Raw genomic sequence first — 115343 nt, forward strand, 5'->3', positions numbered from 1 at the left:
CAAAGGCTATACGGCACTGACACATTGTCTGTGTACGAATCCTTAATCTAAGACCAATGCTAAGCGACAGAGCATATAAAAAAGGGAGCGATCGCTCCCTTTTTTTATGTTGCTTTACATCGCAGTTTTATGCTGTAACGCGTTTCTTCGCCTCTTCATCGTAGAGCTCTTTTTTCGATAATTTGCCGACCGGTGTTTTCGGTAATTCCGGGCGAATTTCCATTGCCTGCGGCATCTCATGTTTGCCGAGTTTGTCTTTCAAAAACTCTTTCAACACATCGAAACTAAACGGCGGCTGTCCTGTTTTGAGTTTGATAAACGCTTTCGCTGCCTGACCACGATATTCATCAGGAATACCGATCACACTGACTTCCGCCACTGCCGGATGCTGATAAATCGCTTCCTCGATATTGCGCGGATAGACATTGTAGCCACCCGATAAAATCATATCCTTGGTGCGATCCACGATGTAGATGAAACCTTCTTCATCCATATAGCCGACGTCGCCGGTGCGGAAATAGCCATCGGCAGTAAACGCATCGCGGGTCGCATCTGGCTTATTCCAGTAGCCTTTCATGACATTCGCTCCGGCAACGCAGATTTCACCGCGCTCACCTCTCGCCACAAACGTACGCGGATCATCGATGCTGGCGAATTTAAAGCGTATGCCCGGTGTCGGCAAACCGCAGGAACCTGCTTTACGCACACCGGAAACAGGCGTGAAAGTGCCGGTCGGTGAGGTCTCAGTCATGCCCCAGCCTTCCAGCAAAGTGCAGCCTGTAATACTCTGGAACTGCTGCAATACCTCGGCAGGTAAAGGGGCGCCGCCGGAATTGCAGAATTTGAGCGAACGCAGATCGAAATCTTTGATCTGTGGATAATGAATGATGGCGGTATACATCGTCGGCACCCCGGGAAACACCGTGATTTTTTTTGCGGCCAGATCCTTGACCACGGCTTCCACATCGAAGCGGGTATGCAGCACAATTTCTGCACCGATGCGGATACCGAACAGCATATCGACGGTCAGCGCGTAAATATGAAACAGCGGCAACACCGCAAGCAAACGTTCTTTCCCCTCTTCTAACAAGCGCGGCTCGGTCTGTGTGGTTTCAACGATCTGACTGCAGGCGGCGGTCAGATTCGCATGTGTCAGCATCGCGCCTTTGGCCAGCCCGGTCGTGCCGCCGGTGTATTGCAAGACTGCGATCGTCTCGACAGGATCGGTCGCAGCCACCGGTGTGTACTGGCCATCGTTCGCCAGTAAATCAGCAAACAGCACATGTTGCGCATCGTGCGGAATCGCGCATAACTGTCCGGCCTTCTCAAGGTTAGCGCGCACCGCATCGGGATACGGCGTCATTTCAGCGATATTGCCGATGATGAGTTTTTGCAGGCGCGTATGTGTCAGCATGTTCGCCATCTGCGGATACAGCATGCTCATGTCCAGCGTGACCAGCATATCGGTATGGCTGTCTTCGATTTTATGTTCCAGCACTTTTTCAGCGTCGAGCGGCGAGTAATTCACAACCGTGCCCCCCGCCTGCAGAATGGCAAAAAAACTGATCACATAATGCGGTGTATTCGGCAAAAACAAACCGACGTGCACGCCGGGTTTGACGCCCAGTTGCTGAAATCCTTTGGTCGCCTGATCGACCAGTGCCTGCAATTCACGGTAGCTGGTTTTCTTGCCCATGAATTCCAGTGCCGGTAAATCCGGCCAGCGTGCAACCGCGTCATGCAGAAGTTGTGGCACGCTGCTGATTGTTAATGCGGCATCCCAGTGTACGCCCGCAGGGTAAGAATTGATCCAAGGTGTGTCGCTCATTTTTGTCTCCTGAATAATGATTTTTTTGGAAAATTAAGCACAACAGATCGTCAGAGACATTAAAAAATACTCCCGGGGAGTATTTTTTAAACCCCTTTATTTATGATGAGAATAAGCCGTTTTTTTAATATACTCCCCTCAATTTCGTATCTAAGCAGTATGAATAACACTTAATGTCAGATTTTTGCAAGCGAACTTTTGAACGACAAAAGACCGGATAACCGGTCAGTCCTGCTGTCGCAAAAGTCAGGGTAAATCAAAAACAAAGCGAGAAAAATTTCCGCTGCTGCTACGATCAGAAAAACACAGAGCAGCGGAATATAGTCACTTCGCCGGCATATATTTTTTCAATTCCATTTTGCCGATCTGGTTACGATGTACTTCGTCCGGGCCATCGGCAAGGCGCAAGGTACGTGCCTGCGCATACGCATAAGCCACACCGAAATCATCCGACACACCACCACCGCCATGCGCCTGTATCGCCCAGTCGATCACCTGACAAGCCATATTTGGCGCAGCGACTTTAATCATCGCGATTTCTTTTGCGGCCGCTTTATTGCCAACGGTATCCATCATTTGTGCAGCATTCAAAACGAGGAAACGCGCCTGATCGATCAGGATACGCGCATTCGCAATCCGTTCCAGCGTGACGCCCTGCTCTGCGACCCGCTTACCAAAAGCAACCCGGCTCAGCGAACGTTTGCACATGTCTTCCAGCGCGCGCTCTGCAAGGCCGATCAGGCGCATGCAGTGATGTATGCGGCCTGGGCCAAGACGCCCTTGCGCGATTTCAAATCCACGACCTTCTCCGAGCAAGATATTCGATGCCGGTACGCGCACATTTTCAAATACCACTTCGCCATGACCATGCGGGGCATCGTCATAACCAAACACCGGCAAGGCGCGTAATATCGTCACGCCCGGCGTATCGCGCGGCACGATGATCATCGATTGTTGCTTGTGCCGGCTTTCATTTTGCGGATCGCTTTTACCCATGAAAATGAACACTTTGCAGCGCGGATCATTCGCACCGGACGACCACCATTTGCGGCCGTTGATCACATACTCGTCGCCATCGCGGACGATAGAAGATTCGATATTGGTGGCGTCAGACGATGCGACTGCCGGCTCGGTCATCGCAAAGCAGGAACGGATTTCGCCGTTCAATAACGGTGTCAGCCATTGCTGCTGTTGCGCAGGCGTGCCGTAACGCGCCAGCACTTCCATATTGCCGGTATCCGGCGCAGAGCAGTTGAACACTTCGGCCGACCACAAAGCGCGTCCCATGATTTCACACAATGGTGCGTATTCCAGATTCGTCAGACCCGCGCCCTGATCCGATTCCGGCAGAAACAGATTCCACAAGCCAGCAGCACGGGCTTTGGCTTTGAGCTGTTCGACGATTTTCGTCGGTATCCACGCGTCACCCGCCTGACGATTCGCGGCGATTTCACCGAAAAATACTTTTTCATTCGGATAGATGTGCTCGTCCATAAATGCAATCAGACGGGCTTGCAATTCTTTGACTTTAGGGCTGTACTGGAAATCCATGATGATCCTTTGATATAAAAAAAATCTGCGATGCCTGACGCATCCGATTTGATTAACTGATGACTTCAGCTGACTAAGTAACCGCCATCGACATTGATGCAGGCACCTGTCGTGTAGCTTGACGCGTTGGAAGCGAGATACAGCACCGTGCCTGCCATTTCATCCGGTTCGGCAATGCGCTTCATTGGAATCCGGGTCAGGGCTTTTTCCAGAATTGCCGGGTTGTGGAATAAAGCGGAAGCAAATTTAGTATCGGTCGCGCCCGGCAGCAGTGCGTTCACACGCACGCCCATCGATGCACATTCCTGCGCGAAAGATTTGGTCATCGCAATCACTGCTGCTTTGGTAATCGAATAAATGCCCTGCATCGCACCAGGAATAACACCGTTGACGGATGCCACGTTGATAATGCTGCCGCCGCCATTTTTTGTCATCAGCTTCGCGCCCGCGCTGCACATAAAGAAGTAACCGCGGATATTTACATCCACTGTTTTTTGAAATGCACCGACATCGGTTTCTGTGATGTGGCCGAAATGCGGGTTGGTCGCCGCATTATTCACCAGAATATCGAGTCGACCATGCGCCGCAGTGATGTCAGCAAACAAGGCATCGATCTGTGCCATTTCACCGATATGGCACGCGCGCGCTTCGGCTGTCCCGCCGGCAGCCAGAATCGCCGCCACCACCGCTTCGCAGGCTTCTGCTTTGCGACTGGACACAATCACATGCGCCCCACGTGCGGCCAGCGTTTTTGCAATCGATTCACCAATCCCCCGGCTGGCACCGGTGACCAGTGCGACTTTGCCACTCAGATCAAACATGTCTGTCATTCTTTACTCCTAAACGTAGGTAATGTTTTTCGGGTTATTCAAGACTTCGAGATGAGAAAAATTATTCAGATACGCGAGCGCCAGACGCACCGGCCGCTCCGGCGTGGCGGTTTGTACATGCAACCGGGTTACAGCGCTGTTGACCAGCGACCAGTTCAGTTCGGCAAAACGGGGGTCGGGAAAGCCCAGCACATGCTGGCAAATCGCGGAAATCGTGCCGCCGGAAGTGAAAATCGCAATGTTTTTAGCGCCATCATCGTGTGCAAGTTGCCGCTGTAATGCCGCCACACAGCGTGTTTGAAACGCGCGCCAGGTTTCGCTGTAATCGGCATCGTGCTGGCCGGAAACCCAGCGTGCGACGGCTTGCGAAAAAATATCCTGAAACGCTTGTTTGCCATTCGGCGTATGCATCAGAAAATGTTTGACCGCGGCCGGATCATCGAACTCCGGCACATGACGCGCCAGCACTTCATGGTGGTTGTACTCATTGAAATCAGCGTCGGTGTGCCATGCGGAGGTGTCAGTCTGGCTCGCCTCTTGCGATTGCAACATGGATATACAGGCGAGCGCCGTTTGCTGATGACGGTGCATGCCGCCGGTGACGACGCGACCAATGTTCAGCTCACGTTGTGCCCACCAGCGCCCCAGATGCTGCGCCTGTTGCTGCCCCAGATCAGAAAGCTGATCGTAATTCTGACTGCCAAATGATGCCTGCCCGTGACGTACCAGGTAAATCTGTGCCATTGTTTCCTCGTTCTGCAACTCACTGAAGACTGAGTGTAAAACGACGGATATAATTGATCAAATGAATAGTTATTATCAAATACTATTAATATCATGCATATATCCAGAGTTGACCTGAATCTGTTCACCGTCTTTGAAGCCATTTACAGCGAAGGCAGCGTGACCCGCGCCGCCCAGCAACTACATCTGACCCAGCCCGCGATCAGCCACGCGCTGAACCGTCTGCGGCAGATGTTTGATGACCCGTTGTTTGTGCGGCAAGGACAAACCATGGTCTCGACACCGCTGGCGCGCAGCATCATCGAACCGGTGCGGCAGGCCCTGCGCGGCTTAGAACTGACGCTGACCGACAATGGCAATTTCGATCCGGCGCAAGCCGTCAAGCTGTTCAATCTGGCATTGCGCGATGTGCTTGAATCGACGGTGTTGCCGCCGCTACTGGAGCGCATTACGCAACAGGCTCCGGAAATCAATCTGGCAGCCATTCAGATTGAACGGCGTGAGCTGGTCAGTGAGCTGGCAGCGGGAACATTAGATCTGGCAATCGATATGCTGCTGCCGTTGCCGAATGAAATCCGGCGCCAGCAAATTTCACGCGATACCACTGTCGTGCTGGCGCGCCGTGATCATCCGCTGGTGAAGGGCAAACTTGATCTGGACATGTATTTGCAGGCTGAACATATCCTCGCCAGCTCGCGTCGCAAAGGTATGGGGCTGGAAGATTTCGAGCTTAGTCGCTTAGGTTTGCAGAGAAGAATACGGCTGCGCTGTCAGCATTATTTTGCAGCTTGCCGGGTTGTCAGTCAGACCGATTTATTGCTGACGATGCCGGAAGGCTACGCACGTATTGCGAATCAGCAATTTGGCAATCAGATTCTGCCATTGCCGGTCAGCATGCCATCGTGGGATGTCTATCTGTACTGGCATCAGAATGTCGAACATGATCCCGCTAACCGCTGGCTACGCGAGCAGGTGATTCTGTCCTTATCAGGAAAATGAGCGCATCAGAATCCGCTTGAAATGAGGGGAAATGCCTGGTGACGGTGAGAAAATGTGGGGATCGAAAAGACCACAAATATTGCAGCGACAGTCACGCGACTGCCATCAAAATGGCCGGGATTCAGAAAGACGACGCCACGTCGTCAGAACAAAGTGCGGTTGAGGTTTTATTTGCTGGCTGGCGGTTCATCTGGCAACAAACACGCATCAATGATTTGCAAATCATTGTCTTTTGCAAAATTCACCACGAAATGATAGGCCAATGGCTCAATATCCCGGATTGCTTCGTTCACAACAACAGAACGTATACCATTTAGCAATATCGGACGGACATAAGGAGAATATTGCAGATGCGAGTGCCGACCACCGTCCGGGTTGAAACAGGACATGGCGCCGCAAAGACGCTCCGCCCAATCGCTGGGGCGAAACTGCTTTCCATCGCTGGTGATACCCTGGATGAAAAACTCGCGTACTGGCTTAGGATGAGTTTTTTTTGAATCGGCCATGTGCTCGGCTCGCTATGAAGCAAAATAAAAAAGCAACAATGTCATTATGTGACACCGAGCTTTCAAAATACATGAGTATTATATCTTATAGAAGAGTTGGATCGAAACCTGAGCGTCAGATAAATATCCAAACAATCGGTCCATCACGATGCCAGCTCTCAATATAGTGTATTTTTACCCAAGTAAACTTTACAAACAGATACCGTCAGTCACCTTGCCTGAAAAAAATTGCTTCATCGGCATCGGTTTATTTATTGCAAAAAAGATCAGAATTCCACAGCTTTTTCGGTTTGTTATCCCAGTTATATCAGCGCTGGCGAGGCAGCAATAATGCAGAAAACAAAGGTCGCCGTTTGACCAGCGCCAGCAATCCCAGCGGAAGCAGCACACCACCAAGCAAAGCCGGTATCGCATTCAGATCATCCGAAGCACTGACTTTTGCCATAAGAGAAAAAATTTTCCACTCTGTCCACGAATGGAAAATCAGGATAAATAAACTGCCCTGGCCGATATACGCAAGTATGCGCGCAATATCAGGCCATTTCTGTAAAACAAACGCCAACGACAGTAGCAGATAAATTCCCGATAAAGCCTGGGCTGTCGAGATCCAGAAATGACCGTAATGCCGCAAATGTAAATCCATGGTTTCGTCAAAAAACCAGTGCAAACTGACGAAAATACCCAGAACAAGTGCAAACCAGTATTGTTGAAAATGAAATTTGGCAACAGCAGACTGACAAGCAACGCCCAATAGAATGAAAGCACTGCTGATTCCAAGCAAATCAAGGCTCCAGGGCAAACCGGGGAAGCCTGACTGGTGATCATTGAAGAGGAAATTAACGTCTTGCCAGTCCAGGCTTTGTAAATTCTGCGCCCACATCAGGCAGAAATTTCCCAGACTCAAAAGCAATATCGCCAGCAGACATGTCGCGATGAATCGCTGTTGTTGCGGCAGTTGTTTCAGCAATTTACAGATTGCAAACACCGCCAACAGACAGATAAACAAATGCGGGAGATACCACAAGGGTACCCATTCTATGGTGTTACCAGTCGCATACAGCACGCCAGAAAAATACGGCTGCCACGTCGCAGCAGCGATTGCAATCCGCGCTAGTCCCCATACGCTGAGCACAACAAAATATGGTTTGAACAGCGCGTCGGCACGGGAAATATAAAAAGATCCGAAACTGCTGTTATTTTTAAAAACGACGCCCGATAAAAAGAAAAACAAGGGCATGTGAAACGAGAAAATAATCCGGTACAACTCGCCGTGATTGTGCGTAATGATCCAGTTATGCCCCAACACAACCAGAATAATCCCTGCCCCTCTGGCGATATCAATCGTGTTATTGCGAGGAACGCTCATAAAAGGGCAACTTGAAAAAAGCAGAAAATACGGCTAGGTGTACGTAAGGCAAGAGGCGATGCGTACCTCACCGGGAATCAGGGAATAGATAGCTGCATCGACACTACTCCCGTTCAGATACAGACGATGACGCGCCAGCCCCTCAAATTGCGCCCCGGCTTTATCTGCAACGCGGCGGCTGGCCAGGTTAGTCATCGCCATCACCAGCTCAACTCTGAACAGTTGCAACTCTGAGAAAGCATATTGTGTCAGCGCCGACGCTACCGTCGTTGCAATGCCCTGCCCTTGCCAGCGTGGAGCGACCCAGTAGCTCAGGTTACAACGCCGGCAGATGCGGTCTATCATGTTGATACCTGCCGCACCTGATAGCTCGCCAGACTCTTTATTGTGAAAATACCGAATTCATACGCGGTTTGGAATGCACGTTCTTGTGCACAGACCGCGAACCATTCCAGCGCCTGCGCCTCGGTATAGTCAGGATGGCACCAGTACATCGACTGATCAGCACTCATCGCTGTGTCGCGCACCATCGCTGCAAATGCCGCCGCATCTTTTTTTTCAAAAGCACGCAAACAAAGATCAGATATCGTTATTTGCTGCATCTGATGCTAAAAGATGTCGCCATCATACGGATCAGACCCAGACTGAAAAGGAAAGTAATGCAAGCATCAGCATCCACAATAACAGTGCACGCCAGACGAGGCCAACAACGCTTTGCAGCGCGCGTGGTGTTGCTTCGCTTCCAGGCTGGCTTTCGAGCTCAAGGCTGTCAACGTCCACTGCGGTTGCATCCGCTTGCAACACCATGGCTTTTTCTTCAGGCTCGCCTAAACGCAAACCAAGCGCCCCGCCACCGGCAGACAAAATAATACCGACAGCTTCATCAGACCAGCGATCAGCATAATTACGCCACGAATACACTGCGTCTTCGAAATTACCAACGATGGCAAATGCGACGGCAGTCAGACGCGCAGGAACCCAATCGATCCAATAGAATACTTTTGCAGCATAAACACCAAACTCTTCATTTTTCATATGCTCAGGCTCTGTCCAGGCATGTGCAAGATATTCGGCTACCCTGTACATCACAGCACAAGCCGGCCCGACCGGCATCAGAAACCAGAAAAACACGCCGAATACATTTCTGTGAGTAGCAATCAGCGAGCGTTCAACCGCGAGACGGGATATTTCTGACACATCAAGGTCACTGGTATCGCGGTGGATCCAGTCGGACAGATGACGTCTGGCGGCGTCCTCATCTCCTGCACTCAGAGCTAGTTGTATCGAAGTGAAGTAATGGCTGTAACGACGAAAACCCAGCGTCAGATAAACGATCACGACATTCCATGCAAATGCGGCGAACGGGCTCAGACGCAGACAAAGCCAGTAGATCAATGCGGTTGGAATTGTCAGCGAGCCGACCACAATCCACCAGCCCAATCGGCCATGGGCAACCTTACCAGCATTGAAGGAGGCTTCAATTTTATTTGCCAGCGCCTGTATCTGTGCATAGATAGGATTATCTGCACGCAAGGGTTTGAGTTGCTCAAAAAGGAGGGCAAACAAAATAGAAATAAATGTCATGATAGGCTGAGCTAGATTCGCAGTCAGACGACTGTCTTAGAAGAATTTACCGGTGCGGCAAGTGTAAACCGAATTCCCCAGATTATGAAGCTTTGTTCCCGGAGAAACGTGTTCTTGTCATGCCCGCAGAAAATGAAACAGATTACGCAACATGCCAGCAGTCGCGCCCCAGATAAATCTGTCCTGATATGGCATTGCATAAAACATTCTGCTCCCGCTTCCATCCGGCATTTGAAATATACGTCGCTGGTGGTGACGAGCATTCATCAGAAATGCCAGCGGTACCTCGAATACAGAAGCCACTTCACCGGGATCAGTGATCGTTTCGAAAGGCGGCTTGACTAAAGAAACAATCGGGCTGACCTGATAACCCGTTCCGGTTTTGTAGTCAGGTAAAGCCCCCAGAATATCGATATGAGAACGAGGTAAGCCCACCTCTTCTTCGGTTTCACGTAAAGCAGTTTCAGTCGCGCTTCCATCCGCCAATTCAAAACGACCACCTGGAAAACTGATCTGCCCCGCATGATGCTGTAAATGTGCAGCGCGTTCAGTCAGCAGCAGGGTAAGCCCATTTTCACGCGTCACGATAGGAATCAATACCGATGCCGGACGAAACACCCGCTCGCCCGCCATCAGCTCTTCATTACTGGATTCCGGCGTCCATATCGGCGGACTGGAAAAACGCTGCCGTAACCATGCCGGCGTCAGCCTTTCTGCTTCAACCTCATCCTCGTCTGCGATCGAATGAATCGGTAAGTGCTCAGGTGTCAAAATCAATTTAGTCACGACAATCAACTCTTATTTTCTTAGCTTTCATTTTCAGCGGCACATAAAAAAAGGGACGCCGAAGGCATCCCTTTTTTTTACGGCATAAACAGATATTACTCTGCTTTTGCAGCTGCGACTTTACGTGCTGGCAATTTCTCTTTAATACGAGCAGATTTGCCTGAACGTTCACGCAGGTAGTACAACTTAGCACGACGTACATCACCGCGACGTTTCACTTCAATAGAAGCGATCAGTGGAGAGTACAACTGGAATGTACGCTCAACGCCTTCACCGGAAGAAATTTTACGAACGATGAAGTTGGAATTTAAACCACGGTTACGGCGGGAAATAACAACACCCTCGTAAGCCTGTGTACGTTTACGTGTACCTTCAACAACGTTAACGCTGACAACAACAGTATCGCCTGGCGCAAAGTCAGGAATACTTTTACCGAGACGAGCAATTTCTTCTTGCTCTAATTTTTGGATCAGATCCATTTTTATACTCCGATAACCATCTTGCCGACGCTGCAGACGGAGTCTGACTTCTGCCCGGTAGAGGATGGGGTTTAACATGCGAACCAGATAGGAACGCTCTTTTATATCCCTGCATCAGCAGAGAAACTTACAAACTACTCAAAAACTTCTCATCCGCACGGCTGAGCAAACCAGCTTCCCGAGCCGCCAGAATCAAATCGGGGCGTTTCTTTGCACTTGCTTCCAGTGCACGCTGACGCCGCCATTTTTCAATTTCAGCATGATTTCCGCTCATCAGAACAGCCGGTACAGCTTGCTGTTCAAATATCTCGGGTCTGGTGTAATGCGGACAATCCAGCAAGCCATTTACAAAACTATCCTGCACGGCCGAGTCATCATCGTGCAAAACGCCGGGAATCTGGCGGATAACGGCATCCATTAATGCCATGGCTGGTAATTCACCACCGGACAATACAAAATCACCGAGGCTGATCTCTTCATCAACATACGTATTGAGCAAACGCTGGTCAACAGCCTCGTAACGACCGCACAGCAAGATCAGTCCAGATAACTCAGATATCTGCATCACGCGTTTATGCGTCAGACGCTGTCCCTGCGGCGACAGATAAATAACCTTAGGAGCCGGTTTCGTCAGCTCTGCCTGACGCGCTTTAGCTGCGTCAATTGCCGACTGCAACGGTTTGGCAAGCATCACCATCCCAGGGCCACCTCCGTATGGACGATCGTCCACCGTGCGGTGACGGTCCGTTGTAAAATCACGCGGATTCCACAACTTCAACTCACATTTGCGCTGCTCAAACGCACGCCGCGTCACACCTGATTGCGTAATAGCGCCGAACATTTCCGGGAACAGAGTGATGACATCAAACTGCATACATATGCCTTCTGATTGCATCGGGTTAATAATCTGTACCCCAGTCAACCTGAATTTTGCCTGCTGCCTGATCAACCTCTTTGACGAAATGATCGACAAAAGGAATCAATTTTTCATGCTTTTGCAATTCAGATTCAGGAACATCGGCAGCAGCGACTCGCAGAATAGGATGAGCACCATTATCCATCAGATCACGAACCACGCCGAGGTATTCACCCTGCAAATTTTCTACTACCAAACCGATCAGATCATGCCAGTAAAACTCTCCCTCAGCCAAAGCCGGGAAGTGCTTACGTGATATTTTGATAGTCGCGCCTTTCAGTGCTTCGGCAGCGTTCCGATCCGGAACACCAACCAATCTTGCCACCAGGTCTTCGCCGTGAATTTTTGCTTCAAGGCGATTAACATCGTGCAGATCCGGCTTATCAATCCACCAGGTTTTGGCAGACAACATTGCATCAGCGTCTGGCGAGTACGGACGAATCTTTACCCATCCATGAATACCAAATGCTCCCGAGATATAGCCCACCAGGACCAAATCTTCAGGAACATGAACTTCAACTGGCATTGAGAGCAAACTAACTATTAAGCTGCCGCTTTGCCAGACTGAGCTACCAGACGAGCAACTGCTGGCGACAATTGTGCGCCAACGCCTTGCCAGTAAGCCAGACGATCAGCAGCAACGCGTACTGTTTCTGCGTTGCCAGTTGCTACTGGATTGTAAAAACCGATGCGCTCGATAAAGCGGCCATCGCGACGATTACGGGAATCAGTTGCAACGATGTTGTAAAAAGGACGCTTTTTTGCGCCACCACGAGCTAAACGAATAACGACCATAATATTTCCAAAAAAATTGTTCTAAACGCGGAAAAAGCTGTAGATTATAGCCCGTCCAAAACAAAACAAGCAAGGACTATCAAAGATATGTGCCATAAACGTGTTGATTTGGATACCAGCCACAGCGTCAGCTACAATTATCCCTCTGACAGATTGTAAGAAAACCTGATGATAGCCACACACAAAAACAAAACCATCACAACCTTACTGGCGGCAATGGCAGGCTGCGTCGGGGCGCACAGATTTTATCTGTATGGCAAATATGACTACTGGGGATGGGTTCATCTTGCCAGCTTACCAATCTCCATCCTGATCAGCCATTTGTACTTTGGCTCTCAGGCTCTGCTGACCTACAGCTTGCTTATTTTATCATTCTTAATTGCCTTAATTGAAGCACTGGTAACGGGACTGACACCCGACGAAAAATGGGACGCCAGACATAACCCGGACTCAGTCAAAACAAGCGCATCATCATGGCCACTGGCATTGATACTCGTCCTGACCGCAGGAATCGGCGCCATCACACTGATCGGTGTCATTGCCCGCGCATTTGATCTGCTATATACAGGTGGCGCCTACGGCTAAGCCGGATCAGCAATAAAAAAAGGGACTCAGAAATGAGTACCTTTTTTTATTTAACATTTTACTTCAGTCGAAATTAAAACTGATCTTCATGTAAGGCAAGCACCCCTGCACTACCGTCAACGATAGCGGAACGCAATCCTTGAGCAGCGGACAGAATGTGGTCAGCAAAGAATCTTGCCGTTGTAATTTTCGCCTGATAAAAAGCGGTATCGCCTGCCGTCGATTGGAGCTTCTGCTGGGCGATCAATGCCGCACGGGCCATCTGCCAGCCCCCCAGTACAATGCCAGCCAGCTTCAGATACGGCACACTACCTGCAAAGACGCCTTTGATATCCTGCTTGAAATTCGCAACAACATAGGCAACCACGTCCTCAAGCGCAGCAGAACCTGCCGCCAGTTGCTTCTGAATAGCCAGTAAATCAGGTTGATTCGTTGCCGCCAGAGCTGTTTCCGTTTCACGGATCTGCGCAATCAAGGCTTTTGCCGTCGCACCTCCATCACGTGCAGTTTTACGCCCAACCAGATCATTCGCCTGGATTGCCGTCGTGCCTTCGTAAATTGTCAGGATTTTGGCATCGCGGTAATGCTGTGCTGCTCCGGTTTCTTCGATGAAGCCCATACCACCATGTACCTGCACACCAGTTGAAGTCACATCCAGTGACATCTCAGTCGACCAGCCCTTGACGATAGGAACCAGATATTCATACACAGCCTGATTCGCTTTACGTGTTGCCGGATCAGCATGATGGTGCGCAATATCGCTCAGTCCGGCAGCAACATAAGCCAACGCCCGGGCTGCCTCTGTCTGAGCACGCATGGACATCAGCATACGGCGTACGTCAGGATGATTAATGATTGCTACCGGACCTGCAGAGCCTGCGAGATCACGGGACTGAATACGGTCTTTGGCGTACTGTACCGCTTTTTGATATGCGCGCTCAGCGACACCTATCCCTTGCATACCGACGCCGAAACGTGCCGCATTCATCATGATGAACATGTATTCCAGGCCACGGTTTTCCTCGCCTACCAGTGTACCGATCGCACCACCGTTGTCGCCGAATTGCAACACTGCCGTCGGGCTGGCCTTAATACCCAGCTTATGCTCAATCGAAACACAGTGCGCGTCATTACGAGCCCCCAGACTACCATCAGCATTGACCAGGAATTTCGGTACGATAAACAGGGAAATACCCTTCACGCCTTCCGGTGCATCTGGTGTACGGGCCAAAACTAGGTGAACGATATTTTCGGCCATATCGTGTTCACCATAAGTAATGAAAATCTTGGTACCGAAAATCTTGTAAGTGCCATCGCCTTGCGGAACGGCCCGTGTACGTACCATCGCCAGATCCGAGCCAGCCTGTGGCTCAGTCAGATTCATCGTGCCTGTCCATTTACCTGAAATCAGATTTTCCAGATATATTCCTTTTTGCTCATCACTACCTGCTGTCAGCAATGCTTCGATTGCGCCGTCGGTCAGCAATGGGCAAAGTGCGAATGAAATACTGGCTGAATTGAGCATTTCTATGCATGGTGTCGCAACCAGCTTAGGCAAGCCCTGTCCACCGAACTCCTGTGGATGTTGCACACCCTGCCAGCCGGCTTCAGCAAACATTTTGAATGCTTCTTTGAAGCCTTTAGTCGTAAAGACTTGTCCATCCTGCCAGTAACTTGGCGCTTTATCGCCTTCCCAATTCAAAGGTGCAACAACCTCACCCGCAAATTTTGCATTTTCTTCCAGTACCGCCTCTACAGTTTCAGGCGTGGCATCTTCACAGCCGGGTAAAGCATTCACATCTGACAAGCCCGCAAGTTCATTCATCGCGAACAGCATGTCTTTCACAGGTGCGACATAAGTCATAGCATTTCCTAAAAATAGAAAAGAAAAAAGGACAGAATCAGCAATGTGTCACAACAACAAAAACACTGCTGTCAATGGCGCGACAAACCACTCATTCTGTCCAGTCTGGGCCGGTTATCAAATTAACGGCCCACGAATTCATTAAAATCAGCCCAGTTCAGCAACGAGCTGAGGTACGATTTCAAACAGATCACCAACGATACCGTAATCAGCAACGGAGAAAATCGGTGCTTCTGGATCTTTGTTGATCGCTACAATCGTTTTCGAATCCTTCATACCAGCCAGATGCTGGATCGCACCGGAAATACCAACGGCGATGTACAGTTGAGGTGCAACGATCTTACCGGTCTGACCAACCTGCCAATCGTTAGGAACGAAGCCCGCGTCAACCGCAGCACGGGATGCGCCCATTGCTGCGCCCAATTTGTCTGCCAATGGCTCCAGTACTTTAAAGGCATCCGCAGAACCCATACCGCGACCACCGGAAACGATGATTTTTGCAGCAGTCAGTTCAGGACGGTCAGACTTGGCAACTTCACGCGAGACAAAAACCGATTTACCAGAGTCAGCAACTGCAGCAATGGTCTCGACAGCAGCAGAGCCACCTGTTGTCGCAGCGTCAAATCCTGTGGTACGAACGGTGATTACTTTAACTGTATCGGTCGATTGCACGGTTGCAATCGCATTACCCGCATAAATCGGACGTTCAAACGTGTCAGGAGCATCGACTTTTGTAATTTCAGAAATCTGAGAAACGTCCAGTTTAGCGGCGACGCGTGGCAGAATGTTTTTACCGTAAGCTGTTGCCGGAGCCAGAATATGGCTGTAACCAGCAGCAACAGCCAATACCTGCTCAGCAACATTCTCTGCCAGACCATCAGCAAAATGTGCTGCGTCGGCATGCAATACTTTGCTGACGCCAGCGATCTGTGCTGCGGCTGCGGCTGCGGCACCGGCATTGGAACCTGCAACCAGTACGTGAACATCACCGCCGCATTGAATCGCGGCAGTAACGGTATTCAAAGTGCTGCCCTTGAGGCTAGCGTTGTCGTGTTCAGCGATGACGAGTGTAGTCATGATGTTTTCCACTTAATAAATCACCAGCATGCTATCTGATGAAAAAATTTGTAAATAAGGTGTGGTGAAGCAATCCGTAATTGAATCGGCTGCAATCAGCAAATCAGCCAATCACTTTTGCTTCGTTTTTCAGTTTGGAAACCAAAGTTGCCACGTCAGGAACAACAATACCTGCGCTGCGTTTTGCCGGCTCAGCCACTTTCAGTGTTTTGACGCGGGAAGCGACATCTACACCCAGATCTGCAGGCTTGACATTATCGAGCGGCTTTTTCTTCGCTTTCATGATGTTAGGCAGAGTCACATAGCGTGGCTCATTCAGACGCAAATCCGTTGTCACGATTGCAGGCAGAGTCAGGGCAACAGTTTCCAGACCACCGTCTACTTCACGGGTCACAGTTGCTTTACCGTCAGCGACGGTCACTTTCGACGCGAAAGTAGCTTGTGGCCAGCCCAATAAAGCCGCCAGCATCTGACCGGTCTGATTGCAATCGTCATCAATAGCTTGCTTACCGAGAATAATCAGTTGTGGTTGCTCTTTATCGGCCAGCGCTTTGAGCAATTTTGCTACAGCCAGCGGCTGTAAATCAGCATCAGTCTCAACCAGAATGCCGCGGTCTGCGCCAATCGCCATTGCAGTACGCAAGGTTTCCTGGCATTGAGTAACACCGCACGAAACAGCAACAATCTCAGTCACAACACCGGCTTCTTTCAGGCGGGTTGCTTCTTCGACGGCGATTTCATCGAAAGGATTCATCGACATTTTGACATTGGCGATATCAACACCTGTGCCATCTGACTTGACACGTACTTTGACGTTGTAATCGACTACTCGTTTGACTGGTACCAGGACTTTCATAGTTCTGCCTTTTTGTGAGCTAATTGGGAATACAGATGAACTTACTTCTATTGGATTTATTTATTACTAATTAATACCGGGCCATGCTGATCAACCAGTTTAACCAGGTCGTAAAGCCCCTTGTTTCACGAACAACTACAGGACCTGTCTGGTTAAGTAAATTGACGTATACGTAAAGTAAACCGGGTTGATTATAAATCGAAATGATAAGATTTCGCACAATTTAGCACGATCGTTCCTTTTTTGTTTGGATTGCGTCTAGAGCAGAGTATCTAATCAGCATATTTTACAGGTGTGCAAGCTCTCAATGGTCCGGGATTTTGAGCGACAGATCAGCTTTCGTTTCGCAGTCTCCATACGTCAGCATCAGAATGATCAACATCTTTCAACGCTACTGACAATTATCCTCATAATAAAAAAGCCCGCAAATTATTGCGGGCTTTTTTGTGAAATCTGAGATTTATTTGCGCTTAATAAAATACTCGAATTCATTACTACTTTCCTGATGCGACAGCAATTCATTTCCTGTTTGTTTTGAAAATGCTTTGAAGTCACGAACGGACCCGGGATCAGTTGCAAGCACGTGCAAGACCTCACCGGTAATCATTTCAGCAAGTGCCTTTTTCGTCTTCAAAATAGGCAAAGGACAACTGAGTCCACGAGCGTCAAGTTCTTTGTTGAATTGCATGATTTTTCCTGTAGCAGCAAACGATATAGGTCATTTGCAAAACATTTGACGCACCAATTCTACCGGAATTTTCATTGACATGGTGCGATGCAGCAGACTAACAACATTTGTCCTGTTTTTTAACGCAAAATCTGCACCAAAATATCGCAAATCGCTTTCCGAATCCATTCTGTATTTCAAAATTTATATCAACAGAAACAAGGCAAACTAACATTGAGAGTTATAACGGCACCGATCCATACCAAAGGGAACTGTCTTCTGTTTTATTATTTCATCATAGGTGAAATCCTGCGCATTTTTTGAAAATTCTCAGGCAGAGCTGTTTCTGAACCGTTGTTCCTGATCAGAAAATTTTTTAAATTCAAATCGCCGAGAATAAAAAAACCGGCACGCATGCCGGTTTTTTGTCAGGCTTTTACTCAGAAACTGTGATCAGGCTAATTTAGTACTGATCCAGTCTGCCACGCCCGCGAGTGCATTTGGTAAACCTGAAGGATCAGTCCCACCGGCTTGCGCCATATCCGGACGACCGCCGCCCTTGCCGCCGACTTGCTGCGCCACAAAGTTAACCAAATCACCGGCTTTCAATTTAGATGTGCTATCTGCTGTCACACCAGCGATCAGACTGACCTTTCCGTCGTTCACAGCAGCCAATACAATCGCCGCAGTTTTCAATTTATCTTTCAGTTTGTCCATGGTCTCACGCAAAGCTGTGACATCTGCGCCATCCAGCGTCGCCGCCAGAACCTTGATACCCTTAACATCGACTGCTTTGTTGAGCAGATCGTCACCCTGACTGGATGCCATTTTAGATTTCAATGTTGCCAGCTCTTTCTCAAGGGACTTGACATGATCCTGCACCTGTCCGATACGCTGCGTCAATTCTTCCGGTTGTGTTTTCAAGGCTGCAGCAGCTTCATTGATGCGGCTGTTCAGATTCTGCACCAACGCCAGCGCGACCTCACCCGTTACTGCTTCAACACGGCGTATGCCCGCTGCGACACCACTTTCAGCAACGATCTTGAATAAGCCTATATCGCCAGTACGGGACACATGCGTACCACCGCACAACTCACGGGAAGAACCGATGTCCAGCACGCGGACTTCATCACCATATTTTTCGCCAAACAAAGCCATCGCGCCATGTTTGACCGCGTCGTCAAAAGCCATCAGTTGTGCGCTGGTCGCAGCATTCGCCAGAATTTCACGATTAACAATGGTCTCTACCTGACGGATTTCATCCGCAGTCATCGGGCCATTGTGACTGAAGTCGAAACGGGTTTTTTCAACGTCAACCAGGGAGCCTTTTTGCGCAACATGGCTACCCAACACTTCACGCAATGCCTTATGCATCAGGTGCGTGGCTGAGTGATTACGCATCGTTTGTGCACGAATTTCTGCATTTACTTCCGCCTTGACGTTTTGCACGATAGTCAGGTTGCCGGATTTCAACACACCGTGGTGACCAAAAACATCCGCCTGAATTTTCTGCGTGTCTGCCACTTCAAAGACCGCACCGTCCAATCCTAACAACACTCCAGAATCGCCACACTGACCACCGGATTCAGCATAGAAAGGGGTCGTGTCGAGCACTACGATCGCTTGTTGACCAGCCTTGATTTCATTAACGGCACTGCCATCAACATACAACGCAACAACCTTCGCTTCGTGTTGCAATTGATCGTAGCCGACGAACTTGGTTTTATCGCCGCTGTATTCAATCGCGGTCGCCATTTTGAACTTACCGGCAGCACGCGCAGTCTGTCTTTGCCTTTCCATCGCGGCGTTGAAGCCAGCCTCATCCAGAACAACATTACGTTCTCGGCAGATATCAGCGGTCAGATCGAGTGGGAAACCATAAGTGTCATACAGAGTGAACGCGGTTTCGCCATCAAGATTTTTTCCATCTTTGAGGAGCGCTGTTTCCAGAATTTTCATGCCGTGTTCCAGCGTTTCGCCGAAACGTTCTTCTTCCTGCTTCAATACTTGAGCAACACGCTCTGCTGCATCAACCAGTTCAGGATAGGCACCGCCCATTTCCTTGACCAGATCTGCCACCAGCTTGTAGAAAAACGGCTGGCTTTGCCCCAATTTATGGCCATGACGCAAAGCGCGGCGGGTAATTCGGCGCAGCACGTAGCCACGGCCTTCATTACCAGGAATGATGCCATCAACAATCAGGAAACCAGCGCAGCGAATATGATCCGCAATCACGCGCAGCGAATTGTTTTCCAGATCAGTACATCCAGTTTCACGGGCAGCCGCCTTGATCAGGTTTTGGAAAGTATCGATTTCATAGTTGGAGTGTACGTGCTGCAACACCGCGGACAAACGTTCCAGACCCATGCCCGTATCCACGCATGGTTTAGGCAATGGATGCAAAACACCCGCCTCATCCTTGTTAAACTGCATGAACACCAGATTCCAGATTTCAATAAAACGATCGCCATCTTCGTCCGGTGATCCTGGAGGACCACCCCAGATTTCAGGGCCGTGGTCATAGAAAATTTCGGTACACGGGCCGCAAGGACCAGTATCCGCCATCTGCCAGAAGTTATCAGATGCGTAGCGCGCACCTTTGTTATCACCGATGCGGATGATGCGTTCTACCGGTACGCCGATCTCGTTTTTCCAGATTTCGTAAGCTTCGTCGTCTTCCTGATAAACAGTGACGGTCAGCTTGTCTTTTGGCAGGCCATAAACAGAAGTCAGCAATTCCCACGCATAGTGAATTGCATCTTTTTTGAAATAATCGCCAAAAGAGAAATTGCCCAGCATTTCAAAGAAAGTATGGTGACGCGCTGTATAGCCAACGTTTTCCAGATCATTGTGCTTACCACCCGCACGAACACTGCGTTGCGCCGTTGTGGCACGCGTATAACTACGCTTGTCTTGCCCAAGAAACACGTCTTTAAATTGCACCATTCCAGAATTGGTGAACAATAACGTCGGGTCATTGCCGGGAATCAGGCTGGATGAACGCACACGGGTGTGGCCTTTAGATTCGAAAAAACTGAGGAATTTATCGCGGATTTCTGACGAGTTCATATAGAGATAGGCCAAAGCTGAAAAATGAGTTAACTTCTGATTATACGGTATAAATTCTGCCTTATAACAGGAGTCAGCGCCGTGAAATCCGAAGATTCGTCAATTAAATAGCGATCGGTGGTTGCCATTGCGCCAGCACACAAAACGACTAAAGCTGTTCGCAGACTTTAAAAGAAAAAACCGTCAACGCTGAATGCACTGACGGTTTTTTCTGATAAGGATGATCTTACTGACTGGCTTCAACTTTTCTGGCGTTATGTTTTTTTGTATAAATACGTTTGCTGGCAACATTTTCCTGATGTTCAAGCTTTGCGCGTTCCTGTTTGGTCACAACACCGTCAGCCGCGGCAGCCTCTTTGTTTGCTTCAATCTTCGCTTCGCGTTTTTCCAGATTTGCGCTTTCTTTCGCAGTCAATTCGCCATTGCTGATGCCTTTGGCGATCCGTTCCTGCTGACGTGCCTGACGTTTATCGATATTCGGTGTTGCAGTCTGCGCAAACACTGGCGCAACAAAAGCAGTGGCAAGAATGAATGCTGTCATCTGTATCGTTTTCATGTTGTACCTTTCAATGTAGAAGCATGTTTCCGGGGAGTGAAATCAATGGGTTGTTCCCATAGACTCCACAACGGAGCGCAAACCTTCAGCGATGACAAGTATTTGTATAGTCATGTAACAAGCGGTAAGCAGACATGAATCTCAGAACCCGACAGGTATCAGATCAATCCGGTCGGTACAAAATCCATCGACACCCCAACGCAAAATTTCTGCTGCACGCGCCGCTTCGTTGACGGTGTAGCAAAATAATCCGTAGCCAGCATCTTTCACATTTTTTGCCAGCGATGGACTCAGAAACTTGTGATTCGTATGCAGAGACACTGCACCGACCTCTTGCAATTTCGATTTCCAATCCGGCGTGATCTCATCCATCAGCAAACCGCGCGGAATAGTTGGCGCGGCACGTTTGGCGGCCATCAGGGCAACAAAAGAAAACGAGGAAAACAAAGGCAGGTGCTTTACATCGCTCACAGCTATATCTGCAAATAGTTCAGCACTCCGGGTGGCAACGATATGCCCGGTTTCCTCTTCAAAGCCCGGGGCAGGCTTGATTTCTACATTCATCCAGATGTCATGCTGACGGCATAAACGGACGACATCAGAATACAGCGGCACCGGCTCCCCTTTGTAGCAAGAGTTAAACCACGCACCTGCATCCATTTTTTGCAAATCAGCGGCAAGCGTATCCGCCACATGCCCGCGACCGATGATGGTGCGGCCAAATTCAGGGTCGTGCATCAGCACAGGAACGCCATCCTTTGATAACATGACATCAAATTCCACCGCATTGAAACTGTGCGCAGCTCCACACTTGATTGCCGCCAACGTATTCTCTGGCGCAAGTACGCCGCCACCGCGGTGTGCCAGGACTTTGGGATACGGCCACATATTCATCTCCAGAAAAATATTGCAGACAAAAGGATAATCCAGGATGACAGCGACGTCGTTACAAAAAAAAGCACTCGGCCATATACGTATTCTTGATCTGACTCGCGTCCTGGCGGGACCCTGGTGTGCGCAGAATTTTGCTGATCTGGGAGCCGAAGTAATTAAAGTCGAACGTCCAGGGAATGGTGATGATACCCGCTCCTGGGGGCCGCCTTATCTGCGTGACGAGAATGGCGCTAATACGACGGAAGCCGCGTACTATCTTGCTGCGAACCGGGGTAAGCAAGCCATCACGGTGGATATTTCCACGCCTGAAGGTCAGGAAATTATCAGAAAACTGGCGGCACAATCCGACGTAGTTCTAGAAAACTACAAAGTTGGCCAGTTAAAGAAATATGGACTTGATTACGCATCTCTGAAGGAAATTAAGCCTGATCTGATTTACTGCTCGATTACAGGCTTCGGTCAGGATGGTCCTTACGCTCATCGCGCTGGCTATGATTTTATCGTTCAGGGTATGGGCGGATTTATGTCGCTGACCGGGGAGCGCGATGATCTGCCCGGTGGCGGTCCGCAAAAAGCGGGGGTTGCGATTGCCGATCTAATGACCGGCATGTACGCCACTATCGCGGTGATGGCCGCACTGACACATCGTGACCGCACTGGTGAAGGTCAGTACATCGATATGGCTTTGCTTGATGTGCAGGTCGCCATGCTGGCGAACATGAATACGAATTATCTGGCCAGCGGCAAACCGCCGGTACGCTGGGGCAATGCGCATCCGAATATCGTTCCCTATCAGACATTCGCTACGTCCGATGGTCATATTATTGTCGCAGCCGGCAATGACGGCCAATACAAAAAATTTGTCGCGGCAGGTGGCGAAGAACAACTCGCGACCGATGAGCGCTTCCGCACGAATCCGGCGCGCGTGGCAAACCGTGAGGTATTGATTCCATTACTGGCGGACATGGTGAAACGCAAATCCAGACAAGAGTGGATAGCACTGCTGGAGGACGCCGGTGTTCCGTGTGGACCGATTAACCGGCTGGACGATGTGTTTAATGATCCTCAGGTCAAGGCGCGCGGTATGCAGATTACCTTGCCGCATCCAACAGCCGGCAGCGTGAAGTTAGTTGGCAGCCCAATGAAACTATCGGCCACGCCACCGGATTATCAGTCACCGCCACCTTTACTCGGGCAACACACTGATCAGATTTTAAAATCTGTGCTGGAATATGACGACGAACAATTGAGCCAGCTCAGGCAACGAGGAATTATCTGAGACACGAGGTCCCACACTGGCAAAAAATCCAAGTGCTGTTTCACGCCGGATAAAGCAGGCTTGACGACCTATTCCGCACGACCCGTCGCAATACAATATCGGGAATTCCGGATACGCGCTAAGCTCGGGTCAGGATCAGCTGTTGCATCAGATATTCGGTAAAAAAATGACGACACCACCCATTCCTCAATCAACAATCCGCCCCGCTGAAGACCAAAAAGCGTGCCCGGAAACACATCTTCAGAAATTCCTGCAGGATCTGCCGCGGCTGTTACTTATCAACATCATCTGCACACTGATCGTCACTTATGTGATGCGGTCAAACAGTTCTATTTTTGAGAGCTGGGTTTTTTCAAATTGTATAGGCTTCAGTTGCTACGCACTGATCAGGATCATCCAGCATCTGTTCTGGCGCACACGCAAGCCACAGCCGGTTGTTTTTTTTCTGGCCTGTCTGCTGATTACCCCTCTGGGATTTGCCGCCGGCGCAACGCTTGCTGCCGCCATTTTTTCGTATCCGCTGCTGAGTGTTTTTTCTATGCAGTGGACTTATTTCAGCAGCTTCATCGGATTGACGATGGTGATCAGCCTGATTTCAGTATGGTCGTTCTGGAATAAAGCCAAAATGGCAGAGCTGGCAGCACAGGCTGAAGCAGAAAAAGCAAAATCCGCAGCGATAGAACGGCAGGCATTACAAGCGCAACTACAAATGTTGCAGGCGCAAATCGAACCGCATATGCTGTTTAATACGCTCGCCAATCTGCAAGGTCTGATCACTCTTGATCCGCCACGGGCGCAACACATGCTGTCGCAGCTGATTGTCTATCTGCGCAATACCCTGAGCGCCTCGCGCGCAGAGCACACCACTTTACAGAAAGAATTTGCGCTGATCGAAGCCTATCTGGAGTTGCTCGCAATCCGCATGGGAAAACGTCTGACGTACAACGTCGAGCTGCCCGCAGGATTACGACAACAGCCGATTCCACCTATGCTTTTACAACCACTGGTAGAAAACGCCATCAAACACGGTATAGAACCAAAAATTGATGGTGGCACGATCGATGTCACAGCAGAAGACGATGGTCATTTCCTTTATCTGCGGGTCAGTGATACCGGTCTTGGTCTGTCGTGGAATGATGACGGCTTACCTACAGCAGACTCAACTACCGGTCTGCATCTGGGCAATGCAAATATCAAAGAGCGTCTGCTAGTCTTATTCGGCCCCGCTGCAACACTCACATTGACCGCAAATGAACCAGAAGGCACGCGTGCCTGTATTTCCATTCCTCACATCAACCCGACATCATGATAAAAAAACGCGCCCTGATTGCCGAAGATGAACCGATACTCTCACTCACCCTGCGACAGATTCTGGAAAAACTCTGGCCAGAATTAAGTCTCTGCAGCGTGGTGGAAAATGGTGTTGACGCTGTAAAGGAGGCCTTAACTCAGACACCGGACATCCTGTTTCTGGACATTAAAATGCCCGGAAAAACCGGTCTTGAAGTCGCTGAAGAACTGGCTGAAGAATGGCCGGAAAACAGTGCGTTTCCTCTGATCGTTTATGTTACTGCGTATGACGAATTTGCGATTCAGGCATTTGACCATTCCGCATCGGACTACGTACTCAAACCTGTCAGCGAAGAGCGTCTGAGCAAAACAGTACAGCGCCTACAGATGCGCCTGAGAGATCAGTCGCAACCAGGTACCGAACTCGAACGTGTGCTTGAACAATTGCGTCACATGATGCCCGCGCACATGCACGCGCGCGGATCTGCAACACCTAAGCCTTTACACATGATACGTGCTGCAGTCGGCAATCAGATCCGCATGATTCCGGTAGAAGATGTTTTGTATTTTGAAGCGACAGACAAATACATTAATGTCGTTACGAAAGAACATTCATCGCTGATCCGCAGCAGCTTACGCGACTTATTGCCGCAGATTGATTCCGATGTATTCTGGCAGATTCATCGTAGTACGGTTGTCAACAGCAGAAAAATTCTCGCTGCACACAAAGATGACAGCGGCAAACTGACACTGAAATTAAAAGACAGTGATGATAAGCTGACCGTCAGCAGAGTCTATACACATTTATTCCGGCAAATGTAAGACGCCATCACAACGCTCCCTTACATACGGTAACTCCCCGCCTACAACTCCGAAGCTATGACAAATCAACTTACACAATTACGCTGGCAGTTAACAGCCTTTTCTGAATTCAGTCCCGAGCAGTTACACAAGGTGTATCAGGCGAGGTGCGCCGTGTTTATCGTTGAACAAAATTGCCCGTATCAGGACATTGATGGCAAAGATCCGCTCTGTCATCACCTCATCGCCTGGGATAACAATGATGAGGTTGCCGCCTATTTACGGATAGTCCCGGCAGGTATCAGCTACACGGAACCATCGCTGGGTCGCGTTCTGAGCACGCAGGCGTGGCGCGCGAGCGGCGCAGGAAAAGCTCTGATTGCGAACGGTATCAAGGCGCTGCGCGGGCTGTATCCGTCTGCGCCGGTGCGTATCGGTGCGCAAGCCTATCTTGAAAAATTTTATGCAAGCTTTGGCTTTCAGACAGTCTCCGACATTTACCTCGAAGACGATATTCCGCACATCCTGATGTTACTGCCAGCAGGCTCCCCCTGAATTCAACTATAATTCCGACAAATCAATGACTTACTGAAATCAGTGAATTCCTCAATTATGCCGGTCGCACAGTTATCCCCTGCCACACCTTACGTCAATATCTCTGCCTACAAATTTATCACTTTTAACGATACTGCTGAAAAGCGGCAGGCGTTTATTGATAAATGCCAGGAACTCAATCTCAAAGGAACGATTCTGCTGACGCCGGAAGGCATCAATATGTTTCTCGCCGGGCTGCGTCATGAAATTGATGCCTATATGGACTGGCTGCACGAAGATCCGCGTTTTTCCGATATCGTCGCTAAAGAAAGTTTCTCTGATCGTCAGCCATTCACCAAATTACTGGTGAAGCTGAAAGCTGAAATCATCACCATGCGTATGCCGCTGATCAAACCTGAAAACGGCCGCGCACCCTCTGTTGACGCGCAAACTCTGAAACGCTGGCTGGATCAGGGTCATGACGACAACGGCAAACCGGTAGTGATGGTCGATACCCGAAATGACTTTGAAGTCGATGTCGGCAGTTTTGATAATACGATCGATTACCGCATTTCAAAGTTCACGGAATTTCCGAAAGTCATAGAAGAGCACCGCGACGAACTGAATGATAAAACCGTCGTCACTTTTTGTACCGGTGGCATCCGCTGCGAAAAAGCGGCGATCCATATGCAGAATGTAGGCTTCAATAGCGTGTATCAGCTTGAAGGCGGCATCCTTAAATATTTTGAAGAGGTCGGGGGTGAGCACTATCACGGCGACTGTTTCGTTTTTGATTACCGCACTGCGCTGAATCCGCGACTGGAAGCAACCGAGACTACCCAATGTTTCGCCTGCCGATCGGTCGTCACACCGAGAGAACAACTCTCTGAGTGGTATGTGCCTGGTAAATCCTGCCCACACTGCAAAAAAATGCGGGCAGAGAAACCAAGCACCTGACCAGTACCACCGGGAAATTTCCGGGAAAGCATCGCGCATTCGTGCCCGATGCTTTTTTTATGTCTGCAGTGAACTTCCGCAGCCACTGCATGTCACAATCACAATCCTGCTTTTCTCCGCACTGACGCGTAACGGATAACGTGGCACCCTGCATCCGCGATACCAATGTCCGCAGGTCTTCATGACGTCATTGCTGGCGTAACAGCTTTTTTCTTAACATCATTTAATCTGGATTGATTTATGAAACGTCTTTTACTGAGCACGCTCGTACTAAGTCTTCTATCCAATGCGGCTATCGCTGCAGAACCAGTGACTCCTCCTGCAGGTAATGCTGCATTTGTGCTGGGATCAGGCATTTTCCCGCGGAATTTTGATCCGACCATCCGTGGTCAGGATGATTTTTTCAGGCATGCTCAGGGCGGCTGGTTAAAAGCAACTGAAATTCCGGCAGACAAATCCGACTGGGGTTCTTTCATGGAAGCCCGCGAAAATGTTCAGTACCAGCTTCGTTCCCTGATACTCGATGTGGCAAAAGATGAAAAAAATGAGCCTGGTACAGAACGCCAGAAAATTGCTGATCTATACCTCAGCTTTATGGATGAAGAAAAACTCGACAAGCTCGGTACTACACCGCTGAAATCCGAACTGGAAAAAATTGCCGCTATTAAAGATAAAAATGCGCTCGCGGGTCTTTTCGCTGAACTTCAGAAAATCGGCGTCACCACACCGCTGCGTATGCGTGTTGAGCAGGACAGCAAACAATCGAGTCAATACATCGTCGATCTCGGACAATCCGGCCTGGGCTTGCCAAATCGTGATTACTATCTGAAAACCGACGATAAAAAAATGAGCGAAGTGCGCTCAGCCTATCTGGCACATATTGAGAAAATACTGGCTCTGGCTGGCGATAAAAATGCTGCAGCCAGCGCCAGACAAGTGCTTGCAGTAGAAACCGAACTCGCCAGAGTGCAATGGTCTAACGTGGAAAACCGCGACCCGTTAAAGATCTACAACAAAATGAACATCGCCAAACTGGATACGCTTGCGCCGGCATATCAATGGAAATCGTATTTCCAAGCCGCGGGTATAGGCGGAAAAATGGAACAGGTGCTGGTACAGCAGCCGTCTTATCTGAGCGGCTTCAGCCATGCACTGAAAACGCTGCCCTTGTCTGCCTGGAAAAACTACGCAGAATGGCATGTACTGAACGCCTACAGCCCTTATCTGTCGAAAGCATTTGCTGATGAAAACTTTGCATTCCGAGGCACCACACTGGCAGGCATTAAAGTCAATCGCACCCGTGAGCAGCGCGGCGTGGCGCTTGCCGATCAGATGCTGGGTGAAGCAGTCGGTAAGCTCTATGTAGAAAAATTCTTTGCGCCGGAAAGTAAAGTACGCACAGAGAAAATGGTGAAATATTTCCTGGCTGCGTTCAAAGAAAGTATCGATGCGCTGGACTGGATGAGTCCGGAGACAAAAAAACAGGCGCAGATTAAATTATCAAAAATCAGCGTCAAGATCGGTTATCCGGACAAGTGGAAAGATTATTCCGCAATTAAGATCAGCAAGGACGATCTGGTCGGAAATCTGAAACGCATCCGCACAGAAGAATTTGAAAAAAACATGAAGCGTCTGGGTACGCCGGTGGATCGTTCTGAATGGCACATGACGCCGCAGACTGTCAACGCTTATTACAGTCCGGAAATGAATGAAATTGTGTTCCCGGCAGCACGTCTGCAAGCGCCCCTGTTCAACGTTGCGGCGGAAGATGCGGTGAACTACGGTGCGCTCGGTATTTCTATCGGTCATGAAATCAGCCACGCATTTGACGATGCAGGATCGCAGTATGACGGCGATGGTAATCTGCGCGACTGGTGGACGAAGGAAGACCGTGAGAAATTCAACCGCAAAACCAAAATACTGGTTGAGCAATACAACGGCTACAGCCCGGTTCCGGGTCACTTCCTGAATGGCGAACTGACCCTGGGTGAAAACATTGCGGATAACGTCGGTATCGTGATGGCATTGAAAGCATATCGCCTGTCACTCGAAGGCAAGCCGTCACCAATTCTGGATGGCTGGTCTGGTGAACAGCGTCTGTTCCTCGGCCTCGCCCAGGCCCGCAGAAGCAAAGCCCGCGAACAGCGCGCACTCGCACTGATCAAAACAGATCCACATTCTCCGGGGGAATTCCGCATCAATGGCAGCCTCAGAAATAACACCACTTTCTACCAGGAATTTAATGTCAAACCCGGTGACGGTATGTATCTTCCGGAAAATAAACGGGTCAGCATCTGGTAACTGAATCTGGTAACTGCGTCATAAAAAAAAGTCCGCTTTTACAGCGGACTTTTTTCATTTGTCGTCAGAAAATTGACGGTATTAACTTAATTTTTTCGCCACTTCGGCAATGCGCTGACCAAACAGTTTCGCGGTTTCCAGATCGCCAGGCAACGGGCCTTCTTCCGGAGACGAGTCTGATGGGGATTGCGTCATCAGACCGCTGAAGCTACCGACATAATTAATATCATTACGTTGTGCCGCTTTACTATTCGATGGCATCAGACCTGTGCCAACCCAGATCATCGAATGTTGTTGTGAGAACGTAAACAAATATTGCAAGGTGCTGTGTTTGTCACCGTTCATCGTCGCTGAATTTGTGAAGCCTGCCGCAATCTTGTTCTTCCATTGCTGGTGATACCACGGTTTCGATGAGGCATCGGCAAACTTTTTAAATTGCCATGACACCGTGCCCATGTATGTCGGCGAGCCAAACACAATCGCGTCTGCGGCAGCCAGACTTGCCCATTGCGCCTCGGTGATGTTGCCTTCCGCATCAATCAGTATCAATTCTGCTGCTGCACCGTTAGCAACAACACCTGCCTGCACCGCCTCAGCTGCTTTAGTGGTGTGTCCGTAACCTGAGTGATAAACAATCGCTACTTTTGTCATGTCATCTTCCTTTGATTTAAATAAAATTGATCTTTGTTATCCGCAACGGCTGTCGTCAGCAGATACAAAGCACGAATAAAATCACAAGCTTTGTTCAAAATAATTGATGCCGTACTCCCAATATACATAAGCAAGGATGGCAAGATAAGGGTAAAATTTTCGATATCTCATTCAAATTAATTGAATAAATATGAATCTGACTCTGGAAGCCCTGCAAATCCTCGATGCGATCGACCGCAAAGGCAGTTTTGCGGCAGCGGCGGCAGCTCTGGATAAAGTTCCCTCGGCAATCACTTACAGCATTCGTAAGCTCGAGGAGGATCTGGATGTGCTGTTGTATGACAGACGCGGTCACCGGGCCAAACTGACCAACGCCGGCGAGGAGTTGTTAACGCAGGGCAGACATTTACTGTATGCAGCGCAGGATCTTGAAAATCGTGTTAAACGTGCAGCAAGTGGCTGGGAAGCCGACTTTCATATTGTGATCGATGGCATTATCCGCTTCGAAGATCTGATCCCTTTAATTAAAGAATTTGAACAGCAAGGTGGCGGCACCCGCATCCGCATTTCGCAGGAAATTTTGTCGGGGGTCTGGGAAAGTCTGATTTCCGGTCGCGCCGATCTGGCCATCGGTGCCGCTTATGATGGCCCTGACGCGATACGCATGCATGGAGAATTTCAGACCCGTTCACTGGGAAACATCGACTGGGTGTTTGCCGTTGCTCCCGACCACCCGTTAGCCTGTGCCGCAGAGCCGCTCAGCCACGCTGTGATATTACAACACCGTGCCGTTGCTGTCGGCGATACCAGCCTTACATTACCTTCAATCACTGCCGGTTTGCTGATCGGACAGGAAACGCTGACCGTACCATCAATACAAGCGAAACTATCTGCGCAACTGGCCGGGCTGGGCTGCGGACATTTACCCAGAAGAATTGCACAACCATATTTGCAGTCAGGCTTGCTGATAGAAAAAAAGACCAGCGCCAATCGCCTGCTGGGTAATAACCGCATCGTCTGGCGCAGCACGAACAAAGGCAAAGCACTGCAATGGTTTTTACAAAAACTGAATGATCCGATAGTACAGAAAATGTTAATGGGTAACTGACGTTACGCTGAGCCATACTACAAAATGAATTAGACTGGATATGTCTGCTACGACTGATTACATAGGGCGTTTTGCGCCCTCTCCGACTGGCCCGCTGCACATGGGCTCGCTGGTTGCCGCCATGGCGAGTTACCTCGACGCCAAAGCGCACCAGGGCACATGGTTGCTGCGTATAGAAGATCTGGATTTCGACAGAAATGTGGCAGGAGCTGATCAGCAGATTCTGCGCTCACTGCAACGTTGCGGTATGCAATGGGATGGCGAAGTCGTCTGGCAAAGCCAGCGCCAGCATTTGTATGAGGCGGCGTTAAGGCAACTGGGCGACAAAGTTTATCCCTGTGCCTGCTCGCGCAAAGAAATCGCTGATTCACGCCTTCGTCTCGGCGATACCGCCAGTCAGATTTATCCGGGCACCTGCCGACACGGCATCCCCGCTGGAAAATCGGCCCGCGCATGGCGTCTGCGTGTGCCTGAGCCGGGCCAAGACATCATCTGCTTTGAAGACCGTTTGTGTGGTTCGCAAAGTCAGCATCTGGCAACGGAAGTGGGCGACTTCGTTCTAAAACGCGCCGATGGTTTCTGGGCGTATCAGCTCGCCGTAGTTGTTGATGATGCGGCACAAGGGATCAACCATATTGTACGCGGTGCCGATCTGATCGACTCCACCGCACGTCAGATTTACCTGCAAGGCTTGCTGGGATTGCCGACTCCCAGCTATCTGCATGTTCCCGTCGTTACCAACGCGAACGGCGAAAAATTGTCAAAACAAACCGGCGCACTGCCATTTGACAGCGGCAATAATGATTTATTACATGAAGCATTGCTGCCCGCCGCCCGATTTCTGGGTTTACAACTCCGCCCGGTGGTATCGGATCTGCATGAATTCTGGCAACAGGCCATCAGGCTTTGGGCAAAAAAATTGCATATTGGTTTGTAGTTCAACACGATTTAGACTCTTATTTAACATTAATCACCATGCCCACACTCAGTACAATGCAACGCAGTCTGATCGCCATCGTTCTGCTCATCATCGCTCTTGTTTTCAGCATTCCATGGGGCTTATATTATCTTGGACTGAAAGATGTCGGTGGCAGACCGGACTTACCCGCGCGTATGATCTCAAGCGACATGCAGCAAAAAATCTGGGCAGAGTCTGGGTATGAGGGGCAACCTGAATCAGTCGCCTTAAATCCGGTATCGTATATTTTGTCTGCCTCTGGTCAGGATGCACCACCGCCGGTAACTTTGTTTGCATGGCGCGTCGCTTCCTCGTATCAGCGTCAGCATCATGCACACGACGGTGTCATGTGGCAGCAGCTATCCGGCGGTGCGCTGACGATATGGCTGAGCAGACACTGGACGATAGAGCAGTTACTCTCCAAGGTGGCAGAACTCGAAGAAAAAAAACGTCAGACCAGCAAAGCGGACTGACGTTTTTGGAATCGCACTAACCTTGTTCTGCGTGAACAAAACACGAATTCACAACCAATTTTTCACATATCAGTGCCCTTCGTGCCCCTTGGGTTTCACGACCTGCACCTCGATTTCTTTTTCCGCAGATGCTGGCGCGTGATGATGGTGCATACCGGCATGATCAGCAGCGGGAGGTCTGGCTGGTTCACCTAATCCTGCGGTATCCCCCTGATATTCATACGCCGCAGTTCCTTTCGGATGTGCATACCAACCCGGATCTTTGTAATCACCTGGCTTCTGATCCTTGCGTACTTTCAGAACGCTGAACATGCCGCCCATTTCTACTCCGCCAAATGGTCCCTCGCCTGTCATCATCGGCAAAGTATTTTCCGGTAAAGGCATTTCCATCATGCCCATATCTGCCATACCTTTATCACCCATCGTCATGTAAGCGGGAATCAAGCGACTGATTTTATCGGCGACATCTTTATGATCAACACCGATCATGCTCGGCACGCTATGTCCCATCGCATTCATGGTGTGATGGCTTTTATGGCAGTGTAATGCCCAGTCGCCCTCTTCATCCGCAATGAATTCGATCTGGCGCATTTGCCCGACACCGATATCGGTCGTCACTTCCGGCCAGCGTGCAGTTTTGGGAATCGGGCCGCCATCGGTACCGGTCACCATAAATTCATGGCCATGAATGTGTATCGGATGATTCGTCATCGTCAGATTACCGACACGGATTCTGACTCTGTCATTCTTACGGACGTTCAGGGTATCGATGCCGGGAAAGACACGACTATTCCACGACCACAAATTAAATTCCGTCATGGTCATGATATTAGGCCGGGAAGCCCCCGGTTCGACGTCATAGGCATTGAGCAAAAAGACGAAATCCCTGTCCACCTCGGCGATCAACGGATGTTTATTTTTGGGATGTGTGATCCACGACCCCATCATACCCATGGCCATCTGCGTCATTTCATCCGCATGCGGGTGATACATGAATGTGCCGGCACGACGGGCGACAAATTCATACACAAAGGTTTTACCTGGTTGAATCGCGGGCTGCGTCAAGCCGCTGACACCATCCATGCCATTCGGTACACGCTGTCCGTGCCAATGCACACTGGTGTGTTCCGGCAAGCGGTTGGTGACAAAAATACGGACATGATCGCCTTCCACCACCTCTATCGTAGGGCCCGGGCTCTGACCGTTATACCCCCACAAATGTGCTTTCATTCCAGGTGCCATTTCCCGCACGACAGGCTCTGCGACCAGATGAAATTCCTTCACCCCATTTTTCATCCGCCACGGCAGCGTCCAGCCATTCAAGGTAACGACAGGATTGTATGGGCGGCCATTCGCAGGCACTAAAGGCGGCATGGTATCCGGGCTGGTTTGGCTCGCAATTTCCGGTAATGCAGCTAATGCGACCTTGCTTACCGCGCTGGCGGCCAGCGCACCGCCGGCGATACCGGCAACTTTGAAAAAGTTTCTTCTTGAGTTCATTGTTATTCCTTCTCTGTCCCTTGATCAGTGTGTGCTGGCTGATTCATTGATAGTGCCGGCAGCAGTCACGCTGAAACGTTCCGGACGGCCTATCATGGATGCCTGCAAAGTCACGTCTGCGAGCCAGAATTGCTGTTCTGCGTTAATCGCTGCAATCACGCTGCTGATCTGCTCCCGGCTATCAGCCAACAAATCAAAAACACTGATGAACATGCCGTTGTAACGGAGCTGATTTTCCTGAGAAATACGTTTGCGCAAAGGCAGAATTTCATGTTGATAGTGATAGGCAATATCGTAACTGGTGCGATATGCCGAATAACTTTCACGCAACTCGGATGCGGCATTGCGCAGTGTATTTTCCAGGCGATAACTGGCGGCCAGCGTCGTGGCATTCATCGCATCACGGCGCAATTGTCCGCTGTCGAACACAGGCAGACGCACACCGATTTCCACGCCTCGTTTTACATCACTGGTTTTGCCGGCATTATCAAAAATAGTATTGCGCTTCACCGAGAGTTCGATATCCGTCATGCTGGTCGCCAGCGTCAAACCTTGCTGCTTTGCAGCGGTATCCAGTAAGGCTTGCGCCATACGGACATCGATGCGACTTTCATTCGCGACTGCCGTCACTTTCTCTGCCGGATACGCTGCCGCAGGCAAATCAGGCAGACGCTCGGGCAAACGCAAATGTACCTGCTGATCGCTTGTCAGCCCCAGCAAGCGCACCAATCCCTCGCGAGCCGCAGTATTGCTATGGCGCGCAGCCGCCAGTTGCGCAACGGCATCTGCATAGAAAGCGCGCTGTCTGGCGGCTTGCAACTGATTGAAATTACCTGCGCTGCGCATACGTTGCGCCAGCTCTGCACTGGCTTCAGCCGCTTCGCTGACTTGCGTTGCATAATTTAATATCTGCTGTGCGGCGACTGCCTTTACCCACGCGGCCCGCACCTGCGTGATGCGGTCAATCAGCTCATTACTGAATTGCCATTGCGCTGCCTCCAGTTTGCTTTGGGCGATCGCATTTCTGCGCGGTAAAGTCAGCACATCCAGCAAGCCAACACTGATGGTGCGTGCGATCTCAAGCTCATCGGCAAAACGGCTGCGCTCAAAACTGAACAGCGGATTGGCAATACGCCCTTGTTGCGCTGCATTCGCTCCGTATGCCCAGTATTGTGCGAGCATGGCCTGAAATGCCGGACTATTCGTCAGCGCGATCTGCACAGCATCGTTTTGTGAAACGGGTTCCTGCAGCAAGCGATCAGCAATCGCCTGCAGTTCTGTTCTTTGTTCCTGCGTGAAGGCCGGTTTCAGCGATGCCTGCGTGAACGCAGAAAACTGCTGATTGATACCGGCAACCGATTTTTCCGGTTCAAAACCGGTACAGCCTGCCAGCAACATGGCTGACGCCAATGGAAGTAAAACACCAAAAGAAATAGGTAAAAGTGGCGACATGTCGTCCTCGTCAAAATCCGATCTGACCTGATCATCTCAGGTATGGTTGAACTCAGCGCAGCCATCGCTGAAGTTACTCAGCGGCGCAGCAAGCGACCGCGCGGCATACGCAATTTAAACTGAGAATTTTTTTGGAGGACGTTCCAGCGCGCGCGCAGGCGCCGAAGAGAAAGCGTGAAAATCCATCGGATACACCGTGACAGTCGCAGGTAAAAACCACTGAGCTGGCTGCTGCAACAACAAGGCGATGAGGATGCAGCAAGGCGATGCACCTTTGCAATGATTCTGCAGATCCGGCTTAACCACGTGCGCATCCCGAGCAGAGACTTGCTTGTCTTGCTGCATGGTGTCGCAATGTTCATGCGCACTGACGGTATCGTTGGTATCCGTACCCGACGCTACCTGCGGTATGTTGTCATGCACAAATGCCCACCAGCCAGTGCTTGCAAAGCCTTGCAGAGGCAGCAACACCAGCATCAGACAGATCAGCAGAAAACGCGGGGAATACGATTGCATGAACCGGAACTTACCATAATTCAGCCAGTGCGGCCATCGCCGGCATCAAAGCGTGTCCACTTCCTGGCTGGTACTGCCACTTGCCGGTTGAATCTGATTGCGCCCCAGTGATTTCGATAAATACAAACACTGATCCGCCCGCTGGACCAGCGTCTCTATCGTGTCGTCAGCGACGCGTTCCGCAACACCGAAACTGGCAGTCACATTCAGACGCTGTCCATCGGGCAGTGTCACTTTCAGATCCCGCTCAACGTTGACCCGCATCCGCTCCGCCGCTTCAATCGCAGCCGGGAGCGGCGTTTCCGGTAAAACGATCAGAAATTCTTCACCACCGTAACGTACCAGCCAGTCGATTTCTGCTCTTAATTCCCGCTGCAAAGACTCGACAAAAGCGATCAGCACGTCGTCGCCCACACCATGACCGTGCTGATCATTCACCGACTTAAAATAATCAATATCGCAAAACACCACGGACAAATCGCGCTCGTAGCGTATCGCCCTGTGCATTTCACCGGGCATGCGTTCATGGAAAAACAAACGGTTATAACAACCCGTGAGGACATCGGTGATCGACAGTTTCTTTAAGCGGTCCATTGCCTGTTGCAATTGCACTGTGCGTTCGGAAACCAGCGCATCCTGATGCTCGATGTGCTTTTGCAATCTGTCCTGCATCGTGCGGAAACCGTCAACCACCAGATCAATCTCGTTATAAACATGACGCGGACCAAGATCCAGTTCAAGGCGGGTCGCAATTTTATTGGCCTGCAGATTATTGACAAAATCGGCCAGTTGCCGCATCGGACGCTCAAGATCGCGTCGCAATATCGTATACACAGCGGCAAAAATAAAGACTGAGAGCAGTATCACTTCCGTCAGAACGATCAGAAAACTGCGCATCAACTCCTGGCGCAGCACGCTGCGGTCAACCATCAGCTCCATGGTCCCGACGCGGCTGCCCTTGCCGTCGGGTGCCGGAATGTCAAACGTCAGATGCTCATCAGCACGCGCATTGCCGCCGTTGCCACCGACGAATTGCTGGCCGGTGCTGGCTTTGATGACAACATAAGCAATATTCGTGTTTTTCGTCAGCAGAGAAATCTGTTTTTGTATGGCCTCCAATTCGATATCCCAGATCGCGAGCGACAACATAGGCAGATGCGTATTGGCCACATCTCTGATGGTCATATCAAAGTTACGCTCGATCGCCCGGTAGTTCAGATAAGCCTGCAGGCTGCTGAAAAGCACAATACACAGAATGACCCATTTAAAGACTCGTCTCAGCAACAAGCTGGCAATGGGTTGTGACAATCGGGGTTTCATCGACGTTTTTCGACCTGCGTTAAGATCTGATGGAAATTAAATTCATATTTACGTAACTTCGGATTCAGTACTTTACTGAATTTTCGAAAATCCACCTGATCGAAATTCAGCTGACCAAAGTGACGCTGGAATCTGCGTGCATCATCCTTACTGAAAAGAATAAACATCGAGCGGTCCAGCTCCAGACCTTCCTCTTTGAAATCTTTACCATGATGATAGTCATACAGCATCACCAGACCAAATGCACCGGCAATGAAATGCCCGCCAGCCAGCGCAGTCAGGCTACCGGATTCCAGCGCAGCCAGTGCCTCGGATGACGTATTGACGCCGCTGAAACAAGCGTCTTTTCCCGGTTCACCACCTTGTTTTTTCCAGCTGTCCATCGCACCGAATGCCATCAGATCATTACCGGCCCAGATCAGCCTCGCCTGCGGGTGGCGCTTGAACAGCCATTCGCTTTGCTCCTGCGCTTTGGCGCGACTCCATTCGGCATACACTTCCTGATCAATGACAACATCTTTCGCTTCCGCCACCGCGCGGCGCATGCCCTCGTTACGCTTCAGCGAAGCGGGTGTGGAACGGTCGCCAGCAATCGCTAACATGTGTAAACGCCCGTCTGCTGCCTTCATGTGATGTTGTAAGCCGTGCTGAATCAGTGCCTGTGCTGTCAGGTAACCGGCATCTTCGGCGCGTGGTTCCAGAGACCCCAGCCATCCTTTGAAATGCTGGCGCGGCTCGGTGGCGAGCAGACGCTCACTTTGTTCACGCAAACCACTGAAGGCCAGAAATGTCTTGATGTTTGCCGCATCCAGGATGCGAATGACTTCAAATCCCACCGCATGATCATTCGACAGTATCACATAGTCCGGCCGGTCTTTCGGCGCGCGGGCAGCCAGTTGTTTTGCCTGTGTCAGCGTATTCAGGTGATTGCGGTTGGCATATAACACCTCCAGTCTGACATTCAGATCTTTCGCGGCTGCCGCCATGCTATTGCTGGACGTCAGCCAGTAGACCTCATCCGGCTTTCCGGGGTTCAGAAACACCACCGACATTGCCATTGCTGCGCCAGGCAAGACCAACGTCACAGTGAGTCCGACTGCCATTAAATACCGAAGCCACCGCATAAAACCCACCTATACGAATGCAGGTATGCATACTCTGCATTGATGAATACACATCAGCGATTACTGACGCTGAACAGACAACACCTTCAGCACGCGAAGCACCACCCTCCGATGCCCCATCATCCGCCGCATGTTAAGCCAGCGCTGCGATGCACGTCCCTCAGAACAAACAGCATGCTGTGCGATACAAAAGCCCGACATTATCAGACTTCTTGCGCATAATTGCAGCAGATTATTTCTGTCTCAGACAGAGCTCGCCCTGCAGCAAAAGAAAGCACGCTGCAAACGAGCAAAAGCCAGACCCATCCTCGATCAAAATGTAGAAAAATGATAAACATGCGGACAGCATGTCAGCTTCAGGCAGCGTCAGCTCAACGGACATGCGGAGACGGGAAAGTCATGCGTTTCATTACCGCACCAGCCGCACACAACAAGTCTCAGTCCGTCAACATACCGTCAGGATTCAGCGAAATTCACATACTCCCCCATATTTTTAGAAAAACACCGTCAATCCCTGCGAAAACACTGAGCTTGTAAACATACACCGGGGAGTATATTTTCCGGGTATTCAGGACATAAAACGAGCTGAGACTTCATGTATCACAGCCCGCACTACATCACGCTGAAAAAGCACGGTCATCGGATTATTTTCAAGAAGGCAATGGACGTCTGTCACAAGCTGGCAGCAAGTGTTTCATCTCGCCTCAGCTTACTTAAAAAATATCGGCACCGGCGTCGCTGATTGTTCACATATTCCCGACAGGCAATACTAAGCCTCTGATTTTTAAAATAAAAATGCTTTTTTAAGGTTCTTTCTTGAAAAACACCCGACTCATCCATACAATTAGCACTCCACACAAGAGAGTGCTAACAATGTTAAAATCGACTGGTTTCAGCATTGCAGGCATCCCGGCCACTGATGGCGTGCTGGCTCTTGTGCAGCACATGTATGTGCGAAGTAAGGGCTTGAAAGTGGCGAACACTGACACCATCTACTGCGCACATTTTTGTTTGTTTGCTGATGGGACTTGTACATAACCAGGTCATGCTTCAATGCAAATCAGTCTGTGTTTGTGATAAGCCCGTTTTACTTCGGTAGTTTTACTTTCGTCATTATTTTAGGAGTTAATATGAATCTTCGTCCCCTGCACGATCGCATTATCGTCAAACGTCTGGATCAAGAAACAAAAACTGCATCCGGCATCGTTCTGCCAGACGCAGCAGCTGAGAAACCAGACCAAGGTGAAGTATTAGCCGTTGGCGCTGGCAAGCAGTTGGATAACGGTTCGGTACGCGCACTGGAAGTGAAAGTCGGCGACCGCGTTTTGTTCGGTAAATACTCTGGTCAGGCTGTTAAAGTTGACGGCAACGAAGTGCTGGTCATGCGTGAAGAAGACATCTTCGCGATCGTACAGAAGTAATTCCTTCCCCGTAGCACTATAGAAATCCACAAGATTCTGGAGAAAATAACATGGCAGCTAAACAAGTAATTTTTGGCGATGACGCACGTGCGAAAATCGTTAATGGCGTAAATATTCTGGCAAATGCAGTAAAAGTCACTCTGGGCCCTAAAGGCCGTAACGTTGTTCTGGAACGCTCTTTCGGCGCGCCTACAGTAACTAAAGACGGCGTTTCTGTTGCGAAAGAAATCGAACTGAAAGACAAACTGGAAAACATGGGCGCGCAGCTCGTGAAAGAAGTTGCTTCCAAAACGTCTGACAACGCTGGTGACGGTACAACAACAGCAACCGTATTGGCTCAAGCGATCGTTCGCGAAGGCTTCAAATATGTTGCAGCTGGCTACAACCCAACTGATCTGAAACGCGGTATCGATAAAGCAGTGACTGCGCTGGTTGCTGAAGTCAAAACTCTGTCCCGCCCAACGACAACCAACAAAGAAATCGCTCAGGTTGGTTCTATCTCTGCGAACTCTGATGCAGACATCGGCGACATCATTGCTAACGCAATGGACAAAGTCGGTAAAGAAGGCGTGATCACTGTTGAGGATGGCAAATCCCTCAACAACGAACTCGATATCGTTGAAGGTATGCAGTTTGACCGTGGCTACCTGTCACCTTACTTCATCAACAACCCAGAAAAACAATCCGTTGTTCTGGAAAATCCATTCATCCTGCTGTTCGATAAAAAAATCTCGAACATCCGCGATCTGCTGCCAGTACTGGAGCAAGTTGCTAAGTCCGGCCGTCCACTGCTGATCATCGCTGAAGACGTCGATGGCGAAGCACTGGCAACTCTGGTGGTGAACAACATCCGTGGCATCCTGAAAACAGCGGCTGTTAAAGCACCTGGCTTCGGTGATCGTCGTAAAGCGATGCTGGAAGATATCGCGATTCTGACTGGCGGTAACGTGATCGCTGAAGAAGTTGGTCTGACACTGGAAAAAGCAACTCTGACAGATCTGGGTCAGGCGAAACGCGTAGAAATCGGTAAAGAAAACACCACCGTGATCGACGGCGCTGGTCAGGCTATCAATATCGAAGCACGCGTTAAACAAATCCGCGCACAAATCGAAGAAGCCACTTCTGACTACGACCGTGAAAAACTGCAAGAGCGCGTTGCTAAACTGGCAGGCGGCGTTGCAGTGATCAAAGTTGGTGCTGCAACTGAAGTTGAAATGAAAGAGAAAAAAGCGCGCGTTGAAGATGCTCTGCATGCAACCCGTGCTGCGGTTGAAGAAGGTGTTGTTCCTGGCGGTGGCGTTGCTCTGTTGCGCGCTCGTGCAGCGGCAGGCGTGATCAAAGGTGATAACCATGATCAGGACGCAGGTATCAAGCTGGTATTGAAAGCGATCGAAGCACCATTGCGTGAAATCGTGGCAAATGCCGGTGGCGAACCATCTGTTGTGGTCAACGCGATCATCAATGGCTCTGGCAACTACGGTTTCAATGCGGCTAATGACACCTACGGTGACATGATCGAAATGGGTATTCTGGATCCAGCAAAAGTAACACGCTCCGCATTGCAAAATGCAGCGTCTGTTGCTGGCCTGATCCTGACTACCGATGCTCTGGTTGCTGAACTGGCAGAAGACAAGCCAGCTGCTGGTATGGGCGACATGGGCGGTATGGGCGGCATGGGCGGTATGGGCGGCATGATGTAATACTGCTTGCTGCTCAGTTTGAGCTGCACACTGAAAAGCCCTGCAAGCATTTTGCAGGGCTTTTTTACATTTCAGCGCTGTCTTTTCCGCAGCTTCCTCACCATGCGTAACGCAAGCGGAAGCTGAATTATGTTATTGATTTCTTCCCGCTCCCCTCTTCATCAGCCCTGTTCTGTCATGGTTTACGTCCTGCTCTGACGCCTGCGTGGCACAGTGCTGTAACTGCACCGCCAAAGAACAGAGATATTTATCATCACATATCTTGACAGCAGGATTGATGACTCAGATACTGCGAAATCTGAAAAATTATTTTCATTATTTCGACATCAGCGCCGATTAATCCGGCAGATACTGCCGCCTCTGATTTGTACGCTGATGTGCTTAGTATCCAATTTCCTCATCCCGGAGACACAATGGCGTTGCAGCAATTATCTGAAGAGCAGATACGCACCTGGACCCGCGCTCAGAAAGACGAGTGGTGGTTCAACAATATTTATCGCGGTGATATGCCGCAGCTGACGGTCCGTTCAGCACTGACAGGCTTTTTATTGGGTGGCATTCTGGCGGCAACAGCGCTGTATATCGCAGCGAAATCCGGTGTGAATATCGGCGTCGGTCTGACGTCCGTGATTCTGGCCTTTGCGCTGTTCCGGATTCTGTCCAAAACCGGTTTCGCCAGAGACTTTACCGTTCTCGAAAATAACTGTGCGCAATCAATCGCTACTGCCGCCGGTTATATGACCATGCCTATGGTGGCACCGATTACTGCGTACATGCTGGTGACAGGGAAAATTATTCCGTGGTGGCACATGATGATCTGGATGGTGGTCTGTTCGGTACTGGGTGTACTCGTCGCTTTTCCATTGAAACGCCGCTTCATTAACGAAGATCAGTTGCCGTTCCCGGAAGGCCGTGCCTGCGGCGTGGTGCTCGACACTTTATATTCCGGCGACGGTAAAGAAGGCATGCGTCAAGCAAAACTGCTGGGACTGACAACATTGTTTGCCGGTGCATATCAGTTCCTTATCAGCGATGGCTGGATGCGACTGCTGCAATTCAAGCTGCTGCAAATGGACAAATGGGCGGGCATGAAAGAAGCCTGGCATTTGCAGGAAAGGTTTGACGAATACTATTACATGGCGGCGGTGAAATTTGATTTGTGGATACCCAAAATTCTGGGCATCGATTTCCGCACCCTGGGCCTGCGCTTTACCGTCGATGCGGCCATGTTCGGCGTCGGTGGTCTGATGGGGATACGCGTCGCTAGCAGTCTGTTATTCGGCAGCCTGCTGAATTTTGCGGTACTCGGTCCTCTGATGATACGTCAGGGCGATATCGTTGAACGCATTGCTCCGAGTGGTAAAGTGGTCCCGATTTCACGCGTTGAAATTCTGAATCAGTGGGGCTTGTGGTGGGCGGTATCGATCATGGTCGTCGGCTCTATCGTCACGCTGGCAGCCAAACCGGAAATTTTCACCAGCTTATTCAAATCTTTCGGTCAGAAGAAAGTGCCAGGCAACAACAATGACTTACTGAAGAATATCGAATTGCCGCTGATGATTTCCTACATCGGTATTCCGGCTTTCAGTCTGCTCGGCGCATGGCTGAATTTCAGCTTTTTCGGCGTGCCTATGGTACTGACATTTGCAGCCTTGCCATTGGTTCTGCTGCTGTCGGTCATTTGTGCAAACTCGATGGCACTGACTTCCTGGACACCCACCGGCGCACTGTCAAAAATCACCCAGATCACGATGGGAACGATAGATCGCGTCAACCCTGCCAGCAACATGATCCCGGCAGGCATGACAGCCGAAGTGGCATCGAATGCATCTAACTTATTATCCGACATCACACCGGGTTACATGCTGGGCGCGAAACCACGTCAGCAGGCGATTGGCCACATCATCGGTATTATTTCAGGTGCGCTCGCTTGCGTACCGATTTACTACCTGCTGTTCCTGCCTGCCGACGCGCAGGGAGTGCGCGATACGGCAAGCATCGTCAGCGATCAGTTTTCTCATCCGTCCGCGATGCAGTGGAAAGGTATGGCAGAACTGATCGCCAAAGGCGTCAGCAGCCTGCCAGGCTCAGCAATTATGGCGATGGTCATCGCGGCGATTGCGGCGTTAGTAATCGAAGGTGCTAAGATCTTTACCAAGGGCAAAGTGCCGGTATCCGCAGTCGCTATCGGTCTTGGCGTTGTCTTACCGCCGGACGCATGCCTGGCAATGTGGATAGGTGCAGCCGTATTCTGGTGGATGGGTCGCAAGCATCCGGAAAAAGGCACGACTGGTCATCAATTCTGGGTTGAAGGTTGCGAGCCTATCTGTGCCGGTTTAATTTCAGGTGCTGCTCTGATGGGCATAGGCAATGCGCTCATCAATGTGCTGATGTAACCTGTCACGCCATCACAGTCTGTCGGTACAGACATCGAAGCCCCGCACGATGCGGGGCTTTTTTTACCTGAGGTTTGCCGGAATACTGCCGAGTTGCTGATCAACGAAAGCATCAAATGCCTGCAGTAAACATTGATATTTGTGTTCATCGTTCTCCAACCGCATCAGCGCATACGCACACGCTTCCAAACTCGATAATTGATCCGGCTTATGGGCTTTTCGTATCCGGTAATGCGATGCCGGCATCTGCTCCAGACTCAGACGTGGCAAAGCTTGCAGCAAAGGATTCAGATACAGCATTTTGCGACTTTTACGCCAGGTTGCATCGATAATCACCAGTCGCAGTCCTTGTATTTGCTGACTCGCCTGATATTTTTCTGCCACAGGCAAGGCCAGATCTGCGGCTTCGATGAGAGACGTATCAGGATAGAGCAACACAGGCCGAATTTGCGCCACAGGCCGCGTATCATTTGAGACATCCATCGCCGCATCTGCAGCTACATCGGCAAGCCCATCAGCCGGTGCATACAAGGCCTGCAGCAAAGTTTCGGCAGTAAAAACCTCGCCCGTCAGAACACGTGAATGCTGCAGACATAAATCCAGCAGACGTACGCTGCCTTTCGCATTCTTCGCTTCCAGCGGATGCTGCAGTATCAATACCTCCACCTCGTTGTTAACAGGCACGATACAGTTGCAGATACACGCAGATGGCGGGCGCAGGCAGCGCTGACAAATCGCACGTTTACCAGAAGTAAGAAAAATCCCAGAAAAACTCATACGATAAGACAGTTCATGTGTATGCCGCACAAGCTGAGCTGAGTGTGGCGGAATACCGCTCAAAGCAAATCATGCAGTGCTTCCGCCAGATACGGATACTGAAATTCATACCCCAGCTCCGCAACGTGCATCGGTTGTACACGTTGCCCCCCGGTCAGCAATTCTGCCATCTCGCCCATCGCCAGTTTCAACAGAAACGCAGGAGCAACGAACAACGCGGGGCGATGTAAGGCGGCAGCCAGAGTGCGGGTGAATTCACGGTTAGTCACAGGATGCGGGGCGACCATATTGTATGACCCGGCTGCATTTTTATCATCCAACAAATAGCGCACGATCGCCACATAATCCTGCACATGAATCCAGCTCATCCACTGTTTGCCATCACCAATCTGCGCCCCAAGAGCGAGGCTGAATGGCAGGCGCATTTTTTTCAGTATGCCGCCGGCAGCATCCAGCACCAGTCCGGTACGTAAGATGCAGAGACGTATTCCCATCTCCGTGGCTCTGGCTGCAGCAGCCTCCCAGTCGGCGCAAAGGTGCGCGCCAAAATCCTTACCCACAGCGGCCTCTTCGCTGAACCACTGATCGCCGCCACTGCCATAAATACCCACTGCCGAGCCGCTTAAAAACACTTCCGGTTTAAAGTTAGCGGCAAAAATTTTTTGTATGAGTCTTTCAGTCAGGGCAATCCTGCTGTCACGTAATACTCTTCGCCGTGCAGAAGTCCAGCGTTTATCGACTATCGGCTCCCCGGCCAGATTAATCACCGCATCAAACTCGGTATCCACATGATACTCATCCAGCGATTGCATCGCGTTAACCGCATTGCCGCACAAAAATTTCACCGTTTCCGGATGACGGCTGAAAACGGTCAGCACATGCCCATGTTCAAGTAAGGACGAGCATAAGCGACGGCCTATCAATCCGGTACCACCTGTGATCAGAATACGCATATCTGCCTCGTAAATTTTTAATTAAGTTCTGTCTTCTGTCGCCACTTTCACATTCCTGCTTTGCGGTCTGATGAGCAGCGAAAAAGCCGCAGCCAGCAGGTATGCCAACAATGCAAAAAATACTTCAGTATCATCTGAAGTGATGATCAGCGTAACTCCTCGAGCAGGCGCAGGCCATCATCAAAATTCCAGACGCGACGCACTTCTATCACATCATATTGTGCGGCGATATTCGGCGGGAATGCCGCATATCTGGCGTTGATACGAACAATATTGCGCACTGCCTGATCCAGATCAGCACGTCCGCTCGAGCGGTGTATCGTGACTTCTTCAACACTGCCGTCGCTGCGGATCGCCACCGTGACGACAGGATCACCGCGCGCTTTATCACGCGAGGTCTGGGAAAAATTCAGATTCCCGTTTCTCTCAATTTTCTGCTTCCAGCTATCGACATACATGCGTAGTTGTATATCTTTTTCCGCGCTGCCTAACACACTGCGGCGGCGCGGCCGCTCTTCGGTATCAGCACGCGGCAATGGCGGCGCACCGCGCAGCAGGTCCAGGCCCCGCGCCTGTTCGCGTGAGCGGTTCGCCAGATCGCTGCTGAGTAAGCTTCGGGGCAAAACGAAAGACGCCGTCGTGTCACCGCTTCCCGTTGCATTGCCTGCAGCTGATCCTGCTACCGTATTTGGATTGCTGGCGACAGCCGCTTTGCCGGCAGAACTGCCGCCGCCCACCTTACCTGCAATGGCTGTCAACTCGATAGCCTTGGCTGTCTTATCTGCGCCTGCCGCGAGTGCTGCCAGCTCACGTTCGCGTTGCTGCACCTGCGCAGCCTGTTGACGGGAATCTTCGGCACGCTGTTTTTCAAGCCGTTCCTGCAGCGTTTTTTGTTGCGCCTCTTGTGCTTGTTGCAGTGCCTGTTGTTGTATTTTTTGCTGCGCCTGTTGCTCCGCCATTTTTTCGATTTTCTGGCGTTCCTGTAATGCCTCGTTTCTGGCCTGAGCGATCTGCATTTCCATCTGTTGACGACGTAAGGCTTCCTCCTGCTGACGTTTTAATTCTTCTTCGCGTTCTTCTGCCTGCTGGCGGGCGGCTAGTATGGCAGCCTGACGTTCTTTGCGTTGTTGCTCGCGTGCGGCAATCTCCAGTTGCATCTGCTGCCTCAGGCTGTCGTCAACCAGTTTCAGATTGTCGCTTCGTTGCAGCGCCATCGCAGCCAGCGCGCTGGCATTCGCTTTACCTGCCTCCTGCAAAATACGCTGCTGTTGCTGCCCGGCCTCCTGTTGCTGTTTCAGTGCCAGCGCCGCGTCCGCCTCGGCACGTGCTGCCTCCGCGACCTGCTGGCGGCTCGCCTCTTCCATCTGCTTCATGCTTTGTTGTGCTGATGCCGGCAAAGGAATTGTCTCTTGCAATAATTCTCTGGTCGCCTGCAGAATTTTTTCTTGATGCCGTTCGCGCTGCTGTACATCGCGCTCATAGCGGCTGACCACGACGGGCGGCGACTCAGACAAATCCTCACCGGATTGGCTGACAGGATCTGGAAACGGTTTCGGTTCTTCACGCTGTACGGGTTCTTTTTTGCTTTCTTCCGGATCGCGTACCGCGACGCTGAACGTCTCGTTTCTGACACTATTCTGGGTAATGATATCAGGCACATCAAGTGCAACAACACGAGGGGGGCGCGGCATCTGTGCCGGAATCCGGGTCACCGACTTTTTCACTTTCGCCGCTTTGCTTGATATTTTTTTTTCCGGCACAGGTACGCTTACAGCGGGAACCGATGGTGCCAGTAATTGTATGCCCTGCGTCACCCCTGATTTGCGTGTCGGAGTGATCGCCCCGACAGCAGAAGCCTGTGGCGACGCGGTCAGCGGTGGCATCTGCGATGGTGCGCTGCTGAGTGTTTGAGTTGCGCCGTTTGCAGCAGCAACAGGATCGGTATGGCTGATATCAGAGGCTACCGGTGCTGGGATAGAGGCGACAACAGAGGCAGCAGAGGCCGGAGCGGCATCGGCAATTTGTACACTGACCGGCGCTGTTTCTGCGCGGCGTTTATCCCAGGGGACTTCCAGTCCAGGCAAACCGACACCCGGTAAGCCGAACTGCAAAGACAGAATAAAAGCATGTACCAGTAAAGAAATTAATAAGCCGCCCGTCAGGCGTTTTTTAATCTCATCAGGCAATGGATGTTCAGTTTTGACTGGAAACAGATTCATGCAGCAGCGATTGGCGTATTCGGCTAAATTTCAGGTTAATCAAGAACCGGGCATTGGCGATGATGTCTTACACTGTTGTCTTCGCCAGAGCTCATTATCGCATGCTCTGCAACTCATATTGCGGCAGATTCCACAGCGCAGATGAGCAGTGGCTCCCGGTAAAAGTCAGCTGGCGGAATGAACAAAACCCCGAAGGCTTTATACTATGGCGCCATCACTGCTCTCCAAGCGCGGAAAGAACGACATGTTAAAAAAAATCTCTATCATAGACTCTCATACCGGCGGTGAGCCGACCCGCATCATCGTTGGCGGCGGTCCGGAATTAGGAAACGGTACGCTGGCCGAACGTCTGCAAATTTTTCGCGATAAATTTGACCACTATCGCAGTGCAACGGTGTGTGAACCACGTGGCTCGGATGTCATCGTCGGCGGACTTGCCTGCACACCGGCAGATCCAACCTGTATTGCCGGGATCATCTTTTTTAATAACGTCGGCTATCTCGGCATGTGCGGTCACGGCATGATAGGTTTTGTGGCAACGCTGGCTTATCAGGGCAGGATCAGCGCCGGACAGCATCGCATAGAAACACCGGTCGGCGTCGTGAATGTGGAATTGCATGATGATCACAGTGTGACCGTACACAATGTTCCCGCTTATCGTTACCGGACTGCCGTCAGTGTGGAAGTGCCCGGCATAGGCGAGGTCTGCGGCGATATTGCCTGGGGCGGCAACTGGTTTTTCCTGATGAATCAGCACGGGCAAGAATTGCGTCTGTCGAACGTCGAGCACCTGACGGATTATGCATGGCGCGTAAGACAAGCATTGGAAGCCAGCCAGATTACTGGCGAGAACAACGCGCTGATTGATCATATTGAATTGTTCGGCGCCGCGACCAAAGCGAATAATCACAGCCAGAACTTTGTGCTCTGCCCCGGCAAAGCCTATGATCGTTCGCCTTGCGGCACCGGCACCAGCGCCAAGCTGGCTTGCCTTGCGGCAGACAATAAACTCGCTCCGGGTCAGCTATGGCGCCAGGAAAGTATTATCGGCAGTGTCTTCGAGGCATCGTATCAGTTGCCAGCCTCGCCTGAGAGTCAGGCAAGCGGACAGATATTGCCGAGCTTACGTGGAATGGCCTTTGTCAACATGGAGGCAGATATACTGCTGAATGAGGAAGATCCGTTTGTCTGGGGCATACGCTGAACCGGATAGCGGGTGCGGACGCACCTCCGGATAATGTAACAAATAGATATAAGCAACATTATTTTTATTTCCCAAAATCAATAAAGTGACATAATTAGAAAAATCAGCAAAATTATCGAATTAATCGTTTTTATGACCGAAGATTACAAAAAGAAACCTTATCTGACACCAAATGAAGTAGCGCAATGGATGATGGTGTCGCCAATTACCGTAAGGAGTTGGGCGCAAAGAGGTTTATTGCAGGCAAAAGTCACGCCTGGCGGACATCGTCGGTTTCGTCTGGAAGAAGTTGAGCGTTTCGCCCGCCAGTGGAATCCCGCCGGTAATAAAGGGCCAAAGAGAATTCTGATTGTCGATGACAATAAGGCTTTCGCCGGATTCCTGATGGAATTACTGGGTGAAGGCGAACATCCTATGATAGTCGAAGCCGCCTATGATGGTTTCGATGCCGGACGCAAAGTACACACTTTCTCGCCGGATATTATCCTGCTCGACCTGATGATGCCGGGGATCAAAGGGACGGAGGTCTGCCGTCAGATCAAAGAAATACCGGGACAAGCCAATGTCAGGATTATCGCCATGAGCGGTTACCTGAGCCGGGAAAACGAAGCAGAACTCCTGGCAGCGGGTGTCGAATGTTGCTTTTCCAAGCCAATTGATACAGCTCGCTTGTTCCAGGTCATCAGTCTGGACATCTGAGCATGTCAGAATACGTCTGTCGCCCCTAAATCATCTCCGTCCAGCAGGTCTGACTGGCTCTCACCATTCACAGCGCCTTATCTGACGATGACGACAATTTGTTACCACGATGAAGGCTGAATAAACGACGTCATGCTCATCCACAGGACAAACGTAAAACATCGCTTGCCACGCCAGCAAATATATCTGGTCGGCGCTTTTGTCGCCTTGTTTTTACTGGCGATGATGCTGCCTCTGACAGAGTTTTACCTTCCGCACCACTATTTCCTGCCGCTGCATACCTTCCTGGAATTTGCTGCCATCCTGTTCGCATTTCTGGTTTTTGCATCAGTCTGGCATACGCCGGAAAAGGAAGTTTCCACGTCATCGCTACTGATCGCGGTTACTTTATTGGCTACCGGCTGGCTCGATTTTGCCCACGTCATGTCGTATAAAGGCATGCCGGATCTGATCACTCCATCCTCACCACAAAAAGCGATTGCTTTCTGGCTGTTCGCGCGCATCCTGTTTGCCGGTGTGATTTTATTTGTCAGTTTTTTCCCTCATCTGCATCTTCCCGGACGCCGCTTCCGGTATATGTTGCTGGCCATTTTCAGCGCGATTAATCTGGCCGTCTTGTGGCTGGTTTTTTTTCAGGAATCCAGCCTGATCGTAACTTACGACGAAAGCACGGGATTAAGTCAGTTCAAAATCATCACTGAGTGGGTAGTTACCGCCATGCTGGCGGTCGCGGCCTTCCGTTACTATCGTCTCGCATGCGCATCCGGCCACGAATTTTCAACGCTGATGTTCTCCGCGATTGCCATCTCTGCTATGAGTGAGTTTTTTTTTGCTGACTACGCGATCGTCAGCGACACCTCCAACTTAACTGGTCATTTTTACAAAGTTGTCAGTTATGCGCTGATTTACCGTGCGATGTTTGTAGTAATTGTGCGTAAGCCATACCAGACACTCGCCCGGCATGCGGCAACCGTGCAAAAAATTAATGAGACCCTGCGTTCGCAGGCGATGGCGCTGGAGTCATCAGCAACACCGATTTTCCTGACCGATGAAAACGGCATACTGCGCTGGCGCAACCCGGCATCACGCGCCATTCTGCCTCCCGATGCGTCCGAAGTCGCCGGTAAGGCATGCCTGTTTGCAGCGCCGATCACTCCCAATCCCAAAGTCGCTGCAGAATTAAAGAAAACAGTCGAGGCCGGGCATATCTGGCGGGGCGCCATCACCATCAGCAGAAGTGATAAAGAAACTTTCATCATCAACCGTACTGTTACCCCGCTGCTGAATGACAACGGCATCATTGAGGGTTATGTTTCAGTCGGTGAAAACATCACAGAAAGCACCAAAGCCTTATTACGGCATAAACGTGTGCTCGATACCGCGATTGATGGTTTTCTGATCCTCGATGATCAGGGCAAGCTGCTCGAAGTCAATGACGCCTACGTGAAAATGTCAGGCTATGCGATGGAACAATTACTGACAATGCATATCACTCAGCTCAAAGTGATGCAGGATGCGGAGAATATTGAGGATCACCTGCAAATCATCAGGGCACAAGGTCACGATCAGTTTGAAACGCATCATCGACATCAGGATGGTCACATCTTCAGCGTTGAAATTTCCGCGACTTACGATCCTGAGTCCAGGCATTTCTTCGTCTTCATACGCGACATTTCTGAACGAGAAAAGGCGGAGAATGACAAGCAGGAGCTGGAACGGCAGTTACAACAGTCACAAAAGATGCAGGCACTGGGGCAGCTGACCGGCGGCATTGCACATGATTTCAATAACATTCTGGCTGCTATCCTCGGCTATTCCAATCTGGCGCTGGAGCGCTTCGTCCCTGATCAGCAAAGCAAACTGGCGGTCTATCTGAAAGAAATCATCACGGCCAGCGAACGTGCACGCGATCTGATCGCAAAAATGCTGACCTTCACCCGTACGCAGGCCAGCAGCAGCGTGAATCTGATATCTCCCGCCGCGGTCATACAGGAAGTTGTGGCGATGATGTTACCGTCACTGCCTTCCAGCATACAGTTACAGAGTCATATCGAAGATGATCTGTGCATCCGTATGGACGCAGGAGAATTAAGCCAGATCCTGCTGAATCTCGTCATCAATGCGCGCGATGCGATTGACACTCACGGTGTGATCGATATTCATCTGCACCAGACCGATTTGGATGGAGCAATCTGCGCCATCAGTCAGCAACGGTTGTCCGGGACTTATCTGGCAATTGATGTCTCTGATAATGGTGCAGGTATCTCACCGGAACACATGTCACGCTTGTTCGATCCTTTTTTTACGACCAAGGAAGTGGGCAAAGGCACAGGTCTGGGTTTATCTATGGTGCAGGGCATACTGCGACGCTCGGGTGCCCATATTCTTGTGGAATCGCGTCCTCATCTGGGAAGTCGCTTCCGGCTTTTGTTTTCTATCGTCGCTGATTCTGATTGTCAGGAGCCATCTGCAAAACTTGTCAGTACCGAAGGCGCCAGTGGCAATGGACAATGCATCTGGGTCGTCGATGACGAACCGGCGGTCGGCAGATTTCTGCAGGAGCTGCTGGAAGGTGCCGGTTATCAGGTCGAATTATTTACGGATCCGTACAAGGTGATGAATGCACTCGCCAACGACGATATCGCTATCGATTTACTGATCACGGATCAGACGATGCCGGGCATCACTGGTCTGACGCTGACCCGCTACCTGCACAGCATGCAGGCAGATTTACCGGTGATTCTGTGCACCGGTTACAGCGATGGTCTGAACCGGGAAGAAGCCCTGCGTAAAGGAATAAGTCATTACTTCACCAAGCCGGTTCCCGCGGCGGACTTAATGAAAACAATTGCCGATATTTTCGCGCACAATCACAAGAAACATTGATGTAAAGCAATGCACACTTTGCAATCCTCTGTCCACCTGCAAACAACAAATCGATAAATTCGATTGACTCGATATAATTAATCAGATTAACATTTCCACCTGGAAATAATTTCCGCGCTCTCATCACTTTGATGGTGCGATTCTGATCCGATATTTTCTCAACAGGTCTGTCAGCGAAACGCCTCTTTGTCTCAGGTGAGTAACCTGCTTTTGCCGCGAGAACGCTGATCAGATAAAAAAGAAATCCCTTTCAATGAATGCGAAGGATAGTGATGCAACTGACAGACAATAACAATGCCACCCCGAATCCCGTCGCCGGGCTGAGTTCACTGGAGTTTCTGGCATTCACACTGGGCAAAGAAGAATACGGTATTAACATTCAGCGGGTGCAGGAAATTCGCGGTTACGAAGCAGTGACGCGGATTGCCAATGCGCCGGATTTCATCAAAGGCGTCATCAATCTGCGCGGAGTGATCGTCCCCATCGTCGATATGCGTATTAAATTTAATCTGGACAATCCGGCGTATGACGAATTCACCGTTGTGATTATTCTGCATGTCTGCAATCGCATGATAGGCATGGTCATCGATAGTGTTTCCGACGTCATCAACCTGCAGCAGGAACAAGTCAAGCCAGCACCTGATATCGGCTCACTCAATAGCAGCCATTTAATAGGCGTCGGCACATTAGATGACCGCATGCTGATTCTGATCGACATAGACAAACTCATTTCCAGCAGTGATATGGGTTTGATAGAACAACTGTCTGAATAATCTCATTCATCTCAATCGTTGGATGAATACAGACAGCTCCGTTTCAACTCACTCACCTGAAGAGAATACAAATGAATATGAATATGAAAGTCGGCACAAGATTAGGCATAGGTTTTGGTGTCGTCGTCATGCTGTTGATCGGCATGACCTTGTTTGGCATCAACCGCATGAGTTCTCTCAATGACGGCACCAGTCTGCTGGTTAATGACCGTTACCCAAAAGTGGTGCTCGCCAATGAAATACTTGATGGAATTAATTTCAATGCACTTGCAATGCGGAATTTACTGATCACAGAAGACCCGGAGAAAATTAAAGCAGCACTCAACGAAATAAAATCCAATGTCACACGTGTTGGTGAAAAAATTGCCCAACTGGACAAAACGATTTCGACGGAAAAGGGCAAGCAGGTTTTCAATGATGTAAAAGAGGCGCGCAGTAAATACGTTGTTACGCAAAATGAGTACCTGAAGTTGATTGACGAAGGTAAAAAACAGGAAGCCGGCGAATATCTGTTGTCGTCTGTCGTACAAGCTCAGACCGGCTATTTCTCTCAAGTACAAAACCTGATTGCCCTGATTGGCACCATCATGGTTAAAAGCGGTGAGGATGCTGAACAAAATTATCAGAGCAGCAGAAATATGCTGTCAGGAATTGCGATCATTGCGATTCTGCTGGCCTGCGGTTTCGCTTACTGGACAACACGCAGCATTACCCGGCCATTGAATCAGGCTGTACAGATTGCCCGCACGATTGCCGATGGTGACCTGACCAGCAACATTCAAGTCGAATCCAGCGACGAAACAGGGCAGTTACTGCAGGCGCTGAAAGACATGAATAACAGCCTGGTCAGAATCGTGGCACAGGTCAGAACAGGAACCGACACCATCGCATCCGCTTCAACCCAGATCGCGGCAGGAAATCTGGATCTGTCTTCACGCACTGAAGAACAGGCAAGCTCGCTGGAAGAAACCGCCGCATCGATGGAAGAACTGACCAGCACCGTCAAACAGAATGCCGACAATGCACGTCAGGCAAATCAACTCGCAGCAGAAGCGTCTGATGTGGCAATCAAAGGCGGCGAGGTGGTCTCTGAAGTGGTCAGCACGATGTCATCTATCAATAATTCGTCGAAAAAGATCGTTGATATTATCAGCGTCATTGACGGCATCGCATTCCAGACGAATATTCTTGCGCTAAATGCCGCTGTCGAAGCAGCACGTGCCGGCGAACAAGGCCGCGGCTTCGCTGTCGTTGCCAGCGAAGTGCGCAATCTGGCGCAGCGCAGTGCTGCCGCCGCGAAAGAGATTACCGTGCTGATCGGTGACTCTGTCGATCAGGTGGCAGCAGGTACGCTGCTGGTCAATAAAGCCGGCACGACGATGAGCGAAGTCGTCAACAGTGTTCGCCGTGTCACCGACATCATGGCGGAAATCACGGCAGCGAGCCATGAACAGAGCACAGGAATCGAACAGGTTAATCAGGCAATCGCGCAGATGGATGAAGTGACGCAACAAAATGCCGCGCTGGTTGAAGAGGCAGCGGCAGCAGCGGCCAGCCTCGAAGACCAGGCCGCTAATCTGTCGGAATTGGTCGATGTATTCCGCATAGACAGTACACAAATCGTGGCAACACCTGCCACTCACACTGCGTCGAACATACAAAAAGCCAGTGCAGCAATCCGCCCTGCCGCGCAGAACACCGTAAAACGCCTGACAAACACCTAAGAAACTCCTGCGCTGTCCGTCTGCGACAACAAGGACTTCATCAATGGTGAGCAACAGTAGCAAGACGCCGGGGCAGTATCACTTCAGTGTGACCTGCTCCGGCGCAATCGTGTACCTGAACAACTGAAGTCTGTATGGAGTAAATGAAATGGCTGCACAGGATAGGAACTTATCATGATATCGAGACTGCTCAAGACTACAGCTGTCGCAAAGACAGCATCGTCAGCACCAGCTCAACTGCAGCTACACGCCGGCAACAAGGCGGAATATCCTGGGCAAAACGTCCCGCTGCAACATTATGCTGAGAGCATTGTCAGCAGTCTGAATGTCGGCCTCATCATTACCGATAAAGCACTGTTCGTGCTGAGCGCGAACGATTGCATCTGCAACATCCTCGGACTCGAGGATACCCGTCAGATCACAGGCCAGCATCTGCGTACGCTGTTACCGGCACTCGAGTCACCGCAGGTCTTACATCCATTTCTGTCAGGGAAATCAGGCAAACGCTATCTCAGTATTCCGTACGAACAAAGGCATCTGCGTATCACTCTGACAGAGATCATCGGCAAGCATGCGCAACAACATCTGCTCATCACAGTAGAAGATATCACCGACGAACATCGCCTGCGCGAAGAAACGCTGGCGAATGCTGCGCATCACAGGAATCAGGCATCGTTGCTCGACAAAGCCAGTGACGCCATTATCGTGATCGGCATCAATCACCATATTTCGTACTGGAATAAGGCGGCAGAAAAACTGTATGGCTGGACCTGTGCCGAAGCACTCGGTAGTTCACCGGAAAATTTGCTGTGGGACGATGAAGCAGCGTTTAATGAAGTGACCCGTCAGACTATCGAAAACGGTGAATGGCGCGGTGAAATTTCACAACGGCGTAAAGACGGCAGACCATTTATCGTCGAGAGTCAGCGCACGCTGGTCAGGGATGAAAGCCAAAGACCAAAATCGATACTCATCATCAATACCGATATCACCGAACGCAAAGCAAATGAAGAAAGAATCCGTCATCTGGCTTTATATGACAGCCTGACCGGATTGCCCAACCGTACCCTGTTCATGGACAGACTGAGGCAGGCGATCAGCAATGCGCGTCGTTACCAACGACAACTGGCGATTCTGTTCCTGGATCTGGACCGCTTTAAAGAAATCAATGATACGCAGGGCCACGATGTCGGCGACCAGGTATTGATGCAAGTTGCACAGCGTTTTGAAGCGACCCTGCGCGGTGAAAAAACCCTGGCGCGGCTGGGTGGCGATGAATTCATTGTGGTCACCGAAGTCGAAGATCAGGTGGCTGCAGCGATGATAGCCGAGCGTCTGCAACAGACACTGACCACACCGCTATGCATCGGCGACGATCACTTTTCAGTCGGCGTCAGCATAGGTTTATCGTTTTATCCTGAAGACGGAAACAACGCTGATGACCTGATGAAATGCGCCGATATCGCCATGTATAAAGCGAAAACGACAGGCGCAGGTTATATCGCTTATCAGGCAAGAATGAGTGCCGACCTGAATGAACAGATGCACATTGCCAGAAATCTGCATCAGGCGATGAACGCAGACAAATTAGAGCTGCATTACCAGCCCAAAATCAATCTGAAGACAGGTGAAATCGACGGTGCAGAAGCCTTGTTGCGCTGGAACGATGCAGAACGCGGCTGGATCAGCCCGGCACAGTTTATTCCGATTGCAGAAGCGCGCGGCATGATGGCGCAATTAGGCTTGTGGGTGCTGGAACAAGCCTGTCGTCAGATCTGCGCCTGGCAAGCGGCAGGCTACCGTTTCCATGGCCGGCTGGCGATCAATCTGTCAGCTCAGCAACTCAGCGACCCGGAACTGGCCGATAAAATTCTGCAAACTGTGCTGGCCGCGGGCCTCAGCCCGGCATGCATAGAACTGGAACTGACAGAAAGCAGCCTGATGCATAACGTTGCGCAGTCCATCGATATCATGAAATCGCTGAAGTTAATGGGATTTGCATTATCGATTGATGATTTTGGCACTGGCTATTCTTCTCTTTCCTATTTAAAATGTTTCCCAGTAGATACATTAAAAATTGATATCTCTTTTATCCGTGACATGCTCAATGAGCATCAGGGTCACGCTATCGTTACCACCATTATTGGCATGGCGCGTAACCTCGGCCTCAAAGCGATTGCAGAGGGAGTGGAAACACAGGCGCAGGCAACCAGCTTACGCGAACTGAATTGCGATCATGCACAGGGTTATTACTTTGGCCGCCCTGAGCCTGCACAGATATTTGCCTTAACATGGTTGCGGTGTTCTGCGGACACCGCGTGAAATAAAAAAAGCCAGCCGGACTTCGTATCCGGCTATCCGTTTTCCCTTCACATGCAGAATAAAACTTACTATGCGTCTTAATACGCCAGTCACGAATCACGAGTACATCCTGAACGACACGGAAACTATCGTGTCCACCACCGATTTGCAGGGCAATATCACCTATGCGAATCCGTACTTTATTCAGGTCAGTGGTTATACAGAGGAGGAACTCATCGGTCAGCCGCAAAATATTCTGCGCCATCCGGATATGCCTGCTGAAGCATTTGCCGATTTATGGGCCACCATCAAAAGCGGTGAGCCATGGACCGGTATGGTTAAAAACCGCTGCAAGAACGGCGATTTTTACTGGGTGCTGGCAAACATCACACCTGTCATCGAAAACGGTCGTCCGGTCGGTTACATGTCGGTGCGGACCAAACCGGGACGTGAACTGGTGCAGCAAACCGATGCCTTGTATAAAGAAATCAAAGCGGGCAATCCGCGCAATATCACAATCAGCCGTGGCAGCGTCAAACTGACGGGTATCGCCGGTGTCTGGAGTGCATTGCGTCATCTTTCGCTGCAGCAGCGCGCGAACTGGAATCTTGGTTTTCTGGTGCTGCTGATGAGTGCCATACTGATACAGAATCTGCTTTTTAATCCTGCTCCTTCAATCTGGCTGACGGTACTCTCCGCTGTCGGCATTGCCACCACCTTCAATTTCTGGCATGCCCTGCACCGTGCGGTGATCGTGCCTTTGCATCAGGCACTGAAAGCCAGTCAGATCATGGCGGGCGGCGATCTGACGCAGGAGATAGACAGCCACGGCAAAGACGACATGGGCCAATTGCTACTCGCCCTGCGCCAGCTGAATATCAATCTGTACTCGATTGTCGGCGATGTGCGCCGCAGCTCAGACCAGACCCGTATCGCCACCAGCGAAATCGCCGCCGGCAATATGGATTTATCGGAACGCACCGAATCGCAGGCGGCCGCGCTGGAAGAGACTGCTTCCAGCATGAATCAACTCGCTGCCACCGTCGATCACAATACAGCGCATGCAGTGCAAGCAAACCAGATGGCAGGCGACGCATCGCTGGTCGCGGACAAGGGTGGTGCCATCGTGTCACAGGTGGTCTCAACGATGAACGACATCAATACTTCATCGAAAAAAGTGGTCGATATCATCAGCCTGATTGAGGGGATCGCATTCCAGACCAATATTCTCGCGCTCAATGCCGCCGTTGAAGCGGCGCGCGCAGGCGAACAAGGACGTGGCTTTGCCGTGGTGGCCACCGAAGTGCGGCAACTGGCACAACGCAGTGCGAATGCTGCAAAAGAAATCAAAGATCTGATTCAGCTTTCTGCCGAAAAAATTAATGCAGGAACGATGCTGGCCGGCGAAGCGGGCAACACCATGCGCGACATCATCAGTTCAGTACAAAATGTGCGCGATGTGATGAGTGAGATCGCTGCGGCATCACGCGAACAGAGTGCCGGTATCGCCAAGGTCAACACCGCTGTCCGCCACATGGATGATGTGACGATACAAAATGCCGCGCTGGTAGAAGAAGCGGCCGCTGCCGCCACCAGTCTGCAGGAACAGACTATCAAAGTCGTACAGGCGCTGGCGGTGTTTAAGCTGGACAAAAAAATACGCCGCTGATACTACGAATCGCGGCGTTATCTGCACCATCTGCCATCGGCTGGTCCGCGATGGCAGCGCTTTACTCTTCTCCTTCTGCTTCCTCTTCCATGCCGGTTTGCACGCTTTTACCCTGACCAAGCAATACAGGTGGCACGTAGGTCGCCAGCAAATGCTCACGACTGGCGGGCGTTTCGAGGCTGATACGGCCCAAAGCACCGCTGCGGTAATCGAGCAGCAAGGTATGCGAGGCCTTTTCAAAATCCCAGTCGCCACCTTTAAGTTTATAGCCGCGTTTTTGCGCGATGCCTTCGACCACCGCCACCGCATCCATGCCTTCCAGATTGAAGCCGTAGCGTGTCACTAACGACTTCGGATAGTGAATCAGCAATTGCTCGGCGAGGAAAGTCGCGATTTCTTCTTCGATCAGCGCATTGATACCGATCGCATGGCTGGCCGCCAGCATCAGGCCGTCGGTAGGATGTTCGATCTTCGGCCACAACATCCCCGGCGTATCGGTCAGGATCATGTTTTTACCGAGATACAGGCGTTGCTGCGTCTTCGTCACCGCAGGTTCATCACCGACGTTGGCAACACGTTTTTTCAGCAAGGCATTCATCAGCGTCGATTTACCGACGTTAGGAATACCCATGATCATCATGCGCAAAGGCTTGGTCGGCACGCCACGATGCGGTGCCAGCTTCAGCGCCAGTCCAGGCACCTTGGCGACATCGGCCGGTTTTTTGCAGCTCATCGCAACCGCAAACACGTCTTTCTGGGCGTTGTAATAATCCAGCCATAATTTCGTTGCGTTCGGATCGGCCAGATCGGCTTTATTTAAAATTTTCAGGCAAGGGCGTTGGCGGAAAACGCGCAGTTGCTCCACCATGGGATTGCAACTCGCTTGCGGAATGCGGGCATCCAGCACTTCTATCACCAGATCGGTGTTTTCCATGGTTTCCGCCGCCTTCTTGCGGGCAGCGTTCATGTGGCCGGGGAACCATTGTATCGACATGCGTATTCTTCTTATGAGCAAAAACAAAGCGATATTGTACGGAACTCTGCCCTGCTCCACGCAGAATCTGCACAGAAGTTTGTGTTTTACCCCGGAATTCTGCATAAATAAGGGGGTATATGCGATTTTTGCCTTAATGTCTAAGTAAATAAAGGAGCTTAAAATATACTCCCCCCAGTATTTTTTGGCCTTATGCGGCTGGAATAACGCTATTCTGAGCCACTGAGCGCAACTGGTACGCTGATCGCTATGCGGCTGCAATGCGCTGGCGGTTTTTCGTTTATATTGTGATATTGCCGGTCAACATCCGGCTGAACCTGTCTTCATCACATCGCCAGGAAAAATGATGCCGTCCACCGCCACTCTGCCGACACGCCTGCCGCAAGGCCTTGCGGCGTTACTGTGCAGCGCGCTGCTATCCACCATTTCCTGTGCCGAGACCATGATGAAAGAACCTGCGAATTCCAGCGATCGCCAGCTGACAGAAAAAATCATCCGTCAGTTATCACCCTGCTTTCAGACGGTCGGCGTGACGCAAGCTGCGGCTCATGCTTTTCCGCAAGCAACCGCTTTACCGCCGGATAGCGAACTCGTCGTGGTGACTGCGATGCCAACGACCGGCCCGAAAATTTCAGACAGCTACCATTACACCCTGGCCGTGCACCAGTCGCGCCAGCAGGTCTTCATCAAACAGGTCGGTGGTATTGGTGGTCTGCAAAAAGTATTCGGCCCGATACCGGTTGATAGCCGCTGCCAGCAGGAAGGCAGCAGAGAAAAGTAAAAGTCTGCCACTTTTGTCTGCGCTCTTGTAGCATAAGCGCAAACTGCATCTGGCAGGAATGATCTCACCAAATTTCTTGCACATTGCGCTGAAAACAGAAGCTGCGATGATCTGACTTTATTGCAGATCAACTCCCGAATTTTGGAATTTTTATGTCTTCAACTCCACCACGCAATTTATCCGTTTTTCCTAAACTACCAGCACGTTATGCCGGTATCGTCATGCCCTTCTTTTTGTCAGTCATCATGACCTGCATCGTCTCCGCCATCAGCACTTTGCGCAGCGTCGGTCTGGCGGATAATTTCGTCGCGATGTGGATGGGCTCATGGGGAATTTCATGGCTGGTGGCATTTCCCGTCTTGCTACTGATACTGCCTGTGGTCAGAAAAATGACCGCGATGGTAGTCGCACCACATCCCTGACGCATCAAAGAACGAGAAAAAAAAGCCCATGCAGGTCGTGCATGGGCGTTTTTTATGAATCTGATTCTCGTTTATTTCGCCGTAATCGTGACCGGTACCGACGCCTGCGCTGTGCGTCCGGCAGAATCCGTCACCACCACTTTCAAAGTGTAGCTGCCAGTAACAGGCGATGGCCAACTCGCTGTGATCGCCAGACTGCTGCTCATGGAAAAACTCATACCCAGCGGTACACCTGAAATCGATACGGATACCCAGCTGACGCCCGGATCGGAAATACTGATTTGTCCGGTCAGTGCTTTACCGGCAACGCCCGTCATCGCTGGGGCGGTAATCACCGGACCACTGACCGTCGCGGCCGATACAACAACGGTGTAAACCGCCTGACCACTGAGTCCGGTTTTTGTATCTTTGGCGATGGCTGTCACGTTATACGTTCCGACCACCGGGGATGCCCAGCTGACGACACCACTGGTGCTGACCGCCATACCCGCCGGTGCACCACTCAGGCTGTACGTCACAGGATTAGCCGCAGTCACGACGACAGAGAATGATAAAGCGGTGCCAGCTTTCGCACTGATCGTGCCGCCTGTGACCACCGGAGCAGTCGCCGCAGCAATCGTGATGTTATACACCGCTTTGCCACTCAAACCGGTTTTTGTTTCAGTGGCAGTCACTGTGACCGCATAGCTTCCGGCAACCGGTGTCGTCCAAGTCACAATACCTGTGCTGGCAATCGTCATGCCTGACGGTGCGCCGCTCAGTGCATACGTCAGCGGATTCGTCGCTGTTGCCGAAACGGTGAAAGTCAGCGCAGTCCCGACCTGCCCGCTGATGGTCGCCCCCGTTACCACTGGCGCCGTCGGCGCAATGGTGGTGCCCGCCAGCGTGCTGATCAGATTGGCTATGTTCGGCGTACCCAATCCTGTCAACTGGTCGTAACCGGTCTTCGCGTAGCATGTCGCACAAGTTCCGTCTGAACCTTTGACGACGTCAGCAAACGTGCTGGCATACGTGCCGGGTACAGTAGAAATCTGTCCGTACAAGATACTGTGAGGCTGCCCGAGTGGAGCTTTGGCCAGTTGTGCACGCGTTGCATTTGCCACGGCGACGATCCCTGCCCATTGTGGTGTCGATAAGCTGGTGCCACCGGCACTGATCCAGTTAACCGTTGTGCTGCCAGGATTGATCACCGCCACATACTGACCTGTTGATGGATCCGCATTGAACGCCACATCAGCGACTGTGCGGCGCGCCAGCGTGCCCATGCCGGGAACACTGCTGTTCTGATACGAAGGCAACGCGGTGTAAGCACTGGTGCCGCCACCAGTGCCAGACCAGCCGCTTTCACTCCGCAAGCCGCTGCCGGAATACGTCAGCGAAGTGCCGCCGACCGCCACCACATACGGTGAAACCGACGGCCAGCTGACGGCAGCACCGGAGTCACCGGTCGCTGCCAGATACGTCATTTTTGCCGCGCTGAAAGCAGCATCGACCGATGCCGTCCAGTTACCTTCTGCCGCACCAAAACTCATGGATACCACACCCGGCCCCATCGCATTCGCGAGCTTGACCGCGCCCAGCAAACTATTCAATGAGGCATCAGCCGCTTCAATCAGAACGATACGCGCCAGCGGTGCTGTTGCATGCGCCCACTGTACATCGAGTGTGATCTCGGTCGCCCAGCCTGAGTTGTAGGCCGGCGCAGTGCCAGTCAGTGTGCCGCTTGCGGTATTGTAGGCGACCACTAATTCACAAGCGTTGGTCGCCGGTGCTGCCAGCGGCAACGCGCTGGTAGCCGCCAGGGTTTTCGCGGTACAGCCAGGCAAACCGAATTTCTGATTGAATGCCGCCAGTTCTGCTGCCACATTCGGATCGTGATATGCATCGACGATATAAATCGTCTGGCCTGCACCGAGTTGCGCCGCCTGCGCGGCTGTAAGACCGCTCATGCTCGCAGGCAGAGCAGCCAGACCGTATGCGGCACGGATTTGCGCCGGTGTGTAAGTAGATACCACGCTGGACGTGGCTTGCGGTTGTATCACGCTGTTGCCCGGTAAGGAGCGCACGCGTGCCCCCTGCGCCGCCTGCACTTCCTGCATCGCCGTCACGGTCAGACCACGATCCGACAATTGCCGGAATTCTTCGGGTATCACCTGCTGACGCGGCCCCATCATTGCCGATGCACTGCTGTTGAACACATCGATATCAGCTGGCGTATCCAGCAACACCGGTGCGACGTGAAACGTCGGTTGTGCGATCTGCGCTGCTGCTGTATCCGGCAACTGGACGATATCCGCACTGAGGGTTGTGGTCGCAGTCGCAATCGCGGCCGGTGCCTGATTCAGCGACGCATGATCAGAATTACTGCCGCAGGCACTCAGCAAGGCCAGCAAACTGGCAGTAAGAATCCGGGGGACAGGTTTGGTGACAGGACGGGTGACAGGCATGGGCTCAGCTCTCTGTTGTTGGCGAGGGCCACGCGAAATACCTGATGACATCACAGGATAGTCAGCAACCCCGCTACCGTGGCGCGTCAGCGCTGTAGGCCGGAGGCTTTGCGTCTCTGCCTTTCGACAGATTTGCCCTCAGAATCGTCGCACCGCACATGCGGTACGACCAGATACGACATTCAGTAAACGGTGTTGAGTGTAAAGACTATGCGGAAGAATGGACAGCGTACAACTGTTAAAGAAGATTGAAACGATATCGTGATTGACATCATTTTGTCGCCAGCCAGCAACGACATTTATTTTCAGACAAAACAGCCGGCATATCCACCGTCAGCCAGCAGTCGGCGTATTTGCGGAAAACCGGAAAATACGGCTGTAAGACACTGCAGAAAATGGGATATATGGCACGACGTGGAAGAAAAGAGGGGGAGTATCGCCAATTTCTGCTTTTATGTCCGCAGAAACAAAGGGCTTGTAAAAATACTCCCCCCAGTATATTTGAGGGTGATTTGCGGCAAGTTGACGCATATGCAGAACCGGGCACAGACCTTCACTCCAGATCGGCCAGCACTTTCAGATGGGCCGTTACACTGCGGGCCAGTGCTGACAAGTTGTAGCCGCCTTCCAGACAACTGACGATGCGGCCTTTGGAATAGTCTTTCGCGACCGCCACCACCTGTCTGGTCAGCCAGGCAAAATCAGCTTCGGTCAGCCCCAGTTGCCCCATATCGTCTTCGCGATGCGCGTCAAATCCGGCCGAGATAAAAATCATTTCCGGCTGAAATGCGCGCAAGGCTGGTAGCCATTTTTCCGTGACCAGTGCGCGGATCACATCGCCATAGCTGTGCGCCGGTACCGGCACGTTGACCATATTGCTGGCTGGTTCGCTATCGCCGGAATACGGATAAAAAGGATGCTGAAAAAAACTCACCATCAACACCTGCGGATCGTCGCGAAAAATATCTTCGGTGCCATTACCGTGATGCACATCGAAATCAACAATAGCAACCCGCTGCAAGCCGCGCACATCAAGCGCATGACGGGCAGCAATCGCGACATTGTTAAACATGCAGAATCCCATCGATTCTTTGCGGCTTGCATGATGTCCCGGCGGGCGCACCGCGCAAAACGCATTTTCGATTTCAGCATCAATCACCGCATCGGTTGCGGCGATGGCTGCTCCTGCTGCTCTCAGACTGGCGCGCCAGGTGTAACTATTCAGGGCAGTATCGGCATCGAGTGGAAAGTGGTCGTATTCGGAATGTTCAGACGGACAATTTTCGCGTATCCGGTAAATCGCGTCCGCCGTATGCACCCGCGCCAGATCGCTCTCTTCGGCGGCAGGAGCATCTCGATGATCCAGCAAAGTGCTGATGCGGCTGGCGATCAGTTGGTCTTCTATCGCCTGCAAACGTTCTGGTGATTCCGGGTGCCATGATCCCATTTCATGGCGTTTGCAATCTGCATGGGTGTAATACGCGGTTGTCATGTCTCGGATTTTTGTAGATTTAACTGTCAGTTTCACCTTATTTAAGCGCTTTTGCAAATGCCCCCTGTCGGGCCAGTGCAGGGATTACAACAAGCTGCGCTAATTCAGCTACACTGAGCGCTGATTTTTACTTGAGGAAATACATGTTTTCCCAATTGCATCAAGTTGCAAAACAAGTCAATAACGTCATTATCGGTAAAGAACTGCAAATCCGTCAGGCGCTGGCCTGTCTGCTCGCCGGTGGTCATTTGTTGATCGAAGACTTACCCGGCGTCGGTAAAACCACACTCGCGCACGCGCTGGCAATTTCCCTGGGTCTGAAATTCAACCGTCTGCAATTCACCAGCGATTTACTGCCCGCCGATGTCGTCGGCGTGTCGATTTTTGATCGCGAAAAAAATCAGTTTATTTTTCACCCCGGCCCGGTATTCACTCAGGTGTTACTGGCCGATGAAGTTAACCGCGCCACTCCCAAAACCCAGTCATCGCTACTGGAAGCGATGGAAGAGCATCAGGTCTCAGCCGAAGGCCAGACGCGCAAACTGCCCGCGCCGTTTTTTGTGATCGCAACGCAAAATCCGGCGCATCAGGTCGGCACTTTTCCGCTGCCGGAATCGCAACTCGACCGTTTCCTGATGTGCCTGTCACTCGGCTATCCGGATGCGGCGGCAGAACGTGCGTTGTTATTGGGTGAAGACCGCCGCGCCTTACTGTCTAAGCTGCCTGCATTGATGCAGGCCAGCGAGTTATTGCAGGCGCAACAGCAACTCAGACAAATACACACCTCACCTGCACTGGTTGATTATGTGCAGGCGCTGGCACAGGCAACCCGCGAGGGCGATGTCTTTGCCGAAGGCATGAGCCCGCGCGCATCGCTCGCCTTGTTGCAGGCAGCGCGTGCCTGGGCGGCACTGGAGGGGCGTGATCATGTACTGCCGGAAGATGTGCAGGCCATCATGATTCCGGTAATTGCACACCGCCTGCGTCCGCTGAAATCGGTCAATGCGAAAGCCAGCGCCAGCGCAGATTTACTGGCGCAAGTGATCAAACGCGTTGCCGTCTGATGGGTGCTGAACCTAAGACCGGAAAACGGATACCATGCTGACCGCTTTATCTGAACGCTGGAAAGCCCGCCTGCACAAGATTATCTTTCTTGAGGATCAACCCGAGAGCGGTGAAGTTTTTCTGAAACAACGCCGCGTCTTTACCTTGCCAAGCAAGGCAGGCTGGATGTTTTTGCTGATGCTGCTGATCCTGTTTATTTCTGCGACTAATTACAATCTCAGCCTAGGTTTTGCATTAACGTTTGTGCTCGGCAGCGTCGCGCTGGTGAATGTCTTTTTCTGCTTCAGGAATCTCGCCTACCTGCATCTCGACACCGGCCCGGCACAAGCCGTGTTTGCCGGCGAAGAAACGCACTTCACCATTTTTCTGATCAACCGGCGCAAATATCAGCGCTACGCGATCTGGGTCGGTTTCAACGAAAAAAATGCGCCGGAAAAAGCGGTGGATATTGCCCCGGACAGCCGAACCAGCATACAACTGAGTTATCCGACTCACACCCGCGGCTGGCAGACGATTCCACGGTTGCGCCTGCAAACCTGGTTCCCCCTTGGCTTGTTACGCGCCTGGAGCACCTGGCTGCCGGATGCACGGGCACTCGTGTATCCGGAGCCGGAAGAACATGCACCGCCGCTGCCCACCTCCGGTGCCGCATCGAACGAACGCGAAGGCCAGGGCGGCGACGAGGATTTCTCGGGCGTACGGGCGTATCAGCCGGGCGACGCACTAAAACATCTGGCGTGGAAACAAATCGCCCGCGTCGATACTGCGCTCGGCGGACAACTGGTAACCAAACAATTTACCGGTGGTGCCGGCAGCGATATTCTGCTGGATTTTTCTGCCCTGCCAAGAACGATGAATCTGGAACTCAAACTCTCGCGCATGACCCGGTGGGTGCTGGAAGCAGATCAGGCCGGGTTGCAGTACGGTTTTAAGCTGGGACAGGAAGATTACCCTCCGGCGCAGGGACCGGCACATCGCGATGCCTGCCTGCGGGCCTTAGCGCTTTACGAATTGTGATCGTGTGACTATGCGCCGCCCTTTTTCCCTGCCCGTTTTCAGTCGCGATAAAGCAGATACACTGCTGTTAATCGTTGCCTGCCTGAGTGTATTACTACCGCATTTTTCGCATCTGGGAATATGGGTCAGTATCAGTTGCGTCGGGCTGCTAATGTGGCGCGGCTGGCTGACGCTGACAGGTCGCCGCCTGCCACCGGGATGGATACTGATTCCGGTGTCAGCGCTGATGATGCTGGGCGTCTATCTGACGCATAAAACCTTCTTTGGGCGTGAAGCAGGCGTCAACATGCTGGTGCTGCTGCTGACCTGTAAATTATTAGAGATGCACGCCAGGCGGGATCTGTTTGTCGTGCTTTTTCTGAGTTTCTTTTTACTGCTGACCAGTTTTTTTTATCAGCAAACCATTGCGGCTGCGTTGATGACGCTGGTTTCGGTAAGCCTGCTGTTAACAGCGCAATTATCGTTTCAATACACCGGTATTTTTCCATCTCTGAAACAGCGCCTGAAACTGGCGATGGGCATGATGGCACTGGCGATTCCGCTGACGCTGTGCGCGTTCTTGCTGTTCCCGCGAATACAAGGCCCGCTCTGGGGTTTGCCGGGAGACGCACATAGCGGCCGCTCGGGCTTATCGGAAACGATGTCACCGGGCGGCATCAGCGATCTGGTCTTGTCAGAAGAGATTGCGTTCAGAGTGAAATTTTCGCGAGCGGTACCGGATAAATCACTGCTGTACTGGCGCGGTATCGTGATGACTGAATTCGATGGAAAAACCTGGTCGCCATCCCGTTATTTGCAAATAAATAACGGCGATATAGCGCAGTTCGCAGGAACACCGATCACGCAGGAAATCATTCTGGAACCGCAAAGCCAGCGCTGGCTGTTTGCGCTGGATTTACCCGCCGCCGCACCACAGACAGGCGGCCAGAATATCGCCACGATCAACCGGCAAATGGAGCTGCGCAGCAACGATATCATCAGCCAGCGTCTGCGTTATCAGGTGACGTCTTATCCGCAATATCGTTACCTCGTCGAAAACAATCTGCGTGAGTTACACCGGGCATTGGAAATCCCTGCCGGTTACAACCCGCGCAGCGCTGCTTTCGCAGAAGTGCTAAGGCGTCAGTACAGCGATGATCGCGCACTGGTCAATGCAGTCTTGCAGTATTTTCGCAAGGAAGCATTTACTTATACGCTGGAACCACCTCTGCTCGGCGTCAATAGCATTGATGATTTCCTGTTCAAGAGCAGAGCCGGATTTTGCGAACACTATGCGAGCGCGTTTGTGAATCTGATGCGGTTGGCCGGTATTCCGGCACGAATCGTAACGGGTTATCAGGGTGGCACGCTGAATGAAGTCGATGGCTATTTTGAAGTGCGGCAATCTGACGCCCACGCATGGGCCGAGGTATGGCTGGAAAGCCAGGGTTGGGTGCGGGTCGATCCTACCGCCGCGGTCGCGCCGGAACGGGTCATGCAAAATCTGAATCAGGCAATTCCCAGACGCGGCTTTGCCGGACTGATGAATTTTGCCCTGTCCGGCAATTCATGGAGCCAGTCTATGCGGATGCGCCTCGACGCCATCAATAACTCGTGGAATCAGTGGGTACTCAATTACAACCAGCAAACGCAGAAAAATTTTCTCAGTTCCTTAGGATTTAAGGATGTCGACTGGTCGCGCATCAGCTTGCTGTTTTTTATTACCGGCAGCCTGATTATCGGTGCAATTGCCCTGCCTTTGATGCTGAACAGGCCATCGCTGTCTGCGATTGATAGAATATACTCAGCGTTCTGCAGAAAAATGGCAAAAAAAGCATCTCCCCGCGCTGTAGATGAGGGACCGTATGCGTATCTGCAAAGATTGAAAAATACCTTGCCAGCAAAAGATATTCCCGCAGCAGAACAATTCCTGCACGCTTATATCAATGTGAAGTATGGATCAGACTCCTCGTCCGAAAGCCAGCGAATACGCCGAATGAAAACCCTGTTAGCAGCATGTCGCTGATTGACTGAACCTGCATTTTTGACATCGATGATTGTGAAACCTATTCAATACCTCGTCCGCAGTTGCTTCTGTGCTGCGCTGATCGGCAGCATCGCTCTGCCAGCATACAGTGCCGCAACTTCCGCCAAAAAAAACGTCGCCAGACGCAGCACCGCAGCAACATCTGCGACACCGGTGACGCAAGAAAACGTGCGTTTTAATGAATGGAAAGAAGTCTCAGCATTCATTACAGAAATGGCGGACAAACATCAGTTTGACAAAGCACAGTTGCAAACTGTGTTTGAACAAGTGCGTTACGTTGAAAGCGCAAGGCAACTGATGCGCCCGGCTCCGGCAGGGAAACCGAAAAACTGGAAAGCCTACCGCGCACGGTTTGTGGAACCTTACAGGATAGAAGCAGGGGTTGCCTTCTGGAATAAGTATGCGGATGCACTGGATCGTGCGCAGCAGCAATACGGCGTACCACCGGAAATCATTGTCGGTCTGATCGGTGTCGAAACCATTTTCGGAAAAAATACCGGAAAATTCCGGGTCATGGATGCCCTGACGACGCTTGCCTTTGATTATCCAGATACGCCGAGCAGAGACGCTCGCATGCAATTTTTCCGCAGTGAACTGGAAAACATGCTGCTGATGGCAAGAGAATCTGGCGTTGATCCTTTTGCATTTAAGGGATCGTATGCAGGTGCGATAGGCTGGCCACAATTCATGCCCGGCAGCATCCGTAAATTTGCCGTCGATTTTGACGGCGATGGCAGCATCAATCTGACCGACTCACCCGTTGATGCGATCGGCAGCGTTGCCCACTATCTGGCAATGCATGGCTGGAAAAGAAATCTCCCCGTTACCTTTCCTGCCACCCTTACATCGGGCGAAGCAAACCCAGCGTTGTTAAAAACAGCGCTGAGTCAGGGCTTGCGAGCAAGTTATTCTCTGACCGATCTGAAAAGCTTTATCAGCACGGCTAGCAGCGAAGCACCGGCCAATATCCAGTACGGCGTGATCGACTTACAGAATGGCGATGACGCCACCGAATACTGGCTGGCAACTGACAATTTCTTTGCAATTACACAATATAACCGCAGTTATTTCTATGCGATGTCGGTCATCGATCTTGGGCGAGTCATCAGTGCGGCAAAAGAAAAATAGGTTTATGTCAGTTTGTACAAAACTTTTTAACAATATGTTTCGTTTTCACCAATTGATTTAAGGTACTTTTTACCCAATACTATCTTCGTAAGTAATTGCTCGCATGCAAAAGACAGAAATAACCATCCTTTGCATGCTTTTTTGAAAACAAGCGTTGCGATTAATTGCAAATTAATCTACAGTGAGATTGTCTTATTAACACTAATGCATGTTTTACGCTGAGTGTGAATAGGGATTTAACAATGGTTTGCTATTCTTGCTAAAGGCAAATTCTATTTTAAAGTTACAATGTTACCGTTTAATTAATTCTCATTGACGCAACTAAATCCAGCATCAATAGACTAGACAGCGAGGTAATTATGGCAAATTTAACCCAGCTTGAATCGGATGAGATCGACTACGATCCTAATAATCTTTTAGATACTCTGATCAAGCAATTGCATTTGAAAAATGACGCAGCACTCTCAAGAGCGTTAGAAGTTGCGCCACCGGTCATCAGTAAAATCAGACATCGCCGCCTGCCTGTAGGCGCATCATTGTTGATCCGCATGCATGAAATCAGCGATATCAGCATCAAAGAATTACGCGAACTGATGGGTGACCGTCGTGCGAAATTCCGCATCAGCGACAAACAATTCAAACCAAAAGAAGCTGCTTAATCACAGTCCGGGTAACACCCGGCACCAGATGAAGCAAAAATACCGAAACTACTGATGAGTAATTTCGGTATTTTTTTTATTCTGAAAGACTGACGAGCGCATCAGCGCTCACCTGTTCCGGATCTCAGGCAGGAAAAACACCTGTCGACAAATATCGGTCCCCGCGATCGCAAACGATAAACACGATAGTCGCGTTTTCCACAGTCTCAGCAACTCTCAGTGCAATTTCGCAGGCACCAGCTGCCGAAATACCGCAAAAAATCCCTTCTTCGACCGCGAGTCTGCGCGCCATATGTTCCGCATCGCCCTGACTCACTGATTCGACCCGGTCAACTCTGGCCTTATCAAAAATTTTTGGCATATACGCTTCCGGCCATTTACGAATACCGGGAATTTGCGAGCCCTCTTCTGGCTGCGCACCGATAATCTGAATCTGCGGATTTTGCTGCTTCAGATAGGCGGAAACGCCCATGATCGTTCCGGTTGTTCCCATCGCGCTGACAAAATGACTGACTTTACCGCCGGTATCTCGCCAGATTTCAGGTCCGGTACCTTCAAAATGCGCGAGAGGATTATCCGGATTGGCAAACTGATCGAGAATCAGGCCCTTGCCTTCTTTTTGCATCTGTTCTGCCAGATCCCGTGCATACTCCATGCCGCCGGTTTTTGGCGTCAGGATGATCTGGGCACCGTATGCCGCCATACTCTGACGTCGCTCTATACTCAGATTTTCCGGCATCAGCAAAACCAACTTGTAACCGCGCATTGCGGCCGCCATCGCCAGAGCAATACCAGTATTGCCACTGGTTGCCTCAATCAAGGTATCGCCCGGTTTTAACTGTCCCCGCTCTTCAGCGCGCCGGATCATCATTAATGCCGGTCTGTCTTTAACTGAACCGGCCGGATTATTCCCTTCCAGCTTGCCCAATATAATGTTGTTACGACGCCGGTTTTCCTCTCCGGGTATTCTTTGCAAACGTACCAGAGGAGTGTTACCTATCGTGTCTTCAATGGTCAGGTAAGACATAGTTATCAATAGTCGTGAAATACAGGCTTATTCTAAACGGACTTGAATTCTGCCGCTTGCGGCATATCACCGGACACCGTATCGCAAAACGGCGCTATCTCACTGATTTAACGGCAAAAAATTCCTGGCAGACTGCAAGTGCAGGGCGCAGTTTCCTTATACATAATTCGCATAAGCTAATAAAAAAGCCCCCGATGATTCAAAATCGGAGGCTTTTAGTAAAACACAGGCGATGACGGTGAAGATCGAAGCCTGAAAATAAGACTAATTACTTAATCAGATTATTTTGCTTTGCCTTCTTTTGCACTGGCGGCTGCTTTCTCAGCAGCCTCTGCTTTTTCTGCTTTCGCTGCTTTTTTCTCTGCTTTTGATGCTTTTACTGGTTTTTCCGAATCTTTTTCTGCTGCCTTACCATCCGCTTTTGCTGCTTTAGCCGATGCATCTGCAGGCGGTGTATCCGCTTTAGACTCTTTGGTCGCTTTTGCAGGCTTGCCTGCGGCCTTATCCGCAGTAGCAGGTTTGGCTGGGGCACCTGGTTTTGACTGTCCATTCACTGTCAGGCCTGCTTCTGACAACTTGGTCGAATTCTTATCGCCAATTCCCTTCACACGTGCTTCAAAATCTGCCCAGTCTTTGAAATTGCCATTTTTTGTACGCTCTTCAATAATCGCCTTGGACTTGGCAGGGCCTATGCCTTTAATACCATCCAGAGCAGCCTGATCACCTTTATTGACATCAACGTCGGCGAACGCAAAACCCATGGTGACAATCATTGCGGCGACTGCCAATAATAATTTCTTGAACATATGAAGACTCCCCAAAAAGTGATGAACTTAAATGATCATGTTTCATTTTCTAAGAAAGCAGAAAACGAAACATGATTATTAACGGTAAAAGCACATAAGGGTTGACTTATTTTCACCAGATTGAGAAAAAACTACAACTGAGCGAATAATTCTTCTTTTGTCACAGTCGCCGTGCCCAGTTTGCCGACCACAATTCCGCCGGCACGGTTGGCGATTGCAACGGCATCCTGCATACGCATACCGTTGGCCATCATCACCGCCATTGTCGCAATCACGGTGTCGCCAGCTCCGGAAACATCAAACACTTCCCGCGCCATAGCTGGGACATGGGTAACATCTTCTTCGGTAAATAGCGTCATCCCTTCTTCAGACCGCGTTAATAACAAACCTTGCAGATCTAATTCGCGCCGCAAATTTTGTGCTTTTTCAGTCAACTCGGTCTCATTTGCCCACTCGCCAATAATCAGTTTCAGTTCTGATTTATTCGGCGTTAATAATGTTGCTCCTGCATAGCGGGCGAAATCACGGCCTTTGGGATCCACCAGCACTGGCTTACCGGCGTCCTTTGCAGCTTGTATCATCGCCGTCACGTTCATCAGCCCGCCTTTGGCATAATCGGAAAAAATGACGACGTCGTATGCACTGAGCAATGCATTAAAACGATTCAGCTTGTCTCTCAGAACGATTTCTGTCGGCTTTTCCTCAAAATCTATGCGTATCAGTTGTTGCTGACGACCGATCACGCGCAATTTAATAATTGTTGATATCTGCTTATCCCGGCTGAGGTAGCTGGAAATCCCTGCCTTTTTCAACAGATTCTCAATACTGTCACCAGCCTCGTCATCGCCGATAATGCCCATTAAACCCGCATTGACACCAAGCGCTATCGCGTTTAACGCCACATTTGCAGCTCCGCCTAGACGCTCTTCACGTCGTTCCACGCGAACGATAGGAACCGGAGCTTCAGGAGATATCCGGTTCACCTCACCAAACCAGTAGCGGTCTAGCATGACGTCGCCAGCGATCAGAATTTGCTTTTTCACTTGCCCGTTCACAACCGGCCTCACTTACGTGTGAGTACGGAGCGGCCAATGCCGTGATATTCAATGCCCAGCTCATTCATTACTGCTGGTTCAAACAGATTTCTGCCGTCAAAGATGACGGCCTGTTTCAAACGCTGTTTCACCTGATCAAAATCGGGACTACGGAAAGCCTTCCATTCAGTCACGATCGTCAGCGCATCTGCATCATTAAGCGCATCCATAGGGTTTGCTGCGTAACGGATAGAAGCGAGTAATTCCGGCGCATCATAAAAATCCAGTTCAAACACACGTCTGGCTTCGTCCATAGACACCGGATCATAGACCGCGACCGTGGCACCATTACGCAGCAATTCACCGATCAGTACGCGGGATGAAGCGGCACGCATATCGTCAGTGTTAGGCTTAAATGCAAGGCCCCAGATTGCAAAGTGTTTACCGGCAATCTTATTATCAAAGCGCTGCATAATTTTGGCACCGAGAATCTGCTTCTGACGCGCGTTAACTTCTTCAACCGCCTGCAAAATCAACAGATTCAGACCGTAGTCCTGGGCCGTACGTTCCAGTGCCTGTACATCTTTCGGGAAACAGGATCCGCCATAACCGCAACCTGCATATAAAAAACTATGTCCTATGCGTGGATCAGAGCCGATACCATGACGCACCGCTTCAATATCGGCGCCGACATGATCCGCGAGATTGGCAAGTTCATTCATAAACGAAATACGCGTTGCCAGCATCGCATTTGCGGCATACTTGGTGAACTCCGCAGAACGAACATCCATCCAGTAAGTGCGTTCGCGATTACGATTAAATGGTGTGTACAACTTTTTCATCATATCGCGCGCTTTTTCTCCCTGGGGCGTCGCGTCGCAACCAATCACAATACGATCTGGGCGCATAAAGTCCTCAACCGCAGCTCCTTCTTTCAGGAATTCGGGATTAGATACCACTGAGAAAGTTGCAGTTGCTGCGCGCGCAGCCAACTCCTCTTGTACGGCAACGCTGACGCGGTCAGCGGTACCAACAGGAACGGTCGATTTATCGACGATGACTTTAAAGCCGGTCATGTATTTACCGATATTACGCGCCGCCGCCAGCACATATTGCAAATCAGCGGAGCCGTCTTCATCGGGAGGTGTACCAACCGCAATAAACTGGATATCGCCATGTGCCACGCTTGCCTCGACATCAGTCGAAAAACGGATACGCCCGGCAGCGCGGTTACGCGCAACCACTTCTTCCAGTCCGGGCTCATGGATAGGAATTTCCCCATTGTTCAGGATGTCAATTTTGCGCTGATCGACATCGAGACAAAAAACATCGTTTCCCAATTCAGCGAGACAGGCGCCCGTCACGAGGCCAACATAACCAGTACCAATAATAGTAATTTTCATTTTGCGATCACAGTCCCAAACAAATAGTGCCGTATTCCTGCCGGAGTCGTTTTTCCGTTCTGAGGAAAACACATCTCATGCAGAGGAATACCATTAATTCATTACATTTAACTCTTCTGTACGTCTTGGCGGATACGTTTCCCAGCGACTGCAGCCCGGGCAATGCCAATAAAATTGCCTCGTCTTAAAACCACAATGCGAGCACTGATAGCGTGACAATTTCTGTGCATAACCATGCACCAGATTTTTTACCAGAGATAATTCTGGCCGGAATTCAGGTGCAACCTCAATCAACCGCGCATCCAGTAATTTTTCCAGCCCCAGCAAGGTAGGCGTTCTGCGCAATTCATCGCTGACCAACTGATTCGCCGCTTCTACCGTATCAAGCTCTATCGTCGCTTTAAAAACCACCTCGAGCAAATCCACAGACGGGGCTTCTTCGAGATAGTTTTTCAACAGATTCAGACCTTCCTGAGGGCGTTCGAGCTTACGATACGCATCCATCAGCCGTTGTGCAACCAACGCCACATGCGGAACACTTTGCTGCTCAACTCGCAACCACGCAGTAACGGCTTTTTCTGTTTCACCGATTGACTGATACACATCGCCCATCAATATCACAGCACGGACGCTTAAACGGTCTATCGCCAGCGCTTTTTCCAGGACAGCAAGCGCCGCCTCAGTATTACAACGCGCCAGCTCATCCTGCGCAATTTCGCAATAAAACTGTGCTATCTCTTTTTGCCGGCCACCGGCACCGGCTTCTTGCAATGCGTAAGCGGCATCGATCGCACGTGCCCATTCTTTTTCACGCTGATAAATTTCGAGCAGAGCGCGACGTGCCTGGACTTCAAACGGCCCTGACACAAGCTGATTAAACGTTTCTTCCGCACGGTCTAATAAGCCCGCTTTTAAGTAATCCTGCCCCAGCTCGAACATTGCCTGCGTCTTTTGATCGGAAGGCAAATCAGGGCGCTGGACCAGATTTTGATGCACCCGGATAGCGCGCTCGGTTTCACCGCGGCGGCGAAATAAATTTCCTAACGCAAAATGCAACTCCACGGCCTCGGGATCGAGCCGGACGATATCGATAAACGCATCGATCGCCTTATCCGGCTGTTCGTTCAGTAAAAAATTGAGCCCTTTGAAATAGCCACGCGGCAGGCTGCGTGACTCAGAGAGCAGCTGCCGGATATCGACCCGGGCAGCAATCCAGCCAAGAGTAAAAAACAAGGGGATGCCGAGCAACCACCAAATTTCAAATTCCATTTTTCTTATTTTCTTTAATATTTTTTTAGATGATAAGGACCAGACTGCATGATGCCTGTGTACGACAAATCACGTCTTTACCATACTCGTGTCTCAGAGCGACGCTGGCACATGAGAGCTTAATCGTTCCGGACACTATCCGGTTGTGGCGCCTGCATGCTAGCCTGCTCCGCAAGCAAACGTTCTTTCTCAATCTCCGCCAGTGTTTTCTTATGGCGGGAGAGATCACGACGATGTCTGAATATCATAGGAACCATCGCTAAAGCCCCGAGCACAGCGCCTGCTATGAAAAAAACCAACAGCATAATCACCAGAGGTGCAGATTGTTGATAACCAAAGAAATACTGTAGCGTGACGATCTGATCATTCTTTAAGGCAAAGCCAAAAAAGATGATGAAAAGTATCGCAGCAAGCAATCTGGAAATATATTTCATGGTTACATCCTAATGAATAAAAGCGGCATTGACGAACGCTGTTGCTTTACTGTGTCTGCAAAGCGATCATTGTACTGAAAAAAAACGGCATACCGGAAAAACCGATATACCGTTTTTTAATTTGCATCAATCGCGAGGCCCGATGACCCGTCTAGTCATCGTGTATCGGCTGCCCAACCATGGCATCGACACGTTCGCGTAATTCCTTACCTGGCTTGAAATGAGGTACCCGTTTTTCAGGCACCATCACCTTGTCACCGGATTTAGGATTACGACCTATCCGTGGAGGACGACTGTTCAGAGAAAAACTGCCAAAACCCCTGATTTCTATCCGTTGCCCTGTTGCCAGAGCATCGGTCATTGCATCCAGTATAGTTTTGACAGCGACATCCACATCTTTAGCAACCAGCTGCGGATATCGCTCTGCCAGACGAGCTATCAGCTCCGACTTCGTCATATTTATAAAACCTTATGACTAAGATTGAGCTTAGTTTTTGTTGTCGAGTTTAGCTTTCAACAACGCGCCCAGGCTGGTAGTACCGGAAGCTGCATTGGAGTCTACTGCTGTAGACATTTTTTGCATTGCTTCTTGTGTTTCAGCGCTGTCTTTTGCTTTGATAGACAACTGAATACCACGTGCTTTACGGTCGATGTTCAATACCAGTGCTTCAACAGTATCGCCGACTTTCAGGTGTGTGCCAGCATCTTCCACGCGGTCGCGGGAAATTTCGGAAGCACGCAGGTAGCCTTCAACGTCGTCTGCCAGTTGGATCACTGCGCCTTTTGGCTCAACAGATTTCACTGTACCGGTAACGACTGCGCCTTTGTCGTTCATTGCGCAGTAGTTATTGAATGGGTCACCTTCGAGTTGTTTAACGCCCAGGGAAACGCGCTCACGCTCAACGTCGATGGCCAGAACAACGGCTTCCAGTTCGTCACCTTTCTTGAACTTGCGAACAGCTTCTTCGCCAGTTTCATTCCAGGACAGGTCAGACAGGTGAACCAGACCGTCGATGTTGCCGGACAAGCCAATGAATACGCCGAAGTCAGTGATCGATTTGATCGCGCCTTTGACTTTGTCGCCTTTCTTGTGGTTGATCGCGAAATCATCCCAAGGATTAGCTTTACATTGTTTCATGCCCAGGCTGATACGACGACGTTCTTCGTCGATTTCCAGAACCATGACTTCAACTTCGTCGCCCAGTTGAACAACTTTGTTTGGTGCCACGTTTTTGTTTGTCCAGTCCATTTCGGAAACGTGGACCAGACCTTCGATACCTTGTTCAACTTCAACGAATGCGCCGTAGTCGGTCAGGTTAGTGACCTTACCGAACAGACGTGTGTTCGCTGGGTAACGACGGGACAAGCCTGTCCATGGGTCGTCGCCCAGTTGTTTTACGCCCAGAGACACACGGTTTTTCTCTTGGTCGAATTTCAATACTTTTGCAGTGATTTCCTGACCAACTGTCAGCACCTCGGAAGGGTGACGTACACGACGCCATGCCAGATCAGTGATGTGCAACAAGCCATCGATGCCGCCCAGATCAACGAACGCGCCGTAGTCAGTGATATTTTTAACGATACCAGTAACTACTGTGCCTTCTTTCAGGGTTTCCATCAGTTTCTGACGCTCTTCGCCCATAGACGCTTCAACAACAGCGCGGCGGGACAGCACAACGTTGTTACGCTTGCGGTCGAGCTTGATCACTTTGAATTCCATGGTTTTGCCTTCGTAAGGAGTTGTATCCTTAACAGGGCGTGTATCAACCAAAGAACCTGGCAAGAAAGCGCGGATGCCGTTCGTCAGAACAGTCAGACCACCTTTAACTTTGCCGTTAACTGTACCAGTAACGATCTCGCCAGACTCCAGCGCTTTTTCGAGCGCGAGCCAGGATGCCAGACGTTTTGCTTTGTCGCGGGACAGGATAGTGTCGCCGAAACCGTTTTCCAGCGAATCAATCGCTACGGAAACGAAATCACCAACATTCACTTCCAGGTCGCCCTGGTCGTTTTTGAATTCTTCAACAGGGATGAAGGCTTCAGACTTCAAGCCTGCGTTCACGATCACAAAGTTGTGGTCGATACGAACGACTTCAGCAGAAATCACTTCACCGGAACGCATATCCTGACGTGACAGGGACTCTTCGAACAAAGCTGCGAAGCTGTCTGCACCGGTTGCGAAATCTTGGGACATGAATACAGTAGACATAATATTTTTGAGTTAGCCGGAACAGAACAAAGGCGCTGTTTACCGGGTTAGGTTGAACAACCCTTTAATAAACTTGCTTTATCAAAGGGACTTACTCGCACATTCAGCAATCAAACAGTCTTACTATTGAGACGACTTGCTTTCCTGTGCTTCTGCATACCATTCCAGCACCTGATTCACCGCTTGTTCAGCAGTAATTTCTGAGGTATCCAGAATAATTGCACCTGATGCAGGTTTGAGCGGAGCGGCTGCGCGGGTACTGTCTCTCGCATCACGTTCCATCAAATCTTTTACCAAGTCTTCCATATTAGCAGAAATTCCCTTTTCAATCAATTGCTTATATCGACGACTCGCGCGCGCCTCTGCACTTGCTGTCAGGAAAATTTTGAGACTGGCATCGGGGAAAATCACACTGCCCATATCACGCCCGTCCGCCACCAGGCCGGGAGCATTGCGGAATGACAATTGCAAGTCCACTAAGGCTTTGCGGACTTCCGGTAATACTGCGATGCGTGATGCCGCAACGCCTATCGCTTCGGCGCGCACATCGTCAGTCACATCGTCGTCTTCCAGCATGACGTGGCCGTGAACGAAACGACAGGGCAAGGCGCGTGCCAATGCAGCAATGCTGGTTTCATCGTCAAGCGAGACACCTTTACGTTGTGCCATCAGGGCAGTTAAGCGGTAGAGCGCACCAGAATCGAGGTAATGAAAACCCAGATGTTTGGCAACGCGATGGGCAACGGTTCCTTTGCCGGAAGCAGTCGGCCCATCAATCGTAATTACTGCGTATTTATTTGTCATTTTGGGGGAGTATCCTTCAATTTCGCTCTATTGTCCGCATGAACAAAGGCTGCTTTTATATACTGGGGGGGAGTATTAAAACAGCTCCTGATGGTTGATTTTGGCAAAAACCTCAAAATAATCAGGGAAAGTCTTGGCGACGCAATGCGGTTCGTTAATCCGCATCGCCGCCCCGCGCCGCGCCTTACCATCCAGACTGGCAAGCGAAAAGCACATCGCCATGCGGTGATCATCATAGGTATCGATGGTCGCGGGCAAAATCTGCGCCGGTGGTGTGACACGCATGTAATCCGCGCCCTCTTCCACGGTTGCGCCGAGTTTTCTTAATTCTGTCGCCATCGCCGACAGACGATCAGTCTCTTTGACGCGCCAGCTCGCAATATTGCGCAGCGTCGTGGTGCCATTTGCATACAAGGCCGCCATCGCGATCGTCATCGCGGCGTCAGGGATATGATTGAAATCCATATCGATCGCCTGCAGTGCGCCATTCGACGTGGCTTCTATCCAGTTATCGCCGCGGGTGATCGTCGCTCCCATTTTTTCCAGTGCTTCAGCAAAACGGACGTCGCCCTGTATGCTGTCGCGCCCGACGCCTTCCACTCTGACTGGTCCGCCAGCAATCGCGCCAGCCGCCAGAAAATAGGACGCAGACGACGCGTCGCCTTCAACGTGCACCACGCCGGGCGACACATAATGCTGCCCACGTTTGATGGTAAACGCCTGCCAGCCATCGCGTTCGACGGCAACGCCAAAACGCTGCATCAGATTCAGCGTGATTTCAATATATGGCTTGGAAATTAATTCACCAACGACATCAATCACGATGTCGTGTTCTTTCGCCATCAATGGCGCCGCCATCAGCAAAGCCGTCAGAAACTGGCTGGAGACATTGCCTTTGACTTGCAAACGCTGCGCATGAATATGACCGCGACGAATGTGCAAAGGCGGATAGCCGGGATTGCCGGTGTACTCGACCTGTGCACCGGCTGCATTCAGGGCATCGACCAGATCACCGATAGGCCGCTCATGCATACGCGCCACGCCATGCACGGTGTAATCACCGCCCAGCACCGCCAGCGTTGCAACCAATGGGCGAATCGCAGTGCCCGCATTTCCCATGAACAAATCGGCCTGATGGCGCGGTAATTGTCCGTTGACGCCGCGAACCGTGTAGTTCTGGCTGTCACCTTCTTGCTCCCAGTGCACACCGAGTTGCTGCAAGGCGTTCAGCATCACCAGCGTGTCGTCGGAGGCCAGTAAATCTTTGATTTCTGTCGTCCCCTGCGCCAGTGCTGCGAGCAACAAGGTGCGATTGGAAATACTCTTGGAGCCGGGCAAGCGCACCGTGCCCTGCACCTGCATGATTGGCTGTAAATCAATGTATGGCGGATAGTGTTTGCTTTGTTGCGTCATAGTGATGAACTTATTCGGAAAGCATCCGGAACCTGCTCCGGAATGCAGATAATTTATTTTCGACAAAGACAGGATTGATGTAAAACCGCCCCAGCGGCGTTATGGCTCCTCGCCGTACTATTCGTACTGTCTTCGTCGCCATGTCTTGCCGGGACAACTTTGCATCCATCCTAAAAGAATAACAGACGAATGACAGATGAACCCCGATCAGTGGCAATCTGACCAGATCAGAATTCGTCCGTCGTCATCCGGAATGAAGCCGAGAACATTGGCGATGTTAATCGCCACCTTCACGCTGCTGCTTTTCTGCGGCTTCAATCGCGGAAATCCAGTTGTGACGGGCGCGTTGTGCGTTTGCGTAAATACCTTCGATGCCCGCTGCATCAGCATGGACTAAATGCTGGCGCAACACCGCCAAACGCGCGGTGTACGAATCCAGTTCCTGCAACATCGCGTGCCGGTTTGCCAGCGTGATGTCGCGCCACATTTCCGGCGAAGAACCGGCAATCCGGGTGAAATCACGAAAGCCGCTCGCCGCATATTGAAACAGGGTATCGGCATGTTCTTTACGGGCGATATCATCCACCAATGCATAAGCAAGCAGATGCGGTAAATGACTGACTGCTGCAAACACCGCGTCATGCCCGGCCGGATCAAGATAATGAATAATCGCGCCACATTGTTGCCATGCCCAGGCAACGCGCGCCACATCCGCATCGCTGTTTTCCAGCAGGCGTGTGATCACCGCTTTTTTACCGACATACAAATCAACGAGTGCCGCTTCTGGCCCATTCAACTCGCGACCTGCAATCGGATGCGCAGGGACAAACTGGCGCAACTTTGCGCCCAGCGCTTCTTTTGCGGCATCAACGACATCGGATTTGGTACTGCCAGCGTCGGTAACAATCGTTGTTGGCGATAAATACGGCTGTATGGAATCCAGAATTGCTTTGATTTGCGCGACCGGCGCAGCAATCAACACCAGATCAGCATCCTTGACTGCAGCTTCGGGCGAAGTCGCAATGCTGTCGATAATACCGAGCTGCAATGCTCGTTCCAGCGAAGCCTGACTACGCCCGGAGCCAACGATATGCTGCACAGCGCCAGCTTTTTTCAATGCCAGCGCAAATGAGCCACCGATCAGGCCAACACCAAAAATCGCAACACGCTTAAAAAAATTCGGGACCTTATCCATCACGATCTCACAACGTACAAGGATAAGAACCCAGGACTTTGAAGAAAGCTGCTTTTGCATCAAGCTCAGCCATCGCCGCTGCAACTCTTTCATCCATGACGTGTCCTTCGACATCGACATAGAAGTAATATTCCCAGTTGCCGGTGCGGGCGGGACGCGATTCAAAACGGGTCATCGAAACGCCGTGTTTGGATAAGGGCGCGAGCAAATCGTACACAGCGCCCGCCTTGTTCGGCGTCGCCAGCACAATCGAGGTCTGATCTTTGCCGCTCGGTGTCGTATGCAAACGTCCTATCACCGCAAAGCGCGTACGGTTATGCGGATCGTCCTGAATGTGTGCGCTGACGATACCGAGGTTATATTGGGTGCCAGCGATTTCACTGGCGATCGCAGCAACGGTGTAATCACCACCGGCCATGCGCGCAGCTTCGGCATTCGATGCTACGGCCTGACGCTCAATATGCGGATAATGCTGGTTCAGCCATGCCTGACACTGCGCCAGCGCTTGCGAATGGGCGCAGATACGGCTCACGCCTTCCATATTGCCGGATTTGCTCATCAGACTGTGCTGCACCGGAATCGCCAGTTCACCGCTGATGATCAGACTGGTTTGCAGCAATAAATCGAGTGTGCGATTAATCGCACCTTCGGAAGAATTTTCAATCGGTACCACGCCGAAATCCGCTGTGCCCGCTTCGGTGGCCCGGAACACCTCATCAATTGAAACGCAAGGCAAAGCCTGAATCGCATGACCAAACTGCTTGTACACCGCCTGTTCGCTGAAAGTGCCGACCGGGCCTAAAAACGCCACGACGACACGCCGCTCCAATGCACGGCAGGCGGACATGATTTCGCGGAAAATCAGTTGTATATCTTCGTTCAGCAAAGGACCGGGATTACGCTCCGCAACCCCGCGCAATACCTGCGCCTCGCGCTCAGGACGAAACACCGGCGCATTGGTTTCGGCTTTGACATGGCCGACTTCTTCAGCCACGCGGGCACGCTGATTCAGTAAATCGAGAATCTGGGCATCAATCGTATCGATCTTGATGCGCAGTGGAAGTAATTTGTTGTCGCTCATAACTGACCTAAAAACCGTTTTTTGAACACTGTGAAAGCGGAAAACCAGCCTTAAGCATCCTGTCTGCCGCTTTGAATTATTTGATTCCTCACCAAGCTTTTGATCTGGTTCGACAGCGCCACGGTTTCCAGGTAATGGGTTATGCCATGTTCAGAAAGGCCTGTCGCCTGAGGATAAGGCGATACGTTACTGCTATTACGTTCAGGAATGCGCGCTGGCAAACTCGCGCATGAAATGAACCAGTGCCTGCACACCGGCGAGCGGCATCGCATTGTAAATAGAGGCACGCATACCACCGACCGATTTGTGCCCCTTCAACTGCAACAAACCTTGTAATTTTGCTGCTGCTAAAAACTCTGTATTCAGAGATTCGTCTTTCAGGAAAAACGGCACATTCATCCGGGAGCGGCATTCTTTTGCGACGCGATTTTCATAAAAATCGGTGGAATCCAGATAGTCGTACAACAGTGTTGCCTTCGCAATATTTTGCGCTTCCATCGCCGCCACGCCGCCCTGACGTTTCAGCCATTGAAACACCAGACCGGCAATGTAAATCGCATAGGTCGGCGGTGTGTTGTACATCGAACCGTTGTCGGCGACAATTTTCCAGTCAAATGCGGACGGGCACACCGGCAAAGCATGTCCAAGCAGATCCTCACGTACGATCGCCAGCGTCAGACCTGCCGGGCCGATATTTTTCTGTGCGCCGCCAAAAATCACGCCGTAGGCTGACACATCAATCACTCGCGACAAGATGTGCGAAGACATGTCTGCCACGATAGGCGCACCACCGGTCTGTTCCGCCACCTCAGGTACGAAATGGTATTCAACACCATCTATCGTTTCATTGGTACAGAGATGCACATAGGCCGCATCTCTCGACAACTGCCAGCTTTCTCTGGCCGGAATCGCCGTAAAACCGTTGCTGGCAGCCGAGGCTGCCACATTCACTCTGGCATACTTTTGCGCTTCTTTGATGGACTTACCACTCCACGAGCCGGTATGAATGAAATCTACCGGCGCATCGGGACAACGCCCCATCAGGTTCATGGGAACGATGGCATTTTCAGCGAGACCACCACCTTGTAAAAACAAGATTTTGTAATTTTCCGGAATCGCCAGCAGATCACGCAAATCACGTTGGGCGGCATCCATGATAGACATGAATTCCGCGCCGCGGTGACTCATCTCCATGACCGACATACCGCTGCCATGCCAGTCCAGCATTTCTGCTGCAGCCTGCTGCAAAACCTCTTTAGGCAAAACTGCCGGACCCGCCGAAAAATTATAGATGGTGGTCATCGTTTTACTCCGCTACATCGCCAGCGGCCTCATCAGCCGATGAGCCTGCTTCAGTGTCATCCTGATCTGCGTCGGTCTCGACGATACGCTGCAAACCGGACAAAGTCGTACCATCCTCAACCGCAATCAGTGTAACGCCTTGCGTTGCACGTCCCATTTCACGAATCTCGGATACTCGGGTCCGGATCAGAACACCACCGGTTGTGATCAACATGATTTCATCGCTCGTGTCGACCAGAGTCGCAGCAACCACTTTGCCATTACGCTCAGAAGTCTGAATTGCGATCATGCCTTTGGTACCACGGCCATGACGTGTGTATTCGGTAATCGGTGTACGCTTACCGAAACCATTTTCTGTTGCCGTCAAGACTGATTGCTGTTCGTTTTCAGCGACCAGCAAAGCGATCACTTGCTGTGATTCGTCCAGATTCATGCCGCGCACACCACGCGCAGTACGGCCCATCGGGCGCACATCATTCTCATCGAAACGCACTGCCTTACCTGCGTCCGAAAACAACATCACGTCGTGCTTGCCATCCGTCAGTGCGGCACCGATCAGGAAATCACCTTCATCCAGATCTACCGCGATAATGCCGGCTTTGCGAGGATTACTGAAATCGGCCAACGGTGTTTTCTTCACGGTACCCAGGCTGGTTGCCATGAAAATGTAACGATCTTCAGGGAAGCTGCGGTTGTCACCCGACAAAGGCAGAATCACGGTGATTTTTTCGCCATCCTGCAGCGGGAACATATTCACGATAGGTTTTCCGCGAGACGTGCGTGAACCTTGCGGCACTTCCCACACTTTGAGCCAGTACAGGCGGCCTCGATTACTGAAGCACAGGATGTAATCGTGAGTATTAGCGACAAATAATTGCTCAATCCAGTCGTCGTCTTTGGTAGCGGTTGCTTGCTTGCCGCGACCACCACGTTTCTGTGCACGATATTCAGACAAAGGCTGCGACTTCATGTAACCAGTGTGTGACAAGGTCACCACCATATCGACCGGCGTAATCAGATCTTCGGTTTCCAGATCTGTCGCATTGTGCGTAATTTCAGAACGGCGGACGTCTTTATTTCCTTCGCCATACTCATTTCTGGCGAGTGTCAGTTCATCAGTAATAATCGTTGTGACACGTTCCGGCTTTGCCAGAATATCGAGCAAATCGGCGATTTCAGCCATCACGTCTTTGTATTCGTTGACGATCTTATCCTGCTCCAGACCAGTCAGACGTTGCAAACGCATTTGCAGGATTTCCTGCGCCTGATCGTCAGATAATTTATACAGACCATCCGGCTGAATACCGTAATGCTTAGGCAAACTCTCAGGACGGAAAGCATCAACCCCACCCGGATTATCAGCAGCAGTGCGTGTCAGCATCTCACGTACCATGGAACTGTCCCAGGCACGCGTCATCAATTCCTGTTTCGCCAGAGGAGGCGTTGGCGCCGCTTTAATGATGGCGATGAAATCGTCGATGTTCGCCAATGCCACTGCCAGACCTTCGAGCACATGACCACGTTCGCGCGCTTTGCGCAGTTCAAACACGGTACGACGCGTGACAACTTCACGGCGATGCGACAAGAAGCACGCCAGCATTTCTTTCAGGTTCAGCAGCTTAGGCTGGCCATTGACCAGCGCCACCATATTCATACCGAACGTGTCCTGCAACTGCGTCTGCTTATACAGATTATTCAGTACCACGTCCGGTACTTCACCACGTTTAAGCTCAATGACCACGCGCATGCCGGATTTATCGGATTCATCGCGAATATCTGAAATGCCGTCCAGCTTTTTATCGCGCACTAATTCTGCGATACGCTCAAGCAAGGATTTTTTATTAACCTGGTACGGCAGCTCATCAATAATCAGCGCGGTACGGTTATCTTTACCAAATTCTTCAAAATGCGTCTTCGCACGCATCACAACGCGACCGCGACCGGTGCGGTAACCGTCGCGCACACCGGAAACACCATAGATAATGCCGCCGGTCGGGAAATCCGGTGCTGGGATAATCTCTATCAGCTCATCGATCGTGCAATCGTCGTTCCGCAATAAGTGCAGAGCACCATTGATAATTTCGGTAATGTTGTGCGGCGGGATATTCGTCGCCATACCAACGGCGATCCCGGAGGCACCGTTGATCAACAAATTGGGGATACGGGTAGGCAGAACCGATGGTTCTTTTTCTTTACCATCATAGTTCGGTACGAAATCGACTGTTTCTTTTTCGATATCCGCCAGAATTTCGTTAGCAATTTTGTCTAAGCGACATTCGGTGTAACGCATCGCAGCGGCACTGTCGCCGTCAATTGAACCGAAGTTCCCCTGACCATCGACCAGCGTGTAGCGCAAAGAAAAATCCTGCGCCATACGTACCAATGTGTCATAAATCGAAGCATCGCCGTGCGGATGGTATTTACCCATGACCTCACCGACAACACGCGCGCATTTGACGAACGGACGGTTATAAACATTGTTCATCTCATGCATCGCGAACAAAACGCGTCGATGTACAGGCTTGAGACCATCACGCACATCCGGTAAAGCTCGGCCAACGATCACGCTCATGGCGTAATCAAGGTAGCTCTTGCGCATTTCTTCTTCAAGGGAGATCGGGAGTGTTTCTTTTGCGAATTGATCCATTGGCATGCCGGCAAATTAGAGCTTGGTTGAATGATAACTTCGAGAAAAACAGTTGCTGCCAATGCTGGGTTTGCTAATACTGCTTGCCAGCAGTGCCCGGCTTTTCACAAGCAAGACAAGATCAGAGACAAAAGTTTTTCGAATTTTTAGCCTAGAATTTTAACATGCCAGGGAGACCAAACGTCACAAAATAGCAAAACAGAAATACGCGCAGTAACAGTGGGGTTGCTGCATTTCAACAAAGGATCCCTGCTATTTCAAAGCCGCACAAAGTGATTCACTGCTGACCGGCAAGCATCCAGCCTATTACTCTGGAGCATGACCTTGTTAATTACCTGCAATCGATCCGGACTAAATTCGGAACATCAAACAATATTTGCAAAATTATAAAATCAACAAATAAGTTCACCAGAGAAATTATTGCCAATATAAAATCTTTCAAATAAGAATCACATCAGAAACACGGTGACATTGTTGCCCATGCACGACATATTTAACGAAGTGTTACTTTAGCGATTTAACAAGTCATGCTGGATTGACGTGATCTATGGCAAAATATGGGCGGAATAACAGCATTGTTCGTTTGACGAAATAGTAATGTCATCAAGCGCGTGGTATCATCAGGTTTTAAGCAGTAATTTGCGCAGTTTATCTGCGATAATTAAATCTCAGTCGAGAGGATAAATATGAAAATTCTAGTTAAGCTCGTTATCGCAGCGTCCGCAGTTGCTTCCTTTTCTGCATCCGCACAACAAGACATCAAAGCGAACGCACCACACAGCGCTTATGTGCAAGATGCTCGCGGCGTTATCGTTCGTGATGCATTCGGTCTGTGCTGGCGCACTGGCTACTGGACACCTGCTGATGCAGTGCCAGGTTGCGACGCTCCTTTGGTAAAAGAAGCGGCTCCAACTCCAGTTGCCGCCCCAGCCCCAGTTGCTGCCCCAGCTCCAGCTCCAGTTGTTGCTCCAGCTGCTCCGACATCTGAAAAAGTGACTTTCGCTGCCAGCGCATTGTTCGATTTTGACAAATCCGTATTGAAACCAGAAGGTAAAGCACAGCTTGACGACATGGTTTCCAAATTGAAAGCAATCAATCTGGAAGTTGTTATCGCTGTTGGTCACACTGACTCTGTTGGTACTGATGCTTACAACCAAAAATTGTCTATCCGCCGCGCAGAAGCAGTTAAAGCTTATCTGGTAAGCAAAGGTATCGAAGCTAACCGTGTTTACACTGAAGGCAAAGGCGAAAAACAACCAGTTGCTGATAACAAAACAGCAGAAGGCCGCGCTAAAAACCGTCGCGTAGAAATCGAAGTTGTTGGTACACGCAACAAATAATTAAACTCAGTTTAATTACGCAAAAAGCCCCGCTCTGGCGGGGTTTTTTGTTTTCAATTCTCCTTCCCGGTATGTCAACTCCGTCACAAAATACAAGATAAGTATTTATTCTTGAAAGCCACTCTATCTGTAACAAGCACAAAGCAGGATGTTCTGCAGAAACTCGCCTTGTCTTGACATGATCAAGTGCGGTAAGCAGCGGGATCGCCTACAATACGCCTTTGGTTTTCTTATATTTAACTTAGTTATCTCCGCAGACATCATGCCGACACTCAATGCAGATCCAGCAGAAATTCAGAAATTCAGTGACCTAGCTCATCGCTGGTGGGATCCAAATTCAGAGTTCCGCCCGTTACATGAAATCAACCCGTTGCGTCTGGAATGGATTAATCAACGCATTCCACTGGCAGGTAAAAACGTTATCGATGTCGGCTGTGGCGGCGGCATCCTCGCTGAATCGATGGCAAAAAAAGGCGCTATCGTGACTGGCATCGATCTCTCTGAGAAAGCCCTGAAAGTGGCCGATTTACACGGTCTGGAGTCCGGCATCAGCGTACGTTATAAAAACATTCCCGCAGAAGAAATGGCTGAAGCAGAAGCCGGTCAATTTGATGTCGTCACCTGCATGGAAATGCTGGAACACGTACCCGATCCATCTTCCATCATTCGTGCCTGTACAAAATTACTGAAACCGGGTGGACATGTCTTTTTTTCGACGCTGAACCGTAATGTAAAATCGTATCTGTTCGCTATTATTGGCGCTGAGTACGTATTGCAGTTATTACCGAAGGGAACGCATGACTATGCCAAATTCATCACCCCGGCAGAACTTTCCCAAGATGTACGCAATGCGGGTCTTGAATTAAATGCAATGAAAGGTTTGAGCTACAATCCGCTGACAAAAATTTATTCATTAAATAACGATACCAGCGTCAATTACATGATTGCCTGCACCAAACCCGCTTAACTCAGATCATGTACAAACGGCATGCAAAGCCGTTTGTACATTCACCAATTCACGTATGCACAATCCTCAAGCAATTTTATTTGATCTCGATGGCACCTTAGCCGATACCGCACCGGATCTGGCTGCGGCCATCAATGCGATGCGTGCACAGCGCGCATTACCTCCCGTGCATTACCTGAGTCTGCGTCCATTTGCATCTGCCGGGGCCAGAGGCTTACTCGGTGCGGGCTTCAATATCACCCCGGATGATACCGACTACGAAGCGATGCGCATCGAATTTCTGAATACGTATGAATCTGCACTCGCCGTGCATAGCCACCTGTTTGAACACGTCACCACCTTGCTTCACGGACTGAACCAGCTAGGGCTTTGCTGGGGAATTGTCACCAATAAGGCGCAACGCTTCACGAAGCCACTGATCTCTCTGCTAGACCTGCAGGAAGCACGCTGTGTCATTTCAGGTGACACCACGCCTCATGCAAAACCACACCCCGCCCCGCTGCTGGAAGCTGCGCGACGCATTGGCGTACGCTCAGAACATTGTTGGTACATCGGGGATGATTTACGCGATATTCAGGCGGCCGAAGCCGCAGGAATGACCAGCATCGCAGCGGCATGGGGCTATTGCGGAGCGACCGAACCAACGCAATGGAAAGCCGATGCCATCATCGACAGTCCGCTGGAATTACTCGAACTGATCAGAGCCAAACATTTACAAGTTGCCACCTCTTGAATTCTTCGTGTGGCACCACATATAGGTTATACTAGCAAAGCTTTGGGGACGACCTGGTTTCGACAGGGGTTGCAAAGCAGCGCAGGGCATACCGAGGCCAGACTACCTCGTAAATACAATCTGAACTATATAACTGCAAACGATAACTCGTACGCATTAGCCGCTTAATACCGGCTAACCTTACACCACCTCTTCCCTAGGGTGGGCTGGTAACAGCAGTAAGGACATTCATAGGGAATCGTCCTGAACCGGGTTACTTGGCGCAGGATTAAACTTAAGGTAACTCGCCTCATTGCAGCGTGTGCGTCCGCGTCAATGTGGTTAAATCAAATGGCAGCACTAAGTATGTAGAACTGTCTGTAGAGTGCTTCTGGACGCGGGTTCGATTCCCGCCGTCTCCACCAAAATTCAAAGATAAGCCATTGATTTTCAATGGCTTTTTCTTTTAATAAAACAATCGGTATGCCATTCAGTATGCCATATTGCGTTGGAATGCGTTGGATAACTTTGTATGCAAATTCGGACTTTACGAGCGACGTTTTTACAAAGCACTGCGTCTAAGCAAACAGAAAATCAATTTCGATTAGCTGTCACATTAATATTAGACGTTCCAATATTGAATGAAGTTTGTAAGCCTATTGCAGAGCCTTGATTTCTCAACCTCGTTTTTTTCGCATGGTGAAACATTTATGTCTAACCATATATTCCCACCAATTCATTAACATTTCGCGTTCATCTTCATTTCCCCTCCATGGATATTTGGTTTGCCTTTTATTTACATAATCTCTTATAAAATCATTTCGATAACAACTAAAGTGATTTGCTGCAAATTCAAAGAATTTTGTGAACTTATTGACATCTATGGCATAAGCTGGCCAAAGAGACTTCAATGCAGCATTCAATTCCATCTTACCCAAAGAGCTTAGCGCAAAAAACAATTTTCCACTTTCATCATTTCTCGGGAAGTCCCAATGAATTGCCTTATAAATAATCTGACTTACACTGCGGGAACAATTTACATATATTGAATTATTTTTACGTCCACTTACTTGAATAGAGTAACGCTCATCACGATTCATTCGAAGATCATTTTGCTTTAAAGTTAGCAATTCAACAAGACTAAAAGGCATCAATAGCAAGATCCAAATCACCGCATAAATTTCAAATTCCAAGCGACTTTTTTTTATATCAAAGCATTTCCAAGAAAATATAGGAAATTTTTGCTCTAGTTCTTCAATAAATTTGTTAGCATCTTCATAATCTTTAAAGCACGGCATTTTAGGCACTGCTAAGTTTTTAGTAACTTTCTTTAAAAGATTCTTACTTTTTTCTCTCCGAATTTGCTTACAAAGCTTATCGGCCTCTACTCTAGCTTGCTCCTCTGAAAGCTCATTTACGTTACCCAATGGCAAATCGTAATCGGTTCCCTGATAGCGCTTTCGAAATGAATAACTGACAACCATTCCATTGCAACTATGTTGAGTTAGTCCTCCGCCCAGACTCTTTTTAGTTACTTTTTGGCGGGTTCTCTTCATCTCGTTTCCATCGCCAGTCTTTTTTTGCTCTCCCCTGACCGACAACTGCACAAGAACATTATCGTTTTGATCAGTGTTCATACCTCACCCAATTTTCAAACAAAAAATTTTATAGAAGCCAATCAAACTTCATTTAAGTATTAATTTAATAATTATTAAGAAGCAAAAACTACCTGAACATTCTCAAATTTTTATTAAATTTTTCCAAAATTTTTCCAAATTTTACCCAACTAAAAATAAATCTAATATACATACTTAGTTCTAATTTTAGGCTACAGCCAGAAGAAACTCGATTTATTCATCGGATTCAGTATAAATAGAAGAAAAATTGGTCTGCGTGTACAAAATTTCCATCACTATGTTTTCTTGTCGCTGATTGAAAACACTCAATTTTTAGATGTAATGTGAAAAGTCTGAAAAAATTTATTGGCCCAGTCCATGGTGTGCAGATGACTGTTGTTCGCTGCATTTCTCACTCTTTCAAGGAAATGACACCATGCAAAATTTTTCCCACCCTCAATTACTTCGTCGTCAACAAGTTGAACTGATGACTGGCCTGAAACGCAGCAGCATTTACGGCAGAATGAATCCGCAATGCAAGCAATACGACCCTAGCTTTCCGAAGCCGGTTTCGTTGTCTGTCGCCGGTAAAGGCAGCGTTGCCTGGATTGCGTCTGAAGTAGATGCCTGGATTGCCGGACGAATTGCCGCAAGCCGGTTGTGTTCTCACGGCTCGAATTAGGAATCTCCGGACATCTTTTGGAGTTTTTCCGGAAATAACTTTGTATAACGCGTTTCGGTGGATAAACCGCACTATCTCCCGTTTTTTTACCCGCCAGGCTGGGTTAGCGATGATTTCTTACAGGTAAGAATTTCGGTTATTTATGTTATTTAAATAGAATCAAAATAAAGTTAATTTAAATGAAATGAAGTCAGTTAAATTAAAAGGAAGCAAGTAAAGGCAATGCATACCGTACATCGATTCAATATCAATGAAACAACGGGTAAGGAATAAATCAAAAACATGACTCATCTGGTATGAAGCAATCAAACAGTGAAGACCCCTTCTCACTCGTTTCATCATCTCTTCCTCGTTTTACCCAAGTCGATTGACGACCTCGCAGCAAAACACAGTAACTCGCCATTGACGACTGCAGCATAGCAGTCAGTGAAGTACGCATGACTTCTTTGTCTGACTCTCTCGTCACAGGCTATCCGGCTCGGTACTGACGACTGAGTATCTCTCCCCTGTACACCTTACTTATCCATGACCCAATGTCGAGGATGAGGATATTGCCTGCGTGCCTATTATGGGCAGCAGGTTTTTTTTGAAAGAAACAACACTATGCAAACCAACAGACCATTCAAATTTGATTCTTTACAGCAACAAGGTAACGGATCATTTGACGATCAAGAACCAGTGACGAATGTCAGTAATGGCTATCAAGGACTCAGTCTTGATTCTGAGTACCTTGACGATTTACAGGCATGGGTACAAACGCTTGCTAAAAAAGAATCGATGATTGATTCCGATATGACGATGGTTCAAGCCGATATCGATCGGTATCTGGATGTGATCGCTAAATTACCCAATGAATACGTCTATAGCCCTTGTATTGAGGCGTTCATCGCATGCAGTCAGGAAGTCGGCCTGTTACCAGCTTGTTTTTTGAGCACCATTCAGCAATGCAATGAACTCCTTGTTCGACTCAGGCAGTATTGTCAAACGGAACACTTTAGAGAGGCCGTACGTATCGCTGAACGGGAGGCTGACAAGCGTTACCGGGATTACGCCCGGTATATCGATGCGCTATTTGACAGAAATGACCGGATTATTGTTTTAAGGCTGGATCTCAGTTATCAGAAGATCTATACACGACAGATTACCTTATCAAAGGCCATGTCGGATATGGAGCGGTTCTTGAATAATCGGCGGAACAACCAGTTATTCAAGAGCAACATCGGTTATATCCTCAAAACAGAATACGGCATAGAACGAGGAATTCATTTTCATGTGCTGCTGTTTTTTAATGGGTCTCAGCGTCGGGGGGCTTCGCATGTGCATCATGCTCAACAGATCGGGGAATACTGGTGCAATGAGGTGACGATGGGGCAAGGAAGCTACTGGAATTGCAATCAGAATATCGAAGAGTTCAAAATGAGGGGGAGATGTGGGATCGGGGAGATTCACTGGAGTGAGACAGACTTACGTCGTCATCTGCGGGACTATGTTTTGGGGTATTTGTGTAAGCTTGGGCAGTCTTTTAAACCGCGACAGTTCTCTAAAGCCAGAATGATACGGCGCGGGGCTTTTCCTGCTGAACAACAAATTCGGCTTGGGCGGCCGAGGAATGTAAAATAAAAATGATGTTGTAGTGGTGGTAGCACATCACTACTCACTTAATCCATTAATGTCACAATAAAATCTAACGAATACATACATCACGCAATAGATTTAAAGAATGCCCATTCTAAAATATTCGCAAAAAAATGAATTATCAGACATTGCCATTTGGAAACAAATAAAGATGGATTTTGGGTCGATCATCCGACGGGAAATAGATGACGACGGAATCTACCTTGAGGAACAATGCATAAATAATAAAATTTCTGATAAATACCCGGTTCTACCTAGCTCACCAATTTTGAGCCTCGCAACTATACATTTGTTTGTTAAAGAATGTATTAACAATGAAATAACAAAATTTCCTATCCAAAAAAATCAGAACCCTCCTGAAATTTCCCACATCAAAGATTTAAATTATTTTTCGAATATCTTTCTAAATCTGTGGCTTAACTATCCCACAGATTTATTCCCCAGCGCAGAAATATTGCTCGCAAAAAAAGTATTTTTAAAACCTCAATACTACTATCAGGAACTTACTAACGAACATAAAATTTCCATCAGTAATCCCGAGAAAAACCAAGCTGACATAGTTAACGACTTTATTGATGAAATTAAAAATTCAATAAAACAGCCGGAATTTAAACGCAATCAAAGGAAACAAATTTCGGCTGCAAGAAAGAATTTTGATGGAGCTTCAGAATATATTAATCGCTTGTTACTAATTCACTCTAGTCTAAAGATAGTAAGACTTGAATGCGGCATTCCTGACCAAGACGACTTCAAAAAGACTGGAGATATTGCAAAAATATTTTTAAAAAAATTCACAAATAATCGAAGAAACAACGGTCTCTTTCATGAAATGTTAGGTGGCTTATGGAAGCTTGAAGCATATCCTGATCGAGGCGCTTACTTCCATTTCATGGTGTTTTTCCATGCAAATACACAACTCAACAGTGACGAAATAGCTAGGCAAATCGGAAATTATTGGGTCCACCGAATTACAAATTCCAAGGGGTCATATCGACTGTGCTCCAAATCAAATAATCCTTACATATCGTCTTCTATTGGCATAGTAAAAAGTAATGATAAACAATCTTGCTTAGATCTGTGCCATGCCCTTTACTACCTCACGTTTAAAGACCGTTACTTAAAAATTGGTGATTTCGAAAACGGGAGGAGATTTGGAAAATGGAAACTTACAGAAATATAGCATTTTTACAAATCTACAGTTTTCAGTCGACATAGATTTTTCTCACTTTGACCATCCAGAGCACTTCCTGCTTCATGTTCCGGACTAATGTTTTACGTTTTCTTACTTTCTGCAAAATCATTCCAAAATTTTTGACCTATATATCACCTCTGTAGCGTAGACCAGCATTCGATTGGTTTACGCTTCTTATGCCGTAATTGCAATTTCCGCATTGCATTACGCGCCGCAGTTTCCGTCTTCAATTTCCTCGTAAATCTTTATCACATTACCTTTAATCAGGAGCATTTCCCTATGGTCAATTCAGTTTGTTGTCCGCGCTGTCAGTCCCATTCTATTCAAACGCGTCATTCCGGTAAGCAAGCCGGAGCTTCAATCGGTGCAGTCTCAGGTGCCGTTGCTGGCGCATCCGGTGCGATGAGCGGATTGGAACTTGGCACAACCGTCGGTGCCGTTGCCGGTCCTGCTGGTTCTGTACTGGGCGGGTTGGCCGGCTTCCTGCTGGGCGCACTGGTCGGTGGATCCACCGGGTGCGTTGCCGGCGCTCAGGTCGGTGAAGTATTCGATGATCATCTGCTTGATAACCATGTTTGTTTAGACTGCGGTCATCAATTCCATCTGTCGAAACCTCAATCTTAATCTTCCGATTTACGAATAGGTTTCGTTGATCCTCTGTTCGGCGATTGCTGTATTCACTCTGTAAATTTCAGACAGATATCGTTCTCACTGTACTACCGCACTTCCTCGTCATCCCTGAAGTATTCAAGGGATGTCATTCCTACCTGTTTTCACCATTTCCTCATTTTGTCCTATTTCTCATGCGCGGTGCATGGGGAGGGCAATGCTTATTCATATTTCTGTAAGGAGTTTTACTCATGGCACATTTACTCGAATCAATGGCTTACGTTAATGATGTTCCCTGGCATGGTCTGGGCAATCAGCTCACTGCCAAACAACCGATTGACGTCTGGGCGCAGCAAGCCGGCATGGCGTTTGAAATCCGCGAGTCGCCTGTGCGTTTCATGGCAGACAGTATCGGTGCGCTCGGCGCGATCATGACTTTTCCTGAACAAAAGGTGCTCTACCGTTCCGATACCAAGGCCGCCTTGTCGGTGGTATCGCAACGTTACCGGGTGGTACAGCCGCGCGAGATCCTGGAGTTTTACCGCGATCTGACCGAGATTTCCGGTTTTGAACTGGAAACAGCGGGCGTTCTCAAAGAAGGCCGTAAAGTCTGGGCACTCGCCAAGACCAATCAGAGTGCAACCTTCAAGGGGAATGATGTGGTCAATGGCTATCTGCTACTGGCAACCGCTTGTGACGGGACGCTGGCCACCACGGCACAGTTCACCAGTATCCGGGTCGTCTGCAATAACACGCTTGCTGTCGCATTACAAAATGGCAGCGGTGCCGTGAAGGTGCCGCACAGCACGCAGTTCGATCCGCAGGCCGTGAAGAAGCAACTCGGTGTTTCTGTCGCAGCATGGGACAGTTTCATGTACCGAATGAAGACCTTATCAGAACGCAAGGTCAAAACCCATGAAGCCATGAATTTCTTTCTGCGGGTCTTCACGGATCTGACCGATACCTCGGGTGCTTTGAGCAATGAACGGGCGATGAAGGCAGTGCAGTCCTTGTATGACGGTCAGGGGAAAGGTGCGGAACTGGCTTCGTCCAAAGGCACGGCTTTCGGTTTGCTGAACGCGGTCACGCAGTTTGTCGATCATGAACGTCGTGCGCGCAGTACCGATCATCGTCTCGAATCGGCGTGGTTCGGTCCCGGTGCCAGTCTGAAACAGAAGGCGCTAGATCAGGCATTGCTGATGGTCGCTTAGATTAAGGACTTGGATGTATTTCAGATTGTTGATCTGCCACCCGGACACGTTTGCTGTGTACCGGGTGTTTTTTTATGAACGGAGCTCATCATGAATCATGCAGTCGTATCAAGCAAACCAAGAACTTCCCTACCGGCATTGCGGCTGATTAAAACAAATGCAATGAGTCGGGAGGACTGGTTATCTGTCAGAAAGACCGGTATCGGCAGTTCGGATGCCGCTGCGGCGGTGGGTCTGAATCCGTATCAGTCTCAGTTGGAGCTGTGGTTGATTAAAACCGGACGCGATGCAGGTCTACCGGTGGTCGATCCACAGGATGAAACCAGCCCGATGTATTGGGGAACTCTGTTAGAGCCGATTGTCGCAGCGCACTATACCCGTCTGTCCGGCAACCGGGTGCGACGCATTAATGCGGTACTTCAGCATCCGGATCCCGATAAGGCGTGGATGCTGGCGAATATTGACCGGGAAGTGATGGGCGCGCCGGATGTGCAGATTCTGGAATGCAAAACGGCGGGTGAATTCGGTTCCCGTCTCTGGCGCGATGGTGTGCCGGAATATGTGCAATTACAGGTTCAGCATCAATTGGCGGTGACTGGTAAGCAAACCGCCGATGTGTGCGTACTGGTCTGCGGTCAGGAAATCCGGATTCACCGGATACAGCGTGACGATGAACTGATAGCCCGTCTGATCGAACTGGAGCGGCAGTTCTGGCATTACGTCGAAACCGATACCCCGCCACCCGCAGACGGCAGTGATTCCGCAGATCAGGCTTTGCGTTGTTTGTATCCGAAAGACAGTGGGCAACGCATGGACTGGCGTGATGACCGTGCGCTGTCAGCCTTGTTTGCCGATCTGGTCGCGGTGCGTGCCGATATCTGTAGTCGCGAACAGATTGAAGCACAGTTACGCCAGCGTCTGCAGGAACGGATGGGTGACGCCAGTCTGGCGTTGTTTGAGACTGGCCGGATTTCGTGGAAACGCAGCAAGGACAGTACCGGCATCGATCTGCAGAAATTACTCGAAGAGCAGCCGGCTATTCAGCAACAGTATGCGATGAGCAAACCGGGCAGCCGGCGCTTTCTGGTGCAGCCGGATCAGGATTGAAACCCTGCCGGTATAGCAGGGACAGGTCTGTGCCAGCACGGACCTGTCCATTCAACCGGATCATCATAGAACGACGGATGTCATTCTGCGCAGTGATTGCCTCATTATTTATCTCATTATTTATCTCATTACCTCATTCATTACCCCATTCTATTTATCATCAAGGAGTTCATCATGATCAAAGGTCTGGCTTTAACGCCACCCGTTTTAGGTCGCATTTCCATCGGTCGTGTCGTCGAAAAGAATGGCAAGCGACTTCCGGAGAAAGACGATCAGTTCACTATTACGACTCAGGTACAAGGCCATGACGGCTGGATACTGCACCCGTATGACGAAGCGATTCGCAAGGACAGTCAGCAAGCCAAATTACGGGCGATTCCGGTACAAATGCTATTTAACGATCCGGATCTGAATCTGCGTGCCGAATACAGTTTGTTCGATCGCAAGACAGGACGTCCGCTGTGTGTCGGCAATGGGGAAACCTGCCGGCGCTTTACTGATAACAGCATACAGACACATCCCTGCCCTTCACCTGATATCTGCGAACTGGCGAAAGGCGGTGCCTGTAAACCGTATGGTCGGCTGAATGTCAGTATTCATGGCACTGATGATCTGGGTAGCTTTATCTTTAGAACGACTGGTTATAACAGCATCCGCTGTCTGTCAGCACGTTTGCATTATTACCGTGCGGTCTCGGGAAATCTGTTGGCCTGTATGCCACTGGAATTGCGGCTCCGAAGCAAAAGCACGACGCAGTCTCATCGTGCGCCGATTTACTACGTCGATCTGACTTTACGTGAGGGCATGACGATGGAAGCCAGTATCACTGCGGCCATCGAACTGCATCAACGGCGACAGACTGCCGGCTACGATCAGAACAGTCTGGATCAGGCGGCCAGGCTCGGGTTTCAGAACGGGGAGTTTGAGGATAGTGCGGAAGACAGTGTCGGGATTGTGGAGGAGTTTTTTACTCCGGCAGGCACCGATGCCGCAGTCGATGGCGAGCCGTTCGGTGTCAGTGTCGGCAAAACGACCGGAAAACCAAATCTCATCGAGAAGCTGGAGAAAAAAGCTGCGCTGCTGACGCCAGCTTGATTTCACGCTGAAAGACTTGCTTCGTCGAGTAGTTCCGATGGATTGTTAGCATGAGCGGAGACCACTTGGTGCCCCACATTTCCTCCACCAAACACAATAAATGTCTTTGCTCGTATTTGGGTACAAAGAAACTGCAAACGTGAAACCTGTGTCCGGTGAGCTCATCGCTCATCGGACAAATCAAATTGGAATCAGCGATTCAGATGAACGGTAAACTTTTCCAATATCTCAAGAACAAAGCGCCGGTCTTCCTCACGAAGAGTCTTAATTAGGCTTGAAATGAACTCTCCTTGTTCTTCGGAACGATTGCTGGACTCAATCAACAAATCACCAACCGGACAATCGAAGATTTTCGCCAGTTCAATGAGTCGGGCGACGGTCGGCATTACCGTTCCCCGCTCCATCCGGGATACCGCCTCGTAACCGATGCTCAGTTGCTCGGCAACCTGCTCCTGCGTAAGTTTGCACGCTAATCGCCTTTTAGAAATTGCTCTACCTATTGATTTAGCCAGTTCTCTTTCCTGCACTTTCATTGATCGACCTCCATTCAACTGGAATGGTGGTCTTTCAACCCATTGACAAGAAGAACTTAATAAGTAGACTATCAACCTATAAAGTTGTTTTTTAATCAGATATTTTTTTAAGCGTAAAACTGAGCTTCCTCGCGAAAAGGTTACCCCATCTTTTCCGATCCAGATCGCGACTCATATATACGGACAATACGAACAAGGTGATGCAGATCAACACGTAACTTCTCCTGTTTGCCTAAATAGAGGTATCTACACGTCAGAGGACAGTCCAAATAGTCAAATAAAGTATTAAAATTGAAAAATTAAATTTTTATTAATTTTGACAATTTGATATATTTGCTTAAGTTAAACGTCTCGTGAAACACGAAGACTCGCACAGAAAATATTTCATGCAAAACCAATCAAATATAAATACCCAAAAAAAGAAACAAAAACAAACAAGCAAGCCCGAGAGCATTACTCTTCCTCTCGAACTATTAAAGAGGATCCCCAGAAACAAGAAAACAACGACAGCGGAACTTCAAGAGCAGCTCGCCTCAATAGGGCATCATCGAACACTTCGTGCTATACAGCGCTGCCTGAACAAACTCAGTACCGATTTTGATATTGAATGTGACAATCGCACCAAACCATACGGTTACCGATGGAAAGAACAGGCACGCGGATTGAATCTTCCTGTTTTAAGTGGGCAAGAATCTCTCCTCTTGGCATTGGCGGAGGAACATTTACGGCATTTATTGCCGACCAGCCTGTTTAAATCTATGGAGAATTTTTTTGCGCAGGCTCACAGCAATCTAGGATTGCACACGCAAGCCAAACAAGAGAGAGAATGGCTTTCAAAAGTCCGGGTGGTAAGCACCACCCAGCCTTTGCTCCCCCCACAAATCGAGCCCAATGTGCTGGAAGAAGTCAGTAACGCACTTTATGAAAACAAGTTGTTAGATATTGAATATCAAAATGCAACAGGTAAGCGAACCAAAGCCAGAATTATGCCGTTGGGTTTAGCCCAACAAGGAACTCGACTTTACCTGGCTTGCCGTTTTGCAGACTACAACAACGAACGTAGCCTAGCGTTACATCGCATTCTTTCTGCAAATGCAACGTCTTTTATTTTTCAGCGCCCCGCTTTTGACTTGGAAAAATATGATGCAGATGGTCGGTTTGGCTTGGGGAGTGGTACCCCCATACGACTGAGTTTTTTGATAGATAAAGCAGCCGGACTTCACTTACTCGAATCCCCTCTATCAGAAGATCAACAGGTCGAAGTGCTAGAGAAACATTTCAAAATCACCGCAACGTTAGTTGATACGGCTCAATTAGAAGCTTGGTTACTTGGATTTGGCAATCAAGTTTGCGATGTGCATCGTCAAAAACTCGCGCGCGAAGATAGTCAAACCTGAATTTGATAACTTTGATCGTGTGCGACGTATATTGTCGCAACAGAATGATTTAATTTACTTCAGAAAATTTATTCAGTTCACAGCGTTAATGCACTTACAAGAAATTTAGACTCACTGACTTTATATAGGATTCCCCATGTTCCCAATACAAAAGCAAGTACTTGAATTTTTGCCTACAGTACAACAACTGTTTTTAAAGCACAAATACTCGCAAGATAAGCTAACAAGTATTGAAAAAATGACGCGTCATTTCTTTGTACGGGTTCCTTTAGTTGGTGCTTTTAGCTGTGGGAAATCGAGCTTATTGAATGCCATTATTGGTGAAAATTTATTCGCAACCAGTATTGATCCACAAACTGCTATACCGGCCGAACTCAGCTATGGCGCATCAGAGACTTTCACGGGCTATAAAAAGAGTGGTATTGCAGAAACTGTTAGCAGAGCGCAAATTCAGGAAAACCAACTCTCTCAATTTCAACCTGAAGGTTGGTTAGACATACAGTTGCCGAATGAAAAACTTGCCGCATTTCCCCACCTGCGACTAGTCGATATGCCAGGATGGGACTCTGGCAATGACGAACATATCAATGCCATTGATGCCTACGCAGCACGCAGCTTGGCTTATTGTATTGTGGTCAGCGCAGAAGAAGGCACCTTGCATGAAAGCATACGTAACGGTTTGAAAGAGCTCAATCTGCAAGGTATGCCAATAATTACAGTCATTAGCAAATGCGATAAAAAACCGGCAGAAGATATTGATGCGATTGCTTTACAGGTTAATGCTGAAATCAAAAAACTTATCGATAAAGACCCGTTAGCCGTCGTCAAAGTGTCGTCGCGCAAAAAAGATATCTCCAATTTTTTGCAAGCCCTTGGTGATCTGGAAAAATCAGCACAACCCCTATTTGTACAAAATGTACTGAAGCCTTTTTTGTCTGAATTGCGCCAGTTCTCTGGCTATCTCGATACGCTCATTAACAGAGATGACTTAGACTCGGCACAAATTGCTTTGCAACAAGAACGCATCGCGCAAGAAATACATCATTTTGAACAGAAATTAGAAGAAGAGACGCAGCGTCTCGATCAATCGATACCAAGCGTTTTAACACAAGTACAAAATCGGATCGAATCTGATCTGATTTCACAATTAGAAAGCCTCACCAGCATTGCCCTGCGTAATGGTGATCTGAACTCACCCATAGCACAAAGTCTTCGCCTGTCGATGAGCGCAGCACTTAAAGAAGAGTATGAACCTCGGTTACATCGTTATTTCGGAAAAATAGCGGAAATTGTGCCAAACCAATTCAAGATCGATTTAAGATTGCCTGAAACTCGCACAATAGAAACGGATCCAACCACTGCAGCATCTCATGAATTAGGGAAAGGGGTTGCGGTCGTCGCTCTTACTAAACTCGTTTCAAAAATTCCACATCCAACAGTCAAAGCTCTGGCGGTTTTTATAGCCCCACTCGTGGAATTAGCCTTCAACATTTTTAAATCTTCAGCGCAGAAAGAATTAGCTGAGGCGCAGCGCCGTGAAGATATGCGCCAACAGATACTCAACCACATCATTCCTCAAGTGATGACAGACAACAAAGAACGCCTGCGAGAAGGCCTACACCAGCATCTTCAACAGATCAAAACGGGTATCCAAGCAGAGGTTGAGCAGCAACGCCAATCGTTGCAAGCTGCCCTATCCGAATTAGAAGAGCAACTGGCAAAAGGCAAAGAATCTTTTGACAAAATCAGCTCGATATATCAGACAGAGCAAACGAGCATATTGAATATGATTCAAACACTGGAGCAAGCATGCGCGACTCAACAGCTGTAAGTCCAGATCAAATCAGTGCTCGTTATGCACTGCTTTGCAGAGCTACACAAATTAAACCAAGTAATGCGCGAGCACAAATTATTGAAGAAAAACTTGATGCGCTCCAGAAACTGTTACAGCACGATCTACGCACATTAGCGCGTCGCGGCAGTCCAGATAACTTTGCTGATATTTATCATGCTTTAGAGCAGGAATTGACAAATTTACGTGAACTCTGCGCCTTTCCTCATTTGGCTGGAAAAGTAACGATTGGCTTTGGGGGGGCATTTAGTGCGGGAAAATCCTCCCTCATTAATGCCATCCTCGGACAACGCCTTTTAGCAACCGAAGTGGATCCCACTACATCCTTGCCTACCTTTTTATTAAAGGGTGATGAAGATCAAGTCCTTGCCTTGAACTTGCATCGGCACTGCATTAATTTGACGCATGAAGAATTTCTTAGTCTTACCCATGATGAAATGGATATTTACGGGAGTTCGGTGGCAAGTTTGTTACGCGCAGCATTTCGCACACAGATTAATTTTCCATGGGAAAATTTAGCTCTGATTGATACGCCCGGCTACTCTAAACCGAATACGGATACCTATAGTGATCGTACCGATGAACACGTGGCAAGAGCTCAGCTCAATGCGGTACAAGCCATCGTTTGGGTAATTTCTGCCGATGCCGGGACAATTTCAGAAGATGACCTGCAGTTCCTTGGCTCGTTACGTCCAGACATTCCACGCCTAGTTGTCATTAGCAGAGCAGATAAAAAACCCGCTCACGACATCGCGAACATCACTGCACTTATCAGTCGCACATTAGTAGAACGCAACCTGCCTGCCCTCGCGGTCATTCCTTTTTCTAATCGGAATAAGTCAGAGTTTCCACTGGCACCAATACTTGCGCAGTTAGATACATGGAATACCGCTCCCAAAGAAATCCAAATCGCTCGTAATTTTAAGCGACAGTTCATGCACTACACCCGTTTTATTACAGAACAACAACGCATCTCTCAACTGCACATAAATCGGCTCAATCGCATCTTAGCCTTAGCTGACACGAGCGACATTCAAGACGATGCAGAAGAATTAAGGCAAAGTGTGAAAGCAAGGCATACAGGATTAAGTCAGCTCGCCGATGAACTCTATCAGCTACAACAGCGTTTCTTTACCATGCTGGCAAATGTTGGTGAAAGTGTTGACATCAATCTTCCTGAACCTGCAGAAATTGACATGATCGAATTGCAACAAGTCAATTTACTCAAAATGTTGCGCGAAATACGTGAATCCTCTGGTGACAGCGAACCTGATTATCTGCGCTACTGGCGGAAACTGGAAGGTGAAATCCCCAAAGAAAGAATGGCGCAACTGATGCGTCGTACGGCATATCGGCACCTTGCGAAAATTCAGCGCCTGTCCGATGTAGATCATGCATTCGATGTTCAACCAAGCGCATTATCAAAACTTGCGACATTACTGCAGCAACAGAGCAAATCTATTATGACGAACATTGGGTAAGAAAAATATGTCTGGAAGTACACTTAATACAAAGCACTTGATACGGGAATTAGATGCGTTAAAGCCGGATATGTTTCCTTTACATCCACATGCATTAAGTAAAGCAGATTTGTATATCAAAGAAATGTACGCCCGAATGCTGGCAGCAGTGTTATTGGTTGATGGGAAAGTCAGCGAAACCGAACATCGTTTGTTTGGTATGTTACTTCGTTCTCTGGATCTTCTTCAAAGCCAAGCAACGTTCATCGAACAAGCTGTTGCGTTAGATAGTGCGCAACTCCGTGCATTTATGCGCGTAATAAAAGAGACAAAAGCAGAAAGTTGCTTTGTTGTAGACGCCTTGGTTTTGTGTCGTGTAGAAGGACAGTTATCCAATCTGCAAACTCAACTATTGACGGAGTTTTTAGATTTTTTCCAGTTACCAGAGCATGAGGTAGCGGCACTGCTTTTTTGGGTAGCAAAAATATTGAATCTTCCGGTTGAAATTGATATTCCTGAGACTGCGCTACAAAAACTCTCAATAAAGCAATTTAAAGACTCAAACATAAATCTAACCGAATACTCTCTTGGAAAAATTTATGTCCAACGTGGAGAATACGTCACGGCGGGTCAAAAAGTTGTACGGTTAATCTTGAATAGAGACCAAAGAATTTTGCACTTTTCCCTATCCAGTCAGGAGCAAGTCAGACCAGTCATTGAAAGCAACTACGCGGGCCTAGTTTATAGCGTCCATCTAAAAATTGGTGATGCCTTAAAAGCCAATCAAACAATCGCCATGATTCTCCCATTTAATTCGGCTACCAATGCTTGGCTAGAATTTATTTAATGTAAGGTGCACAAACAATGACGCAGGACTTAAAACTAGCTTCAATCGTACTGTTACAAGAATTGGATCACATTCAACTAGAACGCGCTCAGCTCCAGAGTCATAATGCCAACGCACTCAATAAGCAAGAACGCCTGATCTATGCAGGCATGATCGCGAACGTTTTAATCGCGGATGGTGAACTCTCGGAACAAAAAAGCCGTCTCTTTCAACTGTTATTAAACGCTCTGAACCTTAACGGGCAAATTGATCGCGTCTTCGACACAGCGAAACACATCAATAAACAGTATTTATTTGATTTCTTTGAAATTTTAGAACAGCATCAACTCAAACGAAGTTTTTTTGTCGATGTAATCGTATTGTGTCGTTTAGATGGAAATCTAACGTTATCTCAGCAAAAGATTTTGGCTGAACTGATCGAAGCACTGACGATATCATCCGGCGATATAGAGTTAATTCAAACGATTGTCGCTTGCATACTGGACTTGAATGCCAATCCTATTTTAAGTAAGGCCACAGATCTGGAGGATATCCGATGCTGGCATGAATTTCTGTATCGCCCCCTGACCAATGAAATAGTGGCTCAAGGTATATCGGGTGGATTTTGGATTGTGGATAACGCTATCTGCATCAACACCGGATGGCAAATGGAAAATGCATATTGTCGCTTTACAAAAACAGGGAGCATTGTCAGTGAAAATGGGCAGGAAGTTAAAATTCAACACTGCAAGCTTTTCAGCCCAGTGATGAGCTTCAGTAACACACGTGTAATGATTCAACATTGCCATGTTGCCATGCCATTAATAGATTTTAGCAATTGCACAAGGGTTGCTATTTCTGATTCAAAAATTCAAGGGGTCTATGCCTCAGCTGATAAAACCACGGCAATGAAGCTTTATAGCGTCAGCTCGGCTTCGTTCAAATCACTCCATGTCACGACAACAAATGCGAGAGCATTTTATCTGTATAACTCCCCAGGGAATTTCGACAGTTGTGACTTTGTGGAGTGCGGTCATCCGGATTTAGTAGGCGGTGCAATTGCCTTTAATGGAAGATACTCCGAACTGAATGTAAAAGAATCGACGTTTAATCGATGCATAGCAAGAATTGGTGGCGGTATTAAAATTAATGCACTGCACACCAACACAGTAAGCAATTGTCAGTTTTATGACTGCGTTTCATCAGCAAAATTTCTGCAAGACGACAATCAATGTTGGGACAATACCCTATTGGGTGGTGGTGGAATTTTTTCCGATGAAATTACCAGCAATATTTCAGATGCTATTTTAGATAGTAGATTTGAACGATCAACAATTAACTTAGGCATAATTCACATAGCCAACAACAAGTTAATAGTACGCTGTACATTTAATAATGCCAATTTCACTTATAAATGGCCTCACTCATTTATCGTCAGTAAAGATTCGATTTTTAGTAACATCGATGAAGCAAAAAATATCCCTCTATTCAATCAACTAGAACACCAAGCTTGGTGGAGCCAATACGAATGAGTAATCCAACATTAGTAAACCGGCTAACTCAATTATGTCAGGATCTGAGCGTCTGGGAAAACCGCCATTTTCAATCCGACATCGCCAAAATTAAAGAACTGAAAGCCGATTTACAAACGAAACTGGATCGTTTTTCTCAGCAAGAGCAAGTGCTCAGCATAGGCATTATTGGTCAGGTTAAGGCAGGTAAAAGCAGCTTTCTTAATGCCTTGCTGTTTGGCGGCCATCCAGTTTTACCCGAAGCAGCAACACCGAAGACGGCAAATCTGACCAAAATCTCATATGGTGAACAACCACTCTTAGAAGTCCTTTATTACACCCCAGAAGAGTGGCAAGAAATCGAACGCTTAGCCTCCGGCGACGGCGAGCATGATGAGGCAAAAGTCGCAAGAGAATTATGCAAGATGATGGAAGGTAAGGGAGTTGATATTGCTTCTGTTCTGTCCCAGCAGCAGGCTAGTTTTCCCGCCCAAGATGTAACGGATCTAACTCGGATGATGAACGACTATGTGGGTGAAAATGGTCGTTATACCGCATTAGTCAAAGCAACCCATCTTTATTTCCCTATCAGAGAATTAAAAGGGTTGCATGTAGTAGACACACCCGGGATGAATGATCCGGTTCAAAGCCGTACCCAACATACCAAAGAGTACATGGCCAGTTGTGATGTGGTTTTTTTCCTGTCACGTTGTTCGCAATTTCTCAATGAATCAGACATGGATTTGTTGATGCGTCAGTTACCTTCCCGAGGTGTTAAACGCATTATTTTGGTTGCTGGTCAATTTGACTCTGTTCTGCTAGATGACGGCTATGATCGTGAGTCCTTAGAAGTAACCGAGAAAAACATCCGACAACGAATAATTGCTCGCGCATCGAAAGAGTTGGAAAACGTAGCACTGGCGAGAGAGGAACAAGGTGCTGAGTATGCAGAAATCGCCGGTTTAATGCGCGGCATGAAAATACCTGTCATCGCCAGCACATATGCACACGCTTTTGCTACATCACCACAAGAACAATGGAGTGATGGAATGCGGCATATTTTTTCTGAGCTGACAAACCTAGCGAAAGATCAATGGAGTTCTTATCAAATTTCTCAAGAAGACTGGGAGCGTATCAGCAATTTTGATACATTGACTAAAGCGTACCAGACTGCAAGGCAAGATAAACAAGCATTATTGGACGCACAAAAACAAGCACTAATTCCTGAAATTCATCGTGGATTACAAGAAAATCTAAATAGTCTTATTGAGAAGATTGAAGATCGAATCAAACAATTAAGTACGAAGGATTTGGGAGAATTGGAAACTGCCCAAGCGCAGTGCCAAAAGCGCTTACACAAAATCACCAGCAGTCTCAAACAAGAATTAAGTAAAGCTAAAATTGATGCCGATACCACTCGTCACGCCATGTTAAATGAGCTGCAACAAGGCTTGGCTGCTTTTTCTAAAATCAAATCGCGCACTGGCACTGAAACGATAGAGACTTACTACGAAGTTAGCACCTCAAGCTGGTGGAATCCATTTTCTTGGGGTGATACTAAACGAGTATATTCCACGTCAAGTCGCAGCTATGATTACTTTGCAACTGCGGATGCCGTAGAAAAAGTAACTCACTATAGCAATGACAGTGTCGGCAACTTACAGCGTGCATTTAATCGAATGATTAATCCTAAACTGCTAAAAGAGAATCTGCGTACCGCCTTACTGCAGGAATTAAACACCAGTGATGCTAATTTTGACCCAGGGCACTTTCGCAGTGTGTTAAGTGATACGTTAGATCAACTCGCGTTACCTAGCCTTGAATTGAATTTAGGAGATACAACTGAAGCAATCACGAAAAATTTTAGCGGAGAAATTCGTGGCAGTGCTGATGCCGATAAACTGCGTGCGGCGTTGCAACATGCTTTAGAAATGGTATTGACAAAACTGTCTAAGGAATTTGATGAAAAAGTGAATGCTTTATGTATAAAGCTCGAATCTATCAGTAATTCATTAGCTGACAAATTATCGGAACGCTTACAAAATGAATTATCGGCATTGCGTAAGGCCTATGCGAATAAAGAGAATGAAATAAAAACTTATGAAGCAATACTGACGGTAGCTAAACAGTATCATTCATCAACCCAACCGATCTGACAACGAAATTTCTCTCATTAAATAGATCTGGTCTTAAGAAAAAATGTGCTGTGCGGGTCAGAACTGGGATGGAAAACCATTCCGGCTCTGACCTGTAAAACTCGTATCCCTGTAACTGACCTGCTCCCCGAGTTTAGTACGGTAATAATGTAGAGTTTGCCCTGATGGAGGCAAACATGAAGAATCGATTCACGGAAGAGCAAATCATTAGTGTCTTAAAAGAAGCTGAAACCGGTGTGAAAGTGGCAGAGATTTGCCGTAAACACGGAATCAGCGATGCGACTTATTACAACTGGAAGGCGAAATTCGGCGGGATGACGGTCTCAGAAGCGCAGAGGCTCAAGACACTGGAGGCTGAGAATGCCCGGCTAAAGCGGTTATTGGCGGAAACGATGCTCGATAACGCTGCACTCAAGGATGTTGTTGGCCGAAAGTGGTAAGCCCACAAGCCAGACGCGACACTGTTTCCTATGTCATGGCAACTCACGGATTAGGCATCACGCGTGCTTGTGGGCTGATCGGTATTTCCAGGTCGTTGTATCGATATGAATCGACTCGCCCGAGAGACGAGGAGTTGTCCAAACGATTGACTGAGCTCGCCGGCCAAAAGCGCCGCTATGGCTATCGACGCCTGCATGTGTTGTTGTGTCGCGAAGGCTGGTTGATTAATCACAAACGTACCTATCGGGTCTATCATGATGCTGGCCTGATGGTACGTAGGCGAAAACGTAAACGAATTGCAGGCATTGAACGAAAGCCGAAAGTAATAGCTCTAGCACCGAATCAAAGTTGGTCAATGGACTTTGTCTCGGACGGATTTATTGACGGGCGAAGGCTACGCTGTTTGAATATCGTTGATGACTTCACAAAACAATGTTTGGCAATAGAAGTAGATACATCGCTACCTGGACGTCGTGTTGTTACTGTTTTAGAACGGCTTGCAGAAAGTCGAGGATTGCCAAGATCGGTGACTGTAGATAACGGGCCTGAATTTATTAGCAAAGTACTTGATGAATGGGCGTACCGAAAGCAGCTTCAATTACGCTTCATCGAACCGGGCAAGCCTCAGCAGAACGCCTACATTGAAAGTTTTAACGGCAAGTTTCGGGATGAATGTTTGAATGAGCATTGGTTCTTATCAATGCGTCACGCAAGAGAAGTCATTGCAGCTTGGCGTCAGGAATATAACGAAGAGCGTCCGCACAGCTCACTTGGTTATCTGACACCAAATCAATTTGCAGATAGTTTTTTAACCGCAGACTCTATGTCAGTTCCGGACTAAATTGGGGAGCAGGTCAATCGTATTACAGCTAAATCCTTTGCTGGATGGTGCAGGAATGACTTTGGCTGCATTGCTAAGTGGGAAAGTGTAACTCTGTTTCCCTACTTTCACGACGGCATTACCTTTGCGCAATGCATTGATAAGAGCAATGAAATTATTTTCACCAACCCGACTATTCGCATCAAATGGCCCTTCAAACGTTATGCCATTGGCAGTGATTGTAAAAGCCTTGGCTGCCGCATTTGTATTGATGTTGTAAAACGAAACACTAGACATTGCATCCGCGCTACCGTCTTTAGTCGGGCAACCGATATAAAGGCGCATCCCACTCAAATCAATAAAATATTCCAGATTCCCCTGACCGTATCCTTCAGTCCAACGTCCTTCCGCTGCCAATGTTGGCAATGACGCGCAGGCAGCCAGGAGAGTTACTAAGATTGTTTTTTTCATGGTTTATCCTTTACTAACTCGATAGTAATTATGTAATTTTGAACCGCCCCGGATTTGATGGAGGCTCCAACTCTTGAGAGAATGGAGCTATGAACAAGAAATCAAACAAATTTTCGCCGGAAGTCCGGGAACGCGCGGTCCGTCTGGTACGGGAGCAGCGCAATGAGCATCCTTCACTGTGGGCAGCAGTCGAGTCGATTGCAGTGAAGATCGGCTGCACGCCGCAAACCCTGCATGAATGGGTGAAGCGTGACCAGATTGACCAGGGTGAACGCGCAGGCGTGACAACCGATGAGCGTGAGCGACTCAAAGCCTTGGAACGGGAAAACAAGGAATTGCGGCGTGCCAACGAAATCCTGAAGCTGGCGAGCGCGTTTTTCGCCCAGGCGGAGCTCGACCGCCGGTTGAAGTCCTGAAAGCCTTTATTGATCAGCATCGCGACACCTTCGGGGTCGAGCCGATCTGCAAGGTTTTGCGGATCGCCCCGTCCGGTTATTGGCGCCACGCGGCGCAGCTTCGTGATCCTTCGAAACGATGCACCCGGGCTAAGCGCGATGCGAGTCTGTGCCCGGAAATCAGCCGGGTCTGGCAGGCTAACATGCAGGTCTACGGCGCGGACAAGGTCTGGAAGCAGATGAATAGGGAACGCATAGCCGTCGCTCGCTGCACGGTGGAACGTTTGATGAAGCGGCTGGGTTTGCAAGGTGCCGTTCGCGGCAAGCGAGTTCGGACAACGATTCCGGATGCGGCCGCCTTGCGACCGCTGGATCGGGTAAATCGGCAGTTTACGGCTGACCGGCCAAATCAGCTGTGGGTGTCGGACTTTACATATGTTTCGACGTGGCAAGGCTGGCTGTACGTAGCCTTCGTGGTGGACGTGTTCGCCAGACGCATTGTCGGCTGGCGGGTCAGTTCGTCGATGACCACGGATTTCGTCTTGGATGCGCTTGAACAGGCGTTGTATGCCCGTCAGCCCGCTGGCAACGGAACTTTGATCCATCACTCCGATAGGGGTTCCCAATACCTCAGCATTCGCTACAGCGAACGGTTGGCGGAAGCCGGTATTGAGCCATCGGTTGGTAATCGGGGCGACAGCTACGACAATGCGTTGGCTGAAACGATCAACGGCTTGTACAAAACGGAATTGATTCATCGCCGCACCTGGAAAACTCGGGAGTCTGTCGAGTTGGCAACTCTGGAATGGGTGGCCTGGTTTAACCACCATCGGCTGATGGAACCACTCGGCTATATCCCACCAGCTGAAGCTGAGGCAAAATACTATCGGCAACTTAATATCGATGCCGCTGAAACCGCATTAACTTAAACCAAACAGCCTCCACGATTTCCGGGGCGGTTCATTTGAATAACTATTCATACATCTTCGTAATCACAAACTGGTATTTCCTATTTCAGATCTGCTTTCTTGATATGTGCTATATAGGAGCCCAAAGCTGCACTAGCAATAACGCCAGTAAAAAAAGCGATTGTGAATGCAGCGAGACTTTCTAGTGGTGATTGGTTGTTTCCCATGAGGTATGCCTTATGTAATGACTAGAGAATTTATGTCATACAAACTATGATGTTTTTTGACATGAGTGCAATGTAACAAAGGCCTGCGTCAAAATGCGTCGTATGGATATGCTCATCCCCCGCAGTGTCACTGCCATGGATAAGAAAATTTATTATGTGTAATGTTTAAAGCAGAAAGCTTAAATGGGGGTGTTTGCAGGTCTAGTCCACTAATAAATCAAATTACATGCCATTCCGTCCAATCGCTTCTTCACTTTCCCCCAGTTAGGCATGACTTGCCCTAATAGTCGGTAGAAGCGTTCACTGTGGTTATGCTCGGCCAGGTGGCATAGCTCATGCAAAATCACATAATCAATGCAATCCCTTGACGCTTTCACCAGATGAGGATTGAGTGTTAGCCGGCCAGCAGGCGAACAACTCCCCCATTGGGTTTGCATAGTTAAAATTCGTAGTGGTGGTTTTTCGCCAACCCACAAGGCTTGCGCATGCAACGCCTCCAATCTTCGGGAAAAAACTTCCCTAGCCCGTAATTTGTACCAATCAGTTAGCAGCGCACTGATTTTTTCCACGGATTTTTCCCGAACGTTCACTTCGATCTTTCCACGAAGCAGTTTGACCGTTGGTTTTTCTGCAGGGTTTTCGATTACTTTCAGTACATACTGTTTACCCAGATAATAGTGGCTTTCGCCACTTATGTATTGCCGGGGACGCACATACTTGAGACTGGAACGAAACTCGCGAAGTTGCTGATAAATCCATCGTGCGCGTTGTCTGGCAGCAGCAATGACTTGCTCATCGCTGGCCGTTTCGGGCGCACTGATTTGCACGCGACAATCCGGCAACACTTTGATCAGAATTTTTTTGCTTGCCTGTGTACGCGCCAAGCGCTCGAAACTGATCTGCTCATCCGCATAGTTGAACGAAAGACGGACTTTAACATGCTCATGCTGTATAGCGACGTTCACCTCATACTCCGGACGCATTCAAACCGACGCGAGTAATTTGCACCACCCATTCCACCAGCACTTTGGCCTGATCCATACCCGCACCAATCGCCTTACACTCACTGAATAACAAGGGCAGCAATTGTTTGCGAATATTCGCTTCGATATTCTGCGGATTGATGGAATGTTCTCCGACAGTCTGCTCAACCAGCTGATCAATTTTAAACGCCAGTGCCACCCATTTATCTTGCACCTGCGCATCGTCCAGCTCAAACACCCTTGGCAGCGTTTTTGTGAAAAGGCCGAAATAGGCCTGTGCATGGCGATTACCGGCGAAAGCGTCCGGCATGTGATCCAGCTGACGCCGGGTCACTTTCTGCTCAAACTCATGAAACAGCAGGTATTGCTTTAACGGATGATCAAACAGCTTTTCCGCCTCGGCAATTGCATCGCGCAGCAATTTAGAAAACGCTTCCTGCGCATACGGATCATCGCGCAAATCCTGCTCAATCATCCTTGCCACGCGGGTTTTGATGATATCGGTTTCATTGCGGGTTTTATCTTCTGACCAGTCCTCCGGTTTGGGTTGACTGCCCATTTTACCGACTTCATAGATGCCGACCGGCTCGCGCACTTCCACACCTACGACGTGCTTATCGAGCAGTTTTTTCACCTGCGCCGCATAGTCGTCGTAGTTAATAGTTTTGCCTGAATCCTGCTTCACCAACTGGCGCAGGCTGGAAAATTGCTTCACGGTTTCTTTGTAATGCTGACGATCAGCGTCGCTAAAACTGGTGTCCTCAAAGAAGGTCGCAGACTGCAGTGCAACCTTCAGGCAGCTAGAAAATTCCGTCAACGCTTCGTAGAAGTCATCGCGCACTTTTTGGTTCACGTCGATTAGCTCGCCATGACGTTCTACGGTTTTCGGGATGAGTACTTGGCGCAGTTGTTCTATGTCGTTCTTATTTTTGACACCCTCAAAAATCGCCCAGAGCTGCTTGTACAAGCGCGGCAGGCGCTTGTACTGGGTGCTCATCGGGTTATACATGCCAGCGATATCGTTGATGTCGTAGCCGCCTTGAGTGCGCGAGGCCAAGTCCTGATACTTGGCAATGGTGGTATCCAGCTCGGCCAGAATGCCGCGATAGTCGATCAGCAGGCCGAACTTTTTCAGCGGATGCAGTCGGTTAACGCGGGCAATTGCCTGAATCAGATTGTGTTCTTTCAGCGGCTTGTCGATGTACAGCACGGTGTTTTTCGGTTCATCAAATCCGGTCAGCAATTTATCCACCACAATCAGCAATTTCAGCGACTCATCCTTATCGAAGCGCTCGATTACCTGTTTTGTATAAACCTGCTCATCCTGAGAACCTACATTCTGTTTCCACCATTGTGTCACCTCCGGAATCGACGCTTCATCCACCTCAGAATTACCTTCGCGGGTGTCCGGGGCACTGATCACCACGGCAGATTCAAATAAACCGGCCTCATCCAGATACTTTTTATACTTAATGGCCGAAGCCTTGCTATCGCAAGCGAGCTGCCCTTTTAAACCCGCGCTGATGTTTTTATCAAAATGCTCTGCAATATCGCGGGCAATCAGCTGAATGCGATCATCGGCGCGGTACAACTCACCGCGTTTG

General features: G+C 49.5%; 99 protein-coding genes, 1 other RNA gene, 1 riboswitch and 1 other annotated feature (2 of these 102 running past the window's edge). Of the genes, 48 read left to right on the plus strand and 52 right to left on the minus strand.

The genetic code is table 11. The annotated features are described in order from the left end of the window. Nucleotides 1-46 carry the final stretch of a signal peptide peptidase SppA gene (sppA, locus tag ACPAOP_RS02660; protein ID WP_423709209.1) on the plus strand. The gene continues 1811 nt to the left of window position 1, outside the view, so 46 of the gene's 1857 nt are visible here — the last part of the coding sequence; its start codon lies beyond the left edge, outside the window; its stop codon occupies nucleotides 44-46. Between the two features lie 81 nt (nucleotides 47-127). Here the strand turns inward: sppA and ACPAOP_RS02665 are convergent, their stop codons facing one another. From ACPAOP_RS02665 to ACPAOP_RS02680, 4 genes are all read right to left on the minus strand, one after another. After that, entirely contained in the window at nucleotides 128-1828 is a 1701-nt protein-coding gene (locus ACPAOP_RS02665; RefSeq protein ID WP_423709210.1) for a long-chain-fatty-acid--CoA ligase, read from the minus strand. 324 nt (nucleotides 1829-2152) lie between these two features. Next, nucleotides 2153-3379: an acyl-CoA dehydrogenase gene (locus ACPAOP_RS02670; protein ID WP_423709211.1), complete on the minus strand. Its 1227-nt coding sequence runs from the start codon at nucleotides 3377-3379 to the stop codon at nucleotides 2153-2155. 65 nt (nucleotides 3380-3444) lie between these two features. Next, nucleotides 3445-4209: an SDR family oxidoreductase gene (locus ACPAOP_RS02675; protein ID WP_423709212.1), complete on the minus strand. Its 765-nt coding sequence runs from the start codon at nucleotides 4207-4209 to the stop codon at nucleotides 3445-3447. 9 nt (nucleotides 4210-4218) lie between these two features. Further along, nucleotides 4219-4953 carry a histidine phosphatase family protein gene (locus ACPAOP_RS02680; RefSeq protein ID WP_423709213.1) on the minus strand — a complete coding sequence of 245 codons (735 nt, stop codon included), beginning with the start codon at nucleotides 4951-4953 and terminating at the stop codon, nucleotides 4219-4221. 93 nt (nucleotides 4954-5046) lie between these two features. Here ACPAOP_RS02680 and ACPAOP_RS02685 point away from each other — a divergent pair, with 93 nt between their 5' ends. After that, entirely contained in the window at nucleotides 5047-5952 is a 906-nt protein-coding gene (locus ACPAOP_RS02685) for a LysR family transcriptional regulator (protein WP_423709214.1), read from the plus strand. A gap of 167 nt (nucleotides 5953-6119) precedes the next feature. On the opposite strand, the gene ACPAOP_RS02690 is transcribed toward ACPAOP_RS02685, so the two are convergent. The 10 genes from ACPAOP_RS02690 to rpsP form a co-directional block, all read right to left on the minus strand. After that, on the minus strand, nucleotides 6120-6458 hold the full coding sequence (locus tag ACPAOP_RS02690; RefSeq protein WP_423681081.1) for a DUF3579 domain-containing protein: 339 nt from the start codon (nucleotides 6456-6458) through the stop codon (nucleotides 6120-6122). A gap of 307 nt (nucleotides 6459-6765) precedes the next feature. Continuing rightward, the gene (locus ACPAOP_RS02695; RefSeq protein WP_423709217.1) at nucleotides 6766-7824 is read right to left on the minus strand and encodes an acyltransferase family protein; all 1059 of its coding nucleotides are present in this window, start codon (nucleotides 7822-7824) and stop codon (nucleotides 6766-6768) included. Nucleotides 7825-7857: 33 nt separating this feature from the next. Continuing rightward, nucleotides 7858-8169 carry a GNAT family N-acetyltransferase gene (locus tag ACPAOP_RS02700; protein ID WP_423709218.1) on the minus strand — a complete coding sequence of 104 codons (312 nt, stop codon included), beginning with the start codon at nucleotides 8167-8169 and terminating at the stop codon, nucleotides 7858-7860. After that, on the minus strand, nucleotides 8166-8396 hold the full coding sequence (locus ACPAOP_RS02705; RefSeq protein WP_423709220.1) for a hypothetical protein: 231 nt from the start codon (nucleotides 8394-8396) through the stop codon (nucleotides 8166-8168). Before ACPAOP_RS02705 ends, ACPAOP_RS02700 begins: the two co-directional genes overlap by 4 nt. A gap of 61 nt (nucleotides 8397-8457) precedes the next feature. Further along, on the minus strand, nucleotides 8458-9408 hold the full coding sequence (locus ACPAOP_RS02710; protein WP_423709221.1) for a CobD/CbiB family protein: 951 nt from the start codon (nucleotides 9406-9408) through the stop codon (nucleotides 8458-8460). 117 nt (nucleotides 9409-9525) lie between these two features. Beyond that, nucleotides 9526-10194, minus strand: coding sequence for a CoA pyrophosphatase (locus ACPAOP_RS02715; RefSeq protein WP_423709223.1), 669 nt, complete (start codon nucleotides 10192-10194; stop codon nucleotides 9526-9528). A 95-nt stretch (nucleotides 10195-10289) separates the two neighbouring features. Next, nucleotides 10290-10673 carry a 50S ribosomal protein L19 gene (gene rplS, locus ACPAOP_RS02720; RefSeq protein WP_186883107.1) on the minus strand — a complete coding sequence of 128 codons (384 nt, stop codon included), beginning with the start codon at nucleotides 10671-10673 and terminating at the stop codon, nucleotides 10290-10292. 127 nt (nucleotides 10674-10800) lie between these two features. Continuing rightward, entirely contained in the window at nucleotides 10801-11547 is a 747-nt protein-coding gene (gene trmD / locus ACPAOP_RS02725) for a tRNA (guanosine(37)-N1)-methyltransferase TrmD (RefSeq protein ID WP_423709224.1), read from the minus strand. Nucleotides 11548-11572: 25 nt separating this feature from the next. After that, nucleotides 11573-12115: a ribosome maturation factor RimM gene (gene rimM, locus ACPAOP_RS02730; RefSeq protein ID WP_423681087.1), complete on the minus strand. Its 543-nt coding sequence runs from the start codon at nucleotides 12113-12115 to the stop codon at nucleotides 11573-11575. Between the two features lie 17 nt (nucleotides 12116-12132). After that, nucleotides 12133-12384: a 30S ribosomal protein S16 gene (rpsP, locus tag ACPAOP_RS02735; protein WP_110255824.1), complete on the minus strand. Its 252-nt coding sequence runs from the start codon at nucleotides 12382-12384 to the stop codon at nucleotides 12133-12135. 168 nt (nucleotides 12385-12552) lie between these two features. On the opposite strand from rpsP, the gene ACPAOP_RS02740 reads away from it, so the two are divergent. Then, nucleotides 12553-12969, plus strand: a complete 417-nt coding sequence (locus ACPAOP_RS02740) for a hypothetical protein (protein ID WP_423709226.1) — start codon at nucleotides 12553-12555, stop codon at nucleotides 12967-12969. Between the two features lie 73 nt (nucleotides 12970-13042). Here the strand turns inward: ACPAOP_RS02740 and ACPAOP_RS02745 are convergent, their stop codons facing one another. The 7 genes from ACPAOP_RS02745 to ugpQ all read right to left on the minus strand — a co-directional run bounded on the left by ACPAOP_RS02745 (nucleotide 13043) and on the right by ugpQ (nucleotide 21946). Further along, a complete protein-coding gene (locus tag ACPAOP_RS02745) occupies nucleotides 13043-14833 on the minus strand; it encodes an acyl-CoA dehydrogenase (protein ID WP_423709227.1) in 1791 nt (596 codons plus the stop codon). 147 nt (nucleotides 14834-14980) lie between these two features. Next, nucleotides 14981-15910, minus strand: coding sequence for an electron transfer flavoprotein subunit alpha/FixB family protein (locus tag ACPAOP_RS02750; protein WP_423709228.1), 930 nt, complete (start codon nucleotides 15908-15910; stop codon nucleotides 14981-14983). 103 nt (nucleotides 15911-16013) lie between these two features. Then, nucleotides 16014-16766: an electron transfer flavoprotein subunit beta/FixA family protein gene (locus tag ACPAOP_RS02755; RefSeq protein ID WP_423681091.1), complete on the minus strand. Its 753-nt coding sequence runs from the start codon at nucleotides 16764-16766 to the stop codon at nucleotides 16014-16016. 460 nt (nucleotides 16767-17226) lie between these two features. Further along, entirely contained in the window at nucleotides 17227-17454 is a 228-nt protein-coding gene (locus tag ACPAOP_RS02760; RefSeq protein ID WP_423681092.1) for a sulfurtransferase TusA family protein, read from the minus strand. A gap of 432 nt (nucleotides 17455-17886) precedes the next feature. Beyond that, nucleotides 17887-20502, minus strand: coding sequence for an alanine--tRNA ligase (gene alaS / locus ACPAOP_RS02765; protein ID WP_423709230.1), 2616 nt, complete (start codon nucleotides 20500-20502; stop codon nucleotides 17887-17889). Between the two features lie 226 nt (nucleotides 20503-20728). Beyond that, nucleotides 20729-21058 (minus strand): hypothetical protein, encoded by a 330-nt coding sequence (locus ACPAOP_RS02770; protein WP_423709231.1) that lies wholly within the window; start codon nucleotides 21056-21058, stop codon nucleotides 20729-20731. Between the two features lie 141 nt (nucleotides 21059-21199). Then, nucleotides 21200-21946: a glycerophosphodiester phosphodiesterase gene (gene ugpQ / locus ACPAOP_RS02775; RefSeq protein ID WP_423709232.1), complete on the minus strand. Its 747-nt coding sequence runs from the start codon at nucleotides 21944-21946 to the stop codon at nucleotides 21200-21202. 43 nt (nucleotides 21947-21989) lie between these two features. Between ugpQ and ACPAOP_RS02780 the strand changes: the two genes are divergently transcribed. The 6 genes from ACPAOP_RS02780 to ACPAOP_RS02805 all read left to right on the plus strand — a co-directional run bounded on the left by ACPAOP_RS02780 (nucleotide 21990) and on the right by ACPAOP_RS02805 (nucleotide 29114). Next, on the plus strand, nucleotides 21990-23231 hold the full coding sequence (locus ACPAOP_RS02780) for a CaiB/BaiF CoA transferase family protein (protein WP_423709233.1): 1242 nt from the start codon (nucleotides 21990-21992) through the stop codon (nucleotides 23229-23231). A 166-nt stretch (nucleotides 23232-23397) separates the two neighbouring features. Beyond that, complete coding sequence (locus tag ACPAOP_RS02785; protein ID WP_423709235.1) at nucleotides 23398-24540, plus strand: sensor histidine kinase; 1143 nt, start codon at nucleotides 23398-23400, stop codon at nucleotides 24538-24540. Then, entirely contained in the window at nucleotides 24537-25343 is an 807-nt protein-coding gene (locus tag ACPAOP_RS02790) for a LytR/AlgR family response regulator transcription factor (protein WP_423709237.1), read from the plus strand. Before ACPAOP_RS02785 ends, ACPAOP_RS02790 begins: the two co-directional genes overlap by 4 nt. A 57-nt stretch (nucleotides 25344-25400) precedes the next feature. Further along, a complete protein-coding gene (locus tag ACPAOP_RS02795) occupies nucleotides 25401-25877 on the plus strand; it encodes a GNAT family N-acetyltransferase (RefSeq protein ID WP_423709239.1) in 477 nt (158 codons plus the stop codon). Between the two features lie 57 nt (nucleotides 25878-25934). Further along, nucleotides 25935-26813 (plus strand): sulfurtransferase, encoded by an 879-nt coding sequence (locus tag ACPAOP_RS02800; protein ID WP_423682255.1) that lies wholly within the window; start codon nucleotides 25935-25937, stop codon nucleotides 26811-26813. 240 nt (nucleotides 26814-27053) lie between these two features. Next, nucleotides 27054-29114: a M13 family metallopeptidase gene (locus ACPAOP_RS02805; RefSeq protein ID WP_423709240.1), complete on the plus strand. Its 2061-nt coding sequence runs from the start codon at nucleotides 27054-27056 to the stop codon at nucleotides 29112-29114. Between the two features lie 81 nt (nucleotides 29115-29195). Here ACPAOP_RS02805 and ACPAOP_RS02810 read toward each other — a convergent pair whose 3' ends face one another. After that, nucleotides 29196-29765, minus strand: coding sequence for a flavodoxin family protein (locus tag ACPAOP_RS02810; RefSeq protein ID WP_423681101.1), 570 nt, complete (start codon nucleotides 29763-29765; stop codon nucleotides 29196-29198). A gap of 190 nt (nucleotides 29766-29955) precedes the next feature. Between ACPAOP_RS02810 and ACPAOP_RS02815 the strand changes: the two genes are divergently transcribed. The 3 genes from ACPAOP_RS02815 to ACPAOP_RS02825 are packed head-to-tail and all read left to right on the plus strand — an operon-like array spanning nucleotide 29956 to nucleotide 32304. Continuing rightward, complete coding sequence (locus ACPAOP_RS02815; RefSeq protein ID WP_423681102.1) at nucleotides 29956-30873, plus strand: LysR family transcriptional regulator; 918 nt, start codon at nucleotides 29956-29958, stop codon at nucleotides 30871-30873. 40 nt (nucleotides 30874-30913) lie between these two features. After that, the gene (gluQRS, locus tag ACPAOP_RS02820) at nucleotides 30914-31810 is read left to right on the plus strand and encodes a tRNA glutamyl-Q(34) synthetase GluQRS (protein ID WP_423681103.1); all 897 of its coding nucleotides are present in this window, start codon (nucleotides 30914-30916) and stop codon (nucleotides 31808-31810) included. 38 nt (nucleotides 31811-31848) lie between these two features. Next, complete coding sequence (locus ACPAOP_RS02825; protein ID WP_423681104.1) at nucleotides 31849-32304, plus strand: hypothetical protein; 456 nt, start codon at nucleotides 31849-31851, stop codon at nucleotides 32302-32304. A 69-nt stretch (nucleotides 32305-32373) separates the two neighbouring features. Here the strand turns inward: ACPAOP_RS02825 and ACPAOP_RS02830 are convergent, their stop codons facing one another. The 5 genes from ACPAOP_RS02830 to ACPAOP_RS02850 all read right to left on the minus strand — a co-directional run bounded on the left by ACPAOP_RS02830 (nucleotide 32374) and on the right by ACPAOP_RS02850 (nucleotide 38177). Continuing rightward, complete coding sequence (locus tag ACPAOP_RS02830; RefSeq protein ID WP_423709242.1) at nucleotides 32374-33804, minus strand: multicopper oxidase family protein; 1431 nt, start codon at nucleotides 33802-33804, stop codon at nucleotides 32374-32376. Nucleotides 33805-33828: 24 nt separating this feature from the next. Next, the gene (locus ACPAOP_RS02835; protein ID WP_423709244.1) at nucleotides 33829-35256 is read right to left on the minus strand and encodes a TolC family protein; all 1428 of its coding nucleotides are present in this window, start codon (nucleotides 35254-35256) and stop codon (nucleotides 33829-33831) included. A 114-nt stretch (nucleotides 35257-35370) separates the two neighbouring features. Beyond that, nucleotides 35371-35772: a hypothetical protein gene (locus tag ACPAOP_RS02840; RefSeq protein WP_423709245.1), complete on the minus strand. Its 402-nt coding sequence runs from the start codon at nucleotides 35770-35772 to the stop codon at nucleotides 35371-35373. A gap of 45 nt (nucleotides 35773-35817) precedes the next feature. Then, a complete protein-coding gene (locus ACPAOP_RS02845; RefSeq protein ID WP_423709246.1) occupies nucleotides 35818-37092 on the minus strand; it encodes a diguanylate cyclase in 1275 nt (424 codons plus the stop codon). Then, nucleotides 37089-38177: an ABC transporter substrate-binding protein gene (locus tag ACPAOP_RS02850; protein WP_423709247.1), complete on the minus strand. Its 1089-nt coding sequence runs from the start codon at nucleotides 38175-38177 to the stop codon at nucleotides 37089-37091. Before ACPAOP_RS02850 ends, ACPAOP_RS02845 begins: the two co-directional genes overlap by 4 nt. Before the next feature lie 1169 nt (nucleotides 38178-39346). Here ACPAOP_RS02850 and groES point away from each other — a divergent pair. The 3 genes from groES (at nucleotide 39347) to ACPAOP_RS02865 (ending at nucleotide 43733) form a co-directional block, all read left to right on the plus strand. Beyond that, nucleotides 39347-39637, plus strand: a complete 291-nt coding sequence (groES, locus tag ACPAOP_RS02855) for a co-chaperone GroES (protein ID WP_423681110.1) — start codon at nucleotides 39347-39349, stop codon at nucleotides 39635-39637. A 50-nt stretch (nucleotides 39638-39687) separates the two neighbouring features. Further along, nucleotides 39688-41337, plus strand: a complete 1650-nt coding sequence (groL, locus tag ACPAOP_RS02860) for a chaperonin GroEL (protein WP_423709249.1) — start codon at nucleotides 39688-39690, stop codon at nucleotides 41335-41337. A 413-nt stretch (nucleotides 41338-41750) separates the two neighbouring features. Then, on the plus strand, nucleotides 41751-43733 hold the full coding sequence (locus ACPAOP_RS02865) for an OPT family oligopeptide transporter (protein ID WP_423681112.1): 1983 nt from the start codon (nucleotides 41751-41753) through the stop codon (nucleotides 43731-43733). Between the two features lie 63 nt (nucleotides 43734-43796). On the opposite strand, the gene ACPAOP_RS02870 is transcribed toward ACPAOP_RS02865, so the two are convergent. The 3 genes from ACPAOP_RS02870 to ACPAOP_RS02880 all read right to left on the minus strand — a co-directional run bounded on the left by ACPAOP_RS02870 (nucleotide 43797) and on the right by ACPAOP_RS02880 (nucleotide 47682). Beyond that, nucleotides 43797-44510, minus strand: coding sequence for a tRNA-uridine aminocarboxypropyltransferase (locus ACPAOP_RS02870; RefSeq protein ID WP_423709251.1), 714 nt, complete (start codon nucleotides 44508-44510; stop codon nucleotides 43797-43799). A gap of 59 nt (nucleotides 44511-44569) precedes the next feature. Next, complete coding sequence (locus ACPAOP_RS02875; protein WP_423709253.1) at nucleotides 44570-45463, minus strand: TIGR01777 family oxidoreductase; 894 nt, start codon at nucleotides 45461-45463, stop codon at nucleotides 44570-44572. 146 nt (nucleotides 45464-45609) lie between these two features. After that, nucleotides 45610-47682 carry a TonB family protein gene (locus ACPAOP_RS02880; protein WP_423709254.1) on the minus strand — a complete coding sequence of 691 codons (2073 nt, stop codon included), beginning with the start codon at nucleotides 47680-47682 and terminating at the stop codon, nucleotides 45610-45612. Between the two features lie 244 nt (nucleotides 47683-47926). Between ACPAOP_RS02880 and ACPAOP_RS02885 the strand changes: the two genes are divergently transcribed. The 7 genes from ACPAOP_RS02885 (at nucleotide 47927) to ACPAOP_RS02915 (ending at nucleotide 58938) form a co-directional block, all read left to right on the plus strand. Further along, complete coding sequence (locus tag ACPAOP_RS02885; RefSeq protein ID WP_423681117.1) at nucleotides 47927-48886, plus strand: 4-hydroxyproline epimerase; 960 nt, start codon at nucleotides 47927-47929, stop codon at nucleotides 48884-48886. Between the two features lie 132 nt (nucleotides 48887-49018). Then, on the plus strand, nucleotides 49019-49585 hold the full coding sequence (locus tag ACPAOP_RS02890) for a response regulator (protein WP_423709256.1): 567 nt from the start codon (nucleotides 49019-49021) through the stop codon (nucleotides 49583-49585). A gap of 132 nt (nucleotides 49586-49717) precedes the next feature. Next, nucleotides 49718-52471 carry an MASE3 domain-containing protein gene (locus ACPAOP_RS02895; protein ID WP_423709257.1) on the plus strand — a complete coding sequence of 918 codons (2754 nt, stop codon included), beginning with the start codon at nucleotides 49718-49720 and terminating at the stop codon, nucleotides 52469-52471. Between the two features lie 272 nt (nucleotides 52472-52743). Continuing rightward, the gene (locus ACPAOP_RS02900; RefSeq protein WP_423709259.1) at nucleotides 52744-53244 is read left to right on the plus strand and encodes a chemotaxis protein CheW; all 501 of its coding nucleotides are present in this window, start codon (nucleotides 52744-52746) and stop codon (nucleotides 53242-53244) included. Between the two features lie 71 nt (nucleotides 53245-53315). Further along, complete coding sequence (locus ACPAOP_RS02905; protein WP_423709260.1) at nucleotides 53316-54968, plus strand: methyl-accepting chemotaxis protein; 1653 nt, start codon at nucleotides 53316-53318, stop codon at nucleotides 54966-54968. A gap of 174 nt (nucleotides 54969-55142) precedes the next feature. Continuing rightward, complete coding sequence (locus ACPAOP_RS02910; protein ID WP_423681123.1) at nucleotides 55143-57290, plus strand: putative bifunctional diguanylate cyclase/phosphodiesterase; 2148 nt, start codon at nucleotides 55143-55145, stop codon at nucleotides 57288-57290. 70 nt (nucleotides 57291-57360) lie between these two features. Further along, nucleotides 57361-58938 (plus strand): methyl-accepting chemotaxis protein, encoded by a 1578-nt coding sequence (locus tag ACPAOP_RS02915; protein WP_423681124.1) that lies wholly within the window; start codon nucleotides 57361-57363, stop codon nucleotides 58936-58938. A gap of 61 nt (nucleotides 58939-58999) precedes the next feature. Here the strand turns inward: ACPAOP_RS02915 and ylqF are convergent, their stop codons facing one another. Next, nucleotides 59000-59932 (minus strand): ribosome biogenesis GTPase YlqF, encoded by a 933-nt coding sequence (gene ylqF, locus ACPAOP_RS02920; protein ID WP_423709261.1) that lies wholly within the window; start codon nucleotides 59930-59932, stop codon nucleotides 59000-59002. A gap of 346 nt (nucleotides 59933-60278) precedes the next feature. Between ylqF and ACPAOP_RS02925 the strand changes: the two genes are divergently transcribed. Both ACPAOP_RS02925 and ACPAOP_RS02930 read left to right on the plus strand, forming a co-directional pair. Next, nucleotides 60279-60713, plus strand: coding sequence for a hypothetical protein (locus ACPAOP_RS02925; protein WP_423709262.1), 435 nt, complete (start codon nucleotides 60279-60281; stop codon nucleotides 60711-60713). Nucleotides 60714-60865: 152 nt separating this feature from the next. Next, on the plus strand, nucleotides 60866-61135 hold the full coding sequence (locus ACPAOP_RS02930; RefSeq protein ID WP_423709263.1) for a DUF2798 domain-containing protein: 270 nt from the start codon (nucleotides 60866-60868) through the stop codon (nucleotides 61133-61135). A gap of 71 nt (nucleotides 61136-61206) precedes the next feature. On the opposite strand, the gene ACPAOP_RS02935 is transcribed toward ACPAOP_RS02930, so the two are convergent. Next, a complete protein-coding gene (locus tag ACPAOP_RS02935; protein ID WP_423709264.1) occupies nucleotides 61207-63582 on the minus strand; it encodes a putative Ig domain-containing protein in 2376 nt (791 codons plus the stop codon). A 60-nt stretch (nucleotides 63583-63642) separates the two neighbouring features. Next, a riboswitch (cyclic di-GMP riboswitch) is annotated at nucleotides 63643-63729 on the minus strand. Between the two features lie 406 nt (nucleotides 63730-64135). Beyond that, nucleotides 64136-65074: a histone deacetylase family protein gene (locus ACPAOP_RS02940; RefSeq protein ID WP_423709265.1), complete on the minus strand. Its 939-nt coding sequence runs from the start codon at nucleotides 65072-65074 to the stop codon at nucleotides 64136-64138. 143 nt (nucleotides 65075-65217) lie between these two features. On the opposite strand from ACPAOP_RS02940, the gene ACPAOP_RS02945 reads away from it, so the two are divergent. The 5 genes from ACPAOP_RS02945 (at nucleotide 65218) to ACPAOP_RS02965 (ending at nucleotide 70969) form a co-directional block, all read left to right on the plus strand. Beyond that, nucleotides 65218-66138 carry an AAA family ATPase gene (locus ACPAOP_RS02945; RefSeq protein WP_423681132.1) on the plus strand — a complete coding sequence of 307 codons (921 nt, stop codon included), beginning with the start codon at nucleotides 65218-65220 and terminating at the stop codon, nucleotides 66136-66138. A 34-nt stretch (nucleotides 66139-66172) separates the two neighbouring features. Continuing rightward, nucleotides 66173-67156, plus strand: coding sequence for a DUF58 domain-containing protein (locus tag ACPAOP_RS02950; protein WP_423681133.1), 984 nt, complete (start codon nucleotides 66173-66175; stop codon nucleotides 67154-67156). A 10-nt stretch (nucleotides 67157-67166) separates the two neighbouring features. Then, nucleotides 67167-69161 (plus strand): transglutaminaseTgpA domain-containing protein, encoded by a 1995-nt coding sequence (locus tag ACPAOP_RS02955; protein WP_423682256.1) that lies wholly within the window; start codon nucleotides 67167-67169, stop codon nucleotides 69159-69161. 27 nt (nucleotides 69162-69188) lie between these two features. Beyond that, on the plus strand, nucleotides 69189-70310 hold the full coding sequence (gene mltB, locus ACPAOP_RS02960; protein WP_423681135.1) for a lytic murein transglycosylase B: 1122 nt from the start codon (nucleotides 69189-69191) through the stop codon (nucleotides 70308-70310). Nucleotides 70311-70669: 359 nt separating this feature from the next. Next, nucleotides 70670-70969 (plus strand): hypothetical protein, encoded by a 300-nt coding sequence (locus ACPAOP_RS02965; RefSeq protein ID WP_423681137.1) that lies wholly within the window; start codon nucleotides 70670-70672, stop codon nucleotides 70967-70969. A gap of 124 nt (nucleotides 70970-71093) precedes the next feature. Here ACPAOP_RS02965 and cysM read toward each other — a convergent pair whose 3' ends face one another. The 14 genes from cysM to gyrA form a co-directional block, all read right to left on the minus strand. Then, nucleotides 71094-71996 carry a cysteine synthase CysM gene (gene cysM / locus ACPAOP_RS02970; protein WP_423709266.1) on the minus strand — a complete coding sequence of 301 codons (903 nt, stop codon included), beginning with the start codon at nucleotides 71994-71996 and terminating at the stop codon, nucleotides 71094-71096. A 281-nt stretch (nucleotides 71997-72277) separates the two neighbouring features. Next, nucleotides 72278-72802, minus strand: a complete 525-nt coding sequence (locus ACPAOP_RS02975; RefSeq protein ID WP_423709267.1) for a ComEA family DNA-binding protein — start codon at nucleotides 72800-72802, stop codon at nucleotides 72278-72280. A gap of 131 nt (nucleotides 72803-72933) precedes the next feature. Beyond that, a complete protein-coding gene (gene rfaE1 / locus ACPAOP_RS02980) occupies nucleotides 72934-73845 on the minus strand; it encodes a D-glycero-beta-D-manno-heptose-7-phosphate kinase (RefSeq protein ID WP_423709270.1) in 912 nt (303 codons plus the stop codon). Between the two features lie 20 nt (nucleotides 73846-73865). Then, on the minus strand, nucleotides 73866-75239 hold the full coding sequence (locus tag ACPAOP_RS02985; RefSeq protein ID WP_423709271.1) for a UDP-glucose dehydrogenase family protein: 1374 nt from the start codon (nucleotides 75237-75239) through the stop codon (nucleotides 73866-73868). Between the two features lie 93 nt (nucleotides 75240-75332). Then, complete coding sequence (gene lapB, locus ACPAOP_RS02990; RefSeq protein ID WP_423681145.1) at nucleotides 75333-76508, minus strand: lipopolysaccharide assembly protein LapB; 1176 nt, start codon at nucleotides 76506-76508, stop codon at nucleotides 75333-75335. Between the two features lie 119 nt (nucleotides 76509-76627). Further along, nucleotides 76628-76942, minus strand: coding sequence for a LapA family protein (locus ACPAOP_RS02995; RefSeq protein ID WP_423681147.1), 315 nt, complete (start codon nucleotides 76940-76942; stop codon nucleotides 76628-76630). 151 nt (nucleotides 76943-77093) lie between these two features. Then, nucleotides 77094-77399 carry an integration host factor subunit beta gene (locus tag ACPAOP_RS03000; RefSeq protein ID WP_186883052.1) on the minus strand — a complete coding sequence of 102 codons (306 nt, stop codon included), beginning with the start codon at nucleotides 77397-77399 and terminating at the stop codon, nucleotides 77094-77096. A 30-nt stretch (nucleotides 77400-77429) separates the two neighbouring features. Further along, on the minus strand, nucleotides 77430-79136 hold the full coding sequence (gene rpsA, locus ACPAOP_RS03005; protein ID WP_423681149.1) for a 30S ribosomal protein S1: 1707 nt from the start codon (nucleotides 79134-79136) through the stop codon (nucleotides 77430-77432). A 138-nt stretch (nucleotides 79137-79274) separates the two neighbouring features. Next, on the minus strand, nucleotides 79275-79955 hold the full coding sequence (cmk, locus tag ACPAOP_RS03010) for a (d)CMP kinase (protein ID WP_423709272.1): 681 nt from the start codon (nucleotides 79953-79955) through the stop codon (nucleotides 79275-79277). Between the two features lie 75 nt (nucleotides 79956-80030). After that, nucleotides 80031-81368 (minus strand): 3-phosphoshikimate 1-carboxyvinyltransferase, encoded by a 1338-nt coding sequence (aroA, locus tag ACPAOP_RS03015; RefSeq protein ID WP_423709273.1) that lies wholly within the window; start codon nucleotides 81366-81368, stop codon nucleotides 80031-80033. A 277-nt stretch (nucleotides 81369-81645) separates the two neighbouring features. Beyond that, entirely contained in the window at nucleotides 81646-82563 is a 918-nt protein-coding gene (locus tag ACPAOP_RS03020) for a prephenate dehydrogenase (RefSeq protein ID WP_423709274.1), read from the minus strand. A gap of 7 nt (nucleotides 82564-82570) precedes the next feature. Continuing rightward, nucleotides 82571-83644, minus strand: coding sequence for a prephenate dehydratase (pheA, locus tag ACPAOP_RS03025; RefSeq protein ID WP_423681154.1), 1074 nt, complete (start codon nucleotides 83642-83644; stop codon nucleotides 82571-82573). A 201-nt stretch (nucleotides 83645-83845) separates the two neighbouring features. Then, nucleotides 83846-84946: a 3-phosphoserine/phosphohydroxythreonine transaminase gene (gene serC / locus ACPAOP_RS03030; RefSeq protein WP_423709275.1), complete on the minus strand. Its 1101-nt coding sequence runs from the start codon at nucleotides 84944-84946 to the stop codon at nucleotides 83846-83848. Nucleotides 84947-84950: 4 nt separating this feature from the next. After that, nucleotides 84951-87593, minus strand: coding sequence for a DNA gyrase subunit A (gyrA, locus tag ACPAOP_RS03035; protein ID WP_423709276.1), 2643 nt, complete (start codon nucleotides 87591-87593; stop codon nucleotides 84951-84953). A 686-nt stretch (nucleotides 87594-88279) separates the two neighbouring features. Between gyrA and ompA the strand changes: the two genes are divergently transcribed. The 4 genes from ompA to ssrA all read left to right on the plus strand — a co-directional run bounded on the left by ompA (nucleotide 88280) and on the right by ssrA (nucleotide 91037). Further along, nucleotides 88280-88933 (plus strand): outer membrane protein OmpA, encoded by a 654-nt coding sequence (gene ompA, locus ACPAOP_RS03040; RefSeq protein ID WP_423709277.1) that lies wholly within the window; start codon nucleotides 88280-88282, stop codon nucleotides 88931-88933. A gap of 262 nt (nucleotides 88934-89195) precedes the next feature. Further along, nucleotides 89196-89900, plus strand: coding sequence for a bifunctional 2-polyprenyl-6-hydroxyphenol methylase/3-demethylubiquinol 3-O-methyltransferase UbiG (ubiG, locus tag ACPAOP_RS03045; RefSeq protein ID WP_423681159.1), 705 nt, complete (start codon nucleotides 89196-89198; stop codon nucleotides 89898-89900). A gap of 55 nt (nucleotides 89901-89955) precedes the next feature. Next, nucleotides 89956-90633 (plus strand): HAD family hydrolase, encoded by a 678-nt coding sequence (locus ACPAOP_RS03050; RefSeq protein ID WP_423709278.1) that lies wholly within the window; start codon nucleotides 89956-89958, stop codon nucleotides 90631-90633. 44 nt (nucleotides 90634-90677) lie between these two features. Then, nucleotides 90678-91037, plus strand: a transfer-messenger RNA (tmRNA) gene (ssrA, locus tag ACPAOP_RS03055). A 252-nt stretch (nucleotides 91038-91289) separates the two neighbouring features. Here ssrA and ACPAOP_RS03060 read toward each other — a convergent pair. Further along, nucleotides 91290-92249: a hypothetical protein gene (locus ACPAOP_RS03060; protein WP_423709279.1), complete on the minus strand. Its 960-nt coding sequence runs from the start codon at nucleotides 92247-92249 to the stop codon at nucleotides 91290-91292. A gap of 415 nt (nucleotides 92250-92664) precedes the next feature. On the opposite strand from ACPAOP_RS03060, the gene ACPAOP_RS03065 reads away from it, so the two are divergent. The 7 genes from ACPAOP_RS03065 (at nucleotide 92665) to ACPAOP_RS03095 (ending at nucleotide 99759) form a co-directional block, all read left to right on the plus strand. Beyond that, nucleotides 92665-92910, plus strand: a complete 246-nt coding sequence (locus ACPAOP_RS03065) for a helix-turn-helix transcriptional regulator (RefSeq protein WP_423709280.1) — start codon at nucleotides 92665-92667, stop codon at nucleotides 92908-92910. A gap of 603 nt (nucleotides 92911-93513) precedes the next feature. Next, a complete protein-coding gene (locus ACPAOP_RS03070; protein WP_423709281.1) occupies nucleotides 93514-94530 on the plus strand; it encodes a YagK/YfjJ domain-containing protein in 1017 nt (338 codons plus the stop codon). A 100-nt stretch (nucleotides 94531-94630) separates the two neighbouring features. Continuing rightward, nucleotides 94631-95725 (plus strand): hypothetical protein, encoded by a 1095-nt coding sequence (locus ACPAOP_RS03075; protein WP_423709282.1) that lies wholly within the window; start codon nucleotides 94631-94633, stop codon nucleotides 95723-95725. 291 nt (nucleotides 95726-96016) lie between these two features. After that, nucleotides 96017-96361 carry a hypothetical protein gene (locus ACPAOP_RS03080; protein ID WP_423709283.1) on the plus strand — a complete coding sequence of 115 codons (345 nt, stop codon included), beginning with the start codon at nucleotides 96017-96019 and terminating at the stop codon, nucleotides 96359-96361. 236 nt (nucleotides 96362-96597) lie between these two features. Continuing rightward, entirely contained in the window at nucleotides 96598-97557 is a 960-nt protein-coding gene (locus ACPAOP_RS03085) for a DUF932 domain-containing protein (RefSeq protein ID WP_423709284.1), read from the plus strand. A 90-nt stretch (nucleotides 97558-97647) separates the two neighbouring features. Next, nucleotides 97648-98664, plus strand: a complete 1017-nt coding sequence (locus ACPAOP_RS03090; protein WP_423709285.1) for a YqaJ viral recombinase family protein — start codon at nucleotides 97648-97650, stop codon at nucleotides 98662-98664. Between the two features lie 174 nt (nucleotides 98665-98838). Then, nucleotides 98839-99759, plus strand: coding sequence for a hypothetical protein (locus tag ACPAOP_RS03095; protein WP_423709286.1), 921 nt, complete (start codon nucleotides 98839-98841; stop codon nucleotides 99757-99759). A gap of 191 nt (nucleotides 99760-99950) precedes the next feature. On the opposite strand, the gene ACPAOP_RS03100 is transcribed toward ACPAOP_RS03095, so the two are convergent. Beyond that, nucleotides 99951-100292 carry a helix-turn-helix domain-containing protein gene (locus tag ACPAOP_RS03100; protein WP_423709287.1) on the minus strand — a complete coding sequence of 114 codons (342 nt, stop codon included), beginning with the start codon at nucleotides 100290-100292 and terminating at the stop codon, nucleotides 99951-99953. A gap of 386 nt (nucleotides 100293-100678) precedes the next feature. Here ACPAOP_RS03100 and ACPAOP_RS03105 point away from each other — a divergent pair, with 386 nt between their 5' ends. The 7 genes from ACPAOP_RS03105 (at nucleotide 100679) to ACPAOP_RS03135 (ending at nucleotide 110776) form a co-directional block, all read left to right on the plus strand. After that, the gene (locus tag ACPAOP_RS03105) at nucleotides 100679-101689 is read left to right on the plus strand and encodes a helix-turn-helix transcriptional regulator (RefSeq protein ID WP_423709288.1); all 1011 of its coding nucleotides are present in this window, start codon (nucleotides 100679-100681) and stop codon (nucleotides 101687-101689) included. A gap of 136 nt (nucleotides 101690-101825) precedes the next feature. Continuing rightward, complete coding sequence (locus ACPAOP_RS03110; protein WP_423709289.1) at nucleotides 101826-103520, plus strand: dynamin family protein; 1695 nt, start codon at nucleotides 101826-101828, stop codon at nucleotides 103518-103520. Continuing rightward, on the plus strand, nucleotides 103499-105022 hold the full coding sequence (locus ACPAOP_RS03115) for a dynamin family protein (protein WP_423709290.1): 1524 nt from the start codon (nucleotides 103499-103501) through the stop codon (nucleotides 105020-105022). Before ACPAOP_RS03110 ends, ACPAOP_RS03115 begins: the two co-directional genes overlap by 22 nt. A 7-nt stretch (nucleotides 105023-105029) precedes the next feature. After that, nucleotides 105030-105848, plus strand: coding sequence for a hypothetical protein (locus ACPAOP_RS03120; RefSeq protein ID WP_423709291.1), 819 nt, complete (start codon nucleotides 105030-105032; stop codon nucleotides 105846-105848). Nucleotides 105849-105865: 17 nt separating this feature from the next. After that, the gene (locus ACPAOP_RS03125; protein ID WP_423709292.1) at nucleotides 105866-107359 is read left to right on the plus strand and encodes a hypothetical protein; all 1494 of its coding nucleotides are present in this window, start codon (nucleotides 105866-105868) and stop codon (nucleotides 107357-107359) included. Continuing rightward, the gene (locus ACPAOP_RS03130; protein WP_423709293.1) at nucleotides 107356-109494 is read left to right on the plus strand and encodes a dynamin family protein; all 2139 of its coding nucleotides are present in this window, start codon (nucleotides 107356-107358) and stop codon (nucleotides 109492-109494) included. Before ACPAOP_RS03125 ends, ACPAOP_RS03130 begins: the two co-directional genes overlap by 4 nt. A 176-nt stretch (nucleotides 109495-109670) precedes the next feature. After that, nucleotides 109671-110776, plus strand: a protein-coding gene (locus ACPAOP_RS03135) for an IS3 family transposase (RefSeq protein ID WP_423709294.1) whose coding sequence is annotated in 2 segments (ribosomal slippage) — nucleotides 109671-109929 and nucleotides 109929-110776 — 1107 coding nt in all. Because the reading frame shifts where the segments join, the coding sequence is not laid out codon by codon here. Here the strand turns inward: ACPAOP_RS03135 and ACPAOP_RS03140 are convergent. Then, a complete protein-coding gene (locus ACPAOP_RS03140) occupies nucleotides 110762-111226 on the minus strand; it encodes a hypothetical protein (protein WP_423709295.1) in 465 nt (154 codons plus the stop codon). The genes ACPAOP_RS03135 and ACPAOP_RS03140 overlap by 15 nt on opposite strands. Before the next feature lie 89 nt (nucleotides 111227-111315). Here ACPAOP_RS03140 and ACPAOP_RS03145 point away from each other — a divergent pair. Beyond that, a protein-coding gene (locus ACPAOP_RS03145; protein WP_423709296.1) for an IS3 family transposase occupies nucleotides 111316-112550 on the plus strand; the annotation gives its coding sequence in 2 pieces (ribosomal slippage) (nucleotides 111316-111607 and nucleotides 111607-112550; 1236 coding nt in all). After that, nucleotides 111597-111713, plus strand: a sequence feature (AL1L pseudoknot). It overlaps the preceding gene by 117 nt. Nucleotides 112551-112965: 415 nt before the next feature. On the opposite strand, the gene ACPAOP_RS03150 is transcribed toward ACPAOP_RS03145, so the two are convergent. Further along, nucleotides 112966-113721: a M48 family metallopeptidase gene (locus tag ACPAOP_RS03150; protein WP_423709297.1), complete on the minus strand. Its 756-nt coding sequence runs from the start codon at nucleotides 113719-113721 to the stop codon at nucleotides 112966-112968. A gap of 1 nt (nucleotide 113722) precedes the next feature. Further along, on the minus strand, nucleotides 113723-115343 hold the 3' end of the coding sequence (locus ACPAOP_RS03155; protein ID WP_423709298.1) for a type I restriction endonuclease subunit R. It continues 1718 nt past the right edge of the window; the window shows 1621 of its 3339 coding nt (coding positions 1719-3339); the start codon falls outside the window, past its right edge; the stop codon is at nucleotides 113723-113725.

This window comes from Undibacterium sp. WLX3042, from assembly GCF_049544825.1.
Classification (GTDB): Bacteria; Pseudomonadota; Gammaproteobacteria; order Burkholderiales; family Burkholderiaceae_D; genus Undibacterium.

Coding starts and splice junctions, on each gene's coding strand:
- ACPAOP_RS02800 (WP_423682255.1), top strand. CDS start 25,935: ATGCCGGTCGCACAGTTATCCCCTGCCACACCTTACGTCAATATCTCT.
- ACPAOP_RS03080 (WP_423709283.1), top strand. CDS start 96,017: ATGGTCAATTCAGTTTGTTGTCCGCGCTGTCAGTCCCATTCTATTCAA.
- ACPAOP_RS03090 (WP_423709285.1), top strand. CDS start 97,648: ATGAATCATGCAGTCGTATCAAGCAAACCAAGAACTTCCCTACCGGCA.
- ACPAOP_RS03060 (WP_423709279.1), bottom strand. CDS start 92,249: ATGAACACTGATCAAAACGATAATGTTCTTGTGCAGTTGTCGGTCAGG.
- ACPAOP_RS03000 (WP_186883052.1), bottom strand. CDS start 77,399: ATGACGAAGTCGGAGCTGATAGCTCGTCTGGCAGAGCGATATCCGCAG.
- ACPAOP_RS02975 (WP_423709267.1), bottom strand. CDS start 72,802: ATGTTCAAGAAATTATTATTGGCAGTCGCCGCAATGATTGTCACCATG.
- ylqF (WP_423709261.1), bottom strand. CDS start 59,932: ATGTCGATACAATGGTTCCCCGGCCACATGAACGCTGCCCGCAAGAAG.
- ACPAOP_RS02785 (WP_423709235.1), top strand. CDS start 23,398: ATGACGACACCACCCATTCCTCAATCAACAATCCGCCCCGCTGAAGAC.
- ACPAOP_RS02835 (WP_423709244.1), bottom strand. CDS start 35,256: ATGTCGCCACTTTTACCTATTTCTTTTGGTGTTTTACTTCCATTGGCG.
- gluQRS (WP_423681103.1), top strand. CDS start 30,914: ATGTCTGCTACGACTGATTACATAGGGCGTTTTGCGCCCTCTCCGACT.
- ACPAOP_RS02875 (WP_423709253.1), bottom strand. CDS start 45,463: ATGCGTATTCTGATCACAGGTGGTACCGGATTGATAGGCCGTCGCTTA.
- ACPAOP_RS03065 (WP_423709280.1), top strand. CDS start 92,665: ATGCAAAATTTTTCCCACCCTCAATTACTTCGTCGTCAACAAGTTGAA.
- ACPAOP_RS02915 (WP_423681124.1), top strand. CDS start 57,361: ATGCGTCTTAATACGCCAGTCACGAATCACGAGTACATCCTGAACGAC.
- ACPAOP_RS02930 (WP_423709263.1), top strand. CDS start 60,866: ATGTCTTCAACTCCACCACGCAATTTATCCGTTTTTCCTAAACTACCA.
- ACPAOP_RS02780 (WP_423709233.1), top strand. CDS start 21,990: ATGACAGCGACGTCGTTACAAAAAAAAGCACTCGGCCATATACGTATT.
- ubiG (WP_423681159.1), top strand. CDS start 89,196: ATGCCGACACTCAATGCAGATCCAGCAGAAATTCAGAAATTCAGTGAC.
- ACPAOP_RS03095 (WP_423709286.1), top strand. CDS start 98,839: ATGATCAAAGGTCTGGCTTTAACGCCACCCGTTTTAGGTCGCATTTCC.
- ACPAOP_RS02805 (WP_423709240.1), top strand. CDS start 27,054: ATGAAACGTCTTTTACTGAGCACGCTCGTACTAAGTCTTCTATCCAAT.
- ACPAOP_RS02825 (WP_423681104.1), top strand. CDS start 31,849: ATGCCCACACTCAGTACAATGCAACGCAGTCTGATCGCCATCGTTCTG.
- ACPAOP_RS02750 (WP_423709228.1), bottom strand. CDS start 15,910: ATGACTACACTCGTCATCGCTGAACACGACAACGCTAGCCTCAAGGGC.
- gyrA (WP_423709276.1), bottom strand. CDS start 87,593: ATGGATCAATTCGCAAAAGAAACACTCCCGATCTCCCTTGAAGAAGAA.
- ACPAOP_RS02760 (WP_423681092.1), bottom strand. CDS start 17,454: ATGCAATTCAACAAAGAACTTGACGCTCGTGGACTCAGTTGTCCTTTG.
- ACPAOP_RS02965 (WP_423681137.1), top strand. CDS start 70,670: ATGGCAAATTTAACCCAGCTTGAATCGGATGAGATCGACTACGATCCT.
- cmk (WP_423709272.1), bottom strand. CDS start 79,955: ATGACAAATAAATACGCAGTAATTACGATTGATGGGCCGACTGCTTCC.
- ACPAOP_RS02840 (WP_423709245.1), bottom strand. CDS start 35,772: ATGCAATCGTATTCCCCGCGTTTTCTGCTGATCTGTCTGATGCTGGTG.
- ACPAOP_RS02880 (WP_423709254.1), bottom strand. CDS start 47,682: ATGAATCTGTTTCCAGTCAAAACTGAACATCCATTGCCTGATGAGATT.
- rpsA (WP_423681149.1), bottom strand. CDS start 79,136: ATGTCCCAAGATTTCGCAACCGGTGCAGACAGCTTCGCAGCTTTGTTC.
- ACPAOP_RS02985 (WP_423709271.1), bottom strand. CDS start 75,239: ATGAAAATTACTATTATTGGTACTGGTTATGTTGGCCTCGTGACGGGC.
- ompA (WP_423709277.1), top strand. CDS start 88,280: ATGAAAATTCTAGTTAAGCTCGTTATCGCAGCGTCCGCAGTTGCTTCC.
- cysM (WP_423709266.1), bottom strand. CDS start 71,996: ATGTCTTACCTGACCATTGAAGACACGATAGGTAACACTCCTCTGGTA.
- ACPAOP_RS02795 (WP_423709239.1), top strand. CDS start 25,401: ATGACAAATCAACTTACACAATTACGCTGGCAGTTAACAGCCTTTTCT.
- ACPAOP_RS02770 (WP_423709231.1), bottom strand. CDS start 21,058: ATGAAAACGATACAGATGACAGCATTCATTCTTGCCACTGCTTTTGTT.
- aroA (WP_423709273.1), bottom strand. CDS start 81,368: ATGACGCAACAAAGCAAACACTATCCGCCATACATTGATTTACAGCCA.
- rimM (WP_423681087.1), bottom strand. CDS start 12,115: ATGCCAGTTGAAGTTCATGTTCCTGAAGATTTGGTCCTGGTGGGCTAT.
- rpsP (WP_110255824.1), bottom strand. CDS start 12,384: ATGGTCGTTATTCGTTTAGCTCGTGGTGGCGCAAAAAAGCGTCCTTTT.
- pheA (WP_423681154.1), bottom strand. CDS start 83,644: ATGAGCGACAACAAATTACTTCCACTGCGCATCAAGATCGATACGATT.
- ugpQ (WP_423709232.1), bottom strand. CDS start 21,946: ATGTGGCCGTATCCCAAAGTCCTGGCACACCGCGGTGGCGGCGTACTT.
- ACPAOP_RS02935 (WP_423709264.1), bottom strand. CDS start 63,582: ATGCCTGTCACCCGTCCTGTCACCAAACCTGTCCCCCGGATTCTTACT.
- ACPAOP_RS02955 (WP_423682256.1), top strand. CDS start 67,167: ATGCGCCGCCCTTTTTCCCTGCCCGTTTTCAGTCGCGATAAAGCAGAT.
- ACPAOP_RS02925 (WP_423709262.1), top strand. CDS start 60,279: ATGCCGTCCACCGCCACTCTGCCGACACGCCTGCCGCAAGGCCTTGCG.
- ACPAOP_RS03100 (WP_423709287.1), bottom strand. CDS start 100,292: ATGAAAGTGCAGGAAAGAGAACTGGCTAAATCAATAGGTAGAGCAATT.
- ACPAOP_RS02895 (WP_423709257.1), top strand. CDS start 49,718: ATGCTCATCCACAGGACAAACGTAAAACATCGCTTGCCACGCCAGCAA.
- ACPAOP_RS02740 (WP_423709226.1), top strand. CDS start 12,553: ATGATAGCCACACACAAAAACAAAACCATCACAACCTTACTGGCGGCA.
- alaS (WP_423709230.1), bottom strand. CDS start 20,502: ATGAACTCGTCAGAAATCCGCGATAAATTCCTCAGTTTTTTCGAATCT.
- ACPAOP_RS03120 (WP_423709291.1), top strand. CDS start 105,030: ATGTCTGGAAGTACACTTAATACAAAGCACTTGATACGGGAATTAGAT.
- serC (WP_423709275.1), bottom strand. CDS start 84,946: ATGACCACCATCTATAATTTTTCGGCGGGTCCGGCAGTTTTGCCTAAA.
- ACPAOP_RS02695 (WP_423709217.1), bottom strand. CDS start 7,824: ATGAGCGTTCCTCGCAATAACACGATTGATATCGCCAGAGGGGCAGGG.
- ACPAOP_RS02665 (WP_423709210.1), bottom strand. CDS start 1,828: ATGAGCGACACACCTTGGATCAATTCTTACCCTGCGGGCGTACACTGG.
- ACPAOP_RS02945 (WP_423681132.1), top strand. CDS start 65,218: ATGTTTTCCCAATTGCATCAAGTTGCAAAACAAGTCAATAACGTCATT.
- groL (WP_423709249.1), top strand. CDS start 39,688: ATGGCAGCTAAACAAGTAATTTTTGGCGATGACGCACGTGCGAAAATC.
- ACPAOP_RS02865 (WP_423681112.1), top strand. CDS start 41,751: ATGGCGTTGCAGCAATTATCTGAAGAGCAGATACGCACCTGGACCCGC.
- ACPAOP_RS02905 (WP_423709260.1), top strand. CDS start 53,316: ATGAATATGAATATGAAAGTCGGCACAAGATTAGGCATAGGTTTTGGT.
- ACPAOP_RS03020 (WP_423709274.1), bottom strand. CDS start 82,563: ATGGATAAGGTCCCGAATTTTTTTAAGCGTGTTGCGATTTTTGGTGTT.
- ACPAOP_RS02755 (WP_423681091.1), bottom strand. CDS start 16,766: ATGAAAGTCCTGGTACCAGTCAAACGAGTAGTCGATTACAACGTCAAA.
- ACPAOP_RS02870 (WP_423709251.1), bottom strand. CDS start 44,510: ATGAGTTTTTCTGGGATTTTTCTTACTTCTGGTAAACGTGCGATTTGT.
- ACPAOP_RS02675 (WP_423709212.1), bottom strand. CDS start 4,209: ATGACAGACATGTTTGATCTGAGTGGCAAAGTCGCACTGGTCACCGGT.
- trmD (WP_423709224.1), bottom strand. CDS start 11,547: ATGCAGTTTGATGTCATCACTCTGTTCCCGGAAATGTTCGGCGCTATT.
- ACPAOP_RS02790 (WP_423709237.1), top strand. CDS start 24,537: ATGATAAAAAAACGCGCCCTGATTGCCGAAGATGAACCGATACTCTCA.
- ACPAOP_RS03140 (WP_423709295.1), bottom strand. CDS start 111,226: ATGAAAAAAACAATCTTAGTAACTCTCCTGGCTGCCTGCGCGTCATTG.
- ACPAOP_RS02810 (WP_423681101.1), bottom strand. CDS start 29,765: ATGACAAAAGTAGCGATTGTTTATCACTCAGGTTACGGACACACCACT.
- ACPAOP_RS03110 (WP_423709289.1), top strand. CDS start 101,826: ATGTTCCCAATACAAAAGCAAGTACTTGAATTTTTGCCTACAGTACAA.
- ACPAOP_RS02890 (WP_423709256.1), top strand. CDS start 49,019: ATGACCGAAGATTACAAAAAGAAACCTTATCTGACACCAAATGAAGTA.
- ACPAOP_RS03070 (WP_423709281.1), top strand. CDS start 93,514: ATGCAAACCAACAGACCATTCAAATTTGATTCTTTACAGCAACAAGGT.
- ACPAOP_RS02885 (WP_423681117.1), top strand. CDS start 47,927: ATGTTAAAAAAAATCTCTATCATAGACTCTCATACCGGCGGTGAGCCG.
- ACPAOP_RS02700 (WP_423709218.1), bottom strand. CDS start 8,169: ATGATAGACCGCATCTGCCGGCGTTGTAACCTGAGCTACTGGGTCGCT.
- ACPAOP_RS03050 (WP_423709278.1), top strand. CDS start 89,956: ATGCACAATCCTCAAGCAATTTTATTTGATCTCGATGGCACCTTAGCC.
- ACPAOP_RS03125 (WP_423709292.1), top strand. CDS start 105,866: ATGACGCAGGACTTAAAACTAGCTTCAATCGTACTGTTACAAGAATTG.
- ACPAOP_RS02690 (WP_423681081.1), bottom strand. CDS start 6,458: ATGGCCGATTCAAAAAAAACTCATCCTAAGCCAGTACGCGAGTTTTTC.
- ACPAOP_RS02710 (WP_423709221.1), bottom strand. CDS start 9,408: ATGACATTTATTTCTATTTTGTTTGCCCTCCTTTTTGAGCAACTCAAA.
- groES (WP_423681110.1), top strand. CDS start 39,347: ATGAATCTTCGTCCCCTGCACGATCGCATTATCGTCAAACGTCTGGAT.
- ACPAOP_RS02940 (WP_423709265.1), bottom strand. CDS start 65,074: ATGACAACCGCGTATTACACCCATGCAGATTGCAAACGCCATGAAATG.
- ACPAOP_RS02680 (WP_423709213.1), bottom strand. CDS start 4,953: ATGGCACAGATTTACCTGGTACGTCACGGGCAGGCATCATTTGGCAGT.
- ACPAOP_RS02670 (WP_423709211.1), bottom strand. CDS start 3,379: ATGGATTTCCAGTACAGCCCTAAAGTCAAAGAATTGCAAGCCCGTCTG.
- mltB (WP_423681135.1), top strand. CDS start 69,189: ATGATTGTGAAACCTATTCAATACCTCGTCCGCAGTTGCTTCTGTGCT.
- ACPAOP_RS03105 (WP_423709288.1), top strand. CDS start 100,679: ATGCAAAACCAATCAAATATAAATACCCAAAAAAAGAAACAAAAACAA.
- ACPAOP_RS02685 (WP_423709214.1), top strand. CDS start 5,047: ATGCATATATCCAGAGTTGACCTGAATCTGTTCACCGTCTTTGAAGCC.
- ACPAOP_RS02910 (WP_423681123.1), top strand. CDS start 55,143: ATGATATCGAGACTGCTCAAGACTACAGCTGTCGCAAAGACAGCATCG.
- ACPAOP_RS03085 (WP_423709284.1), top strand. CDS start 96,598: ATGGCACATTTACTCGAATCAATGGCTTACGTTAATGATGTTCCCTGG.
- ACPAOP_RS02745 (WP_423709227.1), bottom strand. CDS start 14,833: ATGACTTATGTCGCACCTGTGAAAGACATGCTGTTCGCGATGAATGAA.
- ACPAOP_RS03130 (WP_423709293.1), top strand. CDS start 107,356: ATGAGTAATCCAACATTAGTAAACCGGCTAACTCAATTATGTCAGGAT.
- ACPAOP_RS02950 (WP_423681133.1), top strand. CDS start 66,173: ATGCTGACCGCTTTATCTGAACGCTGGAAAGCCCGCCTGCACAAGATT.
- ACPAOP_RS02995 (WP_423681147.1), bottom strand. CDS start 76,942: ATGAAATATATTTCCAGATTGCTTGCTGCGATACTTTTCATCATCTTT.
- lapB (WP_423681145.1), bottom strand. CDS start 76,508: ATGGAATTTGAAATTTGGTGGTTGCTCGGCATCCCCTTGTTTTTTACT.
- ACPAOP_RS02845 (WP_423709246.1), bottom strand. CDS start 37,092: ATGAAACCCCGATTGTCACAACCCATTGCCAGCTTGTTGCTGAGACGA.
- ACPAOP_RS03075 (WP_423709282.1), top strand. CDS start 94,631: ATGCCCATTCTAAAATATTCGCAAAAAAATGAATTATCAGACATTGCC.
- ACPAOP_RS02815 (WP_423681102.1), top strand. CDS start 29,956: ATGAATCTGACTCTGGAAGCCCTGCAAATCCTCGATGCGATCGACCGC.
- ACPAOP_RS03115 (WP_423709290.1), top strand. CDS start 103,499: ATGCGCGACTCAACAGCTGTAAGTCCAGATCAAATCAGTGCTCGTTAT.
- ACPAOP_RS02900 (WP_423709259.1), top strand. CDS start 52,744: ATGCAACTGACAGACAATAACAATGCCACCCCGAATCCCGTCGCCGGG.
- rplS (WP_186883107.1), bottom strand. CDS start 10,673: ATGGATCTGATCCAAAAATTAGAGCAAGAAGAAATTGCTCGTCTCGGT.
- ACPAOP_RS02830 (WP_423709242.1), bottom strand. CDS start 33,804: ATGAACTCAAGAAGAAACTTTTTCAAAGTTGCCGGTATCGCCGGCGGT.